The sequence below is a fragment of the Streptomyces sp. NPDC002573 genome (assembly GCF_042889625.1).
GTDB classification, from domain to species: Bacteria; Actinomycetota; Actinomycetes; order Streptomycetales; family Streptomycetaceae; genus Streptomyces; species Streptomyces gibsoniae.
This window is the reverse complement of record NZ_JBIARC010000019.1, coordinates 55,871-146,793: the sequence shown is the minus strand read 5'-3', so window position 1 is coordinate 146,793 and position 90,923 is coordinate 55,871. Positions and strand designations below refer to the sequence as shown.

Genomic DNA, 90,923 nt, shown 5'->3' with positions numbered 1-90,923 from the left:
CGAGGCCTCCGAGCTGGACCTCACCCCCGAGGAGATCGGCGCGGTCGAACCGGTGCCCGCGGCCCGTGCCCTCCCGGAGTCGGACGGCCCGGACCATGACCGGGTGAACGGCTACGACGACGTGACGTGATCCGGCGAACACAGCTCGTGACACCGTGACAACGGCTGTGGGCCCCACCGAGGGAATCGGTGGGGCCCACAGCCGTCGGTACGACTGCCCGCCCGTGCGGGCCGCCGCCTCGGCCGAGCCGTGTCGGCGCGTGCCACCCGCTCACCATGCGGCGGCCCAGAGTGACCGTCCCCTCACCCATCGTTCCGATCCGGATAATGATCGTCGTGTTGTCAGCGGTGCCCGGTACGCTCGAAAGCACGATGACAGAGGACCTCTCACCGGCCGAGCGGTATGCGGCAGCACGCAGGCGCGCTGCCGAGCAGGCCACCGCGCTCGCCTCCTTCCGCGAGATGTACGACTTCGGTCTCGACCCCTTCCAGATAGAGGCCTGCCAGGCGCTCGAAGCGGGCAAGGGCGTACTGGTGGCGGCCCCCACCGGCTCCGGCAAGACGATCGTCGGCGAGTTCGCCGTCCACCTGGCCCTGCGCCAGGGCAAGAAGTGCTTCTACACGACACCCATCAAGGCCCTGTCGAACCAGAAGTACTCCGACCTGTGCCGCCGTTACGGCACGGAGAAGGTCGGCCTCCTGACCGGCGACAACAGCGTCAACTCCGACGCCCCGGTGGTCGTGATGACGACCGAGGTCCTGCGGAACATGCTGTACGCGGGCTCCCAGACCCTCCTCGGACTCGGCTACGTGGTCATGGACGAGGTGCACTACCTCTCCGACCGCTTCCGCGGCGCCGTCTGGGAGGAAGTGATCATCCACCTGCCCGAGTCGGTGACCCTGGTCTCGCTGTCGGCGACCGTCTCCAACGCCGAGGAGTTCGGCGACTGGCTCGACACGGTCCGCGGCGACACCGAGGTGATCGTCTCCGAGCACCGGCCCGTGCCGCTGTTCCAGCATGTGCTGGCCGGCCGCCGGATGTACGACCTGTTCGAGGAGGGCGAGGGCCACAAGAAGGCCGTCAACCCCGACCTCACGCGGCTGGCCAGGATGGAGGCCACCCGCCCGTCCTACCAGGACCGCAGACGCGGCCGGTCCATGCGCGAGGCCGACCGCGAGCGGGAGCGCAGACAGCGCTCCCGGGTGTGGACGCCGAGCCGGCCGGAGGTGATCGAGCGGCTCAATGCCGAGGGCCTGCTGCCCGCGATCACCTTCATCTTCAGCCGGGCCGCCTGCCAGGCCGCCGTCGAGCAGTGCCTGTACGCGGGCCTCCGGCTCAACGACGAGGAGGCCCGGGAGCAGGTGCGGGCGCTCGTCGAGGAGCGCACCGCCTCCATCCCCTCCGAGGACCTCCATGTGCTCGGGTACTACGAGTGGCTGGAGGGCCTGGAGCGCGGTATCGCAGCCCACCACGCGGGCATGCTGCCGACGTTCAAGGAAGTCGTCGAGGAACTGTTCGTCCGCGGCCTGGTGAAGGCCGTGTTCGCCACCGAGACCCTCGCGCTCGGCATCAACATGCCCGCCCGCTCGGTGGTGCTGGAGAAGCTCGTCAAGTGGAACGGCGAGCAGCACGCCGACATCACCCCGGGCGAGTACACCCAGCTCACCGGCCGTGCCGGCCGGCGCGGCATCGACATCGAGGGCCACGCCGTCGTGCTGTGGCAGCGCGGGATGAGCCCCGAGCACCTCGCGGGCCTGGCGGGCACCCGGACCTATCCGCTGCGCTCCAGCTTCAAGCCGTCGTACAACATGGCCGTGAACCTGGTGGAGCAGTTCGGCCGGCACCGCTCCCGTGAGCTGTTGGAGACGTCCTTCGCGCAGTTCCAGGCCGACAAGTCGGTCGTCGGCATCTCCCGCCAGGTGCAGCGCAACGAGGAGGGACTGGCCGGTTATCAGGAGGCCATGACCTGCCACCTCGGCGACTTCGACGAGTACGCGCGGCTGCGCCGCGAACTCAAGGACCGCGAGACGGAGCTGGCCCGCCACGGCGCGGCCCAGCGGCGCGCCGAGGCCGCCGTCGCCCTGGAGAAGCTCAAGCCCGGTGACGTGATCCATGTGCCGGCCGGGAAGTACGCGGGCCTGGCGCTGGTGCTGGACCCCGGACTGCCCGCCGGCCGCGCGGGCGGTCACCGCGGTCTGGAGTACCACGACGGCCCCCGTCCCCTGGTCCTCACCGTCGAACGGCAGGTCAAGCGGCTGGCGTCGATGGACTTCCCGGTACCCGTGGAGGCGCTGGAGCGGATGCGCATCCCGAAGTCGTTCAACCCCCGCTCGCCGCAGTCCCGTCGCGACCTGGCCTCCGCCCTGCGCACCAAGGCCGGGCACATCCCGCCGGAGCGGCAGCGCAAGAAGCGCTCCGCGGCCGCCGACGACCGCGAGATCGCCCGGCTGCGCACCGCCCTGCGCGCGCACCCGTGCCATGGGTGCAACGACCGTGAGGACCACGCGCGTTGGGCCGAGCGCTACCACCGTCTGATGCGCGACACCTCCCAGCTGGAGCGCCGTATCGAGGGCCGGACGAACACCATCGCCCGCACCTTCGACCGCATCGTCGCCCTGCTCACGGAGCTGGACTACCTGCGCGGCGACGAGGTGACCGAACACGGCAAGCGCCTCGCGCGGCTGTACGGCGAACTGGACCTGCTGGCCAGCGAGTGCCTGCGCGAGGGCGTCTGGGAGGAGCTCGGCCCGGCCGAACTGGCCGCGTGCGTCTCGGCGTTGGTGTACGAGGCCCGGGTGGCGGACGACGCCATGGCGCCGAAGCTGCCGTCGGGCAAGGCCAAGGCCGCGCTCGGTGAGATGGTGCGCATCTGGGGCCGGCTGGACGGTCTGGAGGAGGAGTTCCGCATCAACCAGACCGAGGGTGTGGGCCAGCGCGAGCCCGATCTGGGCTTCGCCTGGGCCGCCTATATGTGGGCGAGCGGCAAGGGACTGGACGAGGTCCTGCGCGAGGCCGAGATGCCGGCCGGTGATTTCGTGCGCTGGTGCAAGCAGGTCATCGACGTCCTCGGCCAGATCGCGGCGGCGGCGCCCGTCGAGGGCTCCACGGTGGTGCGGAACGCGCGCAAGGCGGTCGACGCCCTGCTGCGCGGTGTCGTCGCCTACTCGTCGGTGGGCTGACCCACCGCACCCGGCCGCCGGTGGATTCCGGGCCGTCTCCGCGAGACGGTCCGGATGGCCGCGGGCCCTCCCTCGCGTCAAGTACGACGAAGGGATTTCACTCACCTGGGCTAACCGTTTCCGACGCCCGTTCGCCGTCACACATCGTGTGCGAACGGACCCCCAGCGTGCAAAAGGAGTTGAGCGTACTCCTGCCCTCAGGGGCATTTCAGGTGCTTCCTGAATATGACATCGCGATGATCCGGTCGGACTAAGCTCGCCCGCAGCGCACCGAGTTGAGGCGTATTCGTGCGTTTGTTCCCCAACATGCCGAAGATCCGTCGATGCCGGATTCCGTTCCGGTGTGGACCCCTTCTGCCCGGCGAGCACGTGTGCCGAGCAGCCTCCCGATCCAGCCGATTCGTCTCAGAGGGCATACATGGTGAGTGTTCCATCGCCTCCCGGTGGCCGCCAACTTCCCTACACACCCGTGCTGTTGGTGCCCGCCATACTGATGGCCGCGGCCACCGGTACCGCCGTCGCACTGGTGACGGCTCCGGCCAGGTCCGCTGTCGGCTGGTTCGGTGCCGCGGCCACGGTTCTGGTGAGCGCCGTCGCGCTCCTGGCGGCACGCCGGGACCGCGCCCTGCGTTCGCTGCGCGCCGACTTCGGCCGGCGGACCGCGTATCTCGAACAGCGCATCGCCTCCCAGGACGACGACCTCGAGTTCTTCCGTACCGAGATCGTGCCCAGGGCGCTCGACACGGTCCGGGGCGGCATCTCGCCCGCTGAGGTGATCCGCACGGTCGTCGACGAGAACCCCCACTTCCGCGGACTGCCGGAGCCGCAGCGGCAGTTGCTGCGTACCGTGCTCCAGATCGTCGACCGCGAGATCGCCCGGCGCGACTCCGCACTGCGCGCCTTCGTCAACATCGCCCGCCGTGTCCAGGCCCTCGTCCACCAGCAGGCCAAGGAACTCAGGGAGATGGAGGAGGACCACGGCCGCAATCCCGAGGTCTTCGACGACCTGCTGCGCATCGACCACGGCACCGCGCTGATCGGCCGCCTCGCCGACTCCATCGCCGTCATCGGCGGCGGCCGGCCCGGCCGTCAGTGGCCCCAGCCCGTACCGCTCTACAGCGTGCTGCGCGGCGCGATGTCCCGCATCCTGGAGTACACCCGCATCGAGCTGCACTCCATCGCCAAGGTCAACATCAAGGGCACCTCGGTCGAGCCGATCATCCACGCCGCAGCCGAACTCCTCGACAACGCCACCCGCTACTCCCCGCCCCAGACCAAGGTGCATGTCACCGCCACCGAGGTGCAGACGGGGATCGCCGTCGAGATCGAGGACGGAGGGATCAGCCTCAGCGAGGAGAACCGCGCCAAGGTCGAGCGGATGCTCGCCGAGGCCCAGGCCGGCGTGGACGTCCAGGAGATCGGCGAGGCGCCGCGCCTCGGCATCGCCGTCGTAGGGCGCCTGTCGACGATGTTCAACATGCATGTCTCGCTGCGGCAGTCGGCCTACGGAGGCGTCCGCGCCATCCTCGTCATCCCGAACGACATGCTCACCACCGACCCCGCCCCCGGGTTCGCCCACGGCATCGGCGCCACCTCCGTGCCGACCCTGGACAACGACGGGGTCAAGGGGCCCGAGCGCACGAACAAGAAGCGCCGTCCGACCACCGGGCCGCGCATCCCCGAGCAGTTCACCATGGAGGACGACGTCCCCGTGGTGACCGAGTGGACCGCGAACGGTCTGCCGCAGCGCCGCAGCCGGGTGAAGACCCCGCTCAGTCAGCGCATGGCCGAGGCGGCCGCGGCGGAGGCCGCAGCCCAGGCCGTCGAGGCCGCGACGCATGCCCCCTGGAGCCCCGAGCCCGAACCGGAGAAGGAGGAGCCCGCGCCCGGACTGTGGGTGGAGGCGTTCATGAACGGGCTCAAGAAGGCCCCGGACCCGAACGCGTTCTCCGCCGGGCCCCCGGCCGACGATCCGCACGCATTCATCAGCCACGACGAGCCGGCACCTGCCCGGGCCGACGACGAGGGGGACCACAAGTGATCCAGCAGCGAGGCAATTTCGACTGGTTGCTGAAGGAACTCGCCGACGGCGTACCGGGAATCCATCAGGTCGTGGTGCTCTCCGCCGACGGTCTGCGCATCGCCCGCTACGGCGGCGACCCGGACGCGGCCGACCGCGTCGCCGCGGCCTGCGCCGGACTGCAGAGCCTGGCCGGAGCGGTCGCGGCCGAGATCCCGGACAGCGACGGCCGTATGCGCATGGTCATCATCGAGATCGACGGCGGCTACTTCTACATGATGGCGGCCGGACCCAACGCCTATCTCGCGGTCCTCGCCGACACGGTCGCGGAGGCCGGCCTGATGAGCAACCGCATGCGCGATCTCGTCCTCCGTATCGGCTCCCATCTGACCAGTCCGCCACGGCGCAACGGGCAGACCGTATGACTCCTCCGCGACGCCGCCGGCGTCAGCCCAGGCAACAGCCCCCGCCGGAGCCCGTCGCGGCAGGCGGCCCGAAGGGGGGCGAACAGTACGAGGGCGAGCCCAGGGAGGGGGAGCGCAAGGAGGGTGAGCAGAAGCACCCCGAGCGCCTGTACATCCTCACCGGAGCGGCCGCCGGGGGCGAGCGGGCCCCGATCGACCTCGTCTCTCTCATCGTGACCAGCGCCGACCCGCCGCCCACCGCCACGCCCGAGCAGTCGGCGCTGCTGCGGCTGTGCCGCGCCCCGCTGTCCGTGGCCGAGATCTCGGCCTATCTCAGCCTGCCGTTCAGTGTGGTGACGGTCCTGCTGACCGATCTGCTGGCGGCCGAACTGGTCCAGGCCCGCGCCCCGATCGTCCGCCAGGCGGTGCCCGACCGATCCCTCCTCGAAGCGGTGATGCATGGACTTCAAAAGCTCTGACACCGTCCCCGGCCCACGGGCCGAGGACCACCTGCCGCACACCACACAGGCCGCGGTGAAGATCGTGATCGTGGGCGGCTTCGGGGTCGGCAAGACCACCATGGTCGGTTCCGTCAGCGAGATCAGGCCGCTGACGACCGAGGAGACCATGACGCAGGCGGGCATCGGGGTCGACGACAACTACGGCTCCGACACCAAGACGGCCACCACCGTGGCCATGGACTTCGGCCGGATCGGCATCACCGAGCAGCTGGTGCTGTACCTGTTCGGCACCCCGGGCCAGGAGCGGTTCTGGTTTCTGTGGAACGGCCTGTTCGAGGGCGCGCTCGGCGCGGTCGTCCTGCTCGACACCCGCCGGCTCGAGGTCAGCTTCGACGTCATCGGCCGTCTGGAGGAGCGGGGCGTGCCGTTCGTGGTCGCCGTCAACTCCTTTCCGGACGCGCCCCGTTACCCCGTCGAGGAACTGCGCGGGGCGCTCGACCTGCCCATGGAGATCCCGATCATGGAGTGCGACGCGCGGCGCCGGGCCTCCAGCCGTGAGGTCCTGATGACGCTGATGCGCTTCCTGCACTCCCTGGCGCCGACCCACGCGCCCGCCTGACCGGGGCGCGTGCGAGCCGTACCCGTCCCTGACTCGTGCCCAGCCCCGGACGTCCGGCTCCCACCCTCGACGTCCGTTCCCCGTCCCGTTCCACATGTTCGACGTGCGTTCCCCCTACCCACGCCTTGTGACCCCCGACGTTCCGGAGCGACCATCGTGACGCCTGAATCCCACTCCCTCACCGACCGGGACCCCGCCGCCGACGACGCCCCCGTGCCGCCGCCCGGCTGTCCGGCCCACCCCCTCGGACCCGGCGGAGTGCGCCGGCTGTACGGGCCCGAGGCGGAGGACCTGGGAGCCCTGTACGAGAAACTCCGTGCCGAGCACGGCGCCGTGGCGCCGGTGCTGATCCATGACGACGTGCCGATGTGGGTGGTGCTCGGCCACAGCGAGAACCTGCACATGGTGCGCTCGCCCTCGCAGTTCACCCGGGACAGCCGTACCTGGGAGCTGCTGAGGTCCGGCCGGGTCAAGCCCGACCACCCGCTCACCCCGCACTTCGCCTGGCAGCCGATCTGCTCCTACGCCGAGGGCGACGAGCATCTGCGGCTGCGCGGCGCGGTCACCGGCGCGATGTCGACCATCGACTACCGCGGCCTGCGCCGGTACATCAACCGGGCGACGCAGAGCCTTGTGAACCGCTTCTGCGACGAGGGCCGGGCCGATCTGGTCGGCCAGTTCGCCGACCATCTGCCGATGGCGGTGATGTGCGAGGTCCTCGGCATGGCCGACGAGTACAACGACCGGATCGTGCACGCCGCGCGCGACATGCTCAAGGGCACGGAGACCGCGATCGCGAGCAACCAGTACATCGTGGACGCCCTGACCCGGCTCACCACCCGCCGCCGTACCCAGCCCGAGGAGGACTTCACCACTCACCTCGTCAACCACCCGGCGCGGCTGACCGACGACGAGATCCGCGAGCACCTGCGGCTGATCCTGATCGCCGCCTACGAGGCGACGGCCAACCTCATCGCCAACGTGCTGCGCGTGATCCTCACCGACCCGCGCTTCAGGGCCCAGCTCAACGGCGGGCAGATGACGGTCCCGGAGGCGGTCGAGCAGTCCCTGTGGGACGAGCCGCCGTTCAGCGGCATCCTGGGCTACTTCGCCAAGCAGGACACCGAGTTGGGCGGCCAGCGCATCCGCAAGGGCGACGGCCTGCTGTTCGGTATCGCGCCGGGCAACCTCGACCCGCGCGTACGGCCCGACCTGTCCGCCAGTATGCAGGGCAACCGCTCGCACCTCGCCTTCGGCGGCGGCCCGCACGAGTGCCCCGGCCAGGACATCGGCCGCGCCATCGCCGACACCGGCATCGACGCGCTGCTGATGCGGCTGCCGGACATCCGGCTGGACTGCGCGGAGGAGGAGCTGCGCTGGACGGCGTCCATCGCGTCCCGGCACCTGGCGGAGCTGCCGGTGCGGTTCGAGCCGAGGCCGCCGCAGGACGTGACGCAACGGCCGGCCCTGCGCCCGCTGCCCGCCCAGCGCCCCGGCTGGCTGATCACGACCGACGGGCCGAAGACCACGGAACCGGCGGCGGGCTGGCCGCTCCCGCCGGAGTCGGCCGCGCGCTCGACTCCGACGGCGCCGGCCGGGCCCCCGCAGCCGGGCACGGAGCCGCGCCGCCGTCCCGGTCTGTGGCAGCGGGTGCTGCGCTGGTGGCGGGGGGACTGAGTCGGTAGGGCCCGGTTCGGCGACAGGCCCTACCGGGCCCAGTCCTCGTACGCCGACCAGGCCTCGAGCACCCGCCCGCTGACGAAACGACGGGCGTGCCCCGTGACCGGATCGGTGAACTCGAGGACCCGCGCCAGCAGTTGGAGCGGGCGCCGGAAGTCATCGGCCGGCCGGGGGCCGGTCACCACCGGGTAGAGCGGATCGCCGAGGATCGGCAGCCCGGACGCGGCCATGTGCACCCGGAGCTGATGGGTCTGCCCGGTGGCGGGGAGCAGCCGGTAGCGTCCGCGGCCCGCGCGGTGGTCCAGCAGCTCGATCCGGCTGACGGCGTTGGGCTCGCCGGGCACCTCGCGGGCCGCGAGGACCCCGCGCTCCTTCACGATCCGGCTGTGCACCGTGCGCGGCAGGGGCACCGAGGGGTCGTACGGGGCGATGGCCTCGTACTCCTTGGTGACCTGTCGGTCGCGGAACAGCGACTGGTAGGCACCGCGCTCCTCGGGGCGCACGATGAACAGCACCAGACCCGCGGTGAGCAGGTCCAGCCGGTGCGCGGCGCTCAGCGTCGGAATGCCGAGGTCGCGCCGGAGCCGGGCGAGGACGGTCTCGGTGACATGGCTGCCGCGCGGGGTGGTGGCGAGGAAGTGCGGTTTGTCGGCGACGACGATGTGCTCGTCGCGGTGGACCACCTCGACCGGGTACGGCACACGCACCTCGTCCGGCAGATCACGGTGGAACCACACATACATGCCGGGCACATAGGCCGCGTCGCGTGCGACGGCCCGGCCGTCCGCCCCGACGATCAGCCCCGCGTCCAACATCCCGTCGACGACCCCGTCCCCGGCCGCGAGCCGTGCGACGAGGTGGTCCCGCACGGTGGCCCACTCCTGCCCGAACGGCAGGCGCACCCGCACCGGATCGACCCCGTCGCGCTGGGGGAGGGGAGGGGGCGGGATCCGGGTCTTGCGTCGCATCACGGCCAAGCGTACGAGGTGCCGAGGCGGCCCCGGGCACGAGGCGGAGCGGGGTCGGGGCGGGGCCGGGGGCGCGGTGCCGGGAGGGGCGAAATCCACTGGGCCCTGCCCCGGTCCGCTGACAGGATGACGCGCATGCCCTACCTCGTCGGCGACGTCCTGCCTCCCGGAGCCCTTGCCCACATCCCCCAGCCGACCATCCCCGGTGACGGCCTGGTGCTGCGGCCCTGGTCGGCCGCGGACGCGCCGTCGGCCTACCAGGCGTTCCAGGACCCGGCCATGCGCCGGTGGCATCTGTACGCCGCGGACTCCGAGGACGAGGTCCGCGGCTGGATCGACGAGTGGGTGCGGTCCTGGAAGGGGGAGCGCCACGCCCAGTGGGCGGTTGCGGACGCCGGCACCGATCGACTGCTCGGCCGTATGGCGCTGCGCAACATGGAGCTCGCGGACGGGGTGGCCGAGGTGGCGTACTGGACGGTCCCGGCCGCCCGCGGCCGGGGTGTGGCCTCGCGCGCGGTGACCGCGCTCACCCGCTGGGCCTTCGACGCCATCGGCTTCCACCGCCTCGAACTGACGCACGCCCTCGGCAACGCGGCGTCCTGCCGGGTGGCGACGAGGACGGGCTTCGCCCTGGAGGGCACCAAACGCAGTGCCCTGCTCCACCCGGACGGCTGGCACGACATGCATCTGCACGCCCGGGTCAGGGACGACGCGACCCAGGAGGGCCAGGAGGCCTAGAGGCCCTGTCGTCAAACTCCCGCCTGCCCCGCGACGCCATGCACGCTCCCCCACTCTCGGCTTCGCTCGAGCGGGAGGGGGCCCCACGTCGCCGCGGAGCCCGCCCTCCGGGCGGACGACGTGAGTTTGACGACGGGACCTAGGATGCCGCGTTCGTAAGGGCCGCCGCCCGGCAGGGAAGCCGGGCGGCGGCCCGCTTTCGGCATGCCCGGTGCGCGGTGCCGTGTCCGCAGGCGGGCCCGAGTGCCCCCTTGCGCGGCCTCTCTCATTCGCGATATGTCGTGTGTATTGCGCCGAGTGGGTGAGTCGCGATATGTTCGTCCACGGATATTCGAAAGCGAGGTGGCAATCCCATGGCGACAAAGCGCCGGAGGCTCGGCAATCCGCTCGCACTCGCCGTCATGGTGCTGCTCACCGAGCGGCCGATGCACCCGTACGAGATCGCCCAGACGCTGCGCCGCCGCGGCAAGGACAGCAGTTTGAAGATCAACTACGGCTCGCTGTACACGGTCGTCCAGAACCTGGAGAAGCACGGTTTCGTCGAGGTCGCCGAGGTGCAGCGCCAGGGCAACCGCCCCGAGCGCACGCTCTACGGCATCACGGACGCCGGCCGGGTGGAGGCCACCGAGTGGCTGTCGGACCTGCTGGCCGTCCCGGTGGCGGAGTTCCCCATCTTCGAGGCGGCGCTGTCGCTGATGGGCGTGCTCCACCCCGACGAGGTGGCCCGTCTGCTCGCGGAGCGGCTGGGCGGCCTGGACGTGCGGGCGGCGGCCCTGCGGGGCGTGCTGGACAAGCTCCAGGAGACGCTGCCCCGGCTCTTTCTGATCGAGAGCGAGTACGAGCTCCACATGGTCGAGGCGGAGGCCGCGTGGGTACGCGGCTTCCTCGCGGAGCTCCAGGCCGGCACGTTTCCCGGCGTACGGGAGTGGCGGACCTTTCACGACACGGGAGAGATCCCGGAGGCGTACCGGAAGGCGGAGGGCGGCGACGTGAACGGACCGTAGCCGCCGTGGCGGCAAAGACCCCGGCCGGGCTGTTGCAGCAGCCCCGCCGGGGTCTCGAACCCCGAGCTGAATCCGCCGTGAGGCACATCCAGGCGATCGAGGTGCGGCACACCCAGGATAGCCCGGCGCTCCTCACGCGGATCAGTCGTCCTTCCGCGCCCAGCGGATCCCGATCACCCCGCTCATGCAGCTCATGAGGAGAGCAGCCGTCATGAACACCCGTGCGCCCGCAGTGCAGGCGCGTCAGCTCGTCAAGACCTATCCCGGTGACGTCACCGCGTTGAACGGCCTGGACGTCACCGTCGATCCCGGCACCGTCTTCGGGCTTCTCGGCCCGAACGGCGCCGGCAAGTCGACCACCGTCAAGATCCTCACCACCCTGGCCCGCCCCGAATCGGGCTCGGCCACCGTCGCCGGGCACGATGTGCTGCGCCACCCGGACCGGGTCCGCAGGGCGATCGGGGTGGTGGCGCAGAACTCGGGGGCCGACCCCGTCGCCACCGGCCGTGAGAACCTCGAACTCCAGGGCCGTCTCTACGGGGTGAGGGGCCGTCGGCTCACCGCACGCGTGGACGAGCTCCTGGACCGCTTCACCCTCACCGAGGCCGCCCGGCGCCAGGTCAAGGGGTACTCCGGCGGTATGCGACGCCGCCTCGACGTCGCTCTCGGGCTCGTCCACCGCCCGCACGTGCTCTTCCTCGACGAACCCACCACCGGTCTCGACCCGGAGGCGCGCACCGCGATGTGGGACGAGATCGCCCGTCTCGCCGGTGACGAGGGCCTGACCATCCTGCTCACCACGCACTATCTGGAGGAGGCCGACCGGCTCGCCGACCGCATCGCGATCGTCGACCGCGGCCGGGTCGTCGTCGAGGGCACTCCCGACGCCCTCAAGGGCGAACTGCGCGGCGACGCCGTCCATGTGGAGCTGCGCGAGACGCTCGACGACGGTGCCCGGGCAGCGCTGGGGGGCGCCCTCGGGGCGGTCCCGGGCGTGCACGAGGTCCTGTTCGACGGGCGCCGTGTCAGCGTCCGGGCCGATGACGGAGCGGCCGCCGTGCCCGCGCTGCTCGGCGTGCTGGAGCGGGCGGGGTCGGGTGTGGCCTCCGTGACCGTCGCCCGCCCCTCGCTCGACGACGTCTATCTCCGCTATGCGGGCCGCCGTTACTCCGAGGCGGAGGCCCCCGGCGCCGACGCCCTCGTCCTCGCGGGAGGTGCCCGATGAGTGCCGTGCTCTCCGACACCTGGTACATGACCAGGCGCCAGCTGATGGTCTTCGCGCGGCAGCCCGCGTACGCGGTCATCACCCTGATCCAGCCGGTGATCTGGCTGTTCCTCTTCGGCAGCCTGTTCAAGAAGGTCGTCGAACTCGGCGGCTTCGGCACCACCTCGTATCTGGACTACCTCGTCCCGGGCGTGGTGGTGATGAGCGCTCTCAGCTCCAACATGTGGGCGGGCATGGGCACTCTGGAGGAGATCCAGCGGGGCACGCTCAACCGCTTTCTGACCACGCCGGTCAGCCGGGCCGCGCTGATGAACGGGAACGTCGTCAACAACGGCCTGATCACGGCCCTTCAGTCGGTCGTCATCGTGCTGCTCGGCCTGCTGGGCGGCGCGGACTACCCGGGCGGCATCGCCGGTGTCGCCGTGCTCGTCGTCGCCTCGGTGCTGCTCGGCACCGTCTTCGGGGCGCTGTCCAACGCGCTCGGCATGCTGGTGCGGGAGCGGGAGTCGATCATCGGGATCAACACCTTCCTGCTGCTCCCGCTGACCTTCCTGTCCTCCGCCTTCATGGCGCCGTCGCAGATGCCCTCGTGGATCCGGCACATCGCCGACTTCAACCCGCTCGACTGGGCGATGGTCGCGGGCCGTTCGGCGATGTCCGCGCACCCCGACTGGGGCGACGTGCTCGGCCGCGGTGGGGCGCTGCTGGGGCTCGCGATCGCGACGGTGTGGCTGTCGATCGGGACGTTCCGGTCCTACCAGCGGTCGGTCTGATCCCCCGTACGGTCTGATCGCCGTACACGAAGGGGCGGCACCGCGCAGGTGCCGCCCCTGTCCGTCTTCCGCGTTCTCCGGCGGTCCTCACGCGGCGGAGGCGTTCTCCTGCTCCGCCTCGATGCGGGCGTTCCACTCCCGCTTGGACGCCTGCCAGCCGTCCTCGTTGTGGCCGAGACGCCAGTAGCCGGAGATGGAGAGGTCCTCGCGCGGGATCCGGTGCTCGATGCGCAGCAGTCGGCGGAGCTCCTTCACCCAGCCGGCCTCGCCGTGGACGAACGCGTGCAGCCGGCCCTCGGGGAACCGGAGCGCCCGTACGGCCTCGACCAGGGCCGCGCCGACCGGGCGGTCGCCGCGGTGCAGCCAGACGACCCGCACATCGGAGTCGATCTTCTGCTCCTCCTCGGGGCCCGCGACCTCCACGAAGGCGTATGCCTCGGCGCCGTCGGGCAGGGCCTCCAGAGCGGCCGCGATCGCCGGCAGCGCGCTCTCGTCCCCGGCGAGCAGATGCCAGTCGGCGCTCGCGTCCGGGGCGTAGGCGCCGCCGGGACCCATGAACCGCACGGTCTCGCCCGGTTGCGCGCGCAGCGCCCAGGGACCGGCCAGGCCCTCGTCGCCGTGGATGACGAAGTCCAGGGTCAGTTCGCGGTGCTCGGGGTCCCAGTCACGCACCGTGTACGTCCGTGTCACCGGCCACTGCTCGCGCGGGAACTCCTCGCGGATGCGCTGCACGTCGAAGGGCTCGGGATAGGTGACGCCCTCGGCCGGGAAGAGCAGCTTCACATAGTGGTCCGTGCAACTGTCCGCGGCGAACTCGGCGAGCCCCTCGCCGCCCAGCACCACCCGCTGCATATGCGGAGTCAGCCGCTCCGTGCGGACGACCTGCGCCGCGTGGGCCTTGCGTGCTCTCCCTGCCGGGCGCTCTGCCATGACGGCCTCCCCATTCATTGCTTAGGCTTACCTAAGTTAGCACCTCGCCGCGGTCAACACCTCTTTCATGGAAGGGCGGCGAGTGCGTTTCGGGGAAGAGGGAAGAGAGACGGGCGCGCCGTTGAAGAAAGACGGGCGCGCCGCTTCGCGGCTGGCGCTCAGGTGCCGAGCGTGGTGAGCAGTCGCTGCAGTGAGCTGCCCAGGCCCCAGCGGGCCGCCAGCCCGTCCAGGGCCGCGGGGTGGCGCGGCGCGTGCGGCAGGGCCGGGTCGACCTCCGGCAGGGGGACGTCGCCGGCGACCCGTACGACCTGCGGGGCGACCGCCACGTACGGCCGTGCCTCGTCGAGGCGCTTGCGCTGGGCCGGGGTGAGCCCGGACTTCGGGTCGTCCACGGCGGCCATGATCCCCGCCAGGTCCCCGAACTGCGCGAGCAGTTTGGCGGCGGTCTTCTCGCCGATGCCCGGCACCCCCGGCAGCCCGTCGCTCGGGTCGCCGCGCAACAGCGCCAGATCCGCGTAACCGGGGCCGTCGACGCCGTACTTCTCGCGCAGGACCGCCTCGTCGGTGAGCTGGAGCGTGCCGACGCCCTTGAGCGGATACAGCACGCGCACCCCGCGCGCGTCGTCGACCAGCTGGTACAGATCGCGGTCGCCGGTCACGATGTCGACCGGGCCCTCGGCGCGGGCCGTGAACGTGCCGATCACGTCGTCCGCCTCGTACGCCGCCACGCCCACGCGCGCGATGCCCAGCGCGTCCAGCACCTCCTCGATGACCGGCACCTGCGGGGAGAGCGTGTCCGGCACCTCCTCCTCGTCCGGGCCCGCCGTGTGTTCCTCGGCCACCCGGTGCGCCTTGTAGGACGGGATCAGCTCGACCCGCCAGTGCGGGCGCCAGTCCGCGTCCATGCAGGCGATCAGGTCGTCCGGACGGTGGTCCCGGACCAGGCGGTCGATGAAGTCGAGCAGCCCGCGCACGGCGTTCACGGGTGTGCCGTCCGGGGCCTTCACGGACTCCGGGACGCCGAAGTAGGCGCGGAAGTAGAGCGAGGCGGTGTCGAGGAGCATCAGGCGTCGGGTCACCTTCCGCATCATGCCGTACGGCACCGACAGCGCTCCGAAGGCTCCCGAGGGGGCCGTCCGGGGTCCGTCTTCGGTGGTGGATCCGGCTTCCGTACAGGCGTACGGTCCGATCCGTACGGACGTGCGAGCGGGATCCGGACAACCCGATCGGCTCCAGGGGCGCCGCACCGTCTCCCCGCCGTCCCGCGCGTGTCGTCCGCCGCACCGGTACCGCCGGTCCCGCCCGTGCTGCTCGGGCCCCGCGGACGGCTCCGGACCCCCGACCGGCGGGATGGCCCGCGCCGGCCTCCGGAATCCGGCCGACCGCCCTGCACCTCACCTGGGTGGAGCACTCACGGAAACGTCCACAGCGCCTCTGATCAGCGCTATCGTCCGGTTCGGGGGCGGCGTGCGCGGGGCGGCGGAATGGCTTGTCCGGTGGCGCGAACCGGGACCCTCACCACTCTTGTATGTGACACCGATGTGACGGGCGCATGAAACGGTTTGCCGAACATGCGTAGGGTGCAGACAACTCAACAGAAGCAGTGCACCGATGAATCATCGGGCCCGGCGGCACGTCTGCCCCGCAGGGCGGACGGACCGACGAGCGAGGGAGGGAGCCGGAGCGATGGGCGACCACAAAGAACAGCCCCTTCGGGTGGGCGCTGCCGTCCGACGGCGGCGCCGGGCGCTGGAGCTCACCCTCGCCGTCGTGGCCCGGCGCAGCGGCCTGTCCGTCCCCTTCCTGAGCCAGGTGGAGAACGAGCGGGCGCGCCCCAGCCGCCCCTCCCTGGAGCGGATCGCCGACGCGCTCGGCACCACCGCCGTCGAACTGCTCGCGGCGGCCGACCCGGCGTGCAGCGTGGACGTCCTGCGCGCCGTCGACGAGACCGTCGAGCCCGGCCGGGCGCTGGTGCGCCCGCTGGTGCGCGGCCACCATCAGCTGCACGCGATGGAATTCATCGGGGACCACGACGAGGGCCGTGAATTCCAGCACCGCAACGACGAGTTGATGTACGTCGTCGAGGGCGCCGTCGAGGTGGAGGCGGAGGGCCGGGCACACCGCCTCGGGCGCGGCGACACCCTGTATCTGAGCGGGGGAGTGCGCCACCGCTGGCGGGCGACCGTGCCGGACACCCGGGTGATCGTCGTCGCGGTCTCCGACCATGTCGAGGCGGTCGAGGACCCCGCCCGCCGACGCCGCTGACCCCGCCGGGTCCGAGGAGGCCTCGATGCGTGTCGTCTCGCTCGTCCCGTCGCTGACCGAGGCCGTGGCCGCCACCGTGCCCGGCGCGCTGGTCGGCGCGACCGACTGGTGCAGCCACCCCCGGGACCTCGATGTCGTCCGGATCGGCGGCACCAAGAACCCCAAGGTCGAGCGGATCGTCCAGCTCGCCCCCGACCTGGTGCTCGCCAACGAGGAGGAGAACCGCGAGCCGGATCTCGCCGCCCTGCGTGAGGCGGGACTGACGGTCCTCGTCACCGAGGTGCGGGACGTGCCGGGGGCCTTCCGCGAGCTGGAGCGGGTCATTGCCGCCTGCGGGGCGCCCGCCCTGCCGTGCTGGCTGGAGGAGGCCCGCGCCGTCTGGGCGCGGCTGCCGGTGCCCGAGCGCCGTACGACCGCGGTGGTGCCCGTGTGGCGGCGGCCCTGGATGGTGCTGGGCCGTGACACCTTCGCCGGGGACGTGCTGGCCCGGCTCGGCGTGGACAATGCGTACGCGGCGCACCCGGAACGCTATCCGCGGATCCCCCTGGAGGAGCTGCACGCGGCGGCGCCCTCGCTCCTGGTCCTGCCCGACGAGCCGTACCGCTTCACGGCCGAGGACGGCCCGGAGGCCTTTCCGGGGCCGCCGTGCGCACTGGTCGACGGACGCCATCTCACCTGGTACGGCCCCTCCCTGGGCGAGGCACCGCGTGTCATCGGCGAGGCGCTGCGAGCAGCTCTCCGCTGACGACTCCCCGGCCCGTGCGGGAGGCGGCGACGGCCCAGGCGGCGACGAGCAGCACATACAGTCCGGTCGCGAGCGCGTCGAGGGCGGTGAGCGCGGTGCGCCGGGCCAGTGCCTCCGCGCCGGTGACACAGGTGCCGACCGGGAACGTGAACGCCCACCAGGTCATCGTGAACCCCATGCCCCGCCGTCGTGCGCGCACCGTCAGGGCGCCGGCGAGCGCCAGCCACAGCAGGGCGAAGCCCAGCACCGGAACGCCGTAGAGCAGGGCGAGAACGTCGAGTCCGCGGGCGTACGGCGCCGGTACGGCGCCCGCCGCGGCGCCCGCGAACGCGCCGGTGGCGGTGACGGACTGGCCGAGCGGACCGAGGACCAGGAACAGGGCCGGTGTCTGCGCGAGCGGCAGCGGGCCCCGGACGATCAGCCGGGCGAGGATGAGCGGCAGCATCACGAGGGTGGCCAGAAGGCTCAGCCCGAACATCGCCAGACAGCCCAGCAGCAGCGTCTCCCGGCCCTGCCCGGCGGGCAGCTGCGGGATCAGCAGCGGTCCCTGGGCCGCGGAGACCATGGGGGCGACCAGACACAGCAGCCACACCGGGCCGGCCTGGTCCGGTTCGATGCGGTGCCGGGCGACCATCAGATACGGCACGGCCACGGCGATCGCCAGCCCGGCGGCGCTGCCGGCGGTGAAGAGGACGGTGTCGAGGGCGACGGCGGCGCCCGCCCCGATCCAGTCCCGGCCCACCACCATGGCACCGCCGCCGACGGCGAGCAGGGCCATGGCGAGGCAGCCGTAGAACGGGGCCATCGCGGGGTCGAGGAGATGGGCGCGGGCCTGGTCGCGGTGGTGGATCCAGTGCAGGGCGCGGGCACCGAGGAGGAGCGCGAGCAGGACCAGTGCGAGCGCCCAGACGGCCGCGCAGGCGGTGCGCAGCCCCGGTACCTGCACGGCGTCGGGCAGCCCCGCACCGGCCGTCGCCACGATCGCCGTGCCCATGATGGACGCGTACCAGTTCGGGCCGAGGTGGCGGACGGCTGTGGCGCGCCTTCGGGGGGCGTCGGGGAGGACCAGGGGCGGAGCTGCGGTGACCATGACTGCACCATCTCCCAGGACCCCCCCGCCGACCAGGGGCGATGTATCTATGAGGGCATAAACTGTCCTTATGAGCAGGACGGACGACGACGGGATCCCGGTGGCCGGTCTGGCCCGCCGGGTGCCGGACCTGGGGGCCTTGGAGCTGCTGCTCGCCGTCGCCCGGCTGGGGAGCCTGGGGCGTGCGGCGCGGGAGCTCGGGATCACCCAGCCGGCGGCCAGCAGCCGGGTCCGGTCGATGGAACGGCAGCTGGGCGTGGCGCTGGTGGACCGCTCGCCACGCGGCTCACGGCTGACGGACGCGGGGGCGCTGGTCACCGACTGGGCCCGGCGGATCGTGGAGGCGGCGGAGGCGTTCGACGCGGGGGCACAGGCGCTGCGGGGCCGCCGGGACTCCCGGCTGCGGGTGGCCGCGAGTATGACGATCGCGGAGTATCTGCTGCCCGGCTGGCTGATCGCGCTGCGGGCGCAACGCCCGGACACGGCGGTGTCGCTGCTGGCCGGGAACTCGGCGGCGGTCGCCGAGCGCCTGCTCGCGGACGAGGCGGACCTGGGTTTCGTGGAGGGCCTCACCGTGCCGACGGGCCTGGACGCCGCCGTCGTCGCCCGTGACCGCCTCATCGTGGTGACGGCACCGGGGCACCCCTGGGCCCGCCGTCGTGAGCCCCTGTCCGCCGGAGAGCTTGCGTCGACCCAGCTGATCCTCCGGGAGGAGGGCTCGGGCACCCGTCAGGTCCTCCAGGCAGCCCTGGGCGGTCTGGCCCGCCCTCTGCTCGAACTGTCCTCGACGACGGCGGTCAAGGCGTCCGCGGTCAGCGGGGCGGGCCCGGCGGTGCTGAGCGAACTCGCCGTCGGGGAGGAACTCTCGGCCCGCCGCCTGGTGAGCGTCCCGTTGGAAGGCGTACGACTGGACCGGGCGCTGCGGGCCGTGTGGCGCACGGGCCACCGGCCGACCGGCCCGGGACGGGACCTGCTGGGGCTGACGCGCGGGTAGGGGGCGCCGTCAGGGGGGCGACGCGGCCCGTACCAGCGCCTTCATCACCCGTACGTCCTCGCCCATCTCCGGATGCCACTGCACGCCCAGCACCCAGCCGTCGCCCGGCCGTTCCACCGCCTCGACCGTGCCGTCCTCCGCGTGGGCCGAGGCCAGCAGCCCCGCCCCGAGCCGGTCCACCGCCTGATGGTGGTACGTCGGCACGGACACCGGCTCCGGCGCGACCTCCGCGTACCGGGTGCCCGGCACCGGCTTGACCGTGTGCTGTCCGAACACCCCCACCTCGGCGGCGTCATGCCCGTCGATGTGCTGCACGAGCGTGCCGCCCAGGACGACGTTCAGCAGCTGCATCCCGCGGCAGATGCCGAGCAGGGGAGTGCCGGCGGACAACGCCGCCTCGATCAGGGCGAGTTCCCAGGCGTCCCGCTCGGGCGCCGGCCTGCCGGTCCGGGGGGAGCGCTCGGCGCCGTAGCGGGACGGGTCGACGTCCGGGCCGCCCGCGATCACCACACCGTCCAGCCGGGCCACCGTCGCCGCCGCGTGCGCCGGATCGTCCGGCGGCAGCATGGCTGCCAGTCCGCCGGCCCGCTGGACCAGCAGCGGATAGCCCGCGGGCAGCAGCGCCGCGTCCAGCTCCCACCGGCCCCAGCGGGTGCGGGCCTCCAGATAGGTGCTGACACCGATCAGCGGTCGTCCGGTCACATCGGCCTCCCCTGACTCCAATGGAGTGAACTCATACCTTTACCCGGTACCGGGATGTGTGTCCCGGACGAGGTGTGCTCACGCCAAAAACCCCCGCAGCAGCGCCGCCGTCCCGGCGCAGTGCTCCCGCATCATCTCCCGCGCGCCGTCCGCGTCCCCGTCGAGCACCGCGTCCACCAGTGCCTCGTGCTGGCGCTGCGAGTGCTCCAGGTTCCGCACCAGCAGCGGGATGCAGTCCAGCAGGTCGTTGACCGTCGCCCGGACGGCCGCGTACTGCGCCGTCAGCGACGGTGAGCCGCACAGCTCGGCCAGGGTCAGATGCAACAGCGTGTCCCGCCGCCGGTACTCCGCGAGCGGGGCGTCCTGGGTGCCGGCCAGCGCCTCCCGCAGCCGCGCGCCCTGCTCCGGGGTGAGACCGTGGGCCGCGCACAGGCCCGCCGCCCCCACCTCCAGCACCTCGCGGAACCGCAGCACGTCCTCGATGTCGGTGCCCGCGACCCGCCGGCGCAGTTCGTCCTCGCCGCCCGCGTCGGCGCGGGGCCGCACGAACGTGCCGCCGTAGCGCCCGCGCCGCGACTCCACCAGGCCCTGGTCCTGGAGCACCTTCAGCACCTCGCGCAGCGTCACCCGGCTGATCCCGAGGCGCTCCGCCAACTCCCGCTCGGCGGGCAGCCGTTCGCCTCCGGGTACCAGTCCGAGGCGGACGATCTGGAGGATCTGCTCCAGCGCCTCCTCGAAGCCGTTGCCCGCGCGCACGGGCCGCAGCACCGGCGTCAGCCGGTCCCGCGGGCCGGCGCCGGACTCCGTCTGCGACATCGTGCCGCGCCCCCTTCCCAAGAAATGGTTCTCGGAAATACCTTATGACTCTCGGCGGACCGAAGGAGACCTTCCGTGGCACACCGCACACCCCCGCTCGGCGTCGAGGAACTCCACGCCCTCGTCGCGGGCGGTGAGATCGACACCGTCGTCCTCGCCTTCCCCGACATGCAAGGGCGTCTCCAGGGCAAGCGGTTCGCCGCCCGCTTCTTCCTCGACGAGGTACTGGAGCACGGCACCGAGGGCTGCAACTACCTCCTCGCCGTCGACACCGAGATGAACACCGTCGACGGCTACGAGATGTCCTCCTGGGACCGCGGCTACGGCGACTTCGCCCTCCACCCGGACCTCGGCACCCTGCGCCGGGTGCCCTGGCACGAGGGCACGGCCCTGATCGTCGCCGACCTCGCCTGGAGCGACGGATCGCCCGTGGCCGCGGCGCCCCGGCGGATCCTGCGCCACCAGCTGGAGCGCCTCGCCGCCCTGGGACTCACCGCGCAGGTGGGCACCGAGCTGGAGTTCATCGTCTTCAAGGACACCTACGAGCAGGCCTGGGACGCGAACTACCGGGCGCTGACCCCGGCCAACCAGTACAACATCGACTACTCCGTGCTGGGCACGGGCCGTATCGAGCCCCTGCTGCGCCGCATCCGCAACGAGATGGCGGCCGCCGGCCTCGTCGTCGAGTCCGCCAAGGGCGAGTGCAACCCCGGCCAGCACGAGATCGCGTTCCGCTACGACGAGGCCCTGGTCACCTGCGACCAGCACGCGATCTACAAGACCGGCGCCAAGGAGATCGCGGCCCAGGAGGGCGTCTCGCTCACCTTCATGGCCAAGTACAACGAGCGGGAGGGCAACTCCTGTCACATCCACCTCTCGCTCACGGACGAGGACGGGCGCACCGTCATGCCCGGCGGGCCGGCCGACCCCGGCGGGATGTCGCAGGTGATGCGGCACTTCCTCGCGGGACAGCTCGCCGCCCTGCGCGAGTTCTCGCTCCTGTACGCGCCGGGCATCAACTCCTACAAGCGGTTCCAGCCCGGATCCTTCGCCCCGACCGCGGTCGCCTGGGGGCACGACAACCGCACCTGCGCCCTCCGGGTGGTCGGGCACGGCCGTTCGCTGCGCTTCGAGAACCGGGTGCCCGGCGGCGACGTCAACCCGCACCTCGCGGTCGCCGGGATGGTCGCGGCCGGGCTGTACGGCATCGAGCACCAGCTGGAGCTTCCCGACCCCTGTCCCGGCAACGCCTACGGCGCCGAGTACGAGCACATCCCCACCACGCTGCGCGAGGCCGCCGAGCTCTGGGAGAACAGTGCCGTCGCCAAGGCCGCCTTCGGCGACGAGGTGGTCGCGCACTACCACAACATGGCCCGCGTCGAGCTGGCCGCCTTCGACGCCGCGGTGACCGACTGGGAGCTGCGCCGCTCCTTCGAACGCATGTGAGAGGTGCTTTCGTGCCGAACGAGCATGAGCTGCAGGTACTCAACCCGGCCACCGAGGAAGTCGTCGCCACCGTCCCCGCCGCCACCGCGGCCGACGTGGACGCCGCCGTCGCACGCGCCGCGCGGGCGCAGTCCCGGTGGGCGGCGCTGCCGCCGGGCGACCGGGCCCGGCTGCTGCGCAGGTTCGCCGTGACGGTCGACGAGCACCTCGAAGAACTCGCGTGGCTGGAGGTGCGTGAGGCGGGACACACGATCGGCAACGCCCGCTGGGAGGCGGGCAACGTCCGGGATCTGCTCGACTACGCGGCCGGGGGAGTGGAGCGGCTCACCGGCCGGCAGATCCCGGTCCCGGGCGGGCTGGACGTCACGATCCTCGAACCGCTCGGCGTGGTGGGTGTCATCGCGCCCTGGAACTTCCCCCTGCCGATCGCGGCCTGGGGCACCGCCCCGGCGCTCGCGGCGGGCAACGCGGTGCTGCTCAAACCCGCCGAGACGACACCGCTCACGGCCCTGCGCCTGGCCGAACTGGCCCTCGCCGCAGGCCTGCCGGACGGACTGTTCCAGGTGCTGCCCGGCCACGGCCCCGTCGCGGGCGCCGCCCTCGTCGAGCACCCGGGCGTGGCGAAGATCGTCTTCACCGGGTCGACGGACGTGGGCAAGCAGATACTGGCCAAGGGCTCCGCCCTCCTCAAGCGCGTCACCCTCGAACTCGGCGGCAAGAGCCCCAACATCGTCTTCGCCGACGCCGACCTCGACGCCGCCGCGACCGCCGCCCCCATGGCGTTCCTCGACAACTCCGGCCAGGACTGCTGCGCCCGCACCCGCATCCTCGTCCAGCGCTCCGTCTACGACCGCTTCCTCGACCTGCTCGCCCCGGCGGTCGAAGCGGTCGTGGTCGGCGACCCGGCCGAGGAGAGCACCCAGATGGGCCCGCTGATCTCGCGGACCCAGCTGGAACGGGTCCGCGGCTATGTCGACGCCGACGCCCCCGGCATCCGCGGCAAGGCTCCCGAGGGCCCCGGGTTCTGGTTCCCGCCCACCGTCCTCACCGGTGTCGAACCGCACGCGCGCGTGGCCGTCGAGGAGGTCTTCGGGCCGGTCGCCGTCGTGCTGCCCTTCGAGGACGAGGCCGACGCGATCCGCCTCGCCAACGACACCCCCTACGGCCTCTCCGGCTCCATCTGGACCCGGGACGTCGGCCGCGCGCTGCGGGTCACCGGGGCCGTCCGCGCGGGCAACCTGTCCGTCAACTCCCACTCCAGCGTCCGCTACTGGACCCCCTTCGGCGGCTTCAAGCAGTCGGGGATCGGCCGTGAACTCGGCCCGGACGCCCTGACCGCCTTCACCGAGACCAAGAACGTCTTCATCAGCACGGAGGACCCCGCACAGTGACCTCGCAGACACCCGACATCATCTGCCGCCGCCTGGTCGGCCGGACCGCCGTCGTCACCGGAGCCGGCAGCGGCATCGGCCTCGCCACCGCGCGCCGGCTCGCCGCCGAGGGCGCCCATGTCGTCTGCGGCGACATCGACGAGGCCCGCGGAAAGGCCGCCGCCGACGAGGTCGACGGGCTGTTCGTGAAGGTCGACGTCACCGACGCCGACCAGGTCGAAGCGCTCTTCAAGGCCGCCCACGACACCTACGGCAGCGTCGACATCGCCTTCAACAACGCCGGCATCTCGCCGCCCGACGACGACTCCATCCTGGAGACCGGCCTGGAGGCCTGGAAGCGGGTCCAGGAGGTCAACCTGACCTCCGTCTATCTGTGCTGCAAGGCCGCGATCCCCTACATGCGCCGCCAGGGCAAGGGGTCCGTCATCAACACGGCGTCGTTCGTCGCGCGCATGGGCGCGGCCACCTCGCAGATCTCTTACACCGCCTCCAAGGGCGGCGTGCTCGCCATGTCCCGGGAGCTGGGCGTGCAGTTCGCCCGCGAGGGCATCCGGGTCAACGCGCTGTGCCCCGGGCCGGTCAACACCCCGCTGCTGCAGGAGCTGTTCGCCAAGGACCCCGAGCGCGCCGCGCGCCGCCTGGTGCACATCCCCGTCGGGCGGTTCGCCGAGGCCGAGGAGATCGCCGCGGCCGTCGCGTTCCTCGCCAGCGACGACTCCTCCTTCGTCAACGCCACCGACTTCCTGGTGGACGGCGGCATCTCGGGCGCGTACGTCACGCCGCTGTGAAGAGGAGCGGTGAGCGGGCTCGCGGCCGCCGTCCTGGCGGCCGCGGACCCTCACGGCCGGGCGGTCCTCACAGGAACGTGTGTCCCTCGCCCCGGTAGGTCGGCGCGGTCGCGGTGACCTCGTCGCCCTCCACCAGATGCAGCACGTCGAAGCGCTCGCACAGCTCGCCCGCCTTGGCGTGCCGGAACCACACCTTGTCGCCGATCAGCAGGTCGTCGGCGGGCGCGCCCAGCAGCGGCGTCTGCACCTCGCCCGGACCCTCCTGGGGGTCGTAGACCAGTCCCTCGGGCAGATACGGGACGGGCAGCCGGTCGGGTCCCGCCGCGCCCGAGGCGGGGTAGCCGCCGCCCAGCACGGTCACCACGCCCACCCCCGGCCGGCGCACGACCGGCTGGGCGAACAGCGCGGCCGGCCGGCCGTGGAAGGAGGTGTAGTTGTCGAACAGCCGCGGCACATACAGTCCCGAGCCCGCCGCTATCTCGGTCACCGCCTCCTCGGCGGCCGTGTACTGCACACTGCCCGTTCCGCCGCCGTTGACGAACTCCAGGTCCGGTGCCACGGCCCGGACGGCCCGCACCACCTCGGCACGCCGCCCGGCCAGCTCCCTGCGCGCCGTGGCCTGCATCAGCCGGATGGCCCGGGAGCGCACCGGCCGCCCCGCCACCGCGTCACCGACACCGGCGATATGGCCCTCGTAGGCCATGAGGCCCACCACCCGGAAGCCGGGGGTGCGCGCGACCACCCGGGCCATCTCGGCGACCTGGGCCGCCGAGTGCAGCGGCGAGCGCCGCGCACCGACCCGCACCCGCCCGCCGAGCAGCTTCAGCGAGGTGTCCAACTCCAGGCAGACACGCACCACTTCGGTGCCGCCCTCGCGGGCGTCGTCGATGAGGCGCAGCTGGGCCGGGTCGTCGATCATCACCGTGACGGAGGCGGCGAGCTTGGGGTCGCTCGTCAGCTCGGCGAAGCTCCGGCGGTCGGCCGACGGATAGGCGAGCAGCACGTCGTCGAAGCCGGACCGGGCCAGCCACAGGGACTCGGCGAGCGTGAAGGACATGATGCCCGCGAAACCCTCCCGGGCCAGGACCCGTTCAAGCAGGGCACGGCAGCGCACGGACTTGCTGGCGACCCGGATCGGCTTGCCGCCGGCCCTGCGGCGAAGATCGTCGGCGTTCGCGTCGAACGCCTCCAGGTCCACGATCGCGACAGGCGCGTCGAGATGGGAGGTGGCCCGGTCGTAGCGGGCCCGGTCTGCGGCGCGGGCAGTCATGAACGAAGCCTGCCAGACCCGAATTCCGCAGGGTAGGGGGACGATCCGGGCAGATGCCCCGGTGCGGGAGTCTGGTTCCCGTTCGAAGGGCATCAGCCCGTAGAGTGACGCGCACGCGGTGAGCGACGGGCGCCGCCCAGCCGTATGTGTCGGGGGATGGGTGTCCGGCCACGCGGGTATGCCTGCCCAGGGACGGGCGGCGCGTCCCCATCGCGCGTACGGACCGCTCCCGACGGGCGGTCGAACTCCCCGGGAGACCGGGGTGGCCCGGCCAAAACGAAACGGGGGGTGCATGAGCACGGAAGCGCGTCGCGCCTCCATCCCTCCGAGCCCCCCGCATCCGCCCCGCCCGGCGAGCCCGCCGGGCACGGCGTCCGCGCAGCCCGACCGCACACCGCCCGCCCCGCAGGTGCCGGGGCCGCGCGATCGCGCCGAGGTCCCGCCGCGCCCCGAGCAGCCGCCCGCGCCGGGCCCCGCATCGGTCCCCGCCGGCCCGGCCACGCCGCCCCGGCCGAGCGGACCGCCGCAGCGGATCCCGGCACCCCAGGAGCGGCCCACCGCGCGCACGACTCCGCCCCGCCCCGCCGAGCACCCGCCGGCCCCGGCGAACGGGGCGTCGCCGTGGACGGACGCGCCCGCCTCCTACGAGCGAGCCGGTGCGAACGGTGCGAACGGTGCGCCGAGCGGGTCCGCCGCCGTCGACACGCCCTCCCGCCCCGGCGCGGCCACGCGGCCCTTCCGGATCGGCGCGACCGGCTCAGGGCCCTCGGCCCCGGTTTCCGGCGGTACGGCGCCCCGGTCGTCCGGTGCCACGGCGACCCCGGCGTCCGGCGGTACGGCGCCCCGGTCGTCGGCCCCGGTGCCCAGCGGCACGGCGCCCCGGTCGTCCGGTGCCACGGCGACCCCGGCGTCCGGCGGTACAGCGCCCCGGTCGTCGGCCCCGGCGCCCGGCGGCACGACGGCCCCGCCGACCGGCGGAGCCCCTGACGCGTACACGCGCGCTACCGCCGCCCACCCCCGGTCCGCGCGGCTCGACCGGCAGGCCCGGCCCGGCACCCCGCCCCCGCCGGTGCCCTCCGCGCGCTTCCCGGACGCACCGCCCACCGTGGGCGTGTCCCTGCCGGGCGCCGGGACGGCCCCCGCATCGCCGCTGCCCGCCGAGGGCATCGTGGAGACCACCGCGCGCCTGGGATCCGGCCCCGACACGGACCGCCGCGTCGTCTCGCCGCGCCCTGTCGTCACCTTCGCCGAACCCGACATCCGCGACGCCGACACCGCGCGCCCGCGGCTGCTCGGCATCCTGGTCGGCCCCCGCACCGCCGGGGCCGCCGTCTGCCTGGTCCTCGGTCTCGGACTCATCGGCGGTGCCGTGACCGGCAGTTGGCTCGTCGGTGACGGTTCCGGAGAGGGCACGCAGGGGGCGTACGCCGTCGCCGGGAACCTCTGGCACGACGCGCCCGTCGACCAGCTCTTCCCGCCCACCGTGCACGGCCCGGGCGCCGGCCCCGGCGGCGCCGACCGCACCTGGACACGCGTCGCCGTCGCCCCCGACAGCGGCTGCGCGGACGCCTTCGACCCGCTGCTGCGCAAGGCCCTCGCCCCCGCCGGCTGTCTGCGGCTGCTGCGCGCCACCTACACGGACGCGACCCGCAGCGAGGTCACCACCGTCGGCCTGCTGTTCACCCGGGCCGACTCCGCCGCCATGACCGCCCTCGCCCGCCGCTTCAAGAACGAGGGCCTGGACCGGCGCACCGACCTCATGCCCCGCCCCTACGCCGCCGAGGGCACCCTCGCGGCGGGCTTCGGCGACGACCAGCGCGCCTCCTGGACGATCTCGGTCCGCACGGACCTGCCCGTCGTCGTCTACGCGGTCTCCGGCTTCGCCGACGGCCGTACCGTCACCGAACCGCAGCCCGCCGTGGACGCCAGGAAGACCGGCGCGACCACGGCCCCCGCCCAGGCGGGTCTCGGCTACGAGGCGACGGGCCTCGCCGACCGCATCGCCGCCACCCTCCACAAGAGCGTCACCGCGGCCACGGAGAAGCCGTCATGAACCCCGCCACGAGCCCCCGTACCCCCGCCAAAGGCGCCGTCACGACCCGTCGCAGGACCGGTGCCCGCCTTCTGACCGTCCTGCTCGCCGGCTCCGTGGCCCTGCTGCCGTCGACCGTCGTGCACGCCGACGGCATCCGGGCCCAGGAGTGGGCGCTGGACTCGCTGCACGCCCAGGAGGTCTGGCAGACGACCAAGGGCCGCGGCATCACCGTCGCCGTCCTCGACACCGGTGTGGACGCGACCCATCCCGACCTCGCCGGCAATGTGCTCCCCGACAAGGACATGGTGGGCTTCGGCGCCCAGCGCGGCGACCGGCCCTGGGCCCGGCACGGTACCGCCATGGCCGGCCTCATCGCCGGTCACGGCCATGGCATCGGCGACTCCGACGGCGTCACGGGCATCGCCCCCGAGGCGAAGATCCTTCCGGTCCGCGTCATCCTCGAGGACGGCGACCCGGCCCGTACGAAGGCCCGCAACACCCGGGGCAACGCCCTCGCCGAGGGCATCCGCTGGGCCGCCGACCACGGCGCCGACGTCATCAACCTCTCCCTCGGCGACGACTCCGACTCCGCGCACCCCGAAGCGGTCGAGGACGAGGCGGTGCAGTACGCCCTGAAGAAGGGCGTCGTCGTCGTGGCCTCGGCCGGCAACGGCGGCGACAAGGGCGACCACATCTCGTATCCCGCGGCCTACCCGGGCGTCATCGCCGCGACCGCCGTCGACCGCAACGACACCCGCGCCTCCTTCTCCACCCGCCGCTGGTACGCCACGGTCAGCGCGCCCGGAGTCGACGTCGTCATAGCCGACCCCGACCGCAAGTACTACGAGGGCTGGGGCACGAGCGCGGCCTCCGCCTTCGTCTCGGGCGTGGTCGCGCTGATCAAGGCCGCCCGGCCGGGCCTGACCCCGGCCCAGATCAAGCGGCTCCTGGAGCAGACGGCCCGCGACGCCCCCACCGGCGGCCGGGACGACGCCCGCGGCTTCGGCCTCGTGGATCCCGCGGCGGCCGTCAAGGCGGCGGCGAAGCTCAAGCCGGGGGACCTCGGGGCGGCCGAGTACGCCACCAAGTACTTCGGCCCCGGCCCCGACTCGGCCGGCGGCGGCGCGGACTCCCCGGACTGGGCGGTCCCGCTGGCGGGCGGACTGGGCGTGGCACTCCTGGCGGCGGCCGTGGTGCTGTGGCGCGGGCGTACCCGAACACGCCCCCAGGGACTCTGACCGCGGTCCGCCCCGGTGCTCAGGCCGGGTCGTCCGCGAACGCGGAGACCGCCGCCTGCGCGGCCGCCTCCACCAGCGAGATGCCCTTCTCCTTGGTGGAGTTGCCGTTGGACAGCGCCGCCACCAGATAGTCGTGCCCGCCGGCCGTGACGCGCCCGATGCTGTTGATGATCCACAGCCCGGTCGTGCTGCGCGGCAGCCAGCCGTTCTTCAGCGCCCACCGGGTGCCGTCCGCGGCGGCCGACACACCCCAGTGCTGGTCCGCGGCGATATGGCCCATGAGCCCCTGGAGATACGTCCGCGACGCCGCACTCAGCTTCGAGTCGCCCCCGAACACCTGCTGGAGCAGGGTGAGTTGATCGGCGGCTGTGGTCCGGGTCAGCCCCCACAGCGCACCGTCACCGCCCGCGGTGTCCGTCAGGCCGAAACGCTTGTTCGCGGTGTCGAGGCCGTCTGCCTGCCCGATCGCCGTCCACAGCGCAGACGCGGAGTCGTTGTCGCTGTCCTCGATCATGGCGGTGGCGTACGTCCGCTCCTGCCCGGTCAGCCGCCGGTCCGCGTCCTGCGCCTGGAGCAGCAGCGTCGCCAGGATGTCGACCTTCACGATGCTGGCCGTCTCGAAGGCTGTGTCGCCGCCGTACGCGGCGCTCTCGCCGGACCTTGTCTCCAGCACCGTCACGGCGACGTCCGCGGTGCCCTCGACGGGCAAGGCCTTCACGGCCTTCGCCAGCAGCGCGCCGCGGTCCGCCGAGGGCTTCGCCGCAGGTTCCACCGATGCCTCCTGGGTAGCCGAGGCCGACGCCCGGGGCGTCACCGACGACTGCGACGATACGGCGCCCGCGGCGGCGTGCGCCTGCGCCCTCACATACGCGGTCGCGCCGACCGTACCTGCGGCGAGGACGACCGACGCCAGCGCCGTCCAGAGCAGCGGGCGGCGTCGCGGGGGGCGGGCACGGCGGCGACGGGGGGCTCTGTGGGACTCCATGGCCGCGATGCTCGGGGCCGGTGCTGTGCGCGCCGTTGGACGGAGGTGAGATCCGTGTCAGCGGGCCCTGAGAAACCCGTGAGACCCGTGAGACCGGCGCCCGCGGTGCGCCAGGGGCGGCACCGGACCGGCCGGGACCCCCCGATAGGGTCGGTGACCGTGGCGAACAAGAACATTCCCGACTCCGGCTTCTCCGACGACGACGGTGCGGCCGACCCCCGGCTCAGCGCGGCGCTCGCCGCGTGGGCCGAGGACCGCGCGGCCGTGGGGCCCGTCCTGGAGGCGCTGAGGGGGGCACGGCTCCTCGTCCCCGTCGTCGCGGTGCTCGGGGAGGTGGAGGAGGACGAGAACGGCCTGCGCCGCGAGAAGACCAGCGACATGGCCGTGCCGACGCTCCGGGCCGGCGGCCGCACGGCGCTGCCCGCGTTCACGTCCACCGACGCGCTGGCACGCTGGGACCCCGCCGCCCGGCCCGTCGCCGTACCCCTGCACCGGGCCCTGCAGGCGGCGGCGCACGAGCAGGCCGACACGATCGTGCTGGACATGTCCGGGCCGGTGGCCTTCGAGCTGACGGGCCCCGCGCTGCTGGCGCTCGCCGAGGGACGCACCAGTGTCGACCCGCTCGCGGACCCCGCGGTGCGCGAGGCGGTGCGTGCCGCCGTCGCCGCGGAGCCGTCCGTGGTCCGCGCCCATCTGGGTCCCGGCGAGGCCGACGGCACCCTGGCGCTCGTCCTCGACGCGTCGGTGCCTCCGGCCGAGGCCGCGCGCGCCGTGGCGGGCCGGCTGGCGGCCGACGAGACGCTGAGGGCCCGCCTGGTGCGCGGTCTCGACCTGGCACTGCTGCCGGCCGGGGTGACGCCTCCGGGCGAGCCCTTGTACGTACGAGGATGAATCAGCCGTGACGACGGGTCCGGATCAGCCGTGGCGACGGCGTCCGGGCCGGCCGTGACGGCGGGATCCGGGCCGTCGGGCGACGGCTCCGGATCAGCTGTGGACCGCTCGGGATCAGCCGTAGACCGGCCCGGTGTACTTCTCGCCCGGACCCTGGCCCGGCTCGTCCGGGACGATCGACGCCTCGCGGAACGCCAGCTGGAGCGACTTCAGGCCGTCGCGCAGCGGAGCCGCGTGGAAGGAGCTGATCTCCGTCGCGCTCGCGTCGAGCAGACCGGCGAGGGCGGTGACCAGCTTGCGGGCCTCGTCCAGGTCCTTGTACTTGTCGCCCTCCTCGGTCAGACCGAGCTTCACGGCGGCGGCGCTCATCAGGTTGACGGCGACGGTCACGATCACCTCGACGGCGGGGACCTCCGCGATGTCGCGGGCCATGGCGTCGAAGTCGGGACCGTCGGCGGCAGCCGGAGAACCAGCGGAGGCCTGGGGTTCCTCGGGGGAGGTGTCACTCATGCCTCACACGATAGGCCCCGGCGCGCTCCCTCCCGCGCGCGGGAGGCCCGGCGGCCGGGGCCGCGGATGCCCGGTGCACGCCGGTTCGCACCACTCCCGGGGAGCTGCTAGCCTTGTGTGACGACCGGCCGAGCACGGCTGTGCCCGGCCCACAAGTGGAGGCTCCGATCTCCCACCTGACCGCCCCTCGGGGCGGCGGGTCACCGGTCAGGCGGCCCCCACCGTTCCGTACGGACGGTGGAGTCGCCCGATAGTGCGCCCCGCGGTCACCGCGGCGGTGCTCCGGAGTGTTCGGAGTCCCGCCTGTGTTCCGTCCGGGGCATTTTTCATGTGCCGCGGCGGTTGGTCCTTATGTCAACCGGACATACGCGGCTGTCCGCCAGGCGGCCGTATGGTGCTACCGAGGAGGATCCATCAGCACCGAGCCCCGCATCAACGACCGGATTCGCGTTCCCGAGGTGCGACTTGTCGGTCCCAGTGGCGAGCAGGTCGGTATTGTGCCGCTTGCCAAGGCCCTGGAGCTTGCGCAGGAGTACGACCTGGACCTGGTCGAGGTCGCGGCGAACGCCCGTCCGCCTGTGTGCAAGCTCATGGACTACGGGAAGTTCAAGTACGAGTCGGCCATGAAGGCCCGTGAGGCGCGCAAGAACCAGGCGCACACGGTCATCAAGGAGATGAAGCTCCGGCCGAAGATCGACCCGCACGACTATGACACCAAGAAGGGTCATGTCGTCCGGTTCCTCAAGCAGGGCGACAAGGTCAAGATCACGATTATGTTCCGTGGTCGCGAGCAGTCCCGGCCTGAGTTGGGCTACCGGCTGCTGCAGCGCCTCGCGGAGGACGTCCAGGACCTCGGTTTCGTCGAGTCGAACCCGAAGCAGGACGGCCGCAACATGATCATGGTTCTCGGTCCGCACAAGAAGAAGACCGAGGCGATGGCCGAGGCTCGTCAGGCGCAGGAGGCCCGCAAGGCGGAGGCGAAGGCCAATCCCGGCCGCTCGCAGAACGCCGCTGATGCCGAGACCACTGAGGCCCCGGCCGAGGCTTCCGCCGAGGCGTGATCCCGGGGCCGAGGCCCCGGGGGAGCACCGGACGTACGGACGTACGGACCACCGCGAGGCGGACGTGCGGACCCCGGAAAGCCCGGGACGGCAGTCCCAGGATGTAACCGATACAAGAGACGCTCCATCGTGCCCGGTTCCACGACCGGGCACCGGAGCGCCACCGACGAGGAGAGAACGGCGCTATGCCGAAGAACAAGTCGCACAGCGGTGCCAGCAAGCGCTTCAAGGTCACCGGCTCCGGCAAGGTGCTCCGTGAGCGCGCCGGCAAGCGCCACCTGCTCGAGCACAAGTCGTCCCGCCTGACGCGTCGCCTCACCGGCAACGCCGAGATGGCCCCGGCCGACGCCAAGAAGATCAAGAAGCTTCTCGGCAAGTGACGCGGCGGCGCTCCTGAGCGCCGAACGTCAACACCGGGACCCAATCGATTCCGGGCCGTGTGAGTTCCACCGCGGCCCCGCTACAAGGAGTTAACAAGTGGCACGCGTCAAGCGGGCAGTCAACGCCCACAAGAAGCGCCGGGCGATCCTCGAGCAGGCCTCCGGCTACCGCGGTCAGCGTTCGCGCCTGTACCGCAAGGCCAAGGAGCAGGTCACCCACTCGCTGGTCTACAACTACAACGACCGCAAGAAGCGCAAGGGCGACTTCCGTCAGCTGTGGATCCAGCGCATCAACGCCGCTGCCCGCGCCAACGGCATCACCTACAACCGCTTCATCCAGGGTCTGAAGGCCGCCAACGTCGAGGTGGACCGCAAGATCCTCGCGGAGCTGGCCGTCAACGACGCCAGCGCGTTCGCCACGCTCGTCGAGGTCGCCCAGAAGGCGCTGCCGGCGGACGTGAACGCCCCCAAGGCGGCCTGAACGCCGCGCCGGCCCAGCCGACGTGACTGAACGGACCCGCAGGCTGCACAAGCCTGCGGGTCCGACTGTGTTCGCCGACCGGCGCCGCGCGCGCCGCGCGGCCGTCGGCGGACAGAGATCTCTGAACTCCCGAAGGTGACACACATGCCCTCCGCCGCCCCCGAGCCGATCTCTTCCCGCTCGCCCCGCGTCAGCGCGGCGCGACGGCTTGCCAAGCGGAACTTCCGGGGCAAGGATCGGCTGTTCCTCGCCGAGGGGCCGCAGGCGGTGCGCGAGGCCGCCGGGCACAGCACCGCCGCCGGGGCCACCCTCGTGGAGCTGTTCGCCACCCCGGACGCGGCCGAGCGCTACGCCGACATCGTGGGGCAGGCCCGGGCCGTCGGCGCCCGGGTGCACCTGGCGGACGAGGAGGTGATCGCGGACATCTCCACCACCGTCACCCCGCAGGGGCTGGTCGGCGTCTGCCGGTTCCTCGACACCCCCTTCGACGAGATCCTCGCCGGGCGCCCCCGGCTGGTCGCGGTCCTCGCTCATGTCCGCGATCCCGGCAACGCGGGGACCGTGCTGCGGTGCGCGGACGCCGCCGGGGCCGAGGCCGTCGTCCTTACCGACGCCTCCGTCGACCTCTACAACCCCAAGGCCGTCCGCGCCTCCGTGGGGTCGCTCTTCCACCTCCCGGTCGCCGTCGGCGTCCCCGTCGAACGCGCCGTGGCGGGCCTGAAGCAGGCCGGTGTGCGGATCCTGGCCGCCGACGGCGCCGGAGACCGCGACCTGGACGACGAACTGGACCAGGGCACCATGGGCACCCCCACCGCCTGGGTGTTCGGCAACGAGGCCTGGGGGCTGCCCGAGGAGACGCGCGCGCTCGCGGACGCGGTCGTACGGGTGCCGATCCACGGAAAGGCCGAGAGCCTGAACCTCGCGACCGCCGCCGCCGTATGTCTCTATGCCTCCGCCCGGGCACAGCGCGCCTACGGAGGGTGCCGTTCCGTCACCACCGGCTAGTAGGGTGGCGGGTTCGGGGGCCCTCCCCCCAGCTCTCTGCTCGAGCGAGGAGGCAGGTTTCCCCACGCCGGACGAGAGGTGAGGTACGGGGATGGGTGTCGGCACGAGCAGAGCTCCGGGAGCACGGGACGCGCACCGCGCGCCCGCGTCCCGGTGCGGTGATCTCGCCGAACTCGGCATCGACCCGGACGAACTCCCCGACGGACTCGTGGTCGCGGACGAACACGGCCTCGTGATCTGCTTCAACGCCGCGGCCGCCCGTATCACCGCCGTCCCCGCCGCCGAGGCCCTCGGCAGACGTCTCGACCACGCGCTGCCTCTGGAGGACCTGGAGGGCCGCCGCTGGTGGCAGCTGACCGACCCCTACGGCGGGCTCGCGATCCGGGTCCGGCAGCCCGAGCGCAATCTGCTGCTGCCCGGCGGACGCGAGGTCCTCGTCGCGGCCCGGTATGTGCGCGCGTACCCGACCGGGCCGATCCGCCGGGTCGTCGTCTCCCTGCGCGACACCGAGGCGCGGCGCCGCACCGAGCGCAGCCACGCCGAGCTGATCGCCACCGTGGCCCATGAGCTGCGCTCGCCCCTCACCTCCGTCAAGGGCTTCACGGCGACCCTGCTCGCCAAGTGGGAACGCTTCACCGACGACCAGAAACGGCTGATGCTGGAGACCGTCGACGCCGACGCGAACCGGGTCACCCGGCTCATCGCCGAACTGCTCGACATCTCCCGTATCGACTCCGGACGGCTGGAGGTGCGTCGGCAGCCGGTCGACATGGGCGCGGCCGTCGGCCGGCACATCCAGGCCTATGTCGCCGCGGGCCAGCCCGCCGACCGTTTCCTGCTCCGTATCGAACAGCCCCTGCCCGAGCTGTGGGCGGACCCCGACAAGATCGACCAGGTGCTCAGCAACCTCATCGAAAATGCCGTGCGCCACGGCGAGGGAACCGTCACGATTGACGTCACACCCGCGGTGTCACGCCGCGAAGGGGAAGACGAACAGAACACCGCCACGTCAGTCACCGTGAGCGACGAGGGTCCCGGCATCCCGGAGGAATCCATGAACCGCGTCTTCACCCGCTTCTGGCGGGGCAGCAAGCGCGGTGGCACGGGGCTCGGGCTCTATATCGTCAAGGGCATCGTCGAGGCCCACGGCGGCACCATCACGGTCGGCCGCGCCCGCGGCGGCGGCGCGGAGTTCCGATTTACCCTGCCCGTGGGGACCCCGGCGCACCTGCTGTAGGCGCCGCCCGAGCCCCCACGGGCGCATTCGCTTTCCCTGGCACCGTTAGACTCGACCTTTGGCACCTTTGCGTCCCGAAGACGGAGACGACTCATCCTTGAGGACGACTCATCATCCTTGAGTCGGTGACGGGGACCCTCAGCCAGCCAATCGGAAGCACGGGAAGAGATGTCGGCACCCAATAAGTCGTACGACCCTGTCGAGGTCGAGGCCTTGAAACCGGAAGAGATCGAGCGCATGCGGGACGAGGCGTTCGCCGCCTTCACCGCCGCGGACTCCCTCGCCGCGCTCCACGAGGCCAAGGTCGCCCACACCGGCCCCGCCTCGCCGCTGTCCCTGGCCAACCGCGAGATCGGCGCCCTGCCCCCGCACGCCAAGGCGGACGCCGGCAAGCGCGTCGGCATGGCGCGCGGCGCCGTGAACAAGGCGCTCGCGGCCCGCCAGACCGAGCTGGAGGCCGAGCGGGACGCCCGGGTCCTGGTCGAGGAGTCGGTGGACGTCACCCTGCCCTACGACCGTGTCCCGGCCGGTGCCCGCCACCCGCTGACCACGCTCTCCGAGCGCATCGAGGACATCTTCGTGGCCATGGGCTACGAGGTCGCCGAGGGCCCGCAGGTCGAGGCGGAGTGGTTCAACTTCGACGCCCTCAACATCGGCCCGGACCACCCGGCCCGCGGCGAGCAGGACACGTTCTTCGTGCAGGGCCCCGACGGCGGCAGCGACTCCGGCGTCGTGCTGCGCACGCACACCTCGCCGGTCCAGATCCGCTCCATGCTGGAGCGCGAGCTGCCGGTCTACGTGATCTGCCCCGGCCGCGTCTACCGCACCGACGAGCTGGACGCCACGCACACGCCCGTCTTCCACCAGGTCGAGCTGCTCGCCGTGGACGAGGGCCTGACGATGGCCGACCTCAAGGGCACCCTGGACCACATGGTCCAGTCGCTGTTCGGCGAGGGCATGAAGACCCGGCTGCGGCCGAACTTCTTCCCGTTCACCGAGCCGAGCGCCGAGATGGACATGCTCTGCTACGTCTGCAAGGGCGAGTCCGTCGGCAACCCCGACCGGCCCTGCCGTACCTGCTCCTCCGAGGGATGGATCGAGCTCGGCGGCTGCGGCATGGTCAACCCGCGGGTGCTCACCGCCTGCGGCATCGACCCGGAGAAGTACAGCGGCTTCGCCTTCGGGTTCGGCATCGAGCGGATGCTGATGTTCCGCCACAACGTCGAAGACATGCGAGACATGGTCGAGGGTGACGTCCGGTTCACCCGGCCGTTCGGGATGGAGATCTGATGCGGATCCCGCTTTCTTGGCTGCGGGAGTACGTCGACCTGCCGGCGACGGAGACCGGGCGAGACGTCCAGGCCAAGCTCATTTCGGCAGGCCTCGAGGTCGAGACCGTCGAGCAGCTCGGCGCCGACCTCAAGGGGCCGCTCGTCGTCGGCCAGGTGCTGACCATCGAGGAGCTGGAGGGCTTCAAGAAGCCGATCCGCTTCTGCACCGTCGACGTCGGCCAGGCCAACGGCACTGGCCAGCCCCAGGAGATCGTCTGCGGCGCCCGCAACTTCTCCGTCGGTGACAAGGTCGTCGTCGTCCTGCCGGGCGCCGAGCTCCCCGGTGGCTTCGCGATCGCCGCGCGCAAGACGTACGGCAAGACCTCGCACGGCATGATCTGCTCCAGCGACGAGCTGGGCATGGGCGACGACGGCACCAAGGGCATCATCGTGCTGCCGCCGGAGACCGAGGTCGGCAAGGACGCCATCGAGCTGCTGGAGCTGGTGGACGAGGTCCTCGACATCGCCGTCACCGCCAACCGCGGCGACTGCCTGTCCATCCGCGGTGTCGCCCGCGAGGCCGCCATCGCCTACGGCGTGCCGCTGCGCGACCCGGCGCTGCTCGACGTCCCGGGCCCCAACGCGTTCGGCCCCTCGGTGAAGATCTCCGAGCCGCGCGGCTGCGACCGCTTCACCGCCCGCACGGTGACCGGCCTCGACCCCCACGCGCGCTCCCCGATCTGGCTCCAGCGCCGGCTGCAGAAGGTCGGCATGCGCCCGATCTCGCTCGCCGTCGACCTCACCAACTACGTGATGATGGAGATCGGGCAGCCGCTGCACGCCTACGACCGCAAGCTGGTCCAGGGCACGATCGGCGTGCGCCGGGCCGAGGAGGGCGAGAAGTTCACGACCCTCGACGGTCAGACGCGCAAGCTGCACTCCGAGGACCTCGTGATCACCGACGACCGAGGCCCCATCGGCCTCGCGGGCGTCATGGGCGGCGCCAACACCGAGATCGCGGATCACTCGGCGGACCCGGAGAACGCGACCACCGAGGTCGTCATCGAGGCCGCGCACTTCGACCAGATCTCCATCGCGCGCACCGCCCGCCGGCACAAGCTGTCCACCGAGGCGTCCCGCCGCTTCGAGCGCGGTGTCGACCCCCAGGCGGCCTCCGCGGCCGCCCAGCGCACGGCCGACCTGCTGGTGCTGCTCGCGGGCGGCACGGCCGACGCCGGTATCACCGAGGTCATCGCGCCCTCCGCGCCGCACACCATCGCCATGCCCGCCGACCACCCGGACCGGGTCGCGGGTGTCGAGTACGGCCGTGAGACCGTCGTCCGCCGCCTCCAGGAGGTCGGCTGCGACGTGTACGGGCAGGACGAGCTGATCGTCGCCGTCCCGTCCTGGCGGCCCGACCTCACGGACCCCAACGACCTGGCCGAAGAGGTCATCCGACTGGAGGGCTACGAGAACCTGCCCTCCACGCTGCCCAAGCTTCCCTCGGGCCGCGGGCTGACCCAGCGGCAGCGACTGCACCGCCGGGTGGGCCGGGTCCTCGCCGGTGAGGGCTACGTCGAGGCGCCGAACTACCCGTTCGTCGGCGAGCAGGTCTTCGACCAGTTCGGCCTGGAGGCCGACGACCCAGCCCGCCGGGTGGTCAGGCTGGTCAACCCGCTCAACGACGAGGAGCCCGCGCTCCGTACGACGCTGCTGCCGGGCCTGCTCGGCGCGCTGCGCCGCAACGACGGCCGCGGCAACCACGACATGGCGCTGTTCGAGACCGGCCTGGTCTTCCTGCCCCGCGTCCAGGACCCCGCGGTGGAGCGGCCCGCCGCCGGACATCTGTCCGTCGACCGGCGCCCGACCGACGAGGAGATCGCCGGGCTGAACGCCGCGCTGCCCGAGCAGCCGCGCCACGTCGCCGTCGTCCTCGCGGGCGCCCGGGAGCAGGCCGGCTGGTGGGGCAAGGGCCGTCCGGCCGACTGGGCCGACGCCGTCGAGGCGGCACGGACCGTCGCCCGCGAGGCCGGGGCCGAGCTGATCGTTCGCAAGGGCCAGTACGGTCCGTGGCACCCGGGCCGCTGCGCCGAGCTGGTGGTCGCCGTGGACGGCACCGAGCGGGTCGTGGGTCACGCGGGTGAGCTGCACCCACGCGTGGTGAAGACGCTGGGCCTGCCGGAGCGCACCTGCGCCATGGAGCTGGACCTGGACGTGCTGGAGCAGGTGGGCACTGACACCCCGCAGGCGCCGCACATCGCCGGCTTCCCGGTCGCCACCCAGGACGTCGCCCTGGTCGTCAACAAGACGGTCGCGCACGCACACGTCGAGGCCGCGCTGCGTGAGGGCGCCGGTGAACTGCTGGAGTCCATCCGGCTGTTCGACATCTACGAGAGCGAGCAGCTCGGCGAGGACAAGAAGTCGCTGGCGTACGCGCTGCGCTTCCGTGCCTCCGACCGCACCCTGACCGTCGACGAGGCCTCCGCGGCCCGTGACGCGGCGGTCGCGCTGGCGGCGGAGCGCACCGGGGCGGCGCTGCGGAGCTAGGTCCTGTCGTCGCGGGGCAGGCGGGAGTTTGACGACCGGGCCTAGTACCCGCACCGGGTTCGAAGAGGGGAGCTGCGCGGCCGCGCAGCTCCCCTCGCTGCTGACGGGGGCGTGCCCACGCAGCCCTTGGAGCCACCTCACTCATTAGGGTGGCAAGTCCCGATGATCCCGACCGGCAGTCGGTCCCGTCGACAGAATCGGACCGGCCCAGGGGCGTGAGGTGGGACTCCGCGGGCCGATTCTGCGCACTCGGGGCTCTCATGGGGGGCCGGCATGATCCGTATCAAGGCTGGGCCCCCTCGCGGGCCGCGGCCGGGTGTAGCGTCCGGCGGCCGGTTGGGCACGGCCGTCGCCCGGGGAGTCGGGCACCGCGTCCGCAGGGGCCCCCGCCGTCTGGGGCGGGCGTTCTCGGTCGGGCTGCCCACCGTGTGGGGCGCGACCGTGGTCACGTACAAACTTGCCTGTCCGCCCGCCCAGCAGCAGGCCCTCGGCGCGCGGATCGCGGGCAGCGCCGTGTTCCTGGCGGTCGGCGCGGGGCTGCTGCTGCACGTCCGCCACTTGTATCTGCGGGAGCTGAGACAGGCCCGCAAGGTCGCGGGCGCCGCCCAGAGCGTGCTGTTGCGCCCGCTGCCGCCGTGGGCCGACGGGCTGCGGGTGGCCGCGGCGCAGGTGTCAGCGGACCGCGGAGCCACCGTGGGCGGCGATCTGTACGAGGTGATCGCCACCGAGCACGGGGTGCGCATCGTGATGGGCGATGTGCGCGGACACGGACTCGCGGCCCTCGCCACCGCCGCCGCCGTCCTCGGCAGCTTCCGCGAGGCCGTGCACGACGAGCCCGAACTCGCCCCGGTGCTGCGCCGGCTGGACCGGGCACTGGCCCGGCATCTGCGCGAGCGGGCGCGGGCGGAACACCCCTCGTCCGGCCGGGACCCGCAGAGCCCGGTCGCGGAGGAGTTCGTGACCCTGCTGCTCCTGGAGATCGGCCGCGAGGGAGAGCTGCGCGTCCTCAACTGCGGCCATCCATGGCCGTATCTGCTCGACCGGGGCAGGGCCGTGCCCCTCAGCAACGCCGAACCCCTGCCTCCGCTCGGACCGTTCCCCCTGCCGGAGGATCTGCTCGCCGTCGACTGCGGACGACTGGAGCCCGGACAGGCGCTGTTCCTGCACACCGACGGCGCCGAGGACGCCCGGGACCCCCAGGGGCGGTTCTTCCCCCTGGCCACCGCCCTGACGGAGTCCGTACGCGACGGTGTCGTACCCCAGGGGGTGCTGCGCAGTGTGTTCGCCGGGCTGCTCCGCCACACCGGCGCACGTCTCACCGACGACGTGGCCCTCCTCGTGGTGCGCAACGACCGTCGCGGGGACGCCCCGTCGGGGGCGCGGGGCACCGCGGGACACGCGACGACGGATCCGCACCCGACGAACCACGGGTAGCCGCCCGCCCGTTCCCGCCGGAGCGCCGACGCGCCTCCGCCCCGCCACGGAGTGTCGGGCAAGCGGCGGGGCGGACGGCGCGGACTCGGGCCGCCGCACTGTACGAGGGGGAGCCGGCGGCCCGCCGGCCCCTTACGAGGGGTTTCAGTCAACCGGCCGGAAACTCTCCGCAACAGCGTACGTACCGCCCGGATCCGCGTACTCCGTTCACACCCCGTGTGAACCCGGACGCACTACGCTGTCGGCACCGAGCCACCGGAGGGCACCTCATGCAGCCCAACACCCTGCTCGACGCGATCCTCGACGAGGCCGGGGTCTCCCACGCGGGACTCGCCGCGCATGTCAACCAGGCGGGGCGGGCACGCGGACTGGCACTCCGGTACGAACACACCGCCGTGGCAAGGTGGTTGAAGGGCCAGCGGCCACGCGGCCAGGTGCCCGATCTGATCTGCGAGGTGCTCGCGGCCCGGCTGCGCCGCCCCGTCACCCTCGACGACATCGGACTCGGCGTACCCGGCGAACCGGCCGCCCCGCACGGCTCGGGCCTCTCCGGCTTCGTCGAACGGGCCACCGCCCTGTGGCGCTCCGACGAGCAGCAGCGCCCGCACATACTCGACGCCCCCGCGGTCACCGGCACGCCGGCCGTGATGCCGGTCTGGGAGTGGGAGAACCCGCCCGAGGACGTGGACGTCTCGCGTGGCGGCCGGCACCGGGTCACCCCCGCCGACATCGAGATGCTGCGCGCCGCCCGGAGCCACTACGAGCAGATGTACCGCAAGGCGGGCGGTATAGCGACCCGCAGCCGGATCGTCGGCTTCCTCAACACCGAGACCGCGCCGCTGCTGCGCGGCAGCTACACCGACGCGATGGGCCGTCAACTGCACCGTGCCACCGGGGGTCTGGTCGCGATCGCCGGTATCTGCGCCTACGACTCCGACGCGCTCGGCCTCGCCCAGCGCTACTTCCATCAGGCCCTGCGGCTGGCGAAGGCCAGCGGGGACCGGGGGCTCGGCGCGTACGTGATAGCGCTGCTGGTCAACCAGTCCCTGTTCATGAAGGAGTACCGGCAGGCCGTCGCCTTCGCTGAGGCGGCGCTGCGCACCGCGGGCCGCCACATCACCCCGGCGCTCGCCTCCGACCTCTACGCGATGCAGGCGAAGGCGTACGCGCATCTCGGCGACGCGACGAGCGCCCTGGACTGCATCCGGCAGGCCGAGTCGGCCGCCGAACGCATCCGGCGCGGCCACGAACCGGACGAGACCGGCTATGTGCAGCCCGGCCTCGTCCATGTCCAGGTCGCCGAGGCACTGCTCAGCCTCGGTGATCTGACCGCGGCGGGGGAGCACGCCGCGGCCGCCGTCCACACCCCCGCGCACGACCGCGGCCGGGTGCACCGGCTCGCCATGCTCAGCCAGATCGAACTGCGGCAGGGCAACGCCGACAGAGCGGCGGCCACCGCGGTCGAGATGGCAGAGCGGGCCCGGGGGATGGAGTCCATGCGGCTGCGCGACAGACTGCGCGCGGTACGCGAACACCTGGTGCGCAACGGCTCCGCGGGAACGGCCGAGGCGGCCGAACTCATCGACGGCGCACTGCGCGTACCGCTGTAGCCACCCCCTCGGCCCCTGCCGGAGCGCCGCGTGGGCCCCGTGGGGCTCCCGCCCGCGCGGACCCGAGTCCGCCGCTGCGCCGGGTATGCGCCGCTGTGAGCCTGCTGAGATGCCGCTCCTGCTGCGATATTGCCACTTACTCAGCGGAAGGTGGCAGAACCGTGCAGTGGACGAAACTGAACGAACAAACTGTGTATGCAAACCGCTGGTTCAGCGTCAATCTCGCCGATGTCGAGCTGCCGGACGGCCGGCACCTCGACCACTTCCTGATCCGGCTGCGGCCCGTCGCCGTGGCCACCGTCGTGAACGAGGCCAACGAGGTGCTGCTGTTGTGGCGGCACCGCTTCATCACCGACAGTTGGGGGTGGGAACTCCCGGCCGGGGTCGTGGAGGACGGTGAGGACATCGCCGTCGCGGCGGCCCGCGAACTCGAGGAGGAGACCGGCTGGCGGCCGGGACCTCTGCGCCATCTCATGAGCGTCGAGCCCTCCAACGGACTCACCGACGCCCGGCACCACGTCTACTGGGCCGACGAGGGCGAGTACGTCGGACACCCTGTGGACGACTTCGAGTCGGACCGCCGGGAGTGGGTCCCCTTGAAGCTCGTCCCCGACCTGGTCGCCCGGGGAGAGGTCCCGGCCGCCAACATGGCGGCCGCGTTACTGCTGTTGCACCACCTCAGGCTCGGACAGGACACACTGCCCTGAACGGCATGAGGCGGGGCGCTAGCGTCCCACTGCCTGCCAGATCGCCACGACGAGGGCGCCCACCGTCGTGAGGGCGGCCACCGCGGGCAGCGGCCAGCGCGTGTGCTCCAGCGCGACCACCCTCAGGCTCAACTCGTCCAGATCCTTGGCGGTCTCCTCGGCGCGATGACTGAGCAGCGTCAGCCCTCCCTCGACCCGCGCGTGCGCCACATCGAGGCGACGGCGTAACTCTGCGACTTCTCCATGGACCACGGGATGCTCGGGGTCGGCGGTCACGTGTCCGCTCCTTTCCGTAGTCGTCACATCCCTTGCATGTGCATGGAGAGTCAACTCGCCTGGTGGGCGCGTGGGGAGAGTGTGCGAAAGGCATATGCGTGTCCCCGGCACGCACGGTGTGTGAATGACACGGGCCCGGCACCGAAATCGGCACCGGGCCCGTCCTGCCCGGCCCCTGACTCACGGTCTGTGACCAGGCGGGCGAAAAACCCTGGATCAGCTGTAGGTGTAGAAGCCCGAGCCCGTCTTGCGGCCGAGCCGACCCGCCTCCACCATGCGCTGGAGCAGCGGGGGAGCGGCGTACAGCGGCTCCTTGTACTCCTCGTACATCGAGTTGGCGATGGAGACGATGGTGTCCAGGCCGATCAGGTCGGAGAGCTTCAGCGGGCCCATCGGGTGGGCGCAGCCCATCTCCATGCCGTTGTCGATGTCCTCACGGCCCGCGATGCCCGACTCGAACATCCGGATGGCGGAGAGCAGATAGGGCACGAGCAGCGCGTTGACCACGAAACCGGAGCGGTCCTGGGCACGGATCGCGTGCTTGCCGAGGTTTTTCTCCGCGAACAGCTGGGCCCGGCTGAGCGTGCCCTCGGAGGTGGTCAGCGCCGGGATCAGCTCGACGAGCTGCTGGACCGGGGCGGGGTTGAAGAAGTGTATGCCGACCACATGGTCCGGCCGCGAGGTGGCGACCGCGAGCTTCACCAGCGGGATCGAGGAGGTGTTGGAGGCGAGGATCGCGTCCGGGCGGGTCACCACCTGGTCGAGCACCTGGAAGATCTCCGTCTTCACCTGCTCGTTCTCGACGACGGCCTCGATCACGAGGTCACGGTCGGCGAACTCTCCGAGATCGGTGGTGAAGGTGAGGCGGGCCTGCGTCGCGTCCCGCTCCTCCTCGGAGATCTTGCCACGCTCGGCCGCCTTGGACAGCGAGTTGAGCAGGCGGGTCCGGCCGATCTCCAGGGCTTCGCCGGTGGTCTCGGCGACCTTCACGTCCAGTCCGGCGCGGGCGCACACCTCGGCGATGCCCGCTCCCATCTGGCCGCAGCCCACCACTCCGACGCGTTCGATGTCGGTCACATCGTCCCTTTCGCTGATCATCGGGCCTGGGTAAGGGGGTCTGCGCACCACGCCGGCTCGCGCGATCACAGGACGCCCCCGGGCAGGGCCCCCGTGGTTCGGTGCCTGCTCTCGACCCTGCACGTTACCCCCGGCGTGCCGATGATCGATCGTCCGGGTCGGGGCCGCCTCCAGGGGATACGATCCATGCCGGACGGAATCAGGACGTATGGGGACGAGTGCATGCGACGAGTGTCACGCAGGGCGTTCATGGTGACCGCCTTGTCGACCCTGGTGACGGCGAGTGACGCCCATGCGCAGCCTGCCCGCGCGGCGGCCGTCAAAGAGATGCGGGGGATGTGGCTGGCGACCGTGTTCGGCCGCGACTGGCCCTCCCGGGCGGGACTGCCGGCCACCGTGCAGCGCGCCGAGCTGCGCGCCTGCCTCGACGCCGCGGTACGGCGCCGGCTGAACACCGTCTTCTTCCAGGTACGCCCCTCCGCCGACGCCCTGTGGCCGTCGCCCTACGAGCCGTGGTCCGAGTACCTGACCGGCACCCAGGGGAAGAACCCGGGCTGGGACCCGCTCGGCACCGCGATCGAGGAGGCGCACGCCCGGGGCCTTGAGCTGCACGCCTGGTTCAACCCGTACCGGGTGGCCTCCCACACCGACCTGACGCGGCTCGCCCCCGGGCACCCCGCCCGTCGGCACCCGGACTGGGTGGTCTCCTACGGCGGCAAGCTGTACTACAACCCCGGACTGCCGCAGGTGCGCAGATTCGTCGAGGACGCGATCCTCGACGCCGTGCGCCGCTATCCGGTGGACGGCGTCCACTTCGACGACTACTTCTACCCGTACCCCGTCCGGGGCGCGGTCTTCGACGACGACGCGGCGTACGCGGCCCACGGCTCCGGGTTCACCGGCCGGGCCGCCTGGCGGCGCCACAACATCGACCTCCTGGTGCAGGAGACCGCGGCGCGCGTCCACGCGCTGCGGCCCGCCGCCCGCTTCGGCATCAGCCCCTTCGGGGTGTGGCGCAACGCCGACACCGACCCCCGCGGCTCGGACACCCGGGCCGGGGTGCAGACGTACGACGACCTGTACGCGGACACCCGCAGATGGGTGAGGTCCGGCTGGCTCGACTACATCTGCCCGCAGATCTACTGGAACATCGGCTTCCGCGCCGCCGACTACGCGGCGCTCGTGCCCTGGTGGGCGGACGTGGCCCGGGGCACGCGCGTGCAGCTGTACGTGGGCGAGGCGCTCTACAAGGCGGGGGACCCGACACAACCCGACGCCTGGCAGGACCCGGCGGAACTCTCGCGCCACCTCAGCCTCGCCGCGTGGTACCCGCAGGTGCGCGGTCATGTGTTCTTCGCCGCCAAAGAGGTGAGGACGGATCCGGCCGGGGCGATGGCGCAGGTCGTCGCCGACCACTACGGGCAGCCCGCGAAGCCCCCGCGCTGAATCTGTGCCCGGGCCGCCGTGCCCGGGCCGCCGCGCCCGGGCCGCCGTGCCCGGATGGCCTGCGCGGCACCAGGGCGGGACCCGTTGAGATCCGGGCCCGGCCGTCCGGTCCTCGTCCTAGGCCCTGTCGTCAAACTCCCGCCTGCCCCGCGACGCCATGCGCGCTCCCCCACTCTCGGCTTCGTTCGAGCGGAAGGGCCCCCACGTCGCCGCAGAGCCCGCCCTCCGGGCGGACGACGGGAGTTTGACGACAGGACCTAGCGTCCGATCTGCTGACCCATCTCCTTGTGGCGGATCTCGGTGTCGGGTCCGGGGGAGCACACGCCCTCGTGCCCGTCCTGGAAGCGGACGCGATACGGCGGGTTGCCGTCCGAGCCCATCACTTCCACGATCTCGCCGACCTTGTCGTGCTGCCCGACGATCCTGCCGTGCTGCACCAATTTGTCGCCCACAGTCGCGCGCATCTGGGGGGCCTCCTCGTCACATGCGGGAGTATCGGTCCGTGGCCGTCTCGTACGGCCGGTGGCGCCGGTCGACCCGGTCCGCGCGCCCCAACCCGGTCAGGCTCTCGCCCGCTGGGTGACCGCGATACACACCAGCACCGCGGCGGCCGTCAGCGGAGCGGCCGGGGTGAGATGCTCACCGAGGAGCAGTACCGACCACACCAGTGTGAGCAGCGGCTGTGCCAGCTGCAACTGGCTGGCACGGGGGATTCCGACGGCCGCCATGCCCCGGTACCAGACGACCAGGCCCAGGAACTGGGAGCCGGCCGCCACCCACAGCACCCCCGTCACGGCGTGCGCGATGAGGTGGACGGGCTCGTAGGAGAGGGCGAGGAGCACGCCCGGCACGCTGAGCGGCAGACACATCACCAGCGCCCAGCCGATCACCTGCCAGCCCGGCATGACCCGGGCCAGCCGGCCGCCCTCGGTGTAGCCCGCGGCGCAGATCAGCAGGGCCCCGAAGAGATAGGCGTCCGCGCCGGTCAGCGCGCCGCCGCTCTGCTGCACGGTGAACGCGATGACGGCCGCGGCGCCGGCCAGGGCGGCGAGCCAGAAGGTACGGGAGGGGCGGACGCCCATGCGCAGGGCGGAGAAGACGGCGGTCGTGAGCGGGAGCAGCCCCACGACCACCGCGGCGTGCGCGGTCGTCGAGGTGCGCAGGGCGAGGGTGGTCAGCAGCGGGAAGCCGAGCACGACCCCGGCCGCGACCACGACGATCCCCGCCCGGTGCGACCGCGCGGGCACGGGGACCCGGAGCGCGAGCAGACAGCTGCCGGCGATGACGGCGGCCAGCGCGCTGCGCACCGCCACCAGCGACCAGGGACCGAACCCCTCCAGCCCCCAGGCGGTGGCGGGGAACGTCAGGGAGAAGGCGACGACCCCGAGGGCGGCCTGCAGGGTGCCGCCGTAGCGCGGGGCCGGGCGGGTGGCGGTGCCGCCGTCGGGCTGCGCGGCCGCTATCGCCGCGGTCTTGATAGCGCTATCCTGTTCTCTCATGCAAGAGGGTAGCAGTGTCGAGGAACTGGCGGGCAGACTGCGGTCCGAGGTGAAGCGCTACTCTCCAGGAGAGAAGCTGCCGTCCAGCCGGGCACTCGTCGAGCGATTCCGGGTCAGCCCGGTGACCGTGTCCCGCGCGTTCGCGCAGCTGGCCGGCGAGGGGCTCGTGGTGACGCGGCCCGGGGCCGGCGCCTTCCGGGCCGAGCCGCGTGCGACGGCCCCCGAGGTCGGGGACACCGCCTGGCAGGAGGTCGCCCTCAGCGCGGAGGGCGCCGCCGAGCTCGTGCCCCGCAGCGTCGACGCCTCCGGTGTGCTGGACTCCCTCGCCGCCCCGCCCCCCGGTGTCGTCGAGTTCAACGGCGGCTATCTGCACCCCGCCCTGCAGCCGGAGCGTGCCATGGGCGCGGCCCTGTCCCGGGCCGGGCGCCGCCCGGGGGTGTGGGCCCGGCCGCCGGTGGAGGGCGTGGCCGAGCTGCGCGAGTGGTTCGCGCGCGGGATCGGCGGCGCGATCACCGCGTCCGACGTACTGATCACGGCAGGCGGCCAGTCCGCGCTGACCACCGCACTGAGGGCCTTGGCATCGCCCGGCGCCCCCGTGCTGGTCGAGTCGCCCACCTACCCCGGCATGCTGGCGATCGCCCGCGCGGCGGGTCTGCGGCCCGTGCCCGTGCCGGTCGACTCCGACGGGCTGAAACCGGCCCTGCTCGCGGACGCCTTCCGGGCGAGCGGCGCCCGCGTCGTCGTCTGTCAGCCGCTGTTCCAGAACCCGACCGGCGCCGTGCTCGCGCCGGAGCGCCGGCGCGAGGTGCTGCACATCGCGCGCGAGGCCGGGGCGTTCGTCATCGAGGACGACTTCGTACGGCGACTGGCGCACGAGGACGCCGGTCCGCTGCCGGCGCCGCTGATCGCGGAGGATCCCGACGGGGTCGTCGTGCATGTCTCCTCGCTCACCAAGGCCACCTCGCCCAGCTTCCGGGTCAGCGCGCTGGCCGCACGCGGCCCGGTCCTGGAACGGCTGCGCGCGATCCAGGTCGTCGACACGTTCTTCGTGCCGCGCCCGCTCCAGGAGGCCGCGCTCGAACTCGTCGGCTCGCCCGCGTGGCCCCGCCATCTGCGCGCCGTCGCCGCCGAGTTGAAGCAGCGCCGGGGCACGCTGACCGCCGCCCTCGGCCTGCATCTGCCGGAACTCGCCCTGCCGCACATCCCCTCCGGCGGATACCACCTGTGGACCCGGCTGCCCGACGGCACCGATGAGTCGGCGCTCGTCGCGGGCGCCCTGCGAGCGGGCGTCGCGGTCGCCCGGGGCCGCCCCTACTTCAGCGCCGAACCCCCCGCCGCCCACCTCCGGCTGAGCTTCGCGGCCGTCGCCGGGACCGGGGAAATCCTGGAGGGCATACGGCGTCTGCGCACCGCCTGCGACCATGTGCTCGGTCCCCGGTAGCGACAGGTGCCGGACCGGACAGATCCATGGACGCGGGCCGGCGGACGAAACGGGACACCGGCCCACAGACGCACCGCTCGGGGCCCGGTCACGCGGACGATGCCCTTGGTATCCGCTGAGTAACGGGTCTTGACCTGCGCACTTGCGCGTCACACCATCGCCGTGTGCATGTTCGGGTCACGTTCGTCGCCGCCGCGCGCAGCTCCACGCTGCTCGCGGAACGTTTCGAGGACGACCGCCCGCTGGACCAGGCGGGCTGGGACGAGGTGCAACGGGCCGCCCGGGATCTGGTGCCGCTGGCGGCGGCCGAGCTGCGCTACTGCTCGCCCACGCCACGGAGCCGGGCGACCGGCGACGCGCTCGGGTACGCGCCGCTGGTGCAGCTCGCGCTGCGGGACTGCGACATGGGCCGCTGGCGCGGGTTCACGCTGGGGGAGGCGATGGCCCGGGAGCCCTCGGCGGTGGACGCCTGGCTCGCGGACCCCCGCTCCACACCGCACGGCGGCGAGTCGCTGCACGGGTTCATCTCCCGGGTGGGCGGCTGGCTGGAGACCCGTCCGGTGAACGACGGCAGCCGGGTCGTGGCCGTGGCGGAGCCGTCGGTGGTGCGGGCCGCCCTGGTCTATGCCCTGCGGGCGCAGCCGTCGGCGTACTGGAACATCGACGTCCGTCCGCTGTCGACGGTCACGCTCGCCGGACGCGACGGACGCTGGAACCTCCGCCTGGAGCCGGAGGCCCGGTAGACCGGGCAGGGCCTAGCGCTCGCGCACGTAGTCGGTGGTCAGCACCAGGTCCTTCGCGGGACCGCCCACGCGCCACACCGTGCGCCAGTGGTCCGCGTCCCGGACGGTGAACTCGCCCCCGTACAGGTCCGCCGCGCACGGATGGTCGGCGACATGGCGGCCGGTGGTGAGATCGAGGTCGTGGAACGGGCGGCCGTCCACGAACCGCACCTGCGCCGTGCCGGCGGAGTCCCCGGGCAGGAACCACAGCGTCCGCTCGGCGGGCCGCGGAGTGCCTCGCCAGACGAACGTGCCGGACTCCTGGTGCAGCAGCCCGTCGCCGCCGTCCTCCAGCGGCGAGAACACCGTCGTCCCGCTGAAGCGGCCCTCCTCGCCGCTAGCGAGGTCGCGTACGACACGCTCGACGCTCCACCGCCCGGCGAGATGGGCGAGCACGTCCGGCACGGGCCAGAAGCTGGAATCCATGCCGTCGACCCTATGCCCGGGGCCGGGCGGGCCCGGAACCGCCCGCGCCCGCGGTGCATGACGACAGCGCAACGTCCCAGCACGCATTCGGAATTAATCACCTCACTTTTCCATGTGGATGCAACCGTTTCGAAGCAGTGCCGGTCTAAGTCGGCGAATCGATGACGTACGGGGAACGACATCCCCGGATGGGACGTCTTGCGTCCCCCATTCCCTGGGAGCCTGCCGAGAATGGTTTGCCCGACCCTGCCCATCGCCGGTTTTCCGTATGTGTCCCCGGTGCTTCCGGCAGCCGCCGAATCTCTCTCGGTCCGCTTCTTCCGGGAAAGCGCGGCCGGTTGCCGTCGTGGAAGAGACGTTCCTCACGGAAACCCGCGCCGCCGTGTGAACAGGGAGAGGACGTGAAACCCACAACCCCTCCCGAGCCGGAGACCGAGGCGCCCCAGGGGGCCGACCGGCCACCCGTGCCCGCCCCGAGCCGGCCTGTCGATCCGTCACCCGGCCGGCCTGCCGACCGCCGTCGCCGCCTGCGGCTGCCCCGGCCGACCCGACCCGGGCCGGCCGGGGCCCTGCTCGCGGCGGTCATCACCGTCACGGTGTCCTGCGCGGCCGGTGTCGTCGCCCGCACCTTCCCCTTCGGCCCCCGCACCCGCAGCATCAACGACCTGGGCAACCAGTACGTGCCCTTCCACGCGCACCTGTGGGACCTGCTGCACGGAAGGGCCGACGGCGGACTCCTGGTCAACTGGCAGTCCGGCTTCGGCACCGGCTTCCTGCCCGACCTCGGTACGTATCTCGGCAGCCCGTTCGCCCTGCTCGTGGCGGTGTTCCCACGGAACGAGATCGACCTCGCGGTCTATGTGATCACCGTGCTGAAGACGGCCGCGGCGGCCGCCGCCATGGCCGTGCTGCTGCTCGCCCTGCGCCCCGGTCGCTGGTGGGCGGCGGGACTGCTGGGCGCGTCCTACGCCCTGTGCGGGTGGAGCGTCACCGACGCCGCGTACAACCCCATGTGGCTCGACGGCCTCATCGCCCTGCCACTGCTGTGCCTGGTTGGCGAATGGGCGCTGAGCGGACGGCGCCGGGTGCTCGGGATCCTGGTCGTGGCGCTCTCCTGGGCCGCCAACTTCTACACCGCGTACATGGCGACTTTCGCCGCGGCCCTGGTGCTGCTGCTCCGCCTCCGGCTCACCCGGCCGCCGCGCCGGCAGGCGCTCGCGGCGGTGGGCCGGGCCTGTGTCACCGTCGGCCTCGGCGTCGGTCTCGCGGCACCTCTGGTGACGGTGGTGTATTTCGGCACCGGGCACGCCTACCCGGGCAGGACCAGCCAGTTCGTCCCGGTGGCGAGCCAGGACCTGCTGGCCCGTCTGCTGCCGACGACGTACAGCTTCAGCACACCGGCCGTGTACGTGGGCATCACCGCGCTGCTGCTGGCCCTCGCCCTGCCCTTCCACCGCGGGGTGCCCCGACGGGTGCGCACCGGGTGGACGCTGCTGGTGGTCGCGGTGGCGCTGTCCCTGCAGTGGGCGCCGACCAGTCTGGTCTGGCACGCCTTCACCACCCCGCAGGGCAGCTCCTACCGGCAGGCCTTCGTCCTGTGCGCGCTGCTGGTGATCGCCGCGTGGCACGCGCTCGCATACGGCGTGCCCGCCCCGCGCGCACTGGCCGCGGCGGGCGCGCTCCTGGCGCTCATCACCGCCGTCGCCGGCTGCAGCGCTCTGGTGCGTCCCTTCGCCTGGCCGGTGCTGCTGCTCGCCGCCGTGGGCGCCCTGGGCGGGCTGGCCCTGCTCGGTCTCACCGACCGCGGGCGGCTCGCCCGGGGTGGGCGCCGTACCGTCCTGGCCGGGCTCGCCGTGGCGCTGCTCCTCGGCGGGCAGTTCGGCGAGACCACCGCCACCGCCGCCGTGGCCACCCGGCTGCGGCTCGCGCACATGGACGACTACGCGCCCTGGGGCGCGCGGCAGGAACAGCAGGCGGACGCGATCGCCGAGGCCGACGGCTGGCCCCGGTACCGCACCGATCCGGGCCGCGAGCAGACCGTCGGCAACGACCCGCTGCTGGTGGGCGGTCAGGGCGCCCAGTACTACAGCAGCCTCACCTCCGACGTCCTCAGCCGTACGCTGACCGCCCTCGGAGACGGCTGGACCTCGCGGGGCCGGAATCTGCAGAGCCTGGACAACGCGGTCACGGACGCGATCTTCTCCGTGGGCGCGCGGGTGCACTCGCCGCCGGACCCGCACCAGAACTGGTTCCCACAGGACGGCAGCGGGGTGACCGTCTCGCGGCAGGACGTGCCGCCCCTGGTCACCGTACGGCCGTCCGCCGGGCGCAGGGAGGTGACGGCCTTCGGTCCGTCGCCGTACCGCAACCAGGAACTGCTGCTCGGCGCCCGGGTCTACACCGTGCCCCGCCTGACGGTGCGCACCAGCGCCGGAAGGCCGCCGAGCCGCAGCGAGGACGCGCGGCCGGGCCTGCGCATCGGTGCCGTTCCCGATGCCGTGCGGCGGCCGTCCATCACCGCCGACTGCCCGGCGGGCAGCGAGGTGTACCTGTGGGCGCCGCACTTCTCGGGCACCGCGCGCCTCGCGAGCGACCCCGCCACCGGGCCGACCGGGCGGTTCCGGTCCGACTACCCCGTCACCAAGATCGCCGCCATGCAGCGGCTGGGCAGGGTTCCGGCGTCCGGCCGGCTGCGGATCGAGCTGTCCCCCGACCGGACGGGCGTCATCCCGGACGGGGCGGTCGGCTGCCTGGACACCGGTCGGCTGCGCACCGCCGTCGGGCATCTGACGGCCACCGGCGCCACCGACGTGACCGTCTCCGACGGCACAGTCCGGGCCCATTTGCCCGCCGGCAGCACCGGCACCGCCGTCGTCGCGGCCCCCCGTATCGCGGGCTGGCGCTGCGCCACGGGCGGGGCCTCCGCTGTGCCCGCGGGGCAGTACCTCGGGCTGATCGCCGTGCCGCTGGACGGCTCCTCGACCAGCCTGACCTGCACCTTCCATCCGCCCGGCCTGCGGCTGGGCGGGGCGGTCGGGGCCGTCTCGCTGCTGTCCCTGGTGCTGCTGTGCGTGGTCACGGCCGTCCGCCGCCGGCGTGCCGCGGGCCACCCGGCTCCATCCATGACCACTCGTCCGAGCGCATGACCGACGCTCATCGACCACGCGTTCACGCCGACCGCGTCCTCAAGGGGAGAACCATGCTCATCTCGATCGTCGCACCCTGCTACAACGAGGAAGAAGTCATAGGGCGATTCCACGACGAGGTCCAGAAGGTCGCGGACGAACTTCTTCCGCTCGGCCACGACATGGAGTTCGTGTACGTCGACGACGGCAGCCGCGACGAGACCCTCGCGGCCCTGAAGCAGCTGGCCGCCCTCGACGCGCGGGTGCGGTACGTCTCCTTCAGCCGCAACTTCGGCAAGGAGGCGGCACTGCTCGCCGGGCTGCGCCATGCCTCGGGGGACTCCGTGATCGTCATGGACGCGGATCTGCAGCACCCGCCGGAACTGATACCGCGCATGGTGGACCTGTGCGGACAGGGCTACGACCAGGTGATAGCCCGGCGCAGCAGGACCGGTGACCGGATCGCCCGCACGGTCACGGCCCGCCTGTACTACCGGCTGGTCAACCGGCTCGTCGACGTGGAACTCATGGACGGCGTCGGCGACTTCCGGCTGCTGTCCCGGCGCACGGTGGACGCCGTCCTGTCCCTCAGCGAGTACAACCGGTTCTCCAAGGGCCTGTTCGCCTGGGTCGGGTTCCCCGCCACCACCTTCGAGTACGACAACGCGGTGCGCGAGCACGGCCGCAGCTCGTGGTCCTTCCGGAGCCTGCTCAACTACGGGCTGGACGGCGTGCTCTCCTTCAACAACAGGCCGCTGCGCGCCGCGCTCTACCTGGGGATGGGCCTGCTGCTGCTGGCGGGGGTGTACACGGCGTGGATCGTGGTCGCCGCGCTGGTCCATGGTGTGCAGACGCCCGGCTATGTCACGATCATCAGCGCCGTCACCGCGCTCGCGGGCGTGCAGATGATCATGCTCGGGGTCATCGGGGAGTACACCGGCCGGATCTACTACGAGGTCAAGAGGCGTCCGCACTTCCTGGTGCAGGCGACGAACGTGGAGCGCGTGGAGCGCCGCACGGCCCGCGACACGGCAAAGGACCTCATTCCCTGATGCGCTTCACACCTTCGCGTCCCATGGCGAGACAGATTCTCACTTTCGCCGTGGTGGGCGTGGTCAACACCGCCACGTATTACGGACTTTACCTTCTGTTCCTCCTCCGTTTGCCTTATCTTGCGGCGCACATTCTCGCGTTCGCCCTCAGCATGGTCGGTTCGTTTTTTCTCAATGCGCGCTTCACCTATCGGACGCGCCCCACCTGGCGGAAATTCCTATTGTTCCCTCTGACGAACGCGACCAATTTCCTGGTCACGACGGTGGGTGTGTATGTGATCGTCGACGTCCTCCATGCCGGGAACGCATTCGCCCCGCTGCTCGCCTCCGCCGCGGCGATTCCCGTCACCTTCGTCGTCTCCCGGACGATCATGCTTCCCCGGGACGGGGGTGCTCCGGTGCGGCTTCCGGTGCGGTGACGCGTCGCGGAGGTCACCATCGAGGGAGAGGCACGATCTCCAGGATTGCATAAACGTGCAGCAATACGTATAGTCATGCCATCCAGGAGGAGGTTCCATGACGGTACGTGCGGCGGTCGCCGGAGCGAGCGGATACGCGGGTGGGGAGCTGCTGCGTCTGCTCCTGGCACATCCCGAGGTCGAGATCGGCGCCCTGACCGGGAACTCCAACGTCGGACAGCGCCTGGGCGCGCTGCAACCACATCTGCTGCCCCTGGCCGACCGCGTGCTCCAGGAGACCGCCCCCGAGGCGCTCGCCGGGCACGACGCGGTCTTCCTCGCCCTGCCCCACGGTCAGTCCGCCGCGGTCGCCGAGCAGCTCGGGGCGGAGGTGCTGGTGATCGACATGGGCGCGGACTTCCGGCTGGAGAACGCGGCCGACTGGGAGAGGTTCTACGGCACCCCGCACGCCGGCACCTGGCCCTACGGCCTTCCCGAACTTCCCGGTGGCCGCACCCGGCTCACCGGGACCCGGCGCATCGCGGTGCCCGGCTGCTACCCGACCGCCGTCTCCCTCGCGCTCTTCCCCGCGTACACCGCGGGCCTCGCCGAGCACGAGGCCGTGATCGTGGCTGCCTCGGGCACCTCCGGCGCCGGCAAGGCCCTCAAGCCGAACCTGCTGGGCAGCGAGGTCATGGGATCGATGTCCCCGTACGGCGTCGGCGGCGTGCACCGGCACACCCCCGAGATGATCCAGAACCTCAGCGCGGTCGCCGGGGAGGCCGTCTCGGTCTCCTTCACCCCGACCCTCGCGCCCATGTCCCGCGGCATCCTGGCCACCTGCAACGCGAAGGCCCGGCCCGGTGTCACCGCCGAGTCCGTCCGCGCCGCCTACGAGAAGGCCTTCGCCGACGAGCCCTTCGTCCATCTGCTCCCCGAGGGACAGTGGCCCGCCACCGCGTCCGTCTGCGGTTCCAACGCCGTTCAGGTGCAGGTCGCGTACGACGCCGCTGCGCATCGCATCATCGCGATCAGCGCCATCGACAATCTGACCAAGGGCACCGCGGGCGGTGCCGTCCAGAGCATGAACATCGCCCTCGGGCTCGACGAGACCACGGGGCTTTCCACGATCGGAGTCGCACCGTGAGCGACGTACGTGCAGCCACCGGGCCGCGGACCGGGGGCACCTCCCAGGCCCTTATGGCACTGGGGGAGAAGGCCGCACCGCTGCGCCGCACGGGCGGAGAAGCGAACAAGGAGTCGCAGTGAGTGTCACGGCAGCAAAAGGATTCACGGCGGCCGGTGTCGCTGCCGGGATCAAGGGGAACGGCAACCCGGACCTGGCCCTCGTGGTCAACAACGGGCCCCGCCGCGCCGCCGCGGGCGTCTTCACCTCCAACCGTGTGAAGGCCGCGCCCGTGCTGTGGTCCGAGCAGGTCCTCAAGTCGGGCGAGGTCTCCGCGGTCGTCCTCAACTCCGGCGGCGCCAACGCCTGCACCGGGCCCAAGGGCTTCCAGGACACCCACGCGACCGCCGAGAAGGTCGCCGACGTCCTCGGCCGGGGCGCCATCGAGGTGGCCGTCTGCTCCACCGGCCTCATCGGTGTCCTGCTCCCCATGGACAAGCTGCTCCCGGGCATCGACACGGCCGCCGCCCAGCTGTCCGAGCACGGCGGCGAGAAGGCGGCCATCGCCATCAAGACCACCGACACCGTCCACAAGACCTCCGTGGCGAGCCGCGGCGGCTGGACCGTGGGCGGCATGGCCAAGGGCGCCGGCATGCTCGCGCCGGGCCTCGCCACCATGCTGGTCGTCCTCACCACGGACGCCGAGGCCGACCAGGAGACCCTGGACCGGGCCCTGCGCGCCGCCACCAAGGTCACCTTCGACCGGGTCGACTCCGACGGCTGCATGTCCACCAACGACACCGTCCTGCTGCTCGCCTCCGGGGCGTCCGGCATCACCCCGGAGTACGCGGAGTTCGCCGAGGCCGTCCGGGAGGTCTGCGCCGACCTGGGGCGTCAGCTCATCGGCGACGCCGAGGGCGCCAGCAAGGACATCAAGGTCGAGGTCGTGGGCGCCGCCACCGAGGAGGACGCCGTGGAGGTGGGCCGCTCCATCGCCCGCAACAACCTCCTCAAGTGCGCGATCCACGGCGAGGACCCCAACTGGGGCCGCGTCCTGTCGGCGATCGGCACCACCCGGGCCGCCTTCGAGCCGGACCAGCTCAACGTCGCCATCAACGGCGTCTGGGTCTGCAAGAACGGCTCCGTGGGCGAGGACCGCGAACTGGTCGACATGCGCTACCGCGAGGTGCACATCGTCGCCGACCTCGCCGCCGGCAGCGAGACCGCCACCATCTGGACCAACGACCTCACCGCCGACTACGTCCACGAGAACAGCGCCTACTCCTCATGAGCACCGGAAAGACGCGTAAGCACACCGCCCTGCCCAAGGCCAAGATCCTCATCGAGGCGCTGCCCTGGCTGACCCGTCACCACGGCAAGACCGTCGTCATCAAGTTCGGCGGGAACGCCATGGTGAACGACGAGCTCAAGGCCGCCTTCGCCCAGGACGTCGTCTTCCTGCGGCACGCCGGCCTCAAGCCCGTCGTCGTGCACGGCGGCGGTCCCCAGATCAGCGCGGCGCTCGACCGGCAGGGCATTCCCACCGAGTTCAAGGCGGGCCTGCGGGTCACCACCGAGGAGGCCATGGACGTGGTGCGCATGGTGCTCGCCGGACACGTGCAGCGCGAGCTGGTCGGGCTGCTCAACCAGCACGGCCCGTTCGCCGTCGGCCTCACCGGCGAGGACGCGCACACCATCACCGCCACCAAGCACCGGCCCGAGATCGACGGCCAGTTGATCGACATCGGGCGGGTCGGCCAGATCACCGAGATCGACACGGGCGCGATCGAGGCGCTGCTCGCCGACGGCCGTATCCCGGTCGTCTCCTCGATCGCCCGCAGTCAGGACGACGGACATGTCTACAACGTCAATGCTGATACGGCGGCTGCGGCACTCGCTGCGGCACTGGGCGCCGAAACCCTCATGGTCCTCACGGACGTCGAGGGACTCTACGAGGACTGGCCCCACTCCGACGAGGTGATCAGCCGCCTCACCGCCTCCCAGCTGGAGAAGCTGCTGCCGGAGCTGTCCTCCGGCATGGCCCCGAAGATGGAGGGCTGTCTGTTCGCCGTGCGCAACGGCGTCACCACCGCCCGCGTCCTAGACGGCCGGGTCCAGCACTCGATCCTGCTGGAGATCTTCACCGACGAGGGCATCGGCACGATGGTCGTGCCCGACGATTTCGCCCAGGGGGGCGCCGTATGACCGGTACGACCGATGCCACCGCCGACTCCGCCGGCGTGGCGCACTCCGCCAACCACGAGCTGACCCGGCGCTGGCGGGGCGCGCTCATGAACAACTACGGCACCCCCAGGCTGCCTCTGGTCCGCGGCGAGGGCACCCGGCTGTGGGACGCCGACGGCAAGGAGTACCTCGACTTCGTCGGCGGCATCGCGGTCAACGCGCTCGGCCACGCCCACCCCGCGGTCGTCGAGGCGGTCGGCCGGCAGATCGCCTCCCTCGGCCATGTCTCCAACCTGTTCATCGCCGAACCGCCCGTCGCCCTCGCCGAACGGCTGCTCCAGCTCTTCGGCCGGGACGGCAAGGTGTTCTTCTGCAACTCCGGTGCCGAGGCCAACGAGGGCGCCTTCAAGATCGGCCGGCTCACCGGGCGCACCCATATGGTCGCCACCCACGGCGGCTTCCACGGCCGCACCATGGGCGCCCTCGCGCTCACCGGCCAGCCCGGCAAGCAGGAGCCCTTCCGGCCGCTGCCCGGCGAGGTCACGCACGTTCCCTACGGCGACGCACAGGCGCTGGCCGCCGCGGTCACCGAGGACACCGCCCTCGTGATCGTCGAGCCCGTCCAGGGTGAGAACGGGGTCGTCGTCCCGCCCGCCGGCTATCTCAAGGCGGCCCGGGCGATCACCGCGGCCACCGGGGCGCTGCTCGTGCTCGACGAGGTGCAGACCGGTATCGGCCGTACCGGCCACTGGTTCGAGTACCAGGCGCACGACGGCGTCCTGCCGGACGTGGTCACGCTCGCCAAGGGGCTCGGCGGCGGACTGCCGCTCGGCGCCACCGTCGCCTTCGGCCGCGCCGCCGAACTGCTCCAGCCGGGCCAGCACGGCACGACCTTCGGCGGCAACCCCGTCTCCTGCGCCGCCGGCCTCGCCGTTCTCGACACCATCGCGGCCGACGGTCTGCTGGAGAACGTCAAGCGGCAGAGCGAGCGACTGCGGGAGGGAATCGAGTCGCTGGGGCACCCGCTGATCGGCCATGTCCGGGGTGCGGGCCTGCTCCTGGGTATCGTGCTCAGCGAGCCGCTCGCACAGCAGGTGCAGCAGGCGGCTCAGGACGCCGGTCTCCTGGTGAACGCGCCCGCCCCGAACGTCGTACGGCTGATGCCGCCGCTGAACCTCGGCGATGACGAAGTGGCGGCGTTCCTCCGGGCGCTTCCCGGTGTCCTCGACGCAGTGAACGGGGACGGACGATCCGGAGAATGAGACGACGATGACCCAGGCGCAGGACCATGAGCACACGGGACCGGCCGTGCCGCAGACCCGCACCGCGCGCCACCGCCGGATCGTGGACATTCTCAACCGGCAGCCGGTGCGCTCCCAGAGTCAGTTGGCGAAACTTCTCGCCGACGACGGGCTGAACGTCACGCAGGCGACGCTCTCCCGGGACCTGGACGAGCTGAACGCGGTGAAGATCCGCAACACGGACGGCGATCTGATCTACGCGGTCCCGAGCGAGGGCGGCTTCCGCACCCCGCGCGCACCGCTGGGCGGTTCGGCCAAGGAGGAGCGGATGCGGCGCCTGTCCCAGGAGCTGCTGATCTCCGCGGAGGCGTCCGCGAATCTCGTGGTCCTGCGCACCCCGCCGGGTGCGGCACAGTTCCTGGCCTCGGCCATCGACCAGGCGGAACTGCACGACATCCTCGGCACCATCGCGGGTGACGACACCGTGCTGCTGATCAGCCGGGATCCGACCGGGGGCCAGGCGCTCGCGGACCATCTGCTGCGGCTGGCGCAGGCGGGGCACTGACACACGTCCCGCACACATGGGGAGGGCGCACCGGTCACCGGTGCGCCCTCCCCATGTGCGGTCAGCCCAGCCGGGACGCCAGGCCGCCCGTGCACCGGACCTCGTCGCCCGCCGTGATCAGCAGCGCTTCCACGTCCGGCAGCGACTCCAGCCAGGCCAGCCCTTCCCGCGAACCCATCGCGAACGCGGCCGTCGCCCAGCAGTCGGCCCAGGTCAGCCGGGGAGCCACCACGGTCACGGCGACCAGGTCGGTCACCGCCGAGCGCCCGGTGCGCGGGTCCACGATGTGCGCGCCGCGCTCCGCCGTCCCGGACGTTGCCACGGCCAGCTCGTCGGCATGGGCCGCGGAGACCACCGCGGCGAGCCCGCCGGGGCGCAGCGGATCCGACACCCCGACCCGCCAGGGGCGGTGCGGCCCGGGAACCCCGTGCAACTGGACGTCGCCGCCGCCGTTGACGCTCACTCCGCTCGCCCCGGTCGCGGACAGCAGCCGGGCCGCCCGTTCGACCGCCCAGCCCTTGACGATCCCGGTCGGGTCGGTCCGTCCCTCGTAGCGCGTGCTGAACCAGCCGTCGCTGAGCCGCTCCGCCTCGGCGCCGAGCGCGAGCACCTCGGCGACCTCCGGGTCGCACTCCTCGACGGTCGTCTCACCGCGGGCGAGCCGCGAGATCTGGCTGTTCTCCCGGTAGGTGCTGAACACCTCGTCCACCCGGTGGAGTCCGGCGATCGCCTCCTCCAACGCGGTGCGCACGGCCTCGGGTTCGCCGCCGCGCACATCGAAGGAGACGACGGTGCCCATCACCTCCTCCGCGTGGCGCAGCACGGGCGGAGCCCCGGCGGGACCGGTCACCTCTTCGGACACTCAGCCACCGGCCTTGTCCAGGGCCGACTGCAGGGACTGCTTGTACCCGGCGCTGGTGTACGTCGCGCCGGAGACCGCGTCGATGTTCGCACTCTGTGCGCTCACCGCCTCCTGGTTGAGCTTGGGGACGGACATCGCGGTCTTCTGGTCGCTGAGTCCGCCCTTGGGCGCCTGGACGGCCTCGGCCTTGGTGATCTTCCCGCCGCTGAGGGTGAGGCGCACCTGGACGTTGCCGTACTGGGTCTGGGCCACGTTACCCAGGACCGTACGCGCCTGGGCCGACGACCCCGACGACCCGGAGCCGCCGGCGGAAGCTTTGCCGCCCGCGGAGCCGTTGCCGGCCGCGGAGCCGGAGGAGGAGCCGCCCGACGCGGCCTTCGCCTTGTCGATCGCCGACTGCAGCGACTGCTTGTAGCCACCGCTGGTGTAGGTGGCGCCCGAGACCGCGTCGATCTGCGCGCTCTGCGCGGCGACGGCCTCCTGGTTGAGCTTCGGGACGGACATGGCCGTCTTCTGGTCGCTGAGTCCGCCCTTGGGCGCCTGGACGGCCTCGGCCTTGGTGATCTTCCCGCCGCTCAGCGTCAGCCGCACCTGGACATCGCCGTACTGCGTCTTGGCCACCTCACCGGTGACGGACTGCGCGCCGGTCTGCTGTCCGCTGCCGCCCTGCGGCGCCTCCTGGGCCGCGGCCGTCTGCTGCGCCGCGACCCCGCCCGCCGCCTGGGCGGACGCCGGACCCGACGCCGGCTTCAGCGACAGCAGCAGGACGATCCCTGACACGGTGGCGGCGCCGGCGAGCACGGCACGCCGTATGGGGTGGCTCTTCCTCATCGCTCCCAAAGCTCCTGAATCCCGTCGCTCACATCTCGAACGACTCGTGATGGATGCGGCGGGCGGGAACTCCCGCGCCGCGCACTGCTTCGTACACCTGCTGTGCGAATCCGGGCGGTCCGCACATGAAGACGTCGTGGCGGTCGATGTCCGGCAGCTTCCGGCGCAGGGTGTCCGCCGAGATGTCCGGACGCTCCCCCTCCGGGCTGTTGACCGCGTACATCAGCCGGGCGCCGCGCTCCTCGGCGATCTGGGCCAACTCGTCCCACAGAGCCAGGTCCTGGGTGGTGTTCGCCCGGTAGAGCAGGGTCAGATCGCCGGGCGCGCCGGGCAGCGTCTCGAACAGCGCCCGCATCGGCGTGATGCCGACACCACCGGCCACCAGCAGCACCTTGCCGCGGCTGCGCCGGTCCGCCGTCAGCGCCCCGTAGGGGCCCTCCGCCCACACCCGGGTTCCGGGCGTGAGGTCCCGCAGCGCGGAGCTGTGGTCGCCGATGGCCTTCACCGTGATGCGCAGCATGTTGGGGCGGGGGGCCGCGGAAAGGGAGTACGGGTGCGAGCTGAAGCGCAGGCCGGGCGCGAGGAAGCGCCAGCGGAAGAACTGCCCCGCCGTCGCGCCGATCCGGTGCAGCTTCCGGCCCGTCATCAGTACCGAGACGATGCCGGGCGTCTCCTCGATGACCGCCTCGACGCGCAGCCGGTGGCGCAGGTTCAACCGCAGCGGGGTGAGGATGCGGTACCAGATCACCAGCGCGGTCACCGAGCCGTAGAGGGCGTACCAGGCCGTCTTGGCCTCGGGCTGGACGGCGAACTCGTTGCCGGTCGACAGCTGGTGCCAGAAGGACAGATACGTGGCCGCGTAGGTGAGCAGATGGACGTGGTACCAGAGGTCGTACGACATCCTGCGGCGGATCGGGCCCATCGAGATGAGCCCGATGAGGATCAGCAGACCCGTGCCGATGGCGGCCTTGCCCACGTCCGGCAGCTGGTTGATCGAGTCGATGGTCTGCTGCACGATCCCGCCCAGCCCCTTGCCGCTCTGCAGGGCGTAGGCCCACATGGTCAGGAAGAGGTGGGCGAGGACCAGGCAGATGGTGTACCGGCCGGTCATGGCGTGCCAGCGGGCGACCCGGTCGGAGCCGACCCGCCGCTCCAACGCGGGAACCCGCGCCATCTGGAGCACGACCAGGGCCATCAGATAGCCGGCGAGCAGGCCGGTGATCCGCCCCGCGTTGAGGATCCTGCTGTTGTTGTCGGCGATGGACGGGGTGTTCATCCACCACAGCCAGATGACGCCCGCCGCGCCCGCCCAGACCGCGACCAGCAGCGGGACGGCAGGGGAGCGGCGTGGGCGGATGGCGCGCATCGTCTGGCGCCGCGCGGCGCGGCCACCGGCGATCGTGGACACGGTGTCCTCCGTGATCCTCCGTGGGACGGGTGAGGCCAGTGGCCCCCTTGGCCCAGAGGTACGTGCGAGACCTGCCCGGCGTTCAAAGCCCCGCGGAGTCGAGGGCCGACTGCAGTGACTGGCGGTAACCCTCGCTGGTGTAACTGGCGCCGGAGACGGTGTCGATGTTCGCGCTCTGTGCGGCGAGGACCTCTCTCCGAAGCTGTGGGAGCGCATAGCTGTTGATCTCCTGGTCCCTGGGGTTGTCCTGGGGATAGTCGACCGCCGTGACATCGGTGATCCGGCCGCGCACCACCGTGACGCGGACCTGGACGGGTCCCCAGCGCGTCTGCACGGACTCCCCGGTGGCGGTCTTGCTGCCGGTGGACCCGCCGGATCCACCGGATCCACTCGCTCCACCAGAACCGGTCGTTCCGCCCGTTCCGCTCGAACCGCTGGAACCGCTCGAACCGTCCGATCCCGTAGACCCGTCCGCTCCCCCCGACGTGCTCGCCGCGCCGGACCCGGACGGCGCGGGCGCGCCCACCGCCAGGGACGGTGCCGTGTGCGGCTTCAGCGACAGCAGCATCACCCCGCCGGTCACCGTGGCGGCGGTGGCCAGGACGATGCGCCGCAGCGGGCTGTTCCTCTTCAACGGATGCATGACGCCCTCACAGCTCGAACGACTCGTGGTGGATGCGGCGGTCCGGGACCCCCGCCGCGTGCAGCGCCTCGTACATGTCCTCGGCGAAGGCGGGCGGACCGCACAGGAACACGTCGTGGTCGTCGAGGCCGGGCACCGAGGCGTGCAGCGCGCCGGGAGTCAGCCGCGGACGCGAGCCGTCCGCGCCGTTGAGGGCGTACAGCACCCGGCCGCCCCGCCGGCGGGCGATGGCCTCCAGCTCGCCGCCCAGCGCCAGGTCCTCGGCCGAGCGCGCCCGGTACAGCAGCGTCACCTCGCCCGGCAGCGTCTCGAACAGGGCACGCAGCGGGGTGATCCCGACGCCGCCCGCGATCAGCAGGGTCCTGCCGCTGGACTGCCGGTCAGCGGTCAGCGATCCGTACGGGCCCTCCGCCCACACCCGGGTGCCCGGCCGCAGCAGTGCGACCGACGCGCTGTGGTCGCCGAGCGCCTTGACGGTGATCCGCAGCCGGGTGGCGCGGGGCGGCGCGGACAGGGAGTACGGCGTCGAGGTCCAGCGCAGACCGTCCGTGAGGAACCGCCAGCGGAAGAACTGCCCCGGCGCCGCGCCCAGTTCGTCCAGGCGCCGGCCCCCCACGACCACGGACCACACACCCCGCGCCTCCTGGTGCACCTCCTCCACCCGCAGTCGGTGGCGCCGGTTCAGCCGCACGGGGGCGAGGACCCGGAACCACAGCACCAGGCCCGCGACCCCGAGGTACAGCGCGTACCAGAGGCCCCGCGCGAGGGCGTTCCCGGCGAACTCCGCGCCCAGCGCCAGCTGGTGGCCGAAGACGAGGAAGACGGCGGCGTAGGTCAGGAGGTGGACGTAGTACCAGAATTCGTGGCCGGTCCGGCGGCGGACCGCGCGCATCGACGTGATCCCGACGGCGAGGAGGACGACCGTTCCGAGGGTGGCCTTGATCATCTCCGGATAGTCGAGGACCACCGTGAGCGTCTCGTGCACGAGCGACACCCGGTCCTGGGCGGCGTACCCGGCGATGATCAGGACGACATGCGCGACCAGCAGACAGACCGTGTACCGCCCGGCCCGCGCATGCCAGCGGGCCACCCGGTCCGAGCCGATCCGCCGCTCCAGGAGCGGCACCCGGGCCATCAGCCCGACCAGGACCGCGCAGGCGTATCCGCACAGCAGCCCGGCGATCCGCCCGGCCCCGGTGAGCCAGCCGGCCGTGCCCACCACCGAGTCGGTGTGCCACCACCACAGGGCGACCACGGCGGCCGCCCCGGCCCACAGCGCGGCCAGCAGCCAGGGTGCCGGGGAGCGCCGGACGATCGGCGGCAGGGGCGACGCCTGCAACTGGTGCACCGTGGCCATGGCGGTTCCTTTCGGACGTTGAGGACGCAACTGTGCGGGGGAAACCTCTGAGGGCGCTCTGAGCAACATGAGGCGGACCTGAAGGGGGAGCGGACGGCGGGGGCGGGCGCCCAGGTCGCGCGCGGCGGGGTGTCGGTACTCACAGCGAACTCAGAGGTCCCGGCGGCGTCGGTCACTGCGGAGAGGAGGGATGCTGGTGAGTGCGATGAACACACCCCGATCGGGCCGCCCCGCCCTCTCCCGCCCCGACGGCACACCCGTGCGGGTGCTCGTAGTCGACGACGACCCGGACCTCGCCGAGGTGCTGTCCGGGGCCCTGCGCTACGAGGGCTGGGACGTGCGCACGGCCGGCGACGGGGCCACGGCCGTCGCCGAGGCCCGCGACCACATGCCCGACGCCGTCGTCCTGGACGTGATGCTGCCGGACACCGACGGCTTCGCGGTGCTGCGCTCCCTGCACGGTGTGCAGCCGGACGTCTGTGTGCTGTTCCTCACCGCGCGGGACGCCGTCGAGGACCGCATCGCCGGCATCACCGCGGGCGGTGACGACTATGTGACCAAGCCGTTCAGCCTGGAGGAGGTCGTCGCCCGGCTGCGCGGACTGCTGCGCCGCGCGGGCATGGCCCGGCAGCTGGAGGAGGGCCCCCGGCTGGTCGTCGGCGACCTGGTCATGGACGACGAGGCCCGTGAGGTGACCCGGGCCGGTGAACTGATCGAGCTGTCCCCGACGGAGTTCGAACTGCTGCGCTTCCTGATGCGCAATCCGCGGCGCGTGCTCAGCAAGGCGCAGATCCTGGACCGGGTGTGGTCGTACGACTTCGGCGGCCAGGCCCATGTCGTCGAGCTGTACATCTCGTATCTGCGCAAGAAGGTGGACGCGGGCCGCGAGCCCATGATCCACACCGTGCGCGGGGCCGGGTACGTGCTCAAGCCGGTGGTCCGGTGAGGGTGCGGACGGCGGCGGTACGGCGGGTGCGGCGCCTGCCCCGGCCCCGGACCCTGCGGGCCCGGCTCACCGCCGGGCTCGTCGTGCTGCTCGCGCTCAGCTGCGCCGCCGTCGGGGTGGCCGCGGTGGTGGAGCTGAACGGCTTTCTCACCGGGCGGCTGGACCAGCAGCTGCGCGATGTCGGCCCGCGGTTCCCGGCGAGCCTCGAACACGGCGTCAAACCGTCCGACCACGACGGCGACGAGCACGGGGACACCCGCAAGCAGTCCGCCGGCACCTTCGGCGCCCGGCTGCTCGGCGTCACGGTCACCAACGCGGCGGTGGTGCGCCCCGGCGACCAGAGCACCGGTCTGCGCGCCCCGCTGAGCGCCCGGGACGAGCACACCCTCGCGGCGGTCCCCACGGACCGCCGGGGCCACAGCGTCCGGCTGTCGTCCCTCGGCGGCTACCGGGTGCTCGCGACGCCCGGCCGGGACGGCGACGTCCTGCTCACCGGGATGCCGCTGGAACCGGTCGAGACGGCGGTGCACCGGCTGGAGCGCGTCGCCGCCGTCGTCTTCGGCGTGGCCCTCGCGGTAGCGGGTGTCGCGGGTGCCGTCTGGGTGCGCTGGTCCCTGCGGCCGCTCAGCCGGGTCGCCGACACCGCCGTGCGGGTCAGCGAGCTGCCGCTCGCCAGTGGCGAGGTCGCCCTGCCGCCGCGCGCCCCCGAGGGCCATCCGCGCAGCGAGGTGGGCCGCGTCGCCACCGCCTTCAACCGCATGCTCGGCCATGTCGAGGACGCGCTGACCAAGCGGCACGCGAGCGAGGAACGGCTGCGCAGCTTCGCCGCCGACGCCAGCCATGAGCTGCGTACGCCGGTCGCCTCGGTGCGTGGTCACGCCGAGCTGGCACTGCTGCACCCGGGTCCGGTCCCGCCCGAGGTGCAGCGCGCCCTGGAGCGGATCGCCGCCGAGTCGGCGCGCATGGGCGAGATGGTGGACGATCTGCTGCTGCTGGCCCGGCTGGACGCGGGCCGCCCGCTGGAGCGCCGTCCCGTGGACCTCACCCGTCTCGTCCTCGACGCGGTCACGGACGCGCGGGCCGCGGGACCGGGCCACCGCTGGACGATGGAGCTGTCCGAGGAGCCGGTCACGGTGACCGGCGACACCCACCGGCTCCAGCAGGTGCTGGCCAATCTGCTGGCCAACGCGCGTCTGCACACCCCGGCCGGCACCGGGGTCCGCGTCTCGCTGGAGACCGAGGGCCGGGCGGCTGTCCTCGCGGTCCACGACGACGGCCCCGGCGTGCCCGAGGAACTCCGCTCCGGCGTCTTCGAACGCTTCACCCGGGCCGATCACCGCCGTCGCCCCGACCACCGCGGCGGCGCGGGGCTGGGCCTGTCGATCGTGGCGGCGGTGACGGAGGCGCACGGCGGCACGGTGGAGCTGGACACCCGCCCCGGCGCGACGACGTTCACCGTGCGGCTGCCGGGCGGCGGCGTGGCCGAGGACGGCCGGGCCGGGGTCAGTAGCGGGTGAGCGCGGTGGCCCCGCCCGTCGTACCGATCGCGATGTGCGGCGCCCGCGCGGGGTCCGCCCAGGCCAGGATCGTCCGCATCGCCGCCTCGGGCACCGACACACAGCCCTCCGTCGCCCCCTTGCCGTTGACGTGCAGGAAGATGCCAGCGCCGCGGTCGCGCACCGGGGCGTGGTAGTTGAAGCCGATGACCAGGGCGTGGGAGTACGACGGGTCGTAGGCGATCAGATGCTCCGACTCCGAGGCCCGGCAGTCGGCCGGCAGGGGCTCCGTCCAGCGGTTGTAGGAGCGCGAGCCGCTGTCCTCGCACCACCAGGAGTCCTGGTGCACCCGGCGGTACGAGGTCCTCGTCCCCGGGGGCGCGGCCTCGATGCCGAACGCGTACGGCAGGTCGTACAGCCCCGTCGGAGTCGTGCTGGTGCCCTGTCTGCGCGCGTCGCCCGCCACGAGACCGCGCGCACCGAAGCGCGCGGGCGCCGTACCGGCCTTCACCCACTGCCCGCCCCGCCGGTCCCACCAGGTGACCGTGCCCGAGGTGGCGGCGGTCGTGGCCGCCTCCGCGGTGATCAGCTGGGTGCCGCCGCCGGTGTCCGCCATCCGCTGGGGCAGCGGGACCTCCCGGGCGGGGTGCGGTGCGGCACCGAGCAGGGAGAGGAGGGAGGCGGAGACGAGGGCGACGACACCGGAGCGCATGGCTCAGAACGTAGACGGCGGCAGCGGCAACGGCAGTCCCGGCAGGCCGTCGAGGCTGGTTTCGACGTGCTCTTTCCTTCGGAAGTACGTATCGAGGGAGGCGTCGTCCTCGCGCGCGAAACGCCTGGCGTGCAGATCGCGGTCCTCCTGGTACGTCATGAAGGGGACCGCATAGCCACAGGTGTCCCGGACGAGCTCCGCCGTCACGACGATGATCGCGCGCAGACCGTGCGGGGTCGGGTCGATGTCCGGGAAGTGTGCGAGGAGGCCCCCGAAGCGGGGGTCGTCGCGGAAGACGGGTTCCCCGCGGCCGTGCACCCGCACGATGGTGGGCGGGCCCTGGAAGGCGCACCACATCAGGGTGATCCGGCCGTTCTCCCGCAGATGCGCGACGGTCTCGGCGTTGGACCCGGCGAAGTCGAGGTAGGCCACGGTGTGGTCGTCGAGGACGGCGAAGGACCCCTTGAGTCCCTTGGGGGAGAGGTTGACCGTGCCGTCGGGGCCCAGGGGAGCGGTGGCGGTGAAGAACAGGGGTTGTGCCTCGATGAACGACCGGAGTCTGTTGTCAATGCGTTCATAGGTCTTTCCCATGCCGCCGATTATCGGGAAAGACCTTTCGGCTGTCTGAGGAGTTGGTTCCTCCGGAGGACCCCCTCGGAGGAGCCCGTGGCCGCCCCGGCCGGCGCGCGGGGCGGCCACGGTGCCTGTCACGTCACTTGGTGAGCGTGCAGGCGGCCAGGGAGTCCAGACCCTGCGGCTTGGCAGCGGTCCGGCCGATGGCGGTGGCGATGCGGTTGACGGTCGCGATGCGCTTGTCCTTGAGGGGGCCGAGGATCGCGTTCTGGACGAAGTTGGGGCCGCCCTGGCCGACGGTGTCGGCGAGTCGCTTGTCGGCCTCGGCGATCTGGGTGTTGAGGAGGTCGAGGTTGCGGTCGACCTCGGCCCGGGCGGAGGCGGGGACGGCCGGGAGCTGGGACTTCACGTCCGGGCAGGTGATCGTCCCGGCGGCGCTGCCGCCGCTCGCCGCGTTCCCGGCCGCGTTGTTCCCGGTGGCGTTGTTCCCGCCGGCCTGCTGGGTGGCGGTCCCGCTCGCCTGCTGGGAGGCGGCTCCGCCCGCGGCGGCCGTGGCGCCGTTGTTCGCCACACCGCCGTTGCCGAGCGTGCAGGCGGCCAGGGAGTCCAGACCCTGCGGCTTGGTGCCCTTCCGGCCGATGGCGATGGCGATGCGGTCGATCGTCGAGGTGCGCTTGTCCTTGAGGGGGTCGAGGATCGCGTTCTGGACGAAGTTGGGGCCGCCCTGGCCGACGGTGTCGGCGAGTCGCTTGTCGGCCTCGGCGATCTGGGTGTTGAGGAGGTCGAGGTTGCGGTCGACCTCGGCCCGGGCGGAGGCGGGGACGGCCGGGAGCTGGGACTTCACGTCCGGGCACGTGATCGTCCCGGTGGCCGCCAGGGGCTTGGCGCTGTTGCTCTGCGACGTCTCCCCGGCGAGGGCGGAACCGGCGATCACCGCGCCGGACAACGCCACTGCGGCGGCGCCGCCGATGATCGCCACACGACGCTTGTTGTACTTCGGAAGAGCCCTGGACATGAAGATGCCTCACTCGGGGTCGGGAGGACCGCCGTGACGGACACGGCGGTCGGGGTGGCCTGCTGTGACGAACGCGGCGCCTGCGTTCGGCGAGTGATACGGGAAAGCGGTTTCTCGTGTTCAAGGAGTTTCGAAATCCCCTTTCGAATCTCCGCCACGACCCCGATGAGATTGACGAACCATGCAGAGTCCTGCATACTCATGCATATCAGCGAATGCACTGTGAGGGAGAAACCCGTGACCGAGCGCGTCGTACTCGCCTACTCCGGCGGTCTGGACACCTCCGTCGCCATCGGCTGGATCGCCGAGGAGACCGGCGCCGAGGTCGTCGCCGTCGCCGTGGACGTCGGCCAGGGCGGCGAGGACCTGGACGTCATCCGCAAGCGCGCCCTCGCCTGCGGTGCCGTCGAGGCCGAGGTCGCCGACGCCAAGGACGAGTTCGCCGACGAGTACTGCCTCCCGGCGATCAAGGCCAACGCTCTCTACATGGACCGCTACCCGCTGGTCTCCGCCCTGTCCCGGCCGACGATCGTCAAGCACCTGGTCGCCGCCGCCAAGAAGCACGGCGCCACCACGGTCGCCCACGGCTGCACCGGCAAGGGCAACGACCAGGTCCGCTTCGAGGCCGGCATCGTCGCCCTCGCCCCCGACCTCAAGTGCATCGCGCCGGTCCGTGACTACGCGATGACCCGCGACAAGGCCATCGCCTTCTGCGAGGCCAAGGGCCTGCCGATCGCGACCACCAAGAAGTCCCCGTACTCCATCGACCAGAACGTCTTCGGCCGGGCCATCGAGACCGGCTTCCTGGAGGACATCTGGAACGCCCCGATCGAGGACATCTACGAGTACACCTCCAACCCGGCCGAGCCCCGCGACGCCGACGAGGTGATCATCACCTTCAAGGAGGGCGTCCCGGTCGCCGTCGACGGCAAGCCCGTCACCGTCCTGCAGGCGATCCAGCAGCTCAACGAGCGGGCCGGCGCCCAGGGCATCGGCCGGATCGACATGGTCGAGGACCGCCTCGTCGGCATCAAGTCCCGCGAGGTGTACGAGGCTCCGGGTGCGATCGCCCTGATCACCGCCCACCAGGAGCTGGAGAACGTCACGGTCGAGCGCGAACTCGCCCGCTACAAGCGGCAGGTCGAGCAGCGCTGGGGCGAACTGGTCTACGACGGCCAGTGGTTCTCGCCGCTCAAGCGCGCCCTGGACGGCTTCGTCAACGAGGCCAACCAGCATGTCTCCGGCGACGTCCGCATGACCCTGCACGGCGGCCGCGCGGTCGTCACCGGCCGGCGCTCCCAGGAGTCGCTGTACGACTTCGACCTCGCCACCTACGACACCGGCGACACCTTCGACCAGTCCGCGGCCAAGGGCTTCATCGACATCTACAGTCTGTCGTCGAAGATCGCCGCCAAGCGGGACCTGGTGTAGGACGCGGGACCCCTAGGTCCTGTCACGCCCGACAGACACGCATGAGCTGACAGCCGCCTCCTCACTCCCGGGTGGGGAGGCGGCGGCACATCCCCACCTTCCCGAGGAGTACAGCAGTGAGCAGCAACAGCGGTGACGTACGGCTCTGGGGCGGCCGCTTCGCCGACGGTCCCGCCGAGGCCCTGGCCAAGCTGTCCGCGTCCGTCCACTTCGACTGGCGGCTCGCGCCGTACGACATCGCCGGTTCCCGCGCCCACGCGCGCGTGCTGCACCGGGCGGGACTCCTCACCGACGACGAGCTCACCCGGATGCTCGCCGGACTGGACCGGCTGGAGGCCGACGTGGCCTCGGGCGACTTCACCGGCACCATCGCCGACGAGGACGTCCACACCGCCCTCGAACGCGGCCTCCTCGAACGCCTCGGCCCCGACCTCGGCGGCAAACTGCGCGCGGGCCGCTCCCGCAACGACCAGGTCGCCACCCTCTTCCGGATGTATCTGCGCGACCACGCCCGCGTCGTCGGCGGGCTGATCGCCGAGCTCCAGGACGCCCTGGTCGGCCTCGCGGAGGCGCACCCGGACGTGGCGATGCCCGGCCGCACCCATCTGCAGCACGCCCAGCCGGTGCTCTTCGCCCACCATGTGCTCGCGCACGTCCAGGCGCTGTCCCGGGACGCCGAGCGGCTGCGCCAGTGGGACGAGCGCACGGCCGTCTCCCCGTACGGCTCGGGCGCGCTCGCGGGCAGCAGCCTCGGCCTCGACCCGGAGGCGGTCGCCCGGGACCTCGGTTTCGAGCACGGCAGCTCGGCCAACTCCATCGACGGCACGGCCTCCCGTGACTTCGTCGCCGAGTTCGCCTTCATCACCGCGATGATCGGTGTGAACCTCTCCCGGATCGCCGAGGAGGTCATCATCTGGAACACGAAGGAGTTCTCCTTCGTCACCCTCCACGACGCCTTCTCCACCGGCTCCTCGATCATGCCGCAGAAGAAGAACCCGGACATCGCGGAGCTGGCGCGCGGCAAGAGCGGTCGGCTGATCGGCAATCTGACGGGCCTGCTCGCCACCCTCAAGGCGCTGCCGCTCGCGTACAACCGCGACCTCCAGGAGGACAAGGAGCCGGTCTTCGACTCCATCGACCAGCTGGAGGTCCTGCTCCCCGCCTTCACCGGCATGATGGCCACGCTGACCGTACACCGCGAGCGCATGGAGGAGCTGGCGCCGGCCGGCTTCTCGCTCGCCACCGACATCGCCGAGTGGCTGGTCAAGCGGGGTGTGCCGTTCCGGGTGGCGCACGAGGTCGCCGGCGAGTGCGTGAAGGCCGCGGAGGCCGAGGGCAAGGAGCTGGACGAGCTGACGGACGAGCAGTTCGCCAAGATCAGCTCCCATCTCACCCCCGAGGTCCGCACGGTCCTCGACGTCCCCGGCGCCCTCGCCTCCCGCAACGGCCGCGGCGGCACGGCACCCGAGGCGGTCGCCGTCCAGCTCGCCGAGGTGAAGGCGGACCTGGCGGCCCAGCACACCTGGGCCACCGCGAAGCTCAAGAAGTAGGCAGGTCGCGGGGGAAGGGGCGCCGCGGGATACGTTGGTCCGAGCCGCAAGGAGCCGACCGAACGGGAGCCCGCGATGTCCCTCGCCCTTCCCCAAGCTCTCGGCTCCGCTCGAGCAGGGGAGACCCCTATGGCCTCAGCCACCACGCCCACCTGCCACCTCGGCCTGGGTCTGGCCGCCGTCGGGCGTCCGGGTTACATCAACCTGGGCCGTGAGCAGGACCTCCCGGCCGACCGCAGCGTCGACGCCCTGCGGGTCCGTACCCATGCACTGCTGGACGCGGCCTACGCCCAGGGCGTCCGCTATGTCGACGCGGCCCGCTCCTACGGCCGCTCCGAGGAGTTCCTCGCCGACTGGCTGACCGCGCACCCCGAGATCGACGACGTCGTCGTCGGCAGCAAATGGGGCTACACCTACACCGCCGACTGGACCACCGACGCCGAGCAGCACGAGGTCAAGGACCACAGCGCCGCCACCTACGAGCGGCAGCGCGCCGAGACCGCCGCCCTGCTCGGCGACCGGCTCGACCTGTACCAGATCCACTCGGTGACCCCCGACAGCCCGGCGCTCACGGACCGGGACCTCCACGCGAAGCTCGCCGACGCCGCCGCGCAGGGCCTGACGATCGGGTTCTCCACCAGCGGCCCGGCGCAGGCCGACGCGATCCGCGCCGCGCTCGCCGTGACCGTCGGCGGCGAGCCCCTCTTCCGTACCGTCCAGTCCACGTACAACCTGCTGGAGACCTCGGCTGCCCCCGCGCTCGCCGAGGCCCACGACGCCGGGCTGACGGTGCTCGTCAAGGAGGGCATGGCCAACGGCCGGCTGGCGGGCCCCTACGCGCCCGAGGCGCTGAGCGCGGTGGCCGCGCAGACGTCGTACGGCTCCGACGCGGTCGCCCTCGCCGCGGTCCTGCGCCGGCCCTGGGCCGATGTCGTCCTGTCCGGTGCCGCCACCACGGCCCAGCTCGCCTCCAATCTGCACGCCGCGGCCGTCGATCTCGACCCGGACCAGCTCGACCGGCTGGCGACCCTGGCCGAGGACCCGCGCGCCTACTGGGAGCGGCGCGGACAGCTGCCCTGGCACTGATCCGCCGGCGAAGCCGCTACGTATGAGACCTGCATGCCGCGCGTGAGACATAGATGTCTCACATGCGCTATTCTTGTCTCATGGCTGTCGACCGTGACCATGTGCTGCGCAGCGCAGCCGCCCTGCTCACCCGGAAATCCACCGCCACCATGGACGAGGTCGCCAAGGCGGCCGGGATCAGCCGGGCCACGCTGCACCGCCAGTTCGCCGGGCGCGACGCGCTCGTACGGGCCCTGGAGACGCTCGGCATCGAGGAGTGCGAGGCGGCCCTGGACGACGCACGGCTCGGCGAGGACCCGGCCCAGGAGGCGCTGCGCCGGTTCGTGACGCGGATCGAGCCCGCCGCGGCGCTCCTCGCCTTCCTGTACAGCGAGAACCAGCTCTATGAGGGCGAGGAGCAGAACGCGGGCTGGGCCCGGATCGACGCCCGGATGGCCGCGCTGTTCCGGCGCGGTCAGGCAAGCGGCGAGTTCCGTATCGACCTCACCCCGGCCTGGCTCACCGACGCGCTCTACGGCCTGCTGGCCTCGGGCGCCTGGGCCGTGGCGGAGGGCCGCCTCGCCCCCAAGGACTTCACCTACATGATCGCCGAGATGTTCCTCGGCGGCGCGCTTCGGAAAGAGGAACCATGACCAGCACCCTGCGGCATGAGGGTGCCCCCCGCTCCAGCGAGAACGAGAGCCCGGGGGAGATCGCACTGCGGGCCGAGCGGCGACCGGGCCGGTGGCTCGCGCTCTCGGTGCTCGTGCTCGCCGTGCTGCTGGTGGCCGTGGACGCGACCGTCCTCGGCCTCGCGACCCCGTACATCAGCGAGGACCTGGAACCGTCCGGCACCCAGTTGCTGTGGATCGGGGACGTCTACTCGTTCGTCATCGCCGGTCTGCTCGTGTCCATGGGCAGCCTCGGCGACCGCATCGGCCGCAAGCGCATCCTGCTCGGCGGCGCCACGGCCTTCGGCCTGATGTCCGTCCTCAACGCCTACGCCGCGACCGCGGGGACGATGATCCTCGCGCGGGCGCTGCTCGGGGTCGCGGGCGCGACCCTGATGCCCGCCACGCTCGCGCTGATCCGCAACATCTTCCACGACCCGCGCGAGCGCAGCCTCGCGGTCGGGATCTGGGGCGCCACCGCCTCGGCCGGCACGGCGATCGGCCCGATCGTCGGCGGTTTCCTGCTCGAACACTTCTGGTGGGGCTCGGTCTTCCTCATCAACGTGCCCGTGATGGTGGTGCTCGTCCTCGTCGGCATCCGTACGCTGCCCGAGTCCCGCAACCCGAACCCCGGCCCCTGGGACCTGATCAGCGTGGTGCTGTCGCTGATCGGCATGGTCGGCGTCGTGTACGCGGTCAAGGAGGCGGCGGCGCACGGGTTCACCTGGCCGGGCGCGGCCACCGGTGTTCTCGGCGCCGCGGCGCTCACCGGCTTCGTACGCCGCCAGCTGACGCTTCCGGTGCCGCTGCTGGACATGCGGCTGTTCCGCCGCCGCGGCTTCAGCGGCGCGGTCCTCGCCGACCTGCTGACCGTCCTCGGCATGTCCGGGCTGGTCTTCTTCCTCTCGCAGTATCTGCAACTGGTGCAGGGCAGGCGGCCCTTCGAGGCGGGGCTCGCCGAACTGCCCGCCGCCGTCGGCGCGGTGGCCGCGGGCCTCGTCGCGGGTACGGCGGCACGGCGCCTCTCGGTGCGCGCGGTGGTCTCCGGCGGGCTCGCCGCCGTGGGGCTGGCGCTGGCCGCGCTCACCCTCCTCGACCGGACCACCGGCTACTCGTTCATCGGGGCCGCGCTACTGGTCGTGGGCGTGGGCGCGGGACTGTCGTTCACCGTGACCGCGGACGTGATCCTCTCCAGCGTGCCCCGGGACCAGGCGGGGGCCGCGTCGGCGGTCTCCGAGACGGCGTACGAACTCGGCGCGGCCCTCGGGATCGCCCTGCTCGGCTCGATCGTGACCGGTGTCTACCGCGACTTCACCGCCCCGGCGGGCACCCCGGCCATGGCCCACGAGTCACTGGGCGGCGCGGTCGAGGCGGCGCGGCAGCTGCCGGCGGGCACGGGCGAGGCGCTGCTGTCGTCGGCCCGTGAGACCTTCGTCGAGGGCCTGCGGCTGGCTACGGGCGCGGGCGCGGCGGTTCTGCTGGCCACGGCGGTGGCAGCGTGGTTCCTGCTCCGGGGCCAGCGGCTGGACGGCTCGGCATGACACGAGGGCCGCGCCCCGGTCGGGGTGCGGCCCTCGTCGGCAGTCGGCTCAGGTGCTACGCGGCCTTCGCCTTGGTGGCGTACATGTCCACGTACTCCTGACCCGACAACCGCATGACCTCGGTCATCACGGAATCGGTGACCGCCCGCAGCACATAGCGGTCGCGGTCCATCCCCTCGTAGCGGGAGAACTCCATCGGCGCACCGAAGCGCACGGTGACCCGGCCCGGACGCGGCATACCGCTGCCGCCCGGCTGCAGCTTGTCCGTGCCGATCATCGCGAAGGGGACCACCGGGGCGCCGGTCATCAGGGTGAGGCGGGCGATGCCGGTGCGGCCGCGGTACAGACGGCCGTCGGGGGAGCGGGTGCCCTCCGGGTAGATGCCGAAGACCTTGCCCTCCTCCAGCACCCGGCGGCCGGTCATCAGCGCGGCCACGCCGCCGTTCGCGCCGTCCCGGTCCACCGGGATCATGCCGACGCCCGTGAAGAACCAGGCCATCAGCCGGCCCTTGAAGCCCTTGCCCGTGACGTACTCGTCCTTGCCGATGAAGAGCACCTGTCGCGTGGTCACGATCGGCAGCACGATCGAGTCGATGAACGTCAGGTGGTTGCCGGCGAGGATGACCGGCCCGTCTCCCGGGATGTGTTCCGCGCCCTCCACCCGTGGGCGGAACATCAGGCGCATGATCGGTCCGAGCACTGCCTTGATGAGCGCGAAGCGGGACAACGGGCCCTCCGGTGTCAAGGGATGCGGTATGAGTCTGTGCAGGTGAGGACGATACTCGTGGCGCGTGCTCCGGCGCACATCGGGTTCACCGGGTCGTGACGAGTCATGGACGAGTGTTTACCTGCGTCGTTGTTGTGTTGCACGTTCGTCATCCGCCGTACGGGTGTGACGGACATCGCGCCCGATGTGTGACGGACCGTCATGCGTCCTCCGTGTGACGGGTGTCCCGCACGGGCGCATCCATGTATCCGCAAGGCCGGTCCGCGTGCGGCAGGCGTTCCTGAATACGTCTCCCGGCCGTCACTCGCCCGCATCTACGATCGATCGCGCTTTCGACACGTGTGGTGGGAGGAACCCATGGGGACGCAGGAGTCGTACGAGCAGGGGCGAGGGACGGGCCGGCGGGCGCTGCTCGGGGCCGCGGTGCTCGGGGCGGGCGGTGCGGTCCTCGGACTGCCGGGCGCCGCGAGTGCGGACGGGCGCCACGGCGGCGGACTGAGGAGCCTGCCGGTGCCGACCGTCATCGGGCACCGGGGCGCCAGCGGCTACCGCCCGGAGCACACCTTCGGCTCCTACCAGCTGGCCCTCGACCTGGGTGCCGACATCGTGGAGGCCGGCGACCTGGTGCCGACCAGGGACGGCCACCTCGTGTGCCGGCACGAGCCGGAGATCGGCGGCACGACGAACGTCGCCGACCACCCCGAGTTCGCCGGCCGCAAGACCACCAAGGTCCTGGACGGCGTCGCCACCACCGGCTGGTTCACCGAGGACTTCACCCTCGCCGAGCTGAAGAGGCTGCGCGCGATCGAGCGCATCCCGGCCACCCGGCAGCGCAACACGCTCTACGACGGCCGCTGGGAGATCCCCACCTTCGAAGAGGTGCTCCGGTGGCAGGACGAGCAGACCCGCAGGCGCGGCAAGCAGGTGTGGATCTACCCCGAGACCAAGCACCCGACGTACTTCCGCAAGCAGGGCCTCGGCCTGGAGGAGCGGCTCGCGAAGATCCTGCGGGCGCACGGCAAGAACGGCGGGAACGCGCCCGTCATCATCCAGTCCTTCGAGCCGACCAGCATCCAGCGGCTGGACAAGCTGGTCGGCAACCCGCTCGTCGTGCTGCTGTCCGCCGCGAACACCCGCCCGTGGGACTTCGTCGAGACGGGCGACCCGCGCACGGTCGCCGACCTGATCACCCCCAAGGGCCTCGAGGAGATCGCCTCGTACGCCCAGGGCATCGGCCCGACCCTCGACCTGGTCGTCCCCAAGGACGCGAACGGCGGTCTCACCAAGCCGTCCACGCTCGTCGCCGACGCGCACGCCGCGGGCCTGATCCTGCACCCCTACACGATGCGCAACGAGAACAACTTCCTGCCCACGGAATTCCACAAGGGCACCGACCCGGCGGCGTACGGGGACGCCTTCGGCGCCTTCAAGGCGTACTTCGCGACCGGCATCGACGGGGTCTTCACGGACAACGCCGACACCGGAGTGCTCGCCCGCGAGGACTTCCTGCGCGGGCGGGGCGTCAACGGCTGACGCGAGCGCCCCGATCGGGGTGAATCCCGGCCGCCCCGGAAACCCGTACCCGGGGCGGCCGCGTCCCGCCGCATATGACCCACGAGATGCTGACGGCCCTGCGTCCGCTGCTCACCGCCGAGGCGTCGGCGGAGGCACACGCGACGGGGATGGAGCCGGGCGATCTGGAACAGGCGGTGTGGCTGCGGCTCCTGGAACGGCTGGACGGGGACCGGCCGCCCGCCGACCCGCAGGGGTGGCTGCGCCGGGCGGTCCGTGCCGAGGCGCGGCGCGGGCGCCGCACCGCCCGTCTCGAACTGCCCTACCGGGCCGAGCCCGTGGACGACACGGGACGCGATCCCGAGCAGCAGGCCCTGACGGCGGCCCGCCGACGGGCCCTGTACGCGGCCGTACGCCGGCTCCCCGGCCGCTGCCCCCGTCTCATGGCGGCCCTGCTCTCCCCGCATGACCTGACCTATCGGGAGATCGCGGGGGAGTTGGGTATCTCACAGGGCAGCCTTGGCCCTGAACGCTCCAAATGCCTTGGATGTCTGCGGCGATTGCTGGCGGCGGAGGTTGCGGCGCGCGAACCGCGGGGATAGGAGTGGGATACGACCGGCGATCAGGTGAGCGGGAGGCATGCGCACATGGGCATGAGCGTGACCATCTCTGTGGCGACCGAGCAGGACGCCGAGCAGATCTTCAGGCTGCAGTACCTGTGCTTCCAGAGCGAAGCCGCGCTGTACGGCAACTACCGCATCGACCCGCTCGTCCAGAGCCTGGAGTCGGTCCGCGAGGAGGTCGCCTCGGACTGCGTCTTCGTGGCGCGCCTCGGCGAGGAGGTGGTCGGCTCCGTGCGCGGCAGCGTCACCGAGGACGGCGCGGCCGCCATCGGCAAGCTGTGCGTGCACCCGCGAATGCAGGGGCACGGGATCGGCGCCCGCCTGCTGCGGGCCGCGGAGGCGGCGCTCGCGGAGGAGCGCGGCGCGACCAGGTTCCGCCTCAGCGCGGGCCACCGCAGCGAGGGCAATCTGCGGCTGTACCGCCGCCTCGGCTACGAGACCGCGGGCACGTCCCAGGGAGCCGACGGCGTACCGATGATCGTCCTGGAGAAGCAGGCCCCCGCGGCGACGTACGCGACGACGGCCTGAGACCGGCACAGCGCCCCGCAAGGGGCGCGCCCCTTGCGGCGGCTCAGCCCTGCTGGTGCCACGTATGCGCCTTCCGCAGCCAGTACATGGCCGACAGCGGCAGCAGTACGGGGATGAAGAGATACCCCATCCCGTAGTCCGACCACACGGTCGCGTCCGGGAACGCGGACGGCTCCACCAGCGTCCAGGTCCCGACGGTGAGAACACCCAGCAACTCCGCCGCGCAGCACACCAGCGCCGCCCGCCGGGCCGTCTCGCCGCCGCGCACCAGAGAGTAGGTGATGAAGCCGTAGACCACCCCGGCCACCGCGGACAGCGAGTACGCCAGCGGGGCCTTGTCGAACTGCGTCGAGATCTGTACCGCCGAGCGCGACACCGCGCCGACCACCATCACGCCGTACAGCCAGACGAGCAGCATGCCGGGCCCGCTGATCAGCCGTGCCTTCGCAGGCTTCTCCTCCGTGGCCGCCATCTCAGCCTCCCCAGATGTCATAGAGCCGCACCTCCAGCACGGCGAGGACCACACCGCCGGCCGCGACCGTCGCCGAGCCCCATCGCGTGCGCTCCGCCAGCGACATGAAGCCCGCCGCCGGGACGCAGGCGAAGGCGCCGAGCAGATACGCCACGAAGATCGTCGTGCCCTGCTCCGGCTTCTCGCCCCGCGCCAGCTGGACGAAGCCGACGATCAGCTGGACCAGGGTCAGCAGCGTCACCACGGCCATGCCGATGAAGTGCCAGTCCTTGGTGGGCTGATCACGGTAGGCCGCCCAGCCGCACCAGGCGGCGAGCAGCAGCGCGGCGACACCGGTCGCCAGCGTCAGGGCATCAAGCATGCCGTGACCCTATTACGGGCCAAAAGGCCCGCGGCGCCCGCCCCCGGCGGACACCGCCCGCTGCGGGCGAACGGTTCCGGCCACCGTGGCCTTGGCCACAGCCCACCCCGTCCACGCGCCGGACGGCTTCTCGTGCGCAGGGCCGCTCGGCCCCGTCCGGACTGGTCAACAGGCCGGTCGGAGCGTCCACCGAGGCGGACGGCGCACTGTCCACGGCTGTCCGAATAGCGGACAGCCGTGACGGCCCCGGCGGGTGTGTCTGCTTTACTGGGGCACATGACCACGACGAGCTGCCGCACCCTTGCGACCGAGGCGACCTTGACGCCCGGTGCTCGTTGTATGTGTCGAATGTGCGCCTGACAGAGGGCCCCTGCACCATCCAGAGCCTCGCGCCCCGAAGCGAGTCCGCCGTGCCCTGTCCGTACGCCCGTTGCGTATGTGACTGAGCCTCCCCCCACCGCCATGGCGGCGAGGGGATCCCCCGCGCACATGTTCTCCCCCGGTTCGCTCGCGATCGCGAGAACCGTGTCGCGTTCCCACGCACGCATCCGTGTTCGGCGCACACCCGCGCCCTGCACTCGACAGTGACGGAAACCCCAGTGATCACCACATCGGGCCTTAGCAAGGTCTACCGCTCACGCGGCCGCGAGGTGACCGCCCTCGACGGCGTCGACCTGCATGTACGCGAGGGCGAGGTGTACGGCGTCATCGGCCAGTCCGGCGCCGGGAAGTCCTCGCTCATCCGCTGCATCAACCTCCTGGAGCGCCCCACCTCCGGCACGGTCACCGTGGCCGGCCAGGACCTCACCGCGCTCGCCGGCCGCGGTCCGCGCGCCGGCCGGGAGCTCCGCCAGGCGCGCAGCCGCATCGGCATGGTCTTCCAGCACTTCAACCTGCTGTCCTCGCGGACGGTCCAGGACAACATCGAGCTGCCGCTGGAGATTCTCGGCACGTCCGGGAAGGAACGTTCCCGCAAGGCCCTCGAACTGCTCGACCTCGTCGGTCTCGCCGACAAGGCGGGGGCCTACCCGGCCCAGCTCTCCGGCGGTCAGAAGCAGCGCGTCGGCATCGCCCGCGCCCTGGCCGGCGACCCCAAGGTGCTGCTCTCCGACGAGGCGACCAGCGCTCTCGACCCGGAGACCACCCGCTCCATCCTCGAGCTGCTGCGGGACCTGAACCGGCAACTGGGTCTCACCGTGCTGCTCATCACCCACGAGATGGACGTCGTCAAGACCATCTGCGACTCGGCCGCGCTCATGGAGAAGGGCCGCATCGTCGAGTCCGGCACCGTCAGCGAACTGCTCGCCACCCCGGGCTCCGAACTGGCCGCCGCCCTCTTCCCGCTCAGCGGGGCCGCGTCCGACGACGCCCGCACCGTCGTCGACGTCACCTTCCACGGCGACGCGGCCACCCAGCCCGTCATCTCGCAGCTCTCGCGCACCTACAACATCGACATCTCGATCCTCGGTGCCGCGATGGACACCGTCGGCGGCAAGCAGGTCGGCCGGATGCGCATCGAACTGCCCGGCCGCTACGAGGAGAACGTGGTGCCGATCGGCTTCCTGCGCGAGCAGGGCCTGCAGATCGACGTCGTGGGCCGGACCGAGGAGTCCGCGCTCGTCAAGGAAGGTGCCAAGTGAGCTGGTCCGAGATGCAGCCGCTGCTGTCGCAGGCGTCCTGGGACACCCTGTACATGGTCGGCTGGTCCACGCTGATCGCCGTCGTCGGCGGACTGCCGCTCGGCGTCCTGCTGGTGCTCACGGACCGGGGCGGACTGCTGCAGAACGTCGTCGCCAACAAGGTCATCGGGCAGATCGTGAACATCGCCCGCTCGATGCCCTTCATCATCCTGATGGTCGCCCTGATGAACTTCACCCGCTGGGTCACCGGCACGACCATAGGCCGTGAGGCGGCCATCGTCCCGCTCGCCATCGGCGCCATCCCCTTCTTCGCGCGTCTGGTCGAGACGGCCGTCCGCGAAGTGGACGGCGGACTCGTCGAGGCCGTGCAGGCCATGGGCGGCAACACCTGGACCGTCGTCCGCAAGGTCCTCGTACCGGAGTCCCTGCCGTCGCTGATCTCCTCCGCCACGACCACGGTCGTCGCCCTCATCGGCTACTCCGCGATGGCGGGCACGGTCGGCGCCGGCGGCCTCGGCGACATCGCCATCCGCTACGGCTACCAGCGCTTCGAGACGCAGCTGATGTGGATCACCGTGGCGATCCTCGCCGTCGTCATCTCCCTCATCCAGTTCGCCGGCGACTACGCGGCCCGCTCCCTGCACCGGCGCGGCGGCCACTCCGGCCCCGCACCGCGGCTGCGGCTGCTCCAGACCGGCAAGCCCGCGGCGGCCGACGTGAGCAAGGCCGCCTGAGCCCCGCCCGGGCCGCCCGCACCCCCACCGACTCCCCGCCCACCCAAGACGGGGTCGCACCACCCATAAGGAAAGGCACTTTTCGTGCGTAACACCGCCAAGATCACCACCGCTGTCCTCGCCGCCGGAGCCCTCACCTTCGGGCTCAGCGCCTGCGGCTCCGGCAAGAGCTCGTCCTCCGCCGCCGACACGAGCGGCCCGCTGGTCGTCGCCGCGAGCCCGACCCCGCACGCCGAGATCCTCAACTTCGTGAAGGACAACCTCGCGAAGAAGGCGGGCCTGGACCTCCAGGTCAAGGAGTTCACCGACTACATCACGCCGAACACGGCGACCGAGGACGGCTCCGTGGGAGCCAACTACTTCCAGAACCAGCCGTACCTGGACGACTTCAACAAGAAGCGGGGCACCCACATCGTGCCCGTCGTCACGGTGCACCTGGAGCCGCTCGGTCTCTACTCCCACAAGGTGAAGAGCGTCGACGCGCTGAAGAGCGGTGCGACCGTCGCCGTCCCCAACGACTCCGTCAACGAGGCGCGGGCCCTGAAGCTGCTCGCCTCCAAGGGGCTCATCACCCTCAAGGACGGCGCCGGCAACGAGGCGACCCCGCAGGACATCACCAAGAACCCCAAGGACCTGAAGTTCAAGGAGGTCGAGGCGGCCCAGACCCCGCGCTCCCTGGACGACGTGGACGCCGCGGTGATCAACGGCAACTACGCCATCTCCGCCGGTCTCAAGCCCGCCAAGGACGCCCTCGTCCTGGAGTCCGCGAAGAACAACCCGTACGGGAACTTCCTCGCGGTCGAGAAGGGCAACGAGAACGACCCGCGGGTCAAGAAGCTCGCGAAGCTCCTCACCTCCCCCGAGGTGAAGAAGTTCATCGAGGACAAGTACCAGGGTTCGGTCATCCCCTCCTTCTGATCCCATATCGCCAGGCATGGGGTCCACACTCAACCGGGTGTGGACCCCGTCGTGCGGTTCAGTGCTTGCATGCTGCATGCTGGGCAGTTCAGCAGGCACTGAAGGTCTTTCAACGGTTACGGAGCGGCGCATGACTGGCACCTTTCCCAACGTCTCCATCAGCACGGAGCGGTTGGTCCTGCGCCCCTTCGAGGAGCCGGACGTCCAGGCCTTCGCGGAGATGATGAACGACGAGCTCGTCACCGCCTGGACCTCCGTCCCGTACCCCTACACCGAGGCCGACGCACGGCAGTGGATCACCGAGCTCGCCCCCGCGGAGCGGACCGAGGGCCGCGGCATCGTCCTCGCGGTCACCGAGTTCCTCACCCAGCGTCTCGTCGGCATCGTGCACCTGCAGAACACGAACTGGCGTGTCCGGTCCAGCGAGATCGCCTACGTCATCGCGCCCTGGGCCCGGGGCGAGGGCTACGCTTCCGAGGCAGCGCTCGCCGTCGCGCACTGGCTCTTCCACGACCAGCACTTCGAACGCCTCGAACTGCGCACGGCCGCTGACAACACCGCCTCCCAGCAGGTCGCCCAGAAGATCGGCTGCATCAGCGAGGGCGTCCTGCGCGGCGCCTGGATAGCACGCAGCAGGACAGAGAGCGGCGAGTGGGCCGACGTGCGTACCGACGTGATCGTCTGGAGCCTGCTGCCGGAGGATCTCGCGGGCGTCGGCGAGCAACTGGCCGACACCGGTGGTTTCACATCGTTCGACGCCTGGAACTGACGGGGACGGAACACAAGGGCGACCGACGCCCGCCTCGTGCCCCACAGCCCGGACCAGGTACCCTCACGGAGCCCACCTCGGGCTGACCCCGACGACCTGCGCAAACATCCTGGAGACTGACGACGATGGCCGACCGGGTCACGGTGATCGGCTGGGACGGCTCGCCGCTGACCGCAGCGGCGCGCTCCGCACTGGGGGCCGCCACGCTGGTCGCCGGCGCGGCACACCATCTCGCGCTCCCCGAGGTGCCGCGGACGGCCGAACGCATCCGCCTCGGCAGCGTCGCTCTCGCCGCCCGCCGCATCGCCGCCCACCGGGGCACCGCCGTGGTCCTCGCCGACGGCGACCCGGGCTTCTTCGGCGTCGTACGCACCCTGCGCGCCCCCGAATTCGGCCTGGAGGTCGAGGTCGTCCCGGCCGTCTCCTCGGTCGCCGCCGCCTTCGCGCGCGCCGGGATGCCCTGGGACGACGCACAGGTGGTCGTCGCACACCGCCGCACCCTGCGCCGCGCGGTGAACGTATGCCGGGCGCACGCCAAGGTCGCGGTCCTCACCTCACCGGGCGCCGGGCCCGCCGAACTCGGACTGCTTCTCGAAGGGGTCCATCGCACCTTCGTCATCTGCGAGGAACTCGGCACCACGCGGGAACAGGTCAGCGTCGTCACCTCCGACAAGGCCGCCGACCACACCTGGCGCGACCCCAACGTCGTCATCGTCATCGGGGGACCGGTGACCGCGACCGACGACGGCGGCTGGATCGCCGGCCGCGACCCGTCGGCGGGACCGCGCGGCTGGGCGCTGCCCGCGGAGGCGTACGGCGGCGGACTCGGCGAAGGGGAAACGGATCTGCTGCGCTCCCTCCAACTCGCCCGTCTCGGACCGCGGGTCGGCGACCTCGTGTGGGACATCGGCAGCGGCAGCGGGGCGTTCGCCGTGGAGGCGGCCCGCCGCGGGGCGGCCGTCCTCGCCGTCGACCGGGACCCCGACGCGTGCGGCCGCACGATGGCCGCCTCCCGCCGCTTCGGCGTCCAGCTCCAGGTGGTGCACGGCGTCGCCCCGCACATCCTGGAGAACCTCCCCGAGCCGGACGTCGTACGCGTCGGCGGCGGGGGAGTCGCGGTGGTCTCCGCGGTCGCCGACCGCCGCCCGCAGCGCATCGTCGCGCACGCGGCCACCCGCGACGCGGCCGAACTCGTCGGCCGGGACCTGTCGGAGCACGGCTACGACGTCGAGTGCGCTCTGCTGCAGTCCGTCGAGCTCGACACGCGGGCCTGGACTGAGAAGGAACGGAGTGTCGCGTTCCTGCTCAGCGGGCGACTGCCCGAACGCGCCCAGTGATCCGGTTGTCGTACCGGCGCGGTAGGCTGGCCGACCGTTGTACCGCACTTGGGTGATCCGGCACTTCGTCAGCCAATGTCCGGAAAGCATGCCTCTTTTGCGGGCAGTGTGGTACGGCAGGACCGGAGGGCGCGCAACGTGGCGCAGTCCACAGCGGGGCGTCGCGGATCAGGCTGCCACGGCGGTGGGACGGCCGCGACAATGACGTTGAATGGCTTTGTCGTCATTGTTGGCGGGTCGTTCGTGCCGCTGGGCACGCACGCTCGTTCTTCACTGCGGGCGGTCGGCGCGCCGTTCCGGGCGAGCTGGTCGTAGAAGCACTAAACCGATGGGCGAGGGGTACGCATGACCGACACCGGCCAGGTCCCGGGTGAGGGACTGCCGGAGAGCGCAGGCATGGTGGATCAGCCCGGCGTCCTCGCGCCGGGTGTGTACACCTACCTCGACCCCTCCGACGTACCCGCCGAGGACGACGACCTGCTCCTGATGCCCGGCCAGCAGGGCGCGTGGGGCAACGAGATGCCGCAGTCCGCCCCCGCGCAGTACCCCCACGAGCCGGGTCCGCACGAGACGGCAGGCCGGGACAGCGGCGCGATCGACGTCGGCGCGTTCCGGACGCCGCTCCAGGCGCCCGCCCCGCAGCCGGCACCGTCGCGCCGTCCGCTGCACCTCGGCCCGCCCACCCCCGACGCCACCCTGAGCCCGGTGCGTTCGCTCTCCGACCGGGGTCCGGCGCATGCGCCGATGCGCACGGCGGGGCCGCCGACGACCGGCCCTGAGTACCTCGACGTGCCGCAGACCCCGGACAACTCCCCGCAGGGCGCGGTGCCGTGGGGTGCCCCGCCGCAGGCACCGGTCCCGGGCCCGGTGGCGGGTCATGAGGGGAGCGCCGCAGAAACGGTCGCTCCGGCCATGACCCCCGAGCCGCTGCCGGCCGTGGAGCCCATGGCGTTCGCCCCGGAGCCCGCGCCGTTCGTCCCGGGGGCCGCGCCCCAGGTCCCCGGAGGTTCCGGGCAGTTCGAGGTCCCGGTGGCCCCGGCCCCGGCCGCGCCCGAGGCCCTGCACGCCCCCGGTACCCCGGCCTTCGCAGCGCCGGCCGGCTCCGAGGGGCAGCACGTCCCGGGCCTGCCGCAGGTCGGCCAGGCTCTGCCGCAGCACGTCCAGGGCACGGCGGAACACCTCCAGCAACTGCCGCAGGCCGCGCACGACCCGTCCGCGGCCCTGCCCGTGGCTGCTCCCGTGCCGCCCGCCGCCGAGGCCGCCCCCGAGCACCCGGCCGCCCCGGAGGGCGCGCCGCTCCCGGCCGCCGAGCCGGCTCCCGAGAGCATGCAGGTCCCGGAGGCGTCGCCCGTCGTACCGGCCCCCGACGCCGTACCGGCACCGGACGCCGCACCCGCCGGAGCCCTTCCCCTGGACACTCCGGACGCACCGCCGGCCGCGGTGGCCCCCCAGGCCCCCGACTCGACGCCGGACGTACAGCCGTCGCACACCGCCGCGTTCGCCGTCGCGCCGCACGCACCGCAGCCCGGGGACGACGCGTCCCACGCGGGCGTGCTCCCGCAGGCCCCGGACGCCGCCCTCGTGGAGCAGCCCGCCCCGGCCGCCGAGCCCGGCGTGCCCGCCCCGGCCCAGCACCCTCAGGACCTCGTCCAGGCCGCGGCCCCCGCACCGGACCACCAGCCGGCCGAGGCGGAGCACGGCGCCCCGTCCGTCCAGGCCGTCGACGGCCCGGTGCCGGATCAGGCGACCCCGGTCGCGGACCCCGCCGAGCAGGAGCCGCGGTCCGCGGTCGCCGAGGCCGCGGCGCCCCTGCCCACCGCCGAACAGACTCCCGCCGAGCGGCCGGCGCACGGTGAGCAGACCGCCGTCCCGGCGGAGCCCGGCGCGGACCACTCGCTGGGCCGTTTCGTGCCGGTCGAGGGCACGGTGCCCGCCGGTCCCCATCTGGCCCCCACCCCGCCGCACGCCCTGGTCGTGCCGCCGGAGTTCACCGAGGACCCGCAGGCCCCCGGGGAATCCGCTCCGGCCGGCGCCGAGCAGGAGGAACCGGCGGCCGTACCGGCGGCGGAGGAGCCCGTCGCCCTCGTCCCCGCACCCCGCGAGGGCGAGGCATCCGCCCGGGAGCCGCGACCCGCGGCCCCGGAGCCAGTAGTCGCACAACAGGCGGAGGACCTGGACACCCGGGCCGCCGACCAGGAAGAGAGCACGGCCGCAGTGACAGACGTGACCGAGTCCAGCGGCCCGGCGGCGCCCGGATACGACGACGCCGAGCGGGAGACGGTGCTGCGCGTGATGCGCGAGCGCCGCGACATCCGCAACGGCTTCCGCAGTGACCCGATCCCCCACGACGTGCTGCTGCGCGTCCTGGAGGCCGCCCACACGGCGCCCTCCGTGGGTCACTCCCAGCCGTGGGACTTCGTCGTGATCCGGTCCGCCGAGACCCGTCGCACCATGCACGAACTGGCCCAGCGTCAGCGCGAGGCGTACGCCAAGTCGCTGCCCAAGGGCCGGGCGAAGCAGTTCAAGGAACTGAAGATCGAGGCCATCCTCGACACCCCGGTCAACATCGTCGTCACCGCCGACCCGACCCGGGGCGGCCGCCACACCCTCGGCCGGCACACCCAGCCGCAGATGGCCCCCTACTCCTCCGCGCTCGCCGTCGAGAACCTGTGGCTCGCGGCCCGCGCCGAGGGCCTCGGGGTCGGCTGGGTCAGCTTCTTCGACGAGCGTGAGATGGTCCGCGCCCTCGGCCTGCCCGAGCACCTGGAGGTCGTGGCCTACCTCTGTGTCGGCTACGTCGACGAGTTCCCGGAGGAGCCCGAGCTGATGCAGGCGGGCTGGTCCAAGCGGCGCCCGCTGTCCTGGGTCGTGCACGAGGAGACGTACGGCCGGCGCGCCCTGCCCGGCGAGGACCCGCACGATCTGCTCGCCGAGACCGTGGCCGGCATCCGTCCGCTGGACGCCAAGGCCCTCGGCGAGGCCTGGGAGCGGCAGAAGCGCATGACCAAGCCCGCGGGCGCGCTCGGCATGCTGGAGATCATCTCCGCGCAGCTCTCCGGCCTGTCCCGGCAGTGCCCGCCCCCGATCCCGGAGCCCGCGGCGGTCGCGATCTTCGCCGGGGACCACGGGGTGCACGCCCAGGGCGTCACTCCCTGGCCCCAGGAGGTGACGGCCCAGATGGTCGCCAACTTCCTCGGCGGCGGCGCGGTCTGCAACGCGTTCGCCAACCAGGTGGGCGCCGAGGTCTGCATCGTCGACGTGGGCGTGGCCGCCGATCTGCCGGCGACCCCGGGCCTGCTGCCGCGCAAGGTCCGCGCGGGCACGGCGGACATGACGACCGGCCCGGCGCTCACCCGCGAAGAGGTCAAGCAGGCGATCGAGGTCGGCATCGAGACCGCCCGCGACCTGGTGGCGGCCGGCAACAAGGCGCTGCTCACCGGAGAGATGGGCATCGCGAACACCACGGCCTCCGCCGCGCTGATCGCGGTCTTCACCGACACCGACCCGGCCGAGGTGACCGGCCGGGGCACGGGCATCAACGACGAGACGCTGGCCCGCAAGACGGAGGTCGTGCGCCGCGCGATCGAGCTGCACCAGCCGGACCCGGCCGACCCGATCGGTGTCCTCGCGGCGTTCGGCGGACTCGAACACGCGGCGATGGTCGGCCTGTTGCTCGGCGGTGCCTCCCTGCGCACCCCGGTGATCCTGGACGGCGTCAGCGCGGGCGCGGCCGCCCTGGTGGCCCGCGCGATCGCCCCCGAGGTCCTCGCGGCCTGCATCGCCGGGCACCGCAGCGCGGAGCCCGGCCATGTCGCCGCTCTCAACAAGCTCGGCCTGCGCCCGCTGGTCGACCTGGACCTGCGTCTCGGCGAGGGCACCGGCGCGCTCCTCGCGCTGCCGCTGGTGCAGAGCGCGGCGCGGGCGATGCACGAGGTGGCGACGTTCGACTCGGCCGGAGTCACGGAGAAGTAGAGCAGTAGAGAAGGAGAGGGGTGCCCGGGGCCGCGGCCCCGGGCATCTCGTCGCCGGGCCGCGGGCGGGCAAGCCGCCGCTCGCGCCGGTGAGCGCGGCGCGGAGCCCGATCTGTACGCGGCGACGGTGCCCCGGGCGCTGGCCCACCTGCCCCGCCCCCTCGTTCGCACCGTAAAATCCGCATGTCAGGGCCGCTGCAGAGCCGCAGAGGCATCGTCGCGCACTGTCCGCACGAGGAGCCGTATCTCCATGGCCGAACACCCCCCGTACCCCGTAGGGCTTCGCCTCCTTGGCCGTCGCGTGGTCGTCCTCGGCGGCGGCCAGGTCGCCCAGCGCCGTCTCCCGGCGCTGATCGCGGCCGGCGCGGACATCCGTCTCGTGTCCCCCGAGGCGACCCCCTCGGTCGAGGCCATGGCGGACGCGGGCGAGATCACCTGGCTCAGGCGCCCGTACCAGGACGGGGACCTGGCCGACGCCTGGTACGCCCTCATCGCGAGCAGCGACTCCGAGGCCAACGCGGCCGCCTCCGCCGAGGCGGAGCGCCACCGCGTGTGGTGCGTCCGCTCCGACGACGCCGATGCGGCCACCGCCTGGACCCCGGCGACGGGCCACAGCGAGGGCGTCACCGTCGCGGTGCTCACGACCGAGGCCAAGGGGCGCGATCCCCGGCACACCGCCGCCGTCCGTGACGCGGTCGTCGAGGGGCTGCGCGACGGCACGCTCGTCGCCCCGCACCACCGCACCCGCACCCCCGGTGTCGCACTGGTCGGCGGCGGCCCCGGCGATCCCGACCTCATCACGGTGCGCGGCCGGCGGCTGCTCGCCGAGGCTGACGTGGTCATCGCGGACCGGCTCGGCCCCCGCGACCTGCTCGCCGAACTGCCGCCGCACGTCGAGGTGATCGACGCGGCGAAGATCCCCTACGGCCGCTACATGGCCCAGGAGGCCATCAACAACGCGCTGATCGAGCATGCCCGGCAGGGCAAGTCGGTCGTCCGGCTCAAGGGCGGTGACCCCTTCGTCTTCGGCCGGGGCATGGAAGAGGTGCAGGCACTGGCCGAGGCCGGCATCGCGTGCACCGTGGTCCCGGGCATCTCCAGCTCGATCTCGGTGCCGGGCGCGGCCGGTATCCCCGTCACCCATCGCGGTGTCGCACATGAGTTCACCGTGGTCAGCGGCCATGTCGCCCCTGACGACGAGCGCTCGCTGGTCGACTGGCCGTCGCTGGCCGGGCTGACCGGCACCCTTGTGATCCTCATGGGGGTCGACAAGATAGGGAAGATCGCCGAGACGCTCGTCGCCCACGGCAAGGCGCCCGACACACCCGTCGCCCTGGTCCAGGAGGGCACCACAGCCGCTCAGCGCCGGGTCGACGCCACCCTCGCGACGGTCGCCGAGACCGTACGCGCCGAGGACGTGCGGCCGCCGGCCGTGATCGTCATCGGCCCGGTCGTGAAGGAGGGCCCGCGTCCCGACGCGTGACGCGGGTCCCCACCGACCTGTTCCAGCCGTTCGTAACCCGCGGTAACCCGGCCCGTTCCAGCCGTTGGCACCGCTCCCAGGACAAGGCAGTATCACCCTGTGGCCGATCTCATCACCGTCGAGGACCCCACCGACCCGCGGCTTCGTGACTACACGGGCCTGACCGACGTGGAGCTGCGCCGCAAGCGCGAACCCGCGGAGGGCCTGT

84 protein-coding genes and 1 pseudogene (1 of these 85 cut by a window edge) are annotated in these 90,923 nt (G+C 72.2%); 60 read left to right on the top strand and 25 right to left on the bottom strand.

Annotated features, from left to right (window positions below):
- From ACFYX0_RS19995 to ACFYX0_RS19965, 7 genes and pseudogenes are all read left to right on the top strand, one after another.
- A pseudogene (locus ACFYX0_RS19995) lies at nucleotides 1–130 on the top strand (twin-arginine translocase subunit TatC); the annotation flags it as partial.
- A 197-nt stretch (nucleotides 131–327) separates the two neighbouring features.
- Nucleotides 328–3,180, top strand: coding sequence for a DEAD/DEAH box helicase (locus ACFYX0_RS19990; RefSeq protein WP_388971822.1), 2,853 nt, complete (start codon nucleotides 328–330; stop codon nucleotides 3,178–3,180).
- Nucleotides 3,181–3,598: 418 nt separating this feature from the next.
- Nucleotides 3,599–5,221: an ATP-binding protein gene (locus ACFYX0_RS19985; protein WP_388971820.1), complete on the top strand. Its 1,623-nt coding sequence runs from the start codon at nucleotides 3,599–3,601 to the stop codon at nucleotides 5,219–5,221.
- Nucleotides 5,218–5,625 carry a roadblock/LC7 domain-containing protein gene (locus tag ACFYX0_RS19980; protein WP_355909847.1) on the top strand — a complete coding sequence of 136 codons (408 nt, stop codon included), beginning with the start codon at nucleotides 5,218–5,220 and terminating at the stop codon, nucleotides 5,623–5,625. The genes ACFYX0_RS19985 and ACFYX0_RS19980 overlap by 4 nt, the downstream gene beginning before the upstream one ends.
- Nucleotides 5,622–6,083, top strand: a complete 462-nt coding sequence (locus tag ACFYX0_RS19975) for a DUF742 domain-containing protein (protein WP_355909850.1) — start codon at nucleotides 5,622–5,624, stop codon at nucleotides 6,081–6,083. Before ACFYX0_RS19980 ends, ACFYX0_RS19975 begins: the two co-directional genes overlap by 4 nt.
- Nucleotides 6,064–6,684, top strand: coding sequence for an ATP/GTP-binding protein (locus tag ACFYX0_RS19970; protein WP_355909853.1), 621 nt, complete (start codon nucleotides 6,064–6,066; stop codon nucleotides 6,682–6,684). The genes ACFYX0_RS19975 and ACFYX0_RS19970 overlap by 20 nt, the downstream gene beginning before the upstream one ends.
- Nucleotides 6,685–6,840: 156 nt before the next feature.
- The gene (locus tag ACFYX0_RS19965; RefSeq protein WP_388971818.1) at nucleotides 6,841–8,361 is read left to right on the top strand and encodes a cytochrome P450; all 1,521 of its coding nucleotides are present in this window, start codon (nucleotides 6,841–6,843) and stop codon (nucleotides 8,359–8,361) included.
- Nucleotides 8,362–8,390: 29 nt separating this feature from the next.
- Here the strand turns inward: ACFYX0_RS19965 and ACFYX0_RS19960 are convergent, their stop codons facing one another.
- The gene (locus ACFYX0_RS19960) at nucleotides 8,391–9,332 is read right to left on the bottom strand and encodes an RluA family pseudouridine synthase (protein WP_355909859.1); all 942 of its coding nucleotides are present in this window, start codon (nucleotides 9,330–9,332) and stop codon (nucleotides 8,391–8,393) included.
- Nucleotides 9,333–9,467: 135 nt separating this feature from the next.
- Here ACFYX0_RS19960 and ACFYX0_RS19955 point away from each other — a divergent pair, with 135 nt between their 5' ends.
- The 4 genes from ACFYX0_RS19955 (at nucleotide 9,468) to ACFYX0_RS19940 (ending at nucleotide 13,072) form a co-directional block, all read left to right on the top strand.
- Nucleotides 9,468–10,070, top strand: coding sequence for a GNAT family N-acetyltransferase (locus ACFYX0_RS19955; protein WP_388971816.1), 603 nt, complete (start codon nucleotides 9,468–9,470; stop codon nucleotides 10,068–10,070).
- A gap of 353 nt (nucleotides 10,071–10,423) precedes the next feature.
- The gene (locus ACFYX0_RS19950) at nucleotides 10,424–11,074 is read left to right on the top strand and encodes a PadR family transcriptional regulator (RefSeq protein WP_388971814.1); all 651 of its coding nucleotides are present in this window, start codon (nucleotides 10,424–10,426) and stop codon (nucleotides 11,072–11,074) included.
- Between the two features lie 211 nt (nucleotides 11,075–11,285).
- Entirely contained in the window at nucleotides 11,286–12,299 is a 1,014-nt protein-coding gene (locus ACFYX0_RS19945) for an ATP-binding cassette domain-containing protein (RefSeq protein ID WP_388971812.1), read from the top strand.
- Nucleotides 12,296–13,072: an ABC transporter permease gene (locus ACFYX0_RS19940; RefSeq protein ID WP_388971810.1), complete on the top strand. Its 777-nt coding sequence runs from the start codon at nucleotides 12,296–12,298 to the stop codon at nucleotides 13,070–13,072. The genes ACFYX0_RS19945 and ACFYX0_RS19940 overlap by 4 nt, the downstream gene beginning before the upstream one ends.
- An 87-nt stretch (nucleotides 13,073–13,159) precedes the next feature.
- Here the strand turns inward: ACFYX0_RS19940 and ACFYX0_RS19935 are convergent, their stop codons facing one another.
- Together ACFYX0_RS19935 and ACFYX0_RS19930 are read right to left on the bottom strand one after the other, a co-directional pair.
- Nucleotides 13,160–14,002: a siderophore-interacting protein gene (locus ACFYX0_RS19935; RefSeq protein WP_355909871.1), complete on the bottom strand. Its 843-nt coding sequence runs from the start codon at nucleotides 14,000–14,002 to the stop codon at nucleotides 13,160–13,162.
- A gap of 158 nt (nucleotides 14,003–14,160) precedes the next feature.
- Nucleotides 14,161–15,090 carry a 5'-3' exonuclease H3TH domain-containing protein gene (locus ACFYX0_RS19930; RefSeq protein WP_388971831.1) on the bottom strand — a complete coding sequence of 310 codons (930 nt, stop codon included), beginning with the start codon at nucleotides 15,088–15,090 and terminating at the stop codon, nucleotides 14,161–14,163.
- A gap of 598 nt (nucleotides 15,091–15,688) precedes the next feature.
- On the opposite strand from ACFYX0_RS19930, the gene ACFYX0_RS19925 reads away from it, so the two are divergent.
- Complete coding sequence (locus tag ACFYX0_RS19925) at nucleotides 15,689–16,267, top strand: XRE family transcriptional regulator (RefSeq protein ID WP_355909874.1); 579 nt, start codon at nucleotides 15,689–15,691, stop codon at nucleotides 16,265–16,267.
- 25 nt (nucleotides 16,268–16,292) lie between these two features.
- Complete coding sequence (locus tag ACFYX0_RS19920; RefSeq protein WP_388971808.1) at nucleotides 16,293–17,012, top strand: helical backbone metal receptor; 720 nt, start codon at nucleotides 16,293–16,295, stop codon at nucleotides 17,010–17,012.
- Here ACFYX0_RS19920 and ACFYX0_RS19915 read toward each other — a convergent pair.
- Complete coding sequence (locus ACFYX0_RS19915; RefSeq protein WP_388971806.1) at nucleotides 16,978–18,102, bottom strand: TDT family transporter; 1,125 nt, start codon at nucleotides 18,100–18,102, stop codon at nucleotides 16,978–16,980. The two genes, ACFYX0_RS19920 and ACFYX0_RS19915, sit on opposite strands and share 35 nt — an antisense overlap.
- A 70-nt stretch (nucleotides 18,103–18,172) precedes the next feature.
- Between ACFYX0_RS19915 and ACFYX0_RS19910 the strand changes: the two genes are divergently transcribed.
- Complete coding sequence (locus ACFYX0_RS19910) at nucleotides 18,173–19,096, top strand: LysR family transcriptional regulator (RefSeq protein ID WP_388971804.1); 924 nt, start codon at nucleotides 18,173–18,175, stop codon at nucleotides 19,094–19,096.
- A gap of 9 nt (nucleotides 19,097–19,105) precedes the next feature.
- Here the strand turns inward: ACFYX0_RS19910 and ACFYX0_RS19905 are convergent, their stop codons facing one another.
- Both ACFYX0_RS19905 and ACFYX0_RS19900 read right to left on the bottom strand, forming a co-directional pair.
- On the bottom strand, nucleotides 19,106–19,798 hold the full coding sequence (locus tag ACFYX0_RS19905; protein WP_388971802.1) for a gamma-glutamyl-gamma-aminobutyrate hydrolase family protein: 693 nt from the start codon (nucleotides 19,796–19,798) through the stop codon (nucleotides 19,106–19,108).
- Nucleotides 19,799–19,876: 78 nt separating this feature from the next.
- Nucleotides 19,877–20,614, bottom strand: coding sequence for an FCD domain-containing protein (locus ACFYX0_RS19900; RefSeq protein WP_355909889.1), 738 nt, complete (start codon nucleotides 20,612–20,614; stop codon nucleotides 19,877–19,879).
- 75 nt (nucleotides 20,615–20,689) lie between these two features.
- On the opposite strand from ACFYX0_RS19900, the gene ACFYX0_RS19895 reads away from it, so the two are divergent.
- The 3 genes from ACFYX0_RS19895 to ACFYX0_RS19885 are packed head-to-tail and all read left to right on the top strand — an operon-like array spanning nucleotide 20,690 to nucleotide 24,239.
- Nucleotides 20,690–22,060: a glutamine synthetase family protein gene (locus ACFYX0_RS19895; RefSeq protein ID WP_388971800.1), complete on the top strand. Its 1,371-nt coding sequence runs from the start codon at nucleotides 20,690–20,692 to the stop codon at nucleotides 22,058–22,060.
- Nucleotides 22,061–22,071: 11 nt separating this feature from the next.
- The gene (locus ACFYX0_RS19890; RefSeq protein ID WP_388971798.1) at nucleotides 22,072–23,451 is read left to right on the top strand and encodes an aldehyde dehydrogenase family protein; all 1,380 of its coding nucleotides are present in this window, start codon (nucleotides 22,072–22,074) and stop codon (nucleotides 23,449–23,451) included.
- A complete protein-coding gene (locus ACFYX0_RS19885; protein WP_388971796.1) occupies nucleotides 23,448–24,239 on the top strand; it encodes a 3-oxoacyl-ACP reductase in 792 nt (263 codons plus the stop codon). The genes ACFYX0_RS19890 and ACFYX0_RS19885 overlap by 4 nt, the downstream gene beginning before the upstream one ends.
- 67 nt (nucleotides 24,240–24,306) lie before the next feature.
- On the opposite strand, the gene ACFYX0_RS19880 is transcribed toward ACFYX0_RS19885, so the two are convergent.
- Entirely contained in the window at nucleotides 24,307–25,509 is a 1,203-nt protein-coding gene (locus tag ACFYX0_RS19880; protein ID WP_388971794.1) for an amino acid deaminase/aldolase, read from the bottom strand.
- A gap of 292 nt (nucleotides 25,510–25,801) precedes the next feature.
- Here ACFYX0_RS19880 and ACFYX0_RS19875 point away from each other — a divergent pair, with 292 nt between their 5' ends.
- Together ACFYX0_RS19875 and mycP are read left to right on the top strand one after the other, a co-directional pair.
- Nucleotides 25,802–27,562 carry a hypothetical protein gene (locus ACFYX0_RS19875; protein WP_388971792.1) on the top strand — a complete coding sequence of 587 codons (1,761 nt, stop codon included), beginning with the start codon at nucleotides 25,802–25,804 and terminating at the stop codon, nucleotides 27,560–27,562.
- A complete protein-coding gene (gene mycP / locus ACFYX0_RS19870; protein WP_388971790.1) occupies nucleotides 27,559–28,782 on the top strand; it encodes a type VII secretion-associated serine protease mycosin in 1,224 nt (407 codons plus the stop codon). The genes ACFYX0_RS19875 and mycP overlap by 4 nt, the downstream gene beginning before the upstream one ends.
- A gap of 19 nt (nucleotides 28,783–28,801) precedes the next feature.
- On the opposite strand, the gene ACFYX0_RS19865 is transcribed toward mycP, so the two are convergent.
- Nucleotides 28,802–29,767 carry a serine hydrolase gene (locus tag ACFYX0_RS19865; RefSeq protein ID WP_388971788.1) on the bottom strand — a complete coding sequence of 322 codons (966 nt, stop codon included), beginning with the start codon at nucleotides 29,765–29,767 and terminating at the stop codon, nucleotides 28,802–28,804.
- Between the two features lie 159 nt (nucleotides 29,768–29,926).
- On the opposite strand from ACFYX0_RS19865, the gene ACFYX0_RS19860 reads away from it, so the two are divergent.
- Entirely contained in the window at nucleotides 29,927–30,658 is a 732-nt protein-coding gene (locus tag ACFYX0_RS19860; protein ID WP_388971786.1) for an SseB family protein, read from the top strand.
- Nucleotides 30,659–30,772: 114 nt separating this feature from the next.
- On the opposite strand, the gene ACFYX0_RS19855 is transcribed toward ACFYX0_RS19860, so the two are convergent.
- Nucleotides 30,773–31,168: a DUF1844 domain-containing protein gene (locus ACFYX0_RS19855; RefSeq protein ID WP_311699165.1), complete on the bottom strand. Its 396-nt coding sequence runs from the start codon at nucleotides 31,166–31,168 to the stop codon at nucleotides 30,773–30,775.
- Between the two features lie 413 nt (nucleotides 31,169–31,581).
- Between ACFYX0_RS19855 and infC the strand changes: the two genes are divergently transcribed.
- From infC to ACFYX0_RS19805, 10 genes are all read left to right on the top strand, one after another.
- Nucleotides 31,582–32,229, top strand: coding sequence for a translation initiation factor IF-3 (infC, locus tag ACFYX0_RS19850; protein WP_311699183.1), 648 nt, complete (start codon nucleotides 31,582–31,584; stop codon nucleotides 32,227–32,229).
- A gap of 185 nt (nucleotides 32,230–32,414) precedes the next feature.
- On the top strand, nucleotides 32,415–32,609 hold the full coding sequence (rpmI, locus tag ACFYX0_RS19845) for a 50S ribosomal protein L35 (protein WP_055470308.1): 195 nt from the start codon (nucleotides 32,415–32,417) through the stop codon (nucleotides 32,607–32,609).
- Between the two features lie 97 nt (nucleotides 32,610–32,706).
- Complete coding sequence (gene rplT, locus ACFYX0_RS19840) at nucleotides 32,707–33,090, top strand: 50S ribosomal protein L20 (protein ID WP_311699166.1); 384 nt, start codon at nucleotides 32,707–32,709, stop codon at nucleotides 33,088–33,090.
- A 144-nt stretch (nucleotides 33,091–33,234) separates the two neighbouring features.
- Entirely contained in the window at nucleotides 33,235–34,095 is an 861-nt protein-coding gene (locus ACFYX0_RS19835; protein WP_355909915.1) for an RNA methyltransferase, read from the top strand.
- Nucleotides 34,096–34,186: 91 nt separating this feature from the next.
- Nucleotides 34,187–35,332 (top strand): ATP-binding protein, encoded by a 1,146-nt coding sequence (locus tag ACFYX0_RS19830; RefSeq protein ID WP_388971784.1) that lies wholly within the window; start codon nucleotides 34,187–34,189, stop codon nucleotides 35,330–35,332.
- A 168-nt stretch (nucleotides 35,333–35,500) separates the two neighbouring features.
- Entirely contained in the window at nucleotides 35,501–36,622 is a 1,122-nt protein-coding gene (gene pheS / locus ACFYX0_RS19825) for a phenylalanine--tRNA ligase subunit alpha (protein WP_355909921.1), read from the top strand.
- On the top strand, nucleotides 36,622–39,150 hold the full coding sequence (gene pheT, locus ACFYX0_RS19820) for a phenylalanine--tRNA ligase subunit beta (protein ID WP_388971782.1): 2,529 nt from the start codon (nucleotides 36,622–36,624) through the stop codon (nucleotides 39,148–39,150). The genes pheS and pheT overlap by 1 nt, the downstream gene beginning before the upstream one ends.
- Before the next feature lie 273 nt (nucleotides 39,151–39,423).
- Entirely contained in the window at nucleotides 39,424–40,584 is a 1,161-nt protein-coding gene (locus tag ACFYX0_RS19815; RefSeq protein ID WP_388971780.1) for a PP2C family protein-serine/threonine phosphatase, read from the top strand.
- 269 nt (nucleotides 40,585–40,853) lie between these two features.
- On the top strand, nucleotides 40,854–42,194 hold the full coding sequence (locus ACFYX0_RS19810) for a transcriptional regulator (RefSeq protein WP_388971778.1): 1,341 nt from the start codon (nucleotides 40,854–40,856) through the stop codon (nucleotides 42,192–42,194).
- A 161-nt stretch (nucleotides 42,195–42,355) separates the two neighbouring features.
- Nucleotides 42,356–42,901 (top strand): NUDIX hydrolase, encoded by a 546-nt coding sequence (locus ACFYX0_RS19805; protein WP_311699173.1) that lies wholly within the window; start codon nucleotides 42,356–42,358, stop codon nucleotides 42,899–42,901.
- A gap of 18 nt (nucleotides 42,902–42,919) precedes the next feature.
- On the opposite strand, the gene ACFYX0_RS19800 is transcribed toward ACFYX0_RS19805, so the two are convergent.
- Nucleotides 42,920–43,177 carry a hypothetical protein gene (locus ACFYX0_RS19800; RefSeq protein ID WP_388971776.1) on the bottom strand — a complete coding sequence of 86 codons (258 nt, stop codon included), beginning with the start codon at nucleotides 43,175–43,177 and terminating at the stop codon, nucleotides 42,920–42,922.
- 216 nt (nucleotides 43,178–43,393) lie between these two features.
- Nucleotides 43,394–44,254 carry a 3-hydroxybutyryl-CoA dehydrogenase gene (locus ACFYX0_RS19795; protein ID WP_355910175.1) on the bottom strand — a complete coding sequence of 287 codons (861 nt, stop codon included), beginning with the start codon at nucleotides 44,252–44,254 and terminating at the stop codon, nucleotides 43,394–43,396.
- A 222-nt stretch (nucleotides 44,255–44,476) separates the two neighbouring features.
- On the opposite strand from ACFYX0_RS19795, the gene ACFYX0_RS19790 reads away from it, so the two are divergent.
- Nucleotides 44,477–45,700, top strand: coding sequence for a glycoside hydrolase family 10 protein (locus tag ACFYX0_RS19790; RefSeq protein WP_388971774.1), 1,224 nt, complete (start codon nucleotides 44,477–44,479; stop codon nucleotides 45,698–45,700).
- 257 nt (nucleotides 45,701–45,957) lie between these two features.
- Here the strand turns inward: ACFYX0_RS19790 and ACFYX0_RS19785 are convergent, their stop codons facing one another.
- A complete protein-coding gene (locus ACFYX0_RS19785; protein ID WP_355909935.1) occupies nucleotides 45,958–46,164 on the bottom strand; it encodes a DUF1918 domain-containing protein in 207 nt (68 codons plus the stop codon).
- 96 nt (nucleotides 46,165–46,260) lie between these two features.
- Nucleotides 46,261–47,199: a DMT family transporter gene (locus ACFYX0_RS19780; protein WP_388971772.1), complete on the bottom strand. Its 939-nt coding sequence runs from the start codon at nucleotides 47,197–47,199 to the stop codon at nucleotides 46,261–46,263.
- On the opposite strand from ACFYX0_RS19780, the gene ACFYX0_RS19775 reads away from it, so the two are divergent.
- Nucleotides 47,198–48,640 carry a PLP-dependent aminotransferase family protein gene (locus ACFYX0_RS19775; RefSeq protein ID WP_388971770.1) on the top strand — a complete coding sequence of 481 codons (1,443 nt, stop codon included), beginning with the start codon at nucleotides 47,198–47,200 and terminating at the stop codon, nucleotides 48,638–48,640. The genes ACFYX0_RS19780 and ACFYX0_RS19775 overlap by 2 nt on opposite strands.
- A gap of 164 nt (nucleotides 48,641–48,804) precedes the next feature.
- Entirely contained in the window at nucleotides 48,805–49,383 is a 579-nt protein-coding gene (locus tag ACFYX0_RS19770) for a histidine phosphatase family protein (RefSeq protein ID WP_388971769.1), read from the top strand.
- Nucleotides 49,384–49,395: 12 nt separating this feature from the next.
- Here the strand turns inward: ACFYX0_RS19770 and ACFYX0_RS19765 are convergent, their stop codons facing one another.
- Nucleotides 49,396–49,848 (bottom strand): DUF6314 family protein, encoded by a 453-nt coding sequence (locus ACFYX0_RS19765; RefSeq protein ID WP_388971768.1) that lies wholly within the window; start codon nucleotides 49,846–49,848, stop codon nucleotides 49,396–49,398.
- Between the two features lie 533 nt (nucleotides 49,849–50,381).
- On the opposite strand from ACFYX0_RS19765, the gene ACFYX0_RS19760 reads away from it, so the two are divergent.
- The 9 genes from ACFYX0_RS19760 to ACFYX0_RS19720 all read left to right on the top strand — a co-directional run bounded on the left by ACFYX0_RS19760 (nucleotide 50,382) and on the right by ACFYX0_RS19720 (nucleotide 59,539).
- Nucleotides 50,382–52,994 carry a YfhO family protein gene (locus tag ACFYX0_RS19760; RefSeq protein ID WP_388971829.1) on the top strand — a complete coding sequence of 871 codons (2,613 nt, stop codon included), beginning with the start codon at nucleotides 50,382–50,384 and terminating at the stop codon, nucleotides 52,992–52,994.
- A 53-nt stretch (nucleotides 52,995–53,047) separates the two neighbouring features.
- Nucleotides 53,048–54,025, top strand: coding sequence for a glycosyltransferase family 2 protein (locus tag ACFYX0_RS19755; RefSeq protein WP_388971766.1), 978 nt, complete (start codon nucleotides 53,048–53,050; stop codon nucleotides 54,023–54,025).
- Nucleotides 54,025–54,444, top strand: coding sequence for a GtrA family protein (locus tag ACFYX0_RS19750; protein ID WP_388971764.1), 420 nt, complete (start codon nucleotides 54,025–54,027; stop codon nucleotides 54,442–54,444). Before ACFYX0_RS19755 ends, ACFYX0_RS19750 begins: the two co-directional genes overlap by 1 nt.
- A gap of 97 nt (nucleotides 54,445–54,541) precedes the next feature.
- Nucleotides 54,542–55,570: an N-acetyl-gamma-glutamyl-phosphate reductase gene (argC, locus tag ACFYX0_RS19745; RefSeq protein ID WP_388971762.1), complete on the top strand. Its 1,029-nt coding sequence runs from the start codon at nucleotides 54,542–54,544 to the stop codon at nucleotides 55,568–55,570.
- The gene (locus ACFYX0_RS19740) at nucleotides 55,567–55,692 is read left to right on the top strand and encodes a hypothetical protein (RefSeq protein WP_355909958.1); all 126 of its coding nucleotides are present in this window, start codon (nucleotides 55,567–55,569) and stop codon (nucleotides 55,690–55,692) included. Before argC ends, ACFYX0_RS19740 begins: the two co-directional genes overlap by 4 nt.
- Nucleotides 55,689–56,840, top strand: coding sequence for a bifunctional glutamate N-acetyltransferase/amino-acid acetyltransferase ArgJ (argJ, locus tag ACFYX0_RS19735; RefSeq protein WP_355909961.1), 1,152 nt, complete (start codon nucleotides 55,689–55,691; stop codon nucleotides 56,838–56,840). Before ACFYX0_RS19740 ends, argJ begins: the two co-directional genes overlap by 4 nt.
- Entirely contained in the window at nucleotides 56,837–57,754 is a 918-nt protein-coding gene (argB, locus tag ACFYX0_RS19730; RefSeq protein WP_388971760.1) for an acetylglutamate kinase, read from the top strand. Before argJ ends, argB begins: the two co-directional genes overlap by 4 nt.
- The gene (locus tag ACFYX0_RS19725) at nucleotides 57,751–58,995 is read left to right on the top strand and encodes an acetylornithine transaminase (protein ID WP_355909967.1); all 1,245 of its coding nucleotides are present in this window, start codon (nucleotides 57,751–57,753) and stop codon (nucleotides 58,993–58,995) included. Before argB ends, ACFYX0_RS19725 begins: the two co-directional genes overlap by 4 nt.
- A 7-nt stretch (nucleotides 58,996–59,002) precedes the next feature.
- Nucleotides 59,003–59,539, top strand: a complete 537-nt coding sequence (locus ACFYX0_RS19720; RefSeq protein WP_355909970.1) for an arginine repressor — start codon at nucleotides 59,003–59,005, stop codon at nucleotides 59,537–59,539.
- Between the two features lie 61 nt (nucleotides 59,540–59,600).
- Here the strand turns inward: ACFYX0_RS19720 and ACFYX0_RS19715 are convergent, their stop codons facing one another.
- The 5 genes from ACFYX0_RS19715 to ACFYX0_RS19695 all read right to left on the bottom strand — a co-directional run bounded on the left by ACFYX0_RS19715 (nucleotide 59,601) and on the right by ACFYX0_RS19695 (nucleotide 64,640).
- The gene (locus tag ACFYX0_RS19715; protein WP_388971827.1) at nucleotides 59,601–60,338 is read right to left on the bottom strand and encodes an FAD:protein FMN transferase; all 738 of its coding nucleotides are present in this window, start codon (nucleotides 60,336–60,338) and stop codon (nucleotides 59,601–59,603) included.
- Between the two features lie 63 nt (nucleotides 60,339–60,401).
- Nucleotides 60,402–61,232 (bottom strand): FMN-binding protein, encoded by an 831-nt coding sequence (locus ACFYX0_RS19710; RefSeq protein ID WP_388971757.1) that lies wholly within the window; start codon nucleotides 61,230–61,232, stop codon nucleotides 60,402–60,404.
- A 28-nt stretch (nucleotides 61,233–61,260) separates the two neighbouring features.
- Nucleotides 61,261–62,598 (bottom strand): ferric reductase-like transmembrane domain-containing protein, encoded by a 1,338-nt coding sequence (locus tag ACFYX0_RS19705; protein ID WP_388971825.1) that lies wholly within the window; start codon nucleotides 62,596–62,598, stop codon nucleotides 61,261–61,263.
- A gap of 124 nt (nucleotides 62,599–62,722) precedes the next feature.
- Nucleotides 62,723–63,283 carry an FMN-binding protein gene (locus tag ACFYX0_RS19700; protein ID WP_388971755.1) on the bottom strand — a complete coding sequence of 187 codons (561 nt, stop codon included), beginning with the start codon at nucleotides 63,281–63,283 and terminating at the stop codon, nucleotides 62,723–62,725.
- A 7-nt stretch (nucleotides 63,284–63,290) separates the two neighbouring features.
- Nucleotides 63,291–64,640 carry a ferric reductase-like transmembrane domain-containing protein gene (locus ACFYX0_RS19695; protein WP_388971753.1) on the bottom strand — a complete coding sequence of 450 codons (1,350 nt, stop codon included), beginning with the start codon at nucleotides 64,638–64,640 and terminating at the stop codon, nucleotides 63,291–63,293.
- A 205-nt stretch (nucleotides 64,641–64,845) separates the two neighbouring features.
- On the opposite strand from ACFYX0_RS19695, the gene ACFYX0_RS19690 reads away from it, so the two are divergent.
- Nucleotides 64,846–65,586 (top strand): response regulator transcription factor, encoded by a 741-nt coding sequence (locus ACFYX0_RS19690; RefSeq protein ID WP_355909985.1) that lies wholly within the window; start codon nucleotides 64,846–64,848, stop codon nucleotides 65,584–65,586.
- On the top strand, nucleotides 65,583–67,103 hold the full coding sequence (locus tag ACFYX0_RS19685) for a sensor histidine kinase (protein ID WP_388971751.1): 1,521 nt from the start codon (nucleotides 65,583–65,585) through the stop codon (nucleotides 67,101–67,103). The genes ACFYX0_RS19690 and ACFYX0_RS19685 overlap by 4 nt, the downstream gene beginning before the upstream one ends.
- On the opposite strand, the gene ACFYX0_RS19680 is transcribed toward ACFYX0_RS19685, so the two are convergent.
- The 3 genes from ACFYX0_RS19680 to ACFYX0_RS19670 form a co-directional block, all read right to left on the bottom strand.
- A complete protein-coding gene (locus ACFYX0_RS19680; protein ID WP_388971749.1) occupies nucleotides 67,090–67,794 on the bottom strand; it encodes a L,D-transpeptidase in 705 nt (234 codons plus the stop codon). The two genes, ACFYX0_RS19685 and ACFYX0_RS19680, sit on opposite strands and share 14 nt — an antisense overlap.
- A 3-nt stretch (nucleotides 67,795–67,797) precedes the next feature.
- Entirely contained in the window at nucleotides 67,798–68,385 is a 588-nt protein-coding gene (locus ACFYX0_RS19675) for a pyridoxamine 5'-phosphate oxidase family protein (RefSeq protein ID WP_388971747.1), read from the bottom strand.
- Between the two features lie 121 nt (nucleotides 68,386–68,506).
- The gene (locus ACFYX0_RS19670; protein ID WP_388971745.1) at nucleotides 68,507–69,382 is read right to left on the bottom strand and encodes a hypothetical protein; all 876 of its coding nucleotides are present in this window, start codon (nucleotides 69,380–69,382) and stop codon (nucleotides 68,507–68,509) included.
- A gap of 237 nt (nucleotides 69,383–69,619) precedes the next feature.
- Between ACFYX0_RS19670 and ACFYX0_RS19665 the strand changes: the two genes are divergently transcribed.
- The 5 genes from ACFYX0_RS19665 to ACFYX0_RS19645 all read left to right on the top strand — a co-directional run bounded on the left by ACFYX0_RS19665 (nucleotide 69,620) and on the right by ACFYX0_RS19645 (nucleotide 75,640).
- On the top strand, nucleotides 69,620–70,813 hold the full coding sequence (locus tag ACFYX0_RS19665; protein WP_388971743.1) for an argininosuccinate synthase: 1,194 nt from the start codon (nucleotides 69,620–69,622) through the stop codon (nucleotides 70,811–70,813).
- A 116-nt stretch (nucleotides 70,814–70,929) separates the two neighbouring features.
- Nucleotides 70,930–72,363, top strand: a complete 1,434-nt coding sequence (gene argH, locus ACFYX0_RS19660; RefSeq protein ID WP_388971740.1) for an argininosuccinate lyase — start codon at nucleotides 70,930–70,932, stop codon at nucleotides 72,361–72,363.
- Nucleotides 72,364–72,492: 129 nt separating this feature from the next.
- Complete coding sequence (locus ACFYX0_RS19655) at nucleotides 72,493–73,449, top strand: aldo/keto reductase (protein ID WP_388971738.1); 957 nt, start codon at nucleotides 72,493–72,495, stop codon at nucleotides 73,447–73,449.
- Between the two features lie 80 nt (nucleotides 73,450–73,529).
- On the top strand, nucleotides 73,530–74,081 hold the full coding sequence (locus ACFYX0_RS19650; protein ID WP_355910005.1) for a TetR/AcrR family transcriptional regulator: 552 nt from the start codon (nucleotides 73,530–73,532) through the stop codon (nucleotides 74,079–74,081).
- On the top strand, nucleotides 74,078–75,640 hold the full coding sequence (locus tag ACFYX0_RS19645; RefSeq protein ID WP_388971736.1) for an MFS transporter: 1,563 nt from the start codon (nucleotides 74,078–74,080) through the stop codon (nucleotides 75,638–75,640). Before ACFYX0_RS19650 ends, ACFYX0_RS19645 begins: the two co-directional genes overlap by 4 nt.
- 55 nt (nucleotides 75,641–75,695) lie before the next feature.
- Here ACFYX0_RS19645 and ACFYX0_RS19640 read toward each other — a convergent pair whose 3' ends face one another.
- A complete protein-coding gene (locus ACFYX0_RS19640; RefSeq protein ID WP_311699492.1) occupies nucleotides 75,696–76,385 on the bottom strand; it encodes a lysophospholipid acyltransferase family protein in 690 nt (229 codons plus the stop codon).
- Nucleotides 76,386–76,724: 339 nt separating this feature from the next.
- Here ACFYX0_RS19640 and ACFYX0_RS19635 point away from each other — a divergent pair, with 339 nt between their 5' ends.
- The 3 genes from ACFYX0_RS19635 (at nucleotide 76,725) to ACFYX0_RS19625 (ending at nucleotide 79,030) form a co-directional block, all read left to right on the top strand.
- Nucleotides 76,725–77,900 (top strand): glycerophosphodiester phosphodiesterase, encoded by a 1,176-nt coding sequence (locus ACFYX0_RS19635; protein WP_388971734.1) that lies wholly within the window; start codon nucleotides 76,725–76,727, stop codon nucleotides 77,898–77,900.
- A 74-nt stretch (nucleotides 77,901–77,974) separates the two neighbouring features.
- Nucleotides 77,975–78,481 (top strand): sigma-70 family RNA polymerase sigma factor, encoded by a 507-nt coding sequence (locus ACFYX0_RS19630; RefSeq protein ID WP_355910015.1) that lies wholly within the window; start codon nucleotides 77,975–77,977, stop codon nucleotides 78,479–78,481.
- A 45-nt stretch (nucleotides 78,482–78,526) separates the two neighbouring features.
- The gene (locus ACFYX0_RS19625; RefSeq protein ID WP_355910018.1) at nucleotides 78,527–79,030 is read left to right on the top strand and encodes a GNAT family N-acetyltransferase; all 504 of its coding nucleotides are present in this window, start codon (nucleotides 78,527–78,529) and stop codon (nucleotides 79,028–79,030) included.
- 43 nt (nucleotides 79,031–79,073) lie between these two features.
- Here ACFYX0_RS19625 and ACFYX0_RS19620 read toward each other — a convergent pair whose 3' ends face one another.
- Nucleotides 79,074–79,502 carry a hypothetical protein gene (locus tag ACFYX0_RS19620; RefSeq protein WP_388971732.1) on the bottom strand — a complete coding sequence of 143 codons (429 nt, stop codon included), beginning with the start codon at nucleotides 79,500–79,502 and terminating at the stop codon, nucleotides 79,074–79,076.
- Nucleotide 79,503: 1 nt separating this feature from the next.
- A complete protein-coding gene (locus ACFYX0_RS19615) occupies nucleotides 79,504–79,863 on the bottom strand; it encodes a hypothetical protein (protein WP_388971730.1) in 360 nt (119 codons plus the stop codon).
- 599 nt (nucleotides 79,864–80,462) lie between these two features.
- Here ACFYX0_RS19615 and ACFYX0_RS19610 point away from each other — a divergent pair.
- The 8 genes from ACFYX0_RS19610 to ACFYX0_RS19575 form a co-directional block, all read left to right on the top strand.
- The gene (locus ACFYX0_RS19610) at nucleotides 80,463–81,503 is read left to right on the top strand and encodes an ATP-binding cassette domain-containing protein (RefSeq protein WP_355910026.1); all 1,041 of its coding nucleotides are present in this window, start codon (nucleotides 80,463–80,465) and stop codon (nucleotides 81,501–81,503) included.
- Nucleotides 81,500–82,237 carry a methionine ABC transporter permease gene (locus tag ACFYX0_RS19605; protein ID WP_388971728.1) on the top strand — a complete coding sequence of 246 codons (738 nt, stop codon included), beginning with the start codon at nucleotides 81,500–81,502 and terminating at the stop codon, nucleotides 82,235–82,237. The genes ACFYX0_RS19610 and ACFYX0_RS19605 overlap by 4 nt, the downstream gene beginning before the upstream one ends.
- Nucleotides 82,238–82,321: 84 nt before the next feature.
- Entirely contained in the window at nucleotides 82,322–83,155 is an 834-nt protein-coding gene (locus ACFYX0_RS19600; protein ID WP_355910032.1) for a MetQ/NlpA family ABC transporter substrate-binding protein, read from the top strand.
- 130 nt (nucleotides 83,156–83,285) lie between these two features.
- Entirely contained in the window at nucleotides 83,286–83,924 is a 639-nt protein-coding gene (locus ACFYX0_RS19595) for a GNAT family N-acetyltransferase (RefSeq protein WP_388971726.1), read from the top strand.
- A gap of 125 nt (nucleotides 83,925–84,049) precedes the next feature.
- A complete protein-coding gene (gene cbiE / locus ACFYX0_RS19590; protein ID WP_388971724.1) occupies nucleotides 84,050–85,261 on the top strand; it encodes a precorrin-6y C5,15-methyltransferase (decarboxylating) subunit CbiE in 1,212 nt (403 codons plus the stop codon).
- Nucleotides 85,262–85,606: 345 nt separating this feature from the next.
- On the top strand, nucleotides 85,607–89,233 hold the full coding sequence (gene cobT / locus ACFYX0_RS19585) for a nicotinate-nucleotide--dimethylbenzimidazole phosphoribosyltransferase (RefSeq protein ID WP_388971722.1): 3,627 nt from the start codon (nucleotides 85,607–85,609) through the stop codon (nucleotides 89,231–89,233).
- A gap of 249 nt (nucleotides 89,234–89,482) precedes the next feature.
- On the top strand, nucleotides 89,483–90,715 hold the full coding sequence (cobA, locus tag ACFYX0_RS19580; protein ID WP_311699480.1) for a uroporphyrinogen-III C-methyltransferase: 1,233 nt from the start codon (nucleotides 89,483–89,485) through the stop codon (nucleotides 90,713–90,715).
- A 99-nt stretch (nucleotides 90,716–90,814) separates the two neighbouring features.
- Nucleotides 90,815–90,923, top strand: the 5' end (the start) of a protein-coding gene (locus tag ACFYX0_RS19575) for a TrmH family RNA methyltransferase (RefSeq protein ID WP_388971720.1). The gene runs 710 nt beyond the window's last position; the window shows 109 of its 819 coding nt (coding positions 1–109); it begins with the start codon at nucleotides 90,815–90,817; its stop codon lies off the right edge, out of view.

Excerpts from the sequence above, each read along its gene's own strand:
- ACFYX0_RS19990 (WP_388971822.1), top strand. The coding sequence starts at position 328 with ATGATCGTCGTGTTGTCAGCGGTGCCCGGTACGCTCGAAAGCACGATG.
- ACFYX0_RS19985 (WP_388971820.1), top strand. The coding sequence starts at position 3,599 with ATGGTGAGTGTTCCATCGCCTCCCGGTGGCCGCCAACTTCCCTACACA.
- ACFYX0_RS19975 (WP_355909850.1), top strand. The coding sequence starts at position 5,622 with ATGACTCCTCCGCGACGCCGCCGGCGTCAGCCCAGGCAACAGCCCCCG.
- ACFYX0_RS19970 (WP_355909853.1), top strand. The coding sequence starts at position 6,064 with ATGGACTTCAAAAGCTCTGACACCGTCCCCGGCCCACGGGCCGAGGAC.
- ACFYX0_RS19960 (WP_355909859.1), bottom strand. The coding sequence starts at position 9,332 with ATGCGACGCAAGACCCGGATCCCGCCCCCTCCCCTCCCCCAGCGCGAC.
- ACFYX0_RS19955 (WP_388971816.1), top strand. The coding sequence starts at position 9,468 with ATGCCCTACCTCGTCGGCGACGTCCTGCCTCCCGGAGCCCTTGCCCAC.
- ACFYX0_RS19950 (WP_388971814.1), top strand. The coding sequence starts at position 10,424 with ATGGCGACAAAGCGCCGGAGGCTCGGCAATCCGCTCGCACTCGCCGTC.
- ACFYX0_RS19945 (WP_388971812.1), top strand. The coding sequence starts at position 11,286 with ATGAACACCCGTGCGCCCGCAGTGCAGGCGCGTCAGCTCGTCAAGACC.
- ACFYX0_RS19940 (WP_388971810.1), top strand. The coding sequence starts at position 12,296 with ATGAGTGCCGTGCTCTCCGACACCTGGTACATGACCAGGCGCCAGCTG.
- ACFYX0_RS19935 (WP_355909871.1), bottom strand. The coding sequence starts at position 14,002 with ATGGCAGAGCGCCCGGCAGGGAGAGCACGCAAGGCCCACGCGGCGCAG.
- ACFYX0_RS19930 (WP_388971831.1), bottom strand. The coding sequence starts at position 15,090 with ATGCGGAAGGTGACCCGACGCCTGATGCTCCTCGACACCGCCTCGCTC.
- ACFYX0_RS19925 (WP_355909874.1), top strand. The coding sequence starts at position 15,689 with ATGGGCGACCACAAAGAACAGCCCCTTCGGGTGGGCGCTGCCGTCCGA.
- ACFYX0_RS19920 (WP_388971808.1), top strand. The coding sequence starts at position 16,293 with ATGCGTGTCGTCTCGCTCGTCCCGTCGCTGACCGAGGCCGTGGCCGCC.
- ACFYX0_RS19915 (WP_388971806.1), bottom strand. The coding sequence starts at position 18,102 with ATGGTCACCGCAGCTCCGCCCCTGGTCCTCCCCGACGCCCCCCGAAGG.
- ACFYX0_RS19910 (WP_388971804.1), top strand. The coding sequence starts at position 18,173 with ATGAGCAGGACGGACGACGACGGGATCCCGGTGGCCGGTCTGGCCCGC.
- ACFYX0_RS19900 (WP_355909889.1), bottom strand. The coding sequence starts at position 20,614 with ATGTCGCAGACGGAGTCCGGCGCCGGCCCGCGGGACCGGCTGACGCCG.
- ACFYX0_RS19880 (WP_388971794.1), bottom strand. The coding sequence starts at position 25,509 with ATGACTGCCCGCGCCGCAGACCGGGCCCGCTACGACCGGGCCACCTCC.
- ACFYX0_RS19875 (WP_388971792.1), top strand. The coding sequence starts at position 25,802 with ATGAGCACGGAAGCGCGTCGCGCCTCCATCCCTCCGAGCCCCCCGCAT.
- mycP (WP_388971790.1), top strand. The coding sequence starts at position 27,559 with ATGAACCCCGCCACGAGCCCCCGTACCCCCGCCAAAGGCGCCGTCACG.
- ACFYX0_RS19865 (WP_388971788.1), bottom strand. The coding sequence starts at position 29,767 with ATGGAGTCCCACAGAGCCCCCCGTCGCCGCCGTGCCCGCCCCCCGCGA.
- ACFYX0_RS19855 (WP_311699165.1), bottom strand. The coding sequence starts at position 31,168 with ATGAGTGACACCTCCCCCGAGGAACCCCAGGCCTCCGCTGGTTCTCCG.
- rpmI (WP_055470308.1), top strand. The coding sequence starts at position 32,415 with ATGCCGAAGAACAAGTCGCACAGCGGTGCCAGCAAGCGCTTCAAGGTC.
- ACFYX0_RS19835 (WP_355909915.1), top strand. The coding sequence starts at position 33,235 with ATGCCCTCCGCCGCCCCCGAGCCGATCTCTTCCCGCTCGCCCCGCGTC.
- ACFYX0_RS19830 (WP_388971784.1), top strand. The coding sequence starts at position 34,187 with ATGGGTGTCGGCACGAGCAGAGCTCCGGGAGCACGGGACGCGCACCGC.
- pheS (WP_355909921.1), top strand. The coding sequence starts at position 35,501 with ATGTCGGCACCCAATAAGTCGTACGACCCTGTCGAGGTCGAGGCCTTG.
- pheT (WP_388971782.1), top strand. The coding sequence starts at position 36,622 with ATGCGGATCCCGCTTTCTTGGCTGCGGGAGTACGTCGACCTGCCGGCG.
- ACFYX0_RS19815 (WP_388971780.1), top strand. The coding sequence starts at position 39,424 with ATGATCCGTATCAAGGCTGGGCCCCCTCGCGGGCCGCGGCCGGGTGTA.
- ACFYX0_RS19810 (WP_388971778.1), top strand. The coding sequence starts at position 40,854 with ATGCAGCCCAACACCCTGCTCGACGCGATCCTCGACGAGGCCGGGGTC.
- ACFYX0_RS19790 (WP_388971774.1), top strand. The coding sequence starts at position 44,477 with ATGCGACGAGTGTCACGCAGGGCGTTCATGGTGACCGCCTTGTCGACC.
- ACFYX0_RS19785 (WP_355909935.1), bottom strand. The coding sequence starts at position 46,164 with ATGCGCGCGACTGTGGGCGACAAATTGGTGCAGCACGGCAGGATCGTC.
- ACFYX0_RS19775 (WP_388971770.1), top strand. The coding sequence starts at position 47,198 with ATGCAAGAGGGTAGCAGTGTCGAGGAACTGGCGGGCAGACTGCGGTCC.
- ACFYX0_RS19780 (WP_388971772.1), bottom strand. The coding sequence starts at position 47,199 with ATGAGAGAACAGGATAGCGCTATCAAGACCGCGGCGATAGCGGCCGCG.
- ACFYX0_RS19765 (WP_388971768.1), bottom strand. The coding sequence starts at position 49,848 with ATGGATTCCAGCTTCTGGCCCGTGCCGGACGTGCTCGCCCATCTCGCC.
- ACFYX0_RS19755 (WP_388971766.1), top strand. The coding sequence starts at position 53,048 with ATGCTCATCTCGATCGTCGCACCCTGCTACAACGAGGAAGAAGTCATA.
- ACFYX0_RS19750 (WP_388971764.1), top strand. The coding sequence starts at position 54,025 with ATGCGCTTCACACCTTCGCGTCCCATGGCGAGACAGATTCTCACTTTC.
- argC (WP_388971762.1), top strand. The coding sequence starts at position 54,542 with ATGACGGTACGTGCGGCGGTCGCCGGAGCGAGCGGATACGCGGGTGGG.
- argB (WP_388971760.1), top strand. The coding sequence starts at position 56,837 with ATGAGCACCGGAAAGACGCGTAAGCACACCGCCCTGCCCAAGGCCAAG.
- ACFYX0_RS19725 (WP_355909967.1), top strand. The coding sequence starts at position 57,751 with ATGACCGGTACGACCGATGCCACCGCCGACTCCGCCGGCGTGGCGCAC.
- ACFYX0_RS19720 (WP_355909970.1), top strand. The coding sequence starts at position 59,003 with ATGACCCAGGCGCAGGACCATGAGCACACGGGACCGGCCGTGCCGCAG.
- ACFYX0_RS19715 (WP_388971827.1), bottom strand. The coding sequence starts at position 60,338 with ATGGGCACCGTCGTCTCCTTCGATGTGCGCGGCGGCGAACCCGAGGCC.
- ACFYX0_RS19710 (WP_388971757.1), bottom strand. The coding sequence starts at position 61,232 with ATGAGGAAGAGCCACCCCATACGGCGTGCCGTGCTCGCCGGCGCCGCC.
- ACFYX0_RS19705 (WP_388971825.1), bottom strand. The coding sequence starts at position 62,598 with ATGCGCGCCATCCGCCCACGCCGCTCCCCTGCCGTCCCGCTGCTGGTC.
- ACFYX0_RS19700 (WP_388971755.1), bottom strand. The coding sequence starts at position 63,283 with ATGCATCCGTTGAAGAGGAACAGCCCGCTGCGGCGCATCGTCCTGGCC.
- ACFYX0_RS19695 (WP_388971753.1), bottom strand. The coding sequence starts at position 64,640 with ATGGCCACGGTGCACCAGTTGCAGGCGTCGCCCCTGCCGCCGATCGTC.
- ACFYX0_RS19690 (WP_355909985.1), top strand. The coding sequence starts at position 64,846 with ATGAACACACCCCGATCGGGCCGCCCCGCCCTCTCCCGCCCCGACGGC.
- ACFYX0_RS19680 (WP_388971749.1), bottom strand. The coding sequence starts at position 67,794 with ATGCGCTCCGGTGTCGTCGCCCTCGTCTCCGCCTCCCTCCTCTCCCTG.
- ACFYX0_RS19675 (WP_388971747.1), bottom strand. The coding sequence starts at position 68,385 with ATGGGAAAGACCTATGAACGCATTGACAACAGACTCCGGTCGTTCATC.
- ACFYX0_RS19670 (WP_388971745.1), bottom strand. The coding sequence starts at position 69,382 with ATGTCCAGGGCTCTTCCGAAGTACAACAAGCGTCGTGTGGCGATCATC.
- ACFYX0_RS19655 (WP_388971738.1), top strand. The coding sequence starts at position 72,493 with ATGGCCTCAGCCACCACGCCCACCTGCCACCTCGGCCTGGGTCTGGCC.
- ACFYX0_RS19650 (WP_355910005.1), top strand. The coding sequence starts at position 73,530 with ATGGCTGTCGACCGTGACCATGTGCTGCGCAGCGCAGCCGCCCTGCTC.
- ACFYX0_RS19645 (WP_388971736.1), top strand. The coding sequence starts at position 74,078 with ATGACCAGCACCCTGCGGCATGAGGGTGCCCCCCGCTCCAGCGAGAAC.
- ACFYX0_RS19635 (WP_388971734.1), top strand. The coding sequence starts at position 76,725 with ATGGGGACGCAGGAGTCGTACGAGCAGGGGCGAGGGACGGGCCGGCGG.
- ACFYX0_RS19630 (WP_355910015.1), top strand. The coding sequence starts at position 77,975 with ATGACCCACGAGATGCTGACGGCCCTGCGTCCGCTGCTCACCGCCGAG.
- ACFYX0_RS19625 (WP_355910018.1), top strand. The coding sequence starts at position 78,527 with ATGGGCATGAGCGTGACCATCTCTGTGGCGACCGAGCAGGACGCCGAG.
- ACFYX0_RS19620 (WP_388971732.1), bottom strand. The coding sequence starts at position 79,502 with ATGGCGGCCACGGAGGAGAAGCCTGCGAAGGCACGGCTGATCAGCGGG.
- ACFYX0_RS19615 (WP_388971730.1), bottom strand. The coding sequence starts at position 79,863 with ATGCTTGATGCCCTGACGCTGGCGACCGGTGTCGCCGCGCTGCTGCTC.
- ACFYX0_RS19595 (WP_388971726.1), top strand. The coding sequence starts at position 83,286 with ATGACTGGCACCTTTCCCAACGTCTCCATCAGCACGGAGCGGTTGGTC.
- cbiE (WP_388971724.1), top strand. The coding sequence starts at position 84,050 with ATGGCCGACCGGGTCACGGTGATCGGCTGGGACGGCTCGCCGCTGACC.
- cobT (WP_388971722.1), top strand. The coding sequence starts at position 85,607 with ATGACCGACACCGGCCAGGTCCCGGGTGAGGGACTGCCGGAGAGCGCA.
- cobA (WP_311699480.1), top strand. The coding sequence starts at position 89,483 with ATGGCCGAACACCCCCCGTACCCCGTAGGGCTTCGCCTCCTTGGCCGT.